The 115,343-nt window shown below is 48.0% G+C and carries 94 protein-coding genes, 11 tRNA genes, 3 rRNA genes and 1 pseudogene (2 of these 109 cut by a window edge); 50 read left to right on the top strand and 59 right to left on the bottom strand.

The features are described 5' to 3' along the window. The 3 genes from gnd to K0H60_RS08705 all read right to left on the bottom strand — a co-directional run. Positions 1–1,461, bottom strand: partial view of an NADP-dependent phosphogluconate dehydrogenase gene (gnd, locus tag K0H60_RS08715; RefSeq protein ID WP_220057880.1) — the 5' portion only. It extends 66 nt beyond the left edge of the window; 1,461 of the gene's 1,527 nt are visible here — the first part of the coding sequence; its start codon is at positions 1,459–1,461; its stop codon lies off the left edge, out of view. A 227-nt stretch (positions 1,462–1,688) separates the two neighbouring features. Next, entirely contained in the window at positions 1,689–2,003 is a 315-nt protein-coding gene (sugE, locus tag K0H60_RS08710; protein ID WP_011716705.1) for a quaternary ammonium compound efflux SMR transporter SugE, read from the bottom strand. Between the two features lie 326 nt (positions 2,004–2,329). Beyond that, positions 2,330–4,237, bottom strand: a complete 1,908-nt coding sequence (locus tag K0H60_RS08705) for a propionyl-CoA synthetase (protein WP_220057879.1) — start codon at positions 4,235–4,237, stop codon at positions 2,330–2,332. 226 nt (positions 4,238–4,463) lie between these two features. Between K0H60_RS08705 and K0H60_RS08700 the strand changes: the two genes are divergently transcribed. The 16 genes and pseudogenes from K0H60_RS08700 to K0H60_RS08625 form a co-directional block, all read left to right on the top strand. Continuing rightward, positions 4,464–6,146: a L,D-transpeptidase family protein gene (locus K0H60_RS08700; RefSeq protein ID WP_220057878.1), complete on the top strand. Its 1,683-nt coding sequence runs from the start codon at positions 4,464–4,466 to the stop codon at positions 6,144–6,146. 273 nt (positions 6,147–6,419) lie between these two features. Then, on the top strand, positions 6,420–6,824 hold the full coding sequence (locus K0H60_RS08695) for a MerR family transcriptional regulator (RefSeq protein WP_011623082.1): 405 nt from the start codon (positions 6,420–6,422) through the stop codon (positions 6,822–6,824). Between the two features lie 153 nt (positions 6,825–6,977). Next, positions 6,978–8,147 carry an isovaleryl-CoA dehydrogenase gene (locus K0H60_RS08690; protein WP_220057877.1) on the top strand — a complete coding sequence of 390 codons (1,170 nt, stop codon included), beginning with the start codon at positions 6,978–6,980 and terminating at the stop codon, positions 8,145–8,147. A gap of 101 nt (positions 8,148–8,248) precedes the next feature. Next, the gene (locus K0H60_RS08685) at positions 8,249–9,856 is read left to right on the top strand and encodes a carboxyl transferase domain-containing protein (RefSeq protein WP_088211392.1); all 1,608 of its coding nucleotides are present in this window, start codon (positions 8,249–8,251) and stop codon (positions 9,854–9,856) included. A gap of 59 nt (positions 9,857–9,915) precedes the next feature. Continuing rightward, a complete protein-coding gene (locus K0H60_RS08680; protein ID WP_220057876.1) occupies positions 9,916–10,761 on the top strand; it encodes an enoyl-CoA hydratase-related protein in 846 nt (281 codons plus the stop codon). Beyond that, entirely contained in the window at positions 10,761–12,800 is a 2,040-nt protein-coding gene (locus K0H60_RS08675) for an acetyl/propionyl/methylcrotonyl-CoA carboxylase subunit alpha (protein ID WP_220057875.1), read from the top strand. The genes K0H60_RS08680 and K0H60_RS08675 overlap by 1 nt, the downstream gene beginning before the upstream one ends. Beyond that, positions 12,801–13,733 carry a hydroxymethylglutaryl-CoA lyase gene (locus K0H60_RS08670; RefSeq protein ID WP_220057874.1) on the top strand — a complete coding sequence of 311 codons (933 nt, stop codon included), beginning with the start codon at positions 12,801–12,803 and terminating at the stop codon, positions 13,731–13,733. An 81-nt stretch (positions 13,734–13,814) separates the two neighbouring features. Then, the gene (locus K0H60_RS08665; RefSeq protein ID WP_133180461.1) at positions 13,815–14,519 is read left to right on the top strand and encodes a CoA transferase subunit A; all 705 of its coding nucleotides are present in this window, start codon (positions 13,815–13,817) and stop codon (positions 14,517–14,519) included. Positions 14,520–14,629: 110 nt separating this feature from the next. Then, positions 14,630–15,286 carry a 3-oxoacid CoA-transferase subunit B gene (locus K0H60_RS08660; protein ID WP_011623089.1) on the top strand — a complete coding sequence of 219 codons (657 nt, stop codon included), beginning with the start codon at positions 14,630–14,632 and terminating at the stop codon, positions 15,284–15,286. A 407-nt stretch (positions 15,287–15,693) separates the two neighbouring features. Beyond that, the gene (locus tag K0H60_RS08655; protein ID WP_258405803.1) at positions 15,694–16,737 is read left to right on the top strand and encodes a hypothetical protein; all 1,044 of its coding nucleotides are present in this window, start codon (positions 15,694–15,696) and stop codon (positions 16,735–16,737) included. A 95-nt stretch (positions 16,738–16,832) separates the two neighbouring features. Beyond that, entirely contained in the window at positions 16,833–17,435 is a 603-nt protein-coding gene (locus tag K0H60_RS08650; protein ID WP_220057872.1) for a DJ-1/PfpI family protein, read from the top strand. A gap of 31 nt (positions 17,436–17,466) precedes the next feature. Next, entirely contained in the window at positions 17,467–17,778 is a 312-nt protein-coding gene (locus K0H60_RS08645) for a cytoplasmic protein (protein ID WP_220057871.1), read from the top strand. Positions 17,779–18,001: 223 nt separating this feature from the next. Continuing rightward, positions 18,002–18,757, top strand: a complete 756-nt coding sequence (locus K0H60_RS08640) for a sulfite exporter TauE/SafE family protein (RefSeq protein ID WP_220057870.1) — start codon at positions 18,002–18,004, stop codon at positions 18,755–18,757. 219 nt (positions 18,758–18,976) lie between these two features. Then, positions 18,977–19,333, top strand: a complete 357-nt coding sequence (locus K0H60_RS08635; RefSeq protein WP_220057869.1) for a hypothetical protein — start codon at positions 18,977–18,979, stop codon at positions 19,331–19,333. 34 nt (positions 19,334–19,367) lie between these two features. Further along, positions 19,368–19,586: a hypothetical protein gene (locus tag K0H60_RS08630; RefSeq protein ID WP_258405802.1), complete on the top strand. Its 219-nt coding sequence runs from the start codon at positions 19,368–19,370 to the stop codon at positions 19,584–19,586. Between the two features lie 226 nt (positions 19,587–19,812). Then, positions 19,813–20,064: pseudogene (locus K0H60_RS08625) on the top strand (GNAT family N-acetyltransferase); the annotation flags it as partial. Positions 20,065–20,147: 83 nt separating this feature from the next. Here K0H60_RS08625 and K0H60_RS08620 read toward each other — a convergent pair. The 4 genes from K0H60_RS08620 to dapA all read right to left on the bottom strand — a co-directional run bounded on the left by K0H60_RS08620 (position 20,148) and on the right by dapA (position 26,678). Further along, positions 20,148–23,243 carry an efflux RND transporter permease subunit gene (locus tag K0H60_RS08620; protein WP_220057868.1) on the bottom strand — a complete coding sequence of 1,032 codons (3,096 nt, stop codon included), beginning with the start codon at positions 23,241–23,243 and terminating at the stop codon, positions 20,148–20,150. After that, positions 23,240–24,322, bottom strand: coding sequence for an efflux RND transporter periplasmic adaptor subunit (locus K0H60_RS08615; RefSeq protein ID WP_220057867.1), 1,083 nt, complete (start codon positions 24,320–24,322; stop codon positions 23,240–23,242). The genes K0H60_RS08620 and K0H60_RS08615 overlap by 4 nt, the downstream gene beginning before the upstream one ends. A gap of 370 nt (positions 24,323–24,692) precedes the next feature. Then, on the bottom strand, positions 24,693–25,790 hold the full coding sequence (bamC, locus tag K0H60_RS08610; RefSeq protein ID WP_220055255.1) for an NlpB/DapX family lipoprotein: 1,098 nt from the start codon (positions 25,788–25,790) through the stop codon (positions 24,693–24,695). Positions 25,791–25,793: 3 nt separating this feature from the next. Then, positions 25,794–26,678 (bottom strand): 4-hydroxy-tetrahydrodipicolinate synthase, encoded by an 885-nt coding sequence (gene dapA, locus K0H60_RS08605; protein WP_011716687.1) that lies wholly within the window; start codon positions 26,676–26,678, stop codon positions 25,794–25,796. Positions 26,679–26,850: 172 nt separating this feature from the next. Here dapA and K0H60_RS08600 point away from each other — a divergent pair, with 172 nt between their 5' ends. Next, on the top strand, positions 26,851–27,402 hold the full coding sequence (locus tag K0H60_RS08600) for a glycine cleavage system transcriptional repressor (protein ID WP_011716686.1): 552 nt from the start codon (positions 26,851–26,853) through the stop codon (positions 27,400–27,402). Positions 27,403–27,405: 3 nt separating this feature from the next. Continuing rightward, on the top strand, positions 27,406–27,873 hold the full coding sequence (bcp, locus tag K0H60_RS08595; protein WP_220057866.1) for a thioredoxin-dependent thiol peroxidase: 468 nt from the start codon (positions 27,406–27,408) through the stop codon (positions 27,871–27,873). A gap of 180 nt (positions 27,874–28,053) precedes the next feature. Here the strand turns inward: bcp and K0H60_RS08590 are convergent, their stop codons facing one another. Further along, positions 28,054–28,668, bottom strand: coding sequence for a LysE/ArgO family amino acid transporter (locus tag K0H60_RS08590; protein ID WP_088211405.1), 615 nt, complete (start codon positions 28,666–28,668; stop codon positions 28,054–28,056). Positions 28,669–28,780: 112 nt separating this feature from the next. Between K0H60_RS08590 and K0H60_RS08585 the strand changes: the two genes are divergently transcribed. Beyond that, on the top strand, positions 28,781–29,698 hold the full coding sequence (locus K0H60_RS08585) for a LysR family transcriptional regulator ArgP (protein ID WP_220057865.1): 918 nt from the start codon (positions 28,781–28,783) through the stop codon (positions 29,696–29,698). Positions 29,699–29,811: 113 nt separating this feature from the next. Here K0H60_RS08585 and K0H60_RS08580 read toward each other — a convergent pair whose 3' ends face one another. Both K0H60_RS08580 and K0H60_RS08575 read right to left on the bottom strand, forming a co-directional pair. Next, positions 29,812–30,912, bottom strand: a complete 1,101-nt coding sequence (locus K0H60_RS08580) for an AI-2E family transporter (RefSeq protein ID WP_220057864.1) — start codon at positions 30,910–30,912, stop codon at positions 29,812–29,814. Positions 30,913–31,120: 208 nt separating this feature from the next. Further along, on the bottom strand, positions 31,121–31,354 hold the full coding sequence (locus K0H60_RS08575) for a sulfurtransferase TusA family protein (RefSeq protein ID WP_220057863.1): 234 nt from the start codon (positions 31,352–31,354) through the stop codon (positions 31,121–31,123). A 111-nt stretch (positions 31,355–31,465) separates the two neighbouring features. Here K0H60_RS08575 and bepA point away from each other — a divergent pair, with 111 nt between their 5' ends. The 4 genes from bepA (at position 31,466) to K0H60_RS08555 (ending at position 36,230) form a co-directional block, all read left to right on the top strand. Beyond that, positions 31,466–32,935 (top strand): beta-barrel assembly-enhancing protease, encoded by a 1,470-nt coding sequence (bepA, locus tag K0H60_RS08570; RefSeq protein WP_011716680.1) that lies wholly within the window; start codon positions 31,466–31,468, stop codon positions 32,933–32,935. Positions 32,936–33,046: 111 nt separating this feature from the next. After that, a complete protein-coding gene (gene arsC / locus K0H60_RS08565; protein ID WP_088211409.1) occupies positions 33,047–33,397 on the top strand; it encodes an arsenate reductase (glutaredoxin) in 351 nt (116 codons plus the stop codon). Positions 33,398–33,444: 47 nt separating this feature from the next. Next, positions 33,445–33,825, top strand: coding sequence for a DUF2069 domain-containing protein (locus tag K0H60_RS08560; protein WP_011716678.1), 381 nt, complete (start codon positions 33,445–33,447; stop codon positions 33,823–33,825). A gap of 455 nt (positions 33,826–34,280) precedes the next feature. Next, the gene (locus K0H60_RS08555) at positions 34,281–36,230 is read left to right on the top strand and encodes a hypothetical protein (protein ID WP_434086668.1); all 1,950 of its coding nucleotides are present in this window, start codon (positions 34,281–34,283) and stop codon (positions 36,228–36,230) included. A 183-nt stretch (positions 36,231–36,413) separates the two neighbouring features. On the opposite strand, the gene hda is transcribed toward K0H60_RS08555, so the two are convergent. Continuing rightward, the gene (hda, locus tag K0H60_RS08550; RefSeq protein ID WP_011622356.1) at positions 36,414–37,124 is read right to left on the bottom strand and encodes a DnaA inactivator Hda; all 711 of its coding nucleotides are present in this window, start codon (positions 37,122–37,124) and stop codon (positions 36,414–36,416) included. Between the two features lie 79 nt (positions 37,125–37,203). Further along, on the bottom strand, positions 37,204–38,286 hold the full coding sequence (locus K0H60_RS08545) for a DUF2066 domain-containing protein (protein WP_220057862.1): 1,083 nt from the start codon (positions 38,284–38,286) through the stop codon (positions 37,204–37,206). Between the two features lie 215 nt (positions 38,287–38,501). Here K0H60_RS08545 and K0H60_RS08540 point away from each other — a divergent pair, with 215 nt between their 5' ends. Further along, positions 38,502–39,740 (top strand): uracil-xanthine permease family protein, encoded by a 1,239-nt coding sequence (locus tag K0H60_RS08540; RefSeq protein WP_011716675.1) that lies wholly within the window; start codon positions 38,502–38,504, stop codon positions 39,738–39,740. Positions 39,741–39,876: 136 nt separating this feature from the next. On the opposite strand, the gene K0H60_RS08535 is transcribed toward K0H60_RS08540, so the two are convergent. Beyond that, positions 39,877–40,209 (bottom strand): Grx4 family monothiol glutaredoxin, encoded by a 333-nt coding sequence (locus K0H60_RS08535; protein ID WP_011622353.1) that lies wholly within the window; start codon positions 40,207–40,209, stop codon positions 39,877–39,879. Positions 40,210–40,435: 226 nt separating this feature from the next. Between K0H60_RS08535 and sodB the strand changes: the two genes are divergently transcribed. The 4 genes from sodB to K0H60_RS08515 all read left to right on the top strand — a co-directional run bounded on the left by sodB (position 40,436) and on the right by K0H60_RS08515 (position 46,076). After that, positions 40,436–41,020 carry a superoxide dismutase [Fe] gene (gene sodB / locus K0H60_RS08530; RefSeq protein WP_011622352.1) on the top strand — a complete coding sequence of 195 codons (585 nt, stop codon included), beginning with the start codon at positions 40,436–40,438 and terminating at the stop codon, positions 41,018–41,020. A gap of 251 nt (positions 41,021–41,271) precedes the next feature. Then, positions 41,272–43,206 (top strand): PrkA family serine protein kinase, encoded by a 1,935-nt coding sequence (locus tag K0H60_RS08525; RefSeq protein WP_011716674.1) that lies wholly within the window; start codon positions 41,272–41,274, stop codon positions 43,204–43,206. 65 nt (positions 43,207–43,271) lie between these two features. After that, entirely contained in the window at positions 43,272–44,540 is a 1,269-nt protein-coding gene (locus tag K0H60_RS08520) for a YeaH/YhbH family protein (protein ID WP_041408751.1), read from the top strand. A 9-nt stretch (positions 44,541–44,549) separates the two neighbouring features. Next, positions 44,550–46,076: a SpoVR family protein gene (locus K0H60_RS08515; protein WP_220057861.1), complete on the top strand. Its 1,527-nt coding sequence runs from the start codon at positions 44,550–44,552 to the stop codon at positions 46,074–46,076. Positions 46,077–46,183: 107 nt separating this feature from the next. Here the strand turns inward: K0H60_RS08515 and fadR are convergent, their stop codons facing one another. Then, on the bottom strand, positions 46,184–46,909 hold the full coding sequence (gene fadR, locus K0H60_RS08510; protein WP_086904692.1) for a fatty acid metabolism transcriptional regulator FadR: 726 nt from the start codon (positions 46,907–46,909) through the stop codon (positions 46,184–46,186). Between the two features lie 303 nt (positions 46,910–47,212). On the opposite strand from fadR, the gene nhaB reads away from it, so the two are divergent. The 3 genes from nhaB (at position 47,213) to K0H60_RS08495 (ending at position 52,227) form a co-directional block, all read left to right on the top strand. After that, positions 47,213–48,814 (top strand): sodium/proton antiporter NhaB, encoded by a 1,602-nt coding sequence (gene nhaB / locus K0H60_RS08505; protein WP_011716670.1) that lies wholly within the window; start codon positions 47,213–47,215, stop codon positions 48,812–48,814. A gap of 95 nt (positions 48,815–48,909) precedes the next feature. Beyond that, the gene (gene dsbB / locus K0H60_RS08500) at positions 48,910–49,437 is read left to right on the top strand and encodes a disulfide bond formation protein DsbB (protein ID WP_011716669.1); all 528 of its coding nucleotides are present in this window, start codon (positions 48,910–48,912) and stop codon (positions 49,435–49,437) included. Positions 49,438–49,608: 171 nt separating this feature from the next. Next, a complete protein-coding gene (locus tag K0H60_RS08495; RefSeq protein ID WP_220057860.1) occupies positions 49,609–52,227 on the top strand; it encodes a PAS domain-containing protein in 2,619 nt (872 codons plus the stop codon). 31 nt (positions 52,228–52,258) lie between these two features. Here K0H60_RS08495 and K0H60_RS08490 read toward each other — a convergent pair whose 3' ends face one another. From K0H60_RS08490 to K0H60_RS08450, 9 genes are all read right to left on the bottom strand, one after another. Continuing rightward, on the bottom strand, positions 52,259–53,224 hold the full coding sequence (locus K0H60_RS08490; protein WP_220057859.1) for a putative ATP-dependent zinc protease: 966 nt from the start codon (positions 53,222–53,224) through the stop codon (positions 52,259–52,261). A gap of 190 nt (positions 53,225–53,414) precedes the next feature. Further along, complete coding sequence (locus K0H60_RS08485) at positions 53,415–53,795, bottom strand: SpoIIAA family protein (protein ID WP_220057858.1); 381 nt, start codon at positions 53,793–53,795, stop codon at positions 53,415–53,417. 369 nt (positions 53,796–54,164) lie between these two features. Further along, a complete protein-coding gene (locus K0H60_RS08480) occupies positions 54,165–54,521 on the bottom strand; it encodes a DUF3802 family protein (RefSeq protein ID WP_220057857.1) in 357 nt (118 codons plus the stop codon). Positions 54,522–54,681: 160 nt separating this feature from the next. Then, complete coding sequence (locus K0H60_RS08475; protein ID WP_220057856.1) at positions 54,682–55,257, bottom strand: YceI family protein; 576 nt, start codon at positions 55,255–55,257, stop codon at positions 54,682–54,684. A 151-nt stretch (positions 55,258–55,408) separates the two neighbouring features. Next, positions 55,409–55,861: a YaiI/YqxD family protein gene (locus K0H60_RS08470; protein ID WP_220057855.1), complete on the bottom strand. Its 453-nt coding sequence runs from the start codon at positions 55,859–55,861 to the stop codon at positions 55,409–55,411. A gap of 20 nt (positions 55,862–55,881) precedes the next feature. Further along, positions 55,882–56,520 carry a pyridoxamine 5'-phosphate oxidase gene (gene pdxH / locus K0H60_RS08465; protein WP_220057854.1) on the bottom strand — a complete coding sequence of 213 codons (639 nt, stop codon included), beginning with the start codon at positions 56,518–56,520 and terminating at the stop codon, positions 55,882–55,884. Between the two features lie 227 nt (positions 56,521–56,747). Further along, a complete protein-coding gene (locus K0H60_RS08460; RefSeq protein ID WP_220058135.1) occupies positions 56,748–57,719 on the bottom strand; it encodes an adenosylmethionine decarboxylase in 972 nt (323 codons plus the stop codon). A gap of 298 nt (positions 57,720–58,017) precedes the next feature. Next, positions 58,018–59,931, bottom strand: a complete 1,914-nt coding sequence (gene speA / locus K0H60_RS08455) for a biosynthetic arginine decarboxylase (protein WP_011716660.1) — start codon at positions 59,929–59,931, stop codon at positions 58,018–58,020. A 464-nt stretch (positions 59,932–60,395) separates the two neighbouring features. Beyond that, positions 60,396–60,548 (bottom strand): hypothetical protein, encoded by a 153-nt coding sequence (locus K0H60_RS08450; RefSeq protein ID WP_011071981.1) that lies wholly within the window; start codon positions 60,546–60,548, stop codon positions 60,396–60,398. Between the two features lie 474 nt (positions 60,549–61,022). On the opposite strand from K0H60_RS08450, the gene K0H60_RS08445 reads away from it, so the two are divergent. The 5 genes from K0H60_RS08445 to K0H60_RS08425 all read left to right on the top strand — a co-directional run bounded on the left by K0H60_RS08445 (position 61,023) and on the right by K0H60_RS08425 (position 65,173). Beyond that, on the top strand, positions 61,023–61,862 hold the full coding sequence (locus tag K0H60_RS08445) for a CvfB family protein (RefSeq protein ID WP_023265812.1): 840 nt from the start codon (positions 61,023–61,025) through the stop codon (positions 61,860–61,862). 166 nt (positions 61,863–62,028) lie between these two features. Next, entirely contained in the window at positions 62,029–62,694 is a 666-nt protein-coding gene (locus K0H60_RS08440) for a YceH family protein (protein ID WP_220057853.1), read from the top strand. Positions 62,695–62,781: 87 nt separating this feature from the next. Next, positions 62,782–63,612: an ABC transporter permease subunit gene (locus K0H60_RS08435; RefSeq protein ID WP_220057852.1), complete on the top strand. Its 831-nt coding sequence runs from the start codon at positions 62,782–62,784 to the stop codon at positions 63,610–63,612. Next, entirely contained in the window at positions 63,609–64,517 is a 909-nt protein-coding gene (locus tag K0H60_RS08430; RefSeq protein ID WP_220057851.1) for an ABC transporter ATP-binding protein, read from the top strand. The genes K0H60_RS08435 and K0H60_RS08430 overlap by 4 nt, the downstream gene beginning before the upstream one ends. Positions 64,518–64,897: 380 nt before the next feature. Beyond that, positions 64,898–65,173, top strand: coding sequence for an HU family DNA-binding protein (locus K0H60_RS08425; RefSeq protein ID WP_220057850.1), 276 nt, complete (start codon positions 64,898–64,900; stop codon positions 65,171–65,173). Between the two features lie 318 nt (positions 65,174–65,491). Here the strand turns inward: K0H60_RS08425 and K0H60_RS08420 are convergent. The 9 genes from K0H60_RS08420 to K0H60_RS08380 form a co-directional block, all read right to left on the bottom strand. After that, positions 65,492–65,578: transfer RNA gene (locus K0H60_RS08420), tRNA-Leu, on the bottom strand. Positions 65,579–65,709: 131 nt separating this feature from the next. Next, positions 65,710–65,796: transfer RNA gene (locus tag K0H60_RS08415), tRNA-Leu, on the bottom strand. Positions 65,797–65,843: 47 nt separating this feature from the next. Then, a tRNA-Cys gene (locus tag K0H60_RS08410) sits at positions 65,844–65,917 on the bottom strand. A gap of 20 nt (positions 65,918–65,937) precedes the next feature. Next, a tRNA-Gly gene (locus K0H60_RS08405) sits at positions 65,938–66,013 on the bottom strand. 211 nt (positions 66,014–66,224) lie between these two features. Continuing rightward, positions 66,225–66,773: a CDP-diacylglycerol--glycerol-3-phosphate 3-phosphatidyltransferase gene (gene pgsA / locus K0H60_RS08400; protein WP_088211423.1), complete on the bottom strand. Its 549-nt coding sequence runs from the start codon at positions 66,771–66,773 to the stop codon at positions 66,225–66,227. A gap of 47 nt (positions 66,774–66,820) precedes the next feature. Then, positions 66,821–68,650 (bottom strand): excinuclease ABC subunit UvrC, encoded by a 1,830-nt coding sequence (gene uvrC / locus K0H60_RS08395; RefSeq protein WP_088211424.1) that lies wholly within the window; start codon positions 68,648–68,650, stop codon positions 66,821–66,823. A 109-nt stretch (positions 68,651–68,759) separates the two neighbouring features. Further along, entirely contained in the window at positions 68,760–69,404 is a 645-nt protein-coding gene (gene uvrY, locus K0H60_RS08390) for a UvrY/SirA/GacA family response regulator transcription factor (protein ID WP_011622328.1), read from the bottom strand. Between the two features lie 502 nt (positions 69,405–69,906). Further along, a tRNA-Ser gene (locus K0H60_RS08385) sits at positions 69,907–69,997 on the bottom strand. A gap of 866 nt (positions 69,998–70,863) precedes the next feature. Further along, a tRNA-Ser gene (locus K0H60_RS08380) sits at positions 70,864–70,954 on the bottom strand. Between the two features lie 221 nt (positions 70,955–71,175). Between K0H60_RS08380 and K0H60_RS08375 the strand changes: the two genes are divergently transcribed. Beyond that, positions 71,176–72,909, top strand: a complete 1,734-nt coding sequence (locus K0H60_RS08375) for an AAA family ATPase (RefSeq protein ID WP_220057849.1) — start codon at positions 71,176–71,178, stop codon at positions 72,907–72,909. 74 nt (positions 72,910–72,983) lie between these two features. Continuing rightward, positions 72,984–73,499, top strand: a complete 516-nt coding sequence (fabA, locus tag K0H60_RS08370) for a bifunctional 3-hydroxydecanoyl-ACP dehydratase/trans-2-decenoyl-ACP isomerase (RefSeq protein ID WP_011625892.1) — start codon at positions 72,984–72,986, stop codon at positions 73,497–73,499. A gap of 107 nt (positions 73,500–73,606) precedes the next feature. Here fabA and rmf read toward each other — a convergent pair whose 3' ends face one another. The 5 genes from rmf to rlmKL all read right to left on the bottom strand — a co-directional run bounded on the left by rmf (position 73,607) and on the right by rlmKL (position 80,123). Beyond that, entirely contained in the window at positions 73,607–73,783 is a 177-nt protein-coding gene (gene rmf, locus K0H60_RS08365; RefSeq protein ID WP_011071969.1) for a ribosome modulation factor, read from the bottom strand. 187 nt (positions 73,784–73,970) lie between these two features. After that, positions 73,971–75,797 carry a DUF3466 family protein gene (locus K0H60_RS08360; protein ID WP_220057848.1) on the bottom strand — a complete coding sequence of 609 codons (1,827 nt, stop codon included), beginning with the start codon at positions 75,795–75,797 and terminating at the stop codon, positions 73,971–73,973. Positions 75,798–75,825: 28 nt separating this feature from the next. Beyond that, on the bottom strand, positions 75,826–77,748 hold the full coding sequence (locus tag K0H60_RS08355; RefSeq protein WP_220057847.1) for an ABC transporter ATP-binding protein: 1,923 nt from the start codon (positions 77,746–77,748) through the stop codon (positions 75,826–75,828). 1 nt (position 77,749) lies between these two features. After that, on the bottom strand, positions 77,750–77,989 hold the full coding sequence (locus K0H60_RS08350) for a glutaredoxin family protein (RefSeq protein ID WP_011716643.1): 240 nt from the start codon (positions 77,987–77,989) through the stop codon (positions 77,750–77,752). Then, complete coding sequence (gene rlmKL / locus K0H60_RS08345) at positions 77,982–80,123, bottom strand: bifunctional 23S rRNA (guanine(2069)-N(7))-methyltransferase RlmK/23S rRNA (guanine(2445)-N(2))-methyltransferase RlmL (RefSeq protein ID WP_011716642.1); 2,142 nt, start codon at positions 80,121–80,123, stop codon at positions 77,982–77,984. Before rlmKL ends, K0H60_RS08350 begins: the two co-directional genes overlap by 8 nt. Positions 80,124–80,380: 257 nt before the next feature. On the opposite strand from rlmKL, the gene K0H60_RS08340 reads away from it, so the two are divergent. The 7 genes from K0H60_RS08340 (at position 80,381) to atcC (ending at position 83,759) form a co-directional block, all read left to right on the top strand. Continuing rightward, positions 80,381–80,457: transfer RNA gene (locus K0H60_RS08340), tRNA-Met, on the top strand. A gap of 62 nt (positions 80,458–80,519) precedes the next feature. Then, a tRNA-Met gene (locus tag K0H60_RS08335) sits at positions 80,520–80,596 on the top strand. A 33-nt stretch (positions 80,597–80,629) separates the two neighbouring features. Then, a tRNA-Met gene (locus K0H60_RS08330) sits at positions 80,630–80,706 on the top strand. A gap of 429 nt (positions 80,707–81,135) precedes the next feature. After that, on the top strand, positions 81,136–81,420 hold the full coding sequence (gene atcJ / locus K0H60_RS08325; RefSeq protein ID WP_011622321.1) for a cold adaptation protein ActJcold adaptation protein ActJ: 285 nt from the start codon (positions 81,136–81,138) through the stop codon (positions 81,418–81,420). Between the two features lie 140 nt (positions 81,421–81,560). Continuing rightward, the gene (gene atcA / locus K0H60_RS08320; RefSeq protein WP_041412985.1) at positions 81,561–82,094 is read left to right on the top strand and encodes a cold adaptation protein AtcA; all 534 of its coding nucleotides are present in this window, start codon (positions 81,561–81,563) and stop codon (positions 82,092–82,094) included. Further along, a complete protein-coding gene (gene atcB, locus K0H60_RS08315; protein WP_086904444.1) occupies positions 82,094–82,852 on the top strand; it encodes a cold adaptation protein AtcB in 759 nt (252 codons plus the stop codon). Before atcA ends, atcB begins: the two co-directional genes overlap by 1 nt. A 10-nt stretch (positions 82,853–82,862) precedes the next feature. Next, positions 82,863–83,759, top strand: coding sequence for a cold adaptation protein AtcC (gene atcC, locus K0H60_RS08310; protein WP_011716640.1), 897 nt, complete (start codon positions 82,863–82,865; stop codon positions 83,757–83,759). A gap of 57 nt (positions 83,760–83,816) precedes the next feature. Here atcC and K0H60_RS08305 read toward each other — a convergent pair whose 3' ends face one another. The 11 genes from K0H60_RS08305 to K0H60_RS08255 form a co-directional block, all read right to left on the bottom strand. Next, positions 83,817–84,245, bottom strand: coding sequence for a DUF6678 family protein (locus tag K0H60_RS08305; RefSeq protein WP_220057846.1), 429 nt, complete (start codon positions 84,243–84,245; stop codon positions 83,817–83,819). 181 nt (positions 84,246–84,426) lie between these two features. Continuing rightward, the gene (locus K0H60_RS08300; RefSeq protein WP_220057845.1) at positions 84,427–87,273 is read right to left on the bottom strand and encodes an ExeM/NucH family extracellular endonuclease; all 2,847 of its coding nucleotides are present in this window, start codon (positions 87,271–87,273) and stop codon (positions 84,427–84,429) included. A gap of 239 nt (positions 87,274–87,512) precedes the next feature. Beyond that, entirely contained in the window at positions 87,513–88,028 is a 516-nt protein-coding gene (locus tag K0H60_RS08295) for a GDYXXLXY domain-containing protein (RefSeq protein WP_220058134.1), read from the bottom strand. Continuing rightward, entirely contained in the window at positions 88,028–89,164 is a 1,137-nt protein-coding gene (locus tag K0H60_RS08290) for a DUF4401 domain-containing protein (protein WP_220057844.1), read from the bottom strand. Before K0H60_RS08290 ends, K0H60_RS08295 begins: the two co-directional genes overlap by 1 nt. Beyond that, a complete protein-coding gene (locus K0H60_RS08285; protein ID WP_220057843.1) occupies positions 89,157–90,221 on the bottom strand; it encodes a DUF2157 domain-containing protein in 1,065 nt (354 codons plus the stop codon). The genes K0H60_RS08290 and K0H60_RS08285 overlap by 8 nt, the downstream gene beginning before the upstream one ends. Positions 90,222–90,460: 239 nt before the next feature. Then, positions 90,461–90,856 carry a hypothetical protein gene (locus K0H60_RS08280; protein ID WP_220057842.1) on the bottom strand — a complete coding sequence of 132 codons (396 nt, stop codon included), beginning with the start codon at positions 90,854–90,856 and terminating at the stop codon, positions 90,461–90,463. A 167-nt stretch (positions 90,857–91,023) separates the two neighbouring features. Further along, positions 91,024–91,419, bottom strand: coding sequence for a hypothetical protein (locus K0H60_RS08275; RefSeq protein WP_011625878.1), 396 nt, complete (start codon positions 91,417–91,419; stop codon positions 91,024–91,026). Positions 91,420–91,452: 33 nt separating this feature from the next. Beyond that, positions 91,453–91,917 carry a GNAT family N-acetyltransferase gene (locus K0H60_RS08270; RefSeq protein WP_220057841.1) on the bottom strand — a complete coding sequence of 155 codons (465 nt, stop codon included), beginning with the start codon at positions 91,915–91,917 and terminating at the stop codon, positions 91,453–91,455. Positions 91,918–91,999: 82 nt separating this feature from the next. Continuing rightward, positions 92,000–92,602, bottom strand: a complete 603-nt coding sequence (locus tag K0H60_RS08265) for a GNAT family N-acetyltransferase (RefSeq protein ID WP_220057840.1) — start codon at positions 92,600–92,602, stop codon at positions 92,000–92,002. A 424-nt stretch (positions 92,603–93,026) separates the two neighbouring features. Further along, entirely contained in the window at positions 93,027–93,650 is a 624-nt protein-coding gene (locus K0H60_RS08260; protein ID WP_220055226.1) for a 2OG-Fe(II) oxygenase, read from the bottom strand. A 224-nt stretch (positions 93,651–93,874) separates the two neighbouring features. Further along, the gene (locus K0H60_RS08255; RefSeq protein ID WP_220057839.1) at positions 93,875–96,022 is read right to left on the bottom strand and encodes a M3 family metallopeptidase; all 2,148 of its coding nucleotides are present in this window, start codon (positions 96,020–96,022) and stop codon (positions 93,875–93,877) included. A 691-nt stretch (positions 96,023–96,713) separates the two neighbouring features. Between K0H60_RS08255 and K0H60_RS08250 the strand changes: the two genes are divergently transcribed. Together K0H60_RS08250 and K0H60_RS08245 are read left to right on the top strand one after the other, a co-directional pair. Beyond that, positions 96,714–98,771 (top strand): bifunctional 2',3'-cyclic-nucleotide 2'-phosphodiesterase/3'-nucleotidase, encoded by a 2,058-nt coding sequence (locus K0H60_RS08250; RefSeq protein ID WP_220057838.1) that lies wholly within the window; start codon positions 96,714–96,716, stop codon positions 98,769–98,771. A 237-nt stretch (positions 98,772–99,008) separates the two neighbouring features. Next, complete coding sequence (locus K0H60_RS08245; protein ID WP_220057837.1) at positions 99,009–99,725, top strand: DUF2057 domain-containing protein; 717 nt, start codon at positions 99,009–99,011, stop codon at positions 99,723–99,725. 247 nt (positions 99,726–99,972) lie between these two features. On the opposite strand, the gene rrf is transcribed toward K0H60_RS08245, so the two are convergent. The 6 genes from rrf to gmhB form a co-directional block, all read right to left on the bottom strand. Continuing rightward, positions 99,973–100,088: ribosomal RNA gene (gene rrf / locus K0H60_RS08240) — 5S ribosomal RNA — on the bottom strand. A 130-nt stretch (positions 100,089–100,218) separates the two neighbouring features. Beyond that, positions 100,219–103,107, bottom strand: a 23S ribosomal RNA gene (locus K0H60_RS08235). A gap of 274 nt (positions 103,108–103,381) precedes the next feature. Next, positions 103,382–103,457, bottom strand: a tRNA-Ala gene (locus K0H60_RS08230). A 45-nt stretch (positions 103,458–103,502) separates the two neighbouring features. Further along, positions 103,503–103,579, bottom strand: a tRNA-Ile gene (locus K0H60_RS08225). Positions 103,580–103,649: 70 nt separating this feature from the next. Beyond that, positions 103,650–105,191 (bottom strand): 16S ribosomal RNA (locus K0H60_RS08220). The 16S, 23S and 5S rRNA genes sit together here with 2 tRNA genes alongside, the layout of an rRNA operon. A gap of 539 nt (positions 105,192–105,730) precedes the next feature. Beyond that, positions 105,731–106,282 (bottom strand): D-glycero-beta-D-manno-heptose 1,7-bisphosphate 7-phosphatase, encoded by a 552-nt coding sequence (gene gmhB / locus K0H60_RS08215; protein WP_220057836.1) that lies wholly within the window; start codon positions 106,280–106,282, stop codon positions 105,731–105,733. Positions 106,283–106,598: 316 nt separating this feature from the next. On the opposite strand from gmhB, the gene K0H60_RS08210 reads away from it, so the two are divergent. Together K0H60_RS08210 and K0H60_RS08205 are read left to right on the top strand one after the other, a co-directional pair. Beyond that, positions 106,599–107,270, top strand: a complete 672-nt coding sequence (locus tag K0H60_RS08210; protein WP_086904656.1) for a GntR family transcriptional regulator — start codon at positions 106,599–106,601, stop codon at positions 107,268–107,270. A gap of 92 nt (positions 107,271–107,362) precedes the next feature. Further along, on the top strand, positions 107,363–108,427 hold the full coding sequence (locus K0H60_RS08205) for a ketoacyl-ACP synthase III (RefSeq protein WP_220057835.1): 1,065 nt from the start codon (positions 107,363–107,365) through the stop codon (positions 108,425–108,427). A gap of 42 nt (positions 108,428–108,469) precedes the next feature. On the opposite strand, the gene K0H60_RS08200 is transcribed toward K0H60_RS08205, so the two are convergent. Both K0H60_RS08200 and K0H60_RS08195 read right to left on the bottom strand, forming a co-directional pair. Further along, complete coding sequence (locus K0H60_RS08200) at positions 108,470–109,069, bottom strand: lecithin retinol acyltransferase family protein (protein ID WP_220057834.1); 600 nt, start codon at positions 109,067–109,069, stop codon at positions 108,470–108,472. 615 nt (positions 109,070–109,684) lie between these two features. Next, on the bottom strand, positions 109,685–110,680 hold the full coding sequence (locus K0H60_RS08195; protein WP_220057833.1) for an NADP-dependent oxidoreductase: 996 nt from the start codon (positions 110,678–110,680) through the stop codon (positions 109,685–109,687). Between the two features lie 236 nt (positions 110,681–110,916). Here K0H60_RS08195 and K0H60_RS08190 point away from each other — a divergent pair, with 236 nt between their 5' ends. Further along, positions 110,917–111,342, top strand: coding sequence for a MarR family winged helix-turn-helix transcriptional regulator (locus K0H60_RS08190; RefSeq protein WP_220057832.1), 426 nt, complete (start codon positions 110,917–110,919; stop codon positions 111,340–111,342). A gap of 164 nt (positions 111,343–111,506) precedes the next feature. Here the strand turns inward: K0H60_RS08190 and K0H60_RS08185 are convergent, their stop codons facing one another. The 3 genes from K0H60_RS08185 to K0H60_RS08175 form a co-directional block, all read right to left on the bottom strand. Then, positions 111,507–112,193, bottom strand: a complete 687-nt coding sequence (locus K0H60_RS08185) for an exonuclease domain-containing protein (protein WP_220057831.1) — start codon at positions 112,191–112,193, stop codon at positions 111,507–111,509. Then, positions 112,193–114,055, bottom strand: a complete 1,863-nt coding sequence (locus K0H60_RS08180; protein WP_220057830.1) for a DUF294 nucleotidyltransferase-like domain-containing protein — start codon at positions 114,053–114,055, stop codon at positions 112,193–112,195. The genes K0H60_RS08185 and K0H60_RS08180 overlap by 1 nt, the downstream gene beginning before the upstream one ends. A gap of 162 nt (positions 114,056–114,217) precedes the next feature. Next, positions 114,218–115,343, bottom strand: the 3' portion of a protein-coding gene (locus K0H60_RS08175; protein ID WP_220057829.1) for a sodium:solute symporter family protein. 611 nt of this gene lie beyond the right edge of the window; only the last 1,126 of its 1,737 coding nucleotides appear in the window; its start codon lies beyond the right edge, outside the window; it ends in the stop codon at positions 114,218–114,220.

The raw sequence follows: 115,343 nt of genomic DNA, 5'->3' as shown, positions 1-115,343 counted from the left end.
ATCTAAGCGCTCAAAGGTATGGGCACCGAAAAAGTCCCTTTGTCCTTGAAGCAAGTTTGCTGGCAGTGTCTCGCTGCGGTAACTGTCGTAATAGGCCAGTGCCGAACTAATACAAGGCACGGGGATCCCTTGCATCACAGCCGCCGCCACAGCACTGCGCCACTCGGTTTGTTTTTCCGACAAGGTAGTTGCAAAAGTGTCTGCCATCAATAAACAGCTTAAGTCCGCATCCGCTTGATAAGCTTGAGTAATAGATTGCAAGAAGGTGGCACGAATAATACAACCCGCACGCCAAATCTTCGCGATTTCGGCAAAATCGAGCTGCCATTTTTGCTCCTGCGCCGTCATCGCCATCAGTTGGAAACCCTGGGCGTAGCAACACACTTTCGCGCAATAGAGCGCACTCTCTAAGGCATCGATTAAACTGGCTTTTTGAGCATCATCCATCGCCACTGAGGCAGGACCTGCGAGCTTTTTACTGAGCTCAACACGGAGGGATTTTTGGGTGCTTACCGCGCGCGCATAAACCGCTTCGGCAATAGTGGGCGCCGGGCAACCAATTTGCAAACTGCTGACAGCAGTCCAAAGCCCGGTGCCCTTTTGCCCTGCTTTATCGAGGATCATCTCAACTAACGGCTGACCGGTTAGCGGATCCGCCTGTTTGAGCACCTCGGCGCTGATCCCCATCAGATAGCTGTTTAAACTGCCCTTATTCCAGCGTTCAAACACCTCACCCACCTGTGCCGCACTCATGCCTAAGCCATCGTGCATTAACTGATAGGCTTCGCAAATCAGTTGCATATCGGCGTATTCAATCCCGTTATGCACCATTTTCACATAATGCCCAGCGCCAGCTGGACCAATATAGGTCGTGCAAGGCTCACCTTCGGTCACGGGATTGCCCGGCTCAAAACGTTCAATCGGCAACCCTGTTTGAGGATCAACCTTAGCAGCAATGGCCTTCCAAATCGGCGCCACATGCTGCCAAGCCCCAAGATCGCCACTTGGCATTAATGAAGGGCCAAAACGGGCACCGACTTCCCCCCCCGAAACCGCCGAGCTGAAGAAGATAAATTTCCCTTGGTAACGCTTTTCACGCTCAACGGTGTCCGTCCAAAGACTGTTGCCCGTATCGATAACAATATCGTCCGCTTCGATACCAGCAGAAATCAGGGCATGACATACCCCATCCACAGGCGCACCCGCAGGGACAGACAGCACGAGAATACGGGGGTGAGCGAGGCTTGCTAACATTTCTGAAAGATTAGCACAGCCTGTTATACGCAGATCCTGTCCTACACGTTCTTGTTTTTCTTGTTGTAAAACACCGTTGACTTTAACAGGATCGAGGTCGAAGGCACTGACGCGATATTGATTGTCGGCAATGTTTAGCGCGAGGTTTTTGCCCATCACGCCAAGGCCAATCACGCCAATGTCATTAAGATTGCTGTGGTTTTGCATTATATAATTCCCACGGGTCACAGAGGTTAGAAATAACCAATTTGGAGGTGTAATTATATCGGGCTTTGTAACTTAATTACCAGAGACAATAGACGATGCATACGATTGGCAATCCCGATTACAGCCTAAGATGTGCTGTTTTTTCAGGAGAATATTCCTAGATCTCATTAAACATCTTTACCAATCGTATACATCTGGGCGAACTCTTCCCTAGGGAAGTAAATGGATTAATGAGCGAGTTTTAAGCCGAGCACGCCAAGCAAAATGAGGATTAAGCTGGCGATTTTCAGCAGGCTCACGCCCTCACCTAACAGAATAATACCCGCAATTGCCGTGCCCATGGCACCTATGCCGACCCAAACGCCATACGCCGTGCCTATCGGTAGCTGTTTAACCGCCAGCCCCAACAGCAGCACACTCACTGTCATGGAGAATACAGTAAACACACTCGGCCAGAGGCGGCTAAATCCGTCGGTGTACTTAAGCCCGATCGCCCAACCAATTTCAAATAGTCCAGCAAGAATTAATAGAAACCAGCTCATAGAGAACTCCCATACGGGGTCGTCCCCAAATTGATATCGGCGTATTTAGGGTCGTCCCTAAGCCGTTGTGAAATGTGTAATGTCGCTAACAATTTGAATCTAGATATAAAGCTTAAGATCCAATTCCTTAATAGTGCTCCGTAAAGACTTAACTATTAAGTATGCGGGCTAGACTAGCAAATAGTGATATATAAGAGCAAGCCTTGGGCTCCAGCGATTTCTCCCAAAATAAAAGCGATAGCCTGATGGGACTGCTCTCATCAGGCTATCGCTTTATCTTGGCTGTACGGCCCTTATTTTTGACCGCTCACTACTGCCTTGTCAGATTACCCCACAAGAGCATCGGCATAGCCCATGCGGGTTAAGGTCGTGCGGACTAAATCGAGGGTTTGTGGATCTTCAATCGTCGCTGGCGCCGTATATTGCTGATTATCTGCAATTTTACGCATAGTACCGCGCAGGATTTTACCCGAGCGGGTTTTCGGCAGCTTTTGAATAGCGCTCACCAACCTAAAGGACGCGACGGGACCAATTTCTTGGCGAACGAGGGCAATTAACTGCTTATGCAGTTCCTCGTCCGTAATGGTCACACCCTTTTTCAGCACCACTAAGCCCAAGGGCACTTGGCCTTTGAGTTTATCATCGACACCAATCACGGCCGCTTCGGCTACATCGGGATGCTGACACAGGACCTCTTCAAATCGCCCGGTGGAGAGTCGATGGCCGGCTACGTTAATAATGTCATCGATACGGCTCATGATATATAAATAGCCATCTTCATCCATGTAACCCGCATCCCCCGTAAGGTAATAGCCTGGGTACATAGATAAGTAACTGTCTTGATAGCGTTTGTTATTTTGCCAGAGCGTAGTGAGCGTACCCGGTGGCAGCGGCAATTTGATAACCACATTGCCTGAGACATTCGCCGCCACTTTGGCGCCCATCTCATCGACTACATCGACCTCATATCCTGGGACGGGTCGGCCAGGCGATCCCGCTTTAACGGCAATCGGTGCCACGCCCATCAGGTTTGCCGCCACTGGCCAGCCCGTTTCAGTTTGCCACCAATGGTCAATAACCGGTTTTTTCAGTTTGGCTTCGGCCCAATGCAAGGTATCGGGATCGCAACGCTCCCCTGCCAAAAAGACATTCTTCAAGCAGCTTAAATCGACACCTTGGATAAATTCGCCGTCGGGATCTTCGCGCTTAATGGCACGGATCGCCGTGGGCGCGGTGAAAAAGCTTTTGACTCGATACTTAGCAATCGTGCGCCAAAAGGCGCCGGGATCCGGCGTACCTACGGGTTTTCCTTCGTATAACAAGGTCGTCGCCCCGACAAGCAGCGGACCATAGACAATATAGGAGTGCCCTACAACCCAGCCCACATCCGATGCAGCCCAAAACACATCCCCTTGGGCAATATCATAAATATTGGCCATGGACCAAGCCAATGCCACCGCATGGCCGCCATTGTCCCGCACCACGCCCTTGGGTTGACCCGTGGTCCCCGAGGTATAAAGCACATACAGGGGATCGGTGGCTTTCACCGTCACACAATCGGCACTGTCGCTAGTACATAAGGCGGTTTGCCAATCTTTATCGCGCCCCGCTTGCATCTGCGCCTCATATTGGGGGCGATTTAAAATCAAGCAGTGCTCAACTTTGTGCACCGCTTCATTTAATGCTTTGTCCAGTAAGGGTTTATAGGGCACCACGCCCGAAGGCTCAATCCCGCAGGAGGCGGACATTACCAACTTTGGCTTAGCATCATTGATCCGGGTCGCCAGCTCATTGGCCGCAAAGCCGCCGAAGACCACCGAATGGATGGCACCAATGCGCGCGCAGGCAAGCATGGCATAGGCGGTCTCGGGCACCATGGGCATGTAGATGACCACACGGTCTCCCTTAGTCACACCCACACTTTGTAAATAACCCGCAAGCCTCGCCACTTGGGCCTGCAACTCACGGTAAGTAATGCTGTATTCGGTTTCCGTCACAGGGCTCACGTAATGGATGGCAATTTGCTCACCACGCCCCGCCAACACGTGTCTATCGACCGCGTTGTAGCAAGTGTTTAACTCGCCATCGCTAAACCAGTGATAAAACGGTGCCTCGCTTTCATCTAATATTTGTTTGCTCGGCGTAACCCAGTCTAAGGCCTTGGCGGCTTGTTGCCAAAATGCCTGTTTAGTCGCAATAGATGTCTGATGTAATTGTTGTCCAACATCTGTCATAAGGCCTCCCATCATGACACTCACCCGTGTCACCACAGATGAAACTCTCCCCTTCCTTCCCAAATTGATTATGACCTGCCCAGCGCTATTCCCCCATTAGACTAAGGGATATAACCACTAAAACTGTTAAACATGTTGGATAATTGTACAGCACACTTGCTGTACGAAATGATTCAACATAGTCTTATGTCTTTAATGGATTTTTTCATGGAAAGAAATACTCATTATGATGCGCTTCAAACAACTCAAACCTGCCTTACTCCTGATCCTCAGTCTCGTTAGCGCGAGCGGCGTTGCGTCAACCCAGCAGCTAGAAACCTTACTCGAACCCTTATCTATTGGTGAACGAGCCAAGGTCGACAATACTCAGGTCATTAGTGCCAAGTTGCTGTCGCGGGTTTACCAAGTGCGTCAATATCAGCCGCTCTGGCAAGACAGAGAATACGCGGGCACTATGCTCGATGTGATTAAAAGTGCCGATGATGAAGGGTTGTCGAAGGAAGATTATCACTACTCCAAGCTAGTCGAACTTTACCAACAGCTCAGTGCCTCGAATTGGCAGGATGAATACCGCAGCAGTGTATTTGAAGTGCTTCTAAGCGATGGGATCATCACCTACGCCATTCACTTGCTAAACGGCAAAGTGAACCCCAGTATGCTCGGCAAAACCTGGAATTATGATGAAACCCATCTGGATTTCGATACCACGTTAAAGCAGCTCGAAGAACACATTAAAGCACACACTGTGGCTGATGCTATTGCAGGCTTAGCACCTAAGATTGCGCCCTATCACCAGCTAAAACAGTATCTTGCCCAGTACAAAGACTTAGCGGCACGCTATCCCTTTAGTCCCATTCCCTATACGGAAGTCATCAAGCCCGGCAGCACTTCCCCTTCGGTACAAGGTATAGTCACACGGCTAACAGAGTTAGGTTACTTAGCTGCAAGCGCGCCAGCGGACAATAGCGCCGCCGTAAACCAGCCCTTAACGTACGACAGCACGCTTGAAGCCGCGGTGCGTCAATTCCAAACCGACCATAGTCTCAAAGCCGATGGCGTGATTGGTGTGGGCACTATGGCGGCGCTGAATGTGCCCTACTCGCAACGGGTCGATCAGATCCGTATCAACCTTGAGCGAGCGCGCTGGTTATCGGCAAACTTGCCTGCCAATTATCTTATCGTCAACTTGGCAGGTTACGAGCTGTTACTCTTTAAAGACAACAGCTTAAGCTGGCGAACCGACATTATCATCGGCAAAATTAACGCTAAAACACCGCTGTTTAAATCCAAGTTAAAATACGTAGTTGTCAATCCCACTTGGACAGTGCCCCGCAGCATCTCGACTGAAATCATCAATCACTTGCGTAAAGATCCCGATTATTTACAGAAGAAACACTTTAAAGTGGTCGAAGGCTCGGGCACGCCCGTGGATGCAAGCGGCATCGATTGGCATAGCATGACGCGCAAAAACTTCCCCTACTGGTTTGTGCAAGACCCGGGTGAAGATAACTCACTGGGGTTAGTTAAGTTTATCTTCCCTAACCAATACTCGATTTATCTACATGATACGCCAGCAAAAAGTCTGTTTGAACAAACGGATAGAGCCTTCAGTCATGGCTGTATTCGAGTCAAAGATCCGCTCGTGCTGGCGGATAAATTGCTGAGTGCCAATGCCAATTGGTCAAGTAACACGCTCAGTAGCAAATTAAGTGAGGGAAAAACGGAAAACCTGTTCTTAGATGAACCCTTAGACATTTTGATCATGTATTGGACCGTCACTTTAAAGGACGGGAAAATCAAGTTTTACAATGACGTATATAAACGCGATCCGGTCCTTATCGAGGCGTTAAACCGCCCAACCTATGAGGGTGTGTTAGCCGATGATGGCTTGCTCAACACCATGGAGTAAGCGCCGATAATCGCGGCTTTTGATACAAGTTGCTTGCTCAATCCACTGCGCTGCGTTGCCCAATTGTAAGACGAGGGCAATGCGGCACTTCCCCGCATCAACAGTGCCTTTCCTACTCAGTGTTTAGCTCATTAATATCAATAGGTTGATTTGAGGTCATTCGAGCGAGTGGCAACAAGAATTGACAAAAAATTCAGACTAACCACACCGCAATCTTTACCTTTACGTAAACTTCATATATCTTGCTAAAAAATGATTAACTAAGGTGCCTGAATGAGCGCAACTAACACGCCACAAACGACTTATTCGATCAGTGATCTCTCCAAAGAGTTTGATATCACAACCCGAAGCATTCGTTTTTACGAAGACCAAGGCTTACTTAAGCCAAAACGTCGCGGTCAAACCCGTATTTACAGTCTCAAAGACAGGGTTCGACTCAAACTAATTCTGCGCGGCAAGCGCCTTGGGTTCTCTCTCGCAGAAACCCGTCGCCTGTTCGAACTTTACGATGCCGACAAGAGCAGCACCACCCAGCTCAATACCATGCTTGCCCTAGTGGAAGAGAAAAAATCCGCACTGCAGCAGCAAATGGACGACATTAAAGTGGTACTGATGGAGCTGAACTCGGCCGAGCAACAATGCCGCCTCGCCCTAGAAGAAAGCAAGGCCAAGGCCTAATTCCTTCGAGGCTTGCGAGCATAGCATTAATCAACACCTCAGTTGGTACGACCGCGTGACAGGGATATATCACGCACTGTAAGACGGTTTTAAAGACTCAAGCACCTAATAATCATAAAAATATAAATTAGAACCTAAGATAGGACACAAGCAATGAACTCACTCTACACCAGTCTCAATTTTGGCCTAGGCGAAGAAGTCGATATGCTGCGCGATGCGGTGCAAGATTTCGCTAAACACGAAATCGCCCCCATTGCCGCTAAAGTCGACCACGACAACGCCTTCCCTAACGAAATTTGGCCCGTGCTCGGTGGAATGGGACTCTTAGGTGTCACTGTGCCTGAGGAATACGGCGGAGCAAACATGGGCTATCTTGCCCACGTGGTCGCCATGGAAGAGATTTCCCGCGCATCTGCTTCTATCGGGTTAAGCTACGGCGCCCACTCTAACCTGTGCGTCAATCAAATTAACCGTAACGGTAATGCAGAGCAAAAGGCCAAGTATTTACCAAAGCTGGTCAGCGGTGAACATATCGGCGCGCTGGCGATGAGTGAGCCCAATGCAGGCTCAGATGTGGTTTCAATGAAGCTGCACGCCCGTAAAGAAGGCGACCGTTATATCCTCAATGGCAACAAAATGTGGATCACCAACGGTCCCGATGCCAATACCTATGTGATTTATGCCAAAACCGACTTAACCAAGGGCGCACACGGCATCACGGCCTTTATCGTTGAGCGTGGTTTTAAAGGTTTCAGCCAAGCACAAAAACTCGACAAACTGGGGATGCGCGGTTCAAACACCTGCGAACTGGTGTTTGAAGATGTCGAAGTGCCAGAGGAAAACATTCTCGGTGGCCTCAACAATGGCGTCAAAGTGCTGATGAGTGGCTTAGATTACGAACGCGTCGTGCTCTCAGGCGGCCCACTGGGGATCATGAGCGCCTGTATGGACATCGTCGTGCCTTATATCCACGAGCGTGAGCAATTTGGCAAATCCATCGGTGAATTCCAATTAGTCCAAGGCAAATTAGCCGATATGTACACTGGTATGAACGCCGCTAAAGCCTATGTTTATAGCGTGGCGAAATCCTGCGGTCGTGGTGAAACCACCCGTAAAGACGCCGCGGGCGCCATTCTTTACAGCGCGGAGCTGGCAACCAAAATGGCACTGGATGCCATTCAATTGCTCGGCGGTAACGGTTACGTCAACGAGTATGCGACTGGCCGCTTGCTGCGCGATGCCAAACTCTATGAGATTGGTGCTGGCACCTCAGAAATTCGCCGTATGCTGATTGGCCGCGAGCTCTTTAACGAATCGAAATAAGCAGCCTAGGGCGAACGGCGCATGATGAGCTTTTGCCTTTCATGCCCCTTCGCCCACCGAGCCAACTGATACTGAGTTACCGCTTTATAAGGACAATCAAAGTGACGCAATTAAGCAGTCGTATCAACGCCCGTAGCGATGAATTTAAAGCCAAATCCGACGATATGGCCGCCCTAGTGGCCGATCTTAAAACCAAACTCGCCAAAATTGAACTTGGCGGCGGCCCCGTTGCCCTAGAGCGCCATTTGGCCCGCGGCAAACTCCTTCCCCGTCAACGGGTTGAGAAACTCCTCGACGCTGGTTCGCCCTTTTTAGAACTGTCCCAGTTCGCCGCCTTCGACGTTTACGATGAAGAAGTACCCGCCGCAGGAATTATCGCCGGTATCGGCCGAGTGAGCGGCGTAGAGTGCATGATTATCGCCAACGATGCCACGGTCAAAGGCGGCACTTACTACCCTATCACGGTCAAAAAACACTTAAGGGCACAAGAGATTGCCAGCCGCTGTCATCTGCCCTGTATCTATTTAGTCGACTCTGGCGGCGCTAACTTGCCCCGTCAGGATGAAGTCTTTCCAGATCGCGACCATTTCGGCCGAATTTTCTACAACCAAGCACAAATGTCCGCCAAGGGCATTCCGCAAATTGCGGTGGTGATGGGTCTGTGTACCGCGGGCGGCGCCTATGTGCCTGCCATGGCCGATGAATCTATTATCGTTAAAGAACAAGGCACTATCTTCTTAGCTGGGCCGCCGTTAGTTAAAGCCGCCACCGGTGAAGAAGTCAGCGCCGAAGAACTCGGCGGCGCTGACGTACACACTAAAATTTCAGGTGTAGCGGATCACTTAGCCCAAAACGATGAGCATGCCTTAGAGCTTGCACGCCGCGCTGTGCTGCGTCTGAATCATCAAAAACAAATCAATAGTCTGCTGAGCCCAGTTAAGCCACCTAAGTTTGATATCAGCGAACTCTACGGCATCGTCGGTACCGACTTGAAAAAGCCCTTCGATGTGAAAGAAGTGATTGCTCGCATCGTCGACGACTCCGATTTCGATGAGTTTAAGGCCAACTATGGCGCTACTTTAGTCTGTGGTTTTGCCCGTATTCACGGTTATCCCGTAGGAATTGTGGCCAACAACGGCATTTTATTCTCCGAATCAGCGCAAAAAGGCGCGCACTTTATCGAACTGTGCTGCCAGCGCAAGATACCGCTGCTGTTCCTGCAAAACATCACCGGCTTTATGGTGGGTAAAAAGTACGAACACGAAGGTATCGCTAAGCATGGCGCCAAGATGGTGACCGCAGTGTCCTGCGCCAATGTGCCAAAATTTACCGTGATTATCGGTGGCAGCTACGGCGCGGGTAACTACGGTATGTGTGGCCGCGCCTTCGAACCAACCATGATGTGGATGTGGCCCAATGCGCGCATCTCTGTGATGGGTGGCGAGCAAGCCGCTGGCGTATTAGCCACAGTGCGCCGCGACGGTTTAGCCCGTAAGGGCGAAGAATGGTCTGCTGAGGCTGAAAAGGCCTTCAAGGCGCCGATTATTGCCCAGTACGATAAAGAGGGTCATCCCTACCACGCCAGCGCACGCCTGTGGGATGACGGTATTATCGACCCGGCGCAAACCCGTGATGTGGTGGGCCTTGCCCTGTCAGCCGCATTAAATGCCCCTATCGAAGACACCCGCTTCGGCGTCTTCCGTATGTAACGCATCTTGCGATGCCTTACGTATCACTCATAGAGGGAATCACTATGACGGGAATAATAATGACTGACACACAACACCAGAACACTAGCACTCAATCCTTAGCTAATTTGCAGCACGTCAGCTATGCGCTGAATAACGGCGTGGGCGAGTTAATCCTTAACCGCGCAGAAGTGCACAACGCCTTCGATGAGGTGATGATCAGCGAAATGATCGCCGTCCTCGGTTATTTTGCCGAGCACAAAGATTGCAAACTGCTGATATTAAAAGCCAATGGCAAAAACTTCAGCGCTGGCGCCGACTTAAACTGGATGCGCAAACAAGCCAAGATGGATTTTGAGCAAAATCTGAATGACGCCAAGGCGCTGGCTAAGCTGATGCAGGATTTAGATACCTTTCCAAAACCCACTATCGCCTTAGTCCAAGGTGCAGCCTTTGGCGGCGCGCTTGGGTTAATCTGCGCCAGTGATATTGCCATCGCCACCGAGCGCGCCAGCTTCTGCTTAAGCGAAGTCAAACTAGGGCTGATCCCCGCAGTGATTAGCCCCTACGTTGCCCGCGCCATGGGCAATCGTGCCTCACGCCGCTATATGCTGACCGCGGAGCGTTTTGATGCGCAAACGGCGCTCAAACTCAATGTTATCCATGAGATCAACGACGATTTAGCGGCCGCAGCCCAACCCATTATCACCGCGCTGCAGGCCAACAGTCCGCAGGGAATGGCATGGGTAAAGACCTTACTTGCCCGCCTCGAAGATGGCGTGATAGACCAAGATACGATTGATTACACCAGCGAGCGCATCGCCCGCATTCGGGTATCTGATGAAGGCCAAGAAGGCTTAAACGCCTTTTTTGAGAAACGTCAGCCGAACTGGCACACGCCAACAGATACTCAAGGAGTTCTTTGATGTTGACTAACAGCATGTTCACTAAGCTTTTAATTGCTAACCGTGGTGAAATTGCCTGCCGGATTATCAAAACCGCGCAGGCCATGGGCGTTCGCACCGTAGCCTTATATTCCGATGCCGATAAAAACGCCCGCCATGTTGCCATGGCCGACGAATCGTTTTACTTAGGTGGCAGCGCCCCGGCGGATTCTTACCTCAAGGGCGACTTGATTATTGAAATCGCCAAAAAAGCTCAGGCGCAAGCCATTCACCCAGGCTATGGCTTCTTATCGGAAAACGCTGACTTTGCCCGCAAGTGTGAGGCGGCCGGAATCGTATTTGTTGGCCCAGGCAGTGATGCCATCGATGCCATGGGCAGCAAGAGCGCGGCCAAAGCCATTATGACGGCGGCCCAAGTGCCTTTAGTGCCAGGTTACCATGGCGACGATCAAACCGACGCTACACTCAAGGCCGAAGCCTTAAAAATCGGCTTCCCCATGCTGATTAAAGCCGCCTACGGTGGCGGTGGCAAAGGCATGCGTATCGTTGAGCATGAAGGCGAAATCATGGACGCCATCAACTCGGCGCGCCGTGAAGCGGCCTCCTCCTTCGGTAATGATAAATTATTGATGGAGCGTTATTTACGCCAGCCTCGCCATGTCGAAGTGCAAGTGTTTGCCGATACCTTTGGCAATGCAATTTACCTATCGGATCGCGACTGCTCGATTCAGCGCCGCCACCAAAAAGTGGTCGAAGAAGCGCCTGCGCCCGGTTTAAGTGATGAGCTGCGCGCCCAAATGGGTGAAGCCGCCGTAGCTGCCGCTAAGGCCATCGATTATGTCGGCGCGGGAACCGTTGAATTCCTGTTAGATACCGACAATAGCTTCTACTTTATGGAGATGAATACTCGTCTGCAGGTAGAGCATCCTGTGACCGAAATGGTGACGGGCCAAGACTTAGTCAAATGGCAGTTAATGGTCGCCAGTGGCCAGCCGTTACCGCTCAAACAGGACGAAGTGCGTATCCATGGACACGCCTTTGAGGTGCGTATTTACGCCGAAGATCCGCAAAATGAGTTCTTACCCGCCAGCGGTAAGCTCAATTTCCTGCGCGAACCCGAGCAAAGCAAATACGTGCGTATCGATTCCGGCATCCGTGAAAACGATGTGATCAGTAACTTCTACGATCCTATGATAGCCAAGCTCATCGTGTGGGATGAGTCGCGTCCACGTGCGCTGCAACGCCTAGTGCATGCCCTCGAGTCCTATCAAATCAGCGGGCTTAAGCACAATATTGAATTTCTGGCGAATATTGCTGAGCATCCCGCCTTCGCCAAGGCGGATTTTAGCACCGACTTTATTAACCGTTACGGCGATGCGCTGATTGGCAGTGCTTCGAGCGAGACCGATACGGCAATCGCCTTTGCCGCACTGTATCAAGTACTTGCCCGTAAAGAAGCCGCCAAGGCACAGGCAATTAATAGCGCCGATCCTTACTCGCCTTGGGGCCAAGTCAGTGGCTTTAGACTCAACAGCGTTAGCCAGCATACTATTGCCCTGCTCGACGATGCCCACGAGTTACAACAATTGGTGCTATTAGACTTTGGCGATCACTATCAGCTATCTCTGCCAACGGAAGAAGGTCATGTCAGCAAGTCCCTTAGTGGTGAGCTTAAGCAGGACCTACTATTAGCCGAAATCAACGGCCATAAGAGTAAAGTGCCTGTCAGCGCTCAGGGCGATGATTTTACGCTGTTTTTACCCTCGGGCAGTTATCACTTCAGGGCGGTAAAAACCCAAGTGGTTGAGGCAGAATCGAGCAATGAAGATAAACTCAAGGCCCCGATGAACGGCACAGTTGTAACCCACTTAGTGGAAGTCGGTGCTGAGGTTAAGGCGGGACAAGGGCTACTGGTGATGGAAGCGATGAAGATGGAATACACCATCGAAGCGCCCTTCGTCGGTATTGTTACCGAGTTCTACTTCAAGGCGGGCGAGTTAGTGAGCGATGGCGCAGTGCTGCTCCATGTAGAGCCCAAAGCCCAGAGCGAGGAAGCCTAAATGTCTGCGCTGGATCTTTCGAACTTAAGCGCCAGCTCGGATAGGGTTAGCCTATTCGAGATGGGGCCCCGTGATGGCTTGCAGAATGAAGCCGCCGTCCCAACACAGGCCAAAGTCGCTTTGATTGAATCCCTCGCCGATGCAGGTGTGAAGCGAATTGAAGCAGGCAGTTTTGTGTCCCCCAAATGGGTGCCACAAATGGCCGATAGCGGCGACGTATTGCGCCAAATTCGCCGTCAAGCGGGCGTGGTTTACAGCGCCCTCACCCCTAATGTCAAAGGCTTAGAGCTGGCGCTGGATGCAAAAGCTTCCGAAGTCGCTATCTTTGGTGCAGCGTCACAAAGCTTTAGCCAACGCAATATCAACTGTTCGATTGAAGAGTCGATTGAACGCTTTATCCCGTTGATGGACATGGCAAAAGCCGCCAATATCCCAGTACGTGGCTATGTGTCCTGCGTTTTAGGTTGCCCCTATGAAGGGAAAATCGTAGCGAGCGAAGTGGCAAGAGTGTCTGAAATCCTTTACAAAATGGGCTGTTACGAAATTTCGCTCGGCGACACTATCGGTGTAGGCACGCCGTTAAAAGCCCGTAAAATGCTGCAGGCCGTGATGGAGCGAGTGCCGGTCGAAAAACTTGCCCTGCACTTTCACGACACCTATGGCCAAGCATTAGCCAATATTACCGCCTGCCTCGACTTAGGTGTGCGCAGCTTTGACGCCTCAGTGGCGGGCCTAGGTGGTTGCCCCTATGCAAAAGGCGCGTCGGGCAATCTGGCGAGTGAAGACTTGGTCTATATGCTCCATGGACTCGGTTTGAAGACGGGTATCGATTTAGAAAAACTGGCATTAGCGGGTTTTGGGATCAGCAAACAATTAAATCGTCTTAATGGCTCTAAAGTCGCCAATGCAATCTTGCAGGGCGCCAAAGCCTAGGTGCTAGGTGCTAGGTGCTAGGTGCTAGGTGCTAGGTGCTAGAAATGATTGGACACGAATAACAATTTAAAGGACATCAAAATGGCAGGACTCAATAAAGTCGTCAGCAGCTATGAAGAAGCGTTAACAGGTTTATCCGATGATATGACCATTATGGTTGGCGGTTTTGGCCTGTGTGGTATTCCTGAAGGCTTAATAAATCAAATGGTTAAGATGGGCGTTAAGGGCTTAACCGCCATTTCGAATAATGCCGGTGTGGATGATTTCGGTCTGGGCTTATTGTTAAAACATCGCCAGATTTCGACCATGATCGCCTCCTACGTCGGTGAGAACGCCACCTTCGAACAGCAAATGCTCTCGGGCGAACTGAATGTGATTTTAACGCCGCAGGGCACGCTGGCGGAAAAAATCCGCGCCGGCGGCGCAGGCATTCCGGCATTTTTCACCGCCACTGGCTTCGGCACCCCCGTGGCGGAAGGTAAAGAAACCCGTGAAATCAAAGGCCGTCACTATGTGTTAGAAGAATCTCTGACCGCCGATTTTGCCCTCGTTCGCGCCTGGAAGGCCGATACTATGGGTAACTTAGTGTTCCGCAAAACCGCCGCTAACTTTAACCCTATGATGGCGACTGCGGGCAAAATCACGGTAGTGGAAGCCGAGTTTATTGTAGAGCCGGGCGAGCTCGATCCTGATCATATCCATACTCCCGGCATTTATGTTGATCGCGTCATCCAAGGCAAGTTCGAGAAACGTATCGAGCAGCGCACGGTAAAAGCGGCGAAATAAGAAGCGCGAACGATTAACAACGCAAGCTAAAGCGACAGAGTCTTGACTCAAAGTAAAAGCACAAAAAATTGAGGCTAATAGCGACTCTAGGTAAAGGAAGGATAAAGATCATGGCATTATCAAGAGAACAACTGGCACAGCGCGTTGCCAAAGAATTACAAGACGGCTACTACGTCAACCTCGGTATTGGCATTCCCACGCTCGTGGCCAATTACATTCCCGCTGGCATGGAAGTGATGCTGCAATCGGAAAACGGCCTGCTCGGCATGGGGGAATTTCCGACGGAAGAAACCATAGATCCGGATTTAATTAATGCCGGCAAACAAACCGTTACCGCAGTAAAAGGTGCCTCGTTTTTCTCCTCAGCCGAAAGCTTTGCCATGATCCGTGGCGGCCATGTGGACTTAACCGTACTCGGCGCCTTTGAGGTCGATGTCAATGGTTCTATCGCCTCATGGATGATCCCAGGCAAGCTTATCAAGGGCATGGGCGGTGCAATGGATTTAGTGGCGGGCGCGGAAAATATTATCGTGACTATGATGCACGCCGATAAGTACGGTAACTCTAAGCTGTTACCCGTATGCGAATTGCCCCTCACAGGTTACGGATGTATCAAACGTGTTGTTACCGATTTAGCCTTTATCGAGATTAAAGATGGCGCCTTTCATCTGTTAGAACGCGCACCGGGTGTCAGCGTTGAAGAAATTGTTAGCAAAACCGCTGGCAAATTAATTGTGCCAGACCATGTACCAGAGATGGTGTTTTAAGCGTTCTTTAAAATGCGCAAATAACCCATAGCAATAAGGCTTTAAACTTACGTTAAATTGAAGCTTTAGCCTAAAAAGTGTTGAGCGTTAACCGATTTTTTTAGTTTTAAAAAGCCCAGAAGAGGATTCTGGGCTTTTTATTACTTTGCTTAACCCATTGAACCTAACGAGTGCAACAGCACTTATGCTCTTGCGACACGCCGTAAACCCATCCTTGGGGGCTCAACGAAAAAGTCCCTTTTTTCGATGGTCGCCAACGCATCAGCGCTGTTTGCTACAATGTTCTGCGTATTCAACCCTGCTTTACACATCGTGTGCATTGGTGACTTGCACAGCCTCCGTTTTACTTCACGGTTAGCCACTTTGTATGCAGTTACGGTAAACTCGCCGCAGCCTAAATACTAAGGATGCTCAAGTTGTTAGCTAAATTTCTCAATAAGCGCAGTCGCAGTCGTAAACATATGCGCGATTATGCCAAAAACGTCTTTGAATATGACCAGTATTTACTGACCGATTATATCGACAGTGGGATGTCAGATGGTTTCGAGAGAGTGAAACAATATCGTGAGTTTGATGAGGATTTTCGGCAATGGCAATTGTTTGGAGCTGAGTTTGGTGTACCCGAGTGTCATTGGGGCTATGTAGCCCAGCTTACCTATATTGAATCGGGCTTGCTTGAGCCTAAGCCGCTTATGTGCTCGCTTGCTTACGGCTATTTTAATACCGCGATCGACTACTATCGATACTACACAGCGGTTGAGAAAACAGGTGAGATAGCCAATGCTGGATGGATGACAACCAGTGTTTTTCGGCTTGTACTTATGCTGTTTTCTGAGCTGAAGACTGAGAATGACGAACTGTATCAAGCCTTGGCGACCGCCTGGCGCGCTGGCTGGATAATTCGTTCCCACGGGTTTATCGGTGATTTTTTGGTGTTGTTATATGGGCGATATTTGGGTGTTATTGAGCCGCCTTTTGCTACTGAAGTACAAGTGACACTTCGTAAAACAGCCTCCTTTCCCTATGCTGAATTTCTAGATAACTGGGATACTCAAGATAAAGTGTTTGTTCGCACTATGTTGCAAACCCTGTGTGACTATCAGGTAGAGCAAGCAGTTATCGGCGATAAAAAGTGCTTTTTTGAGTTCAACGGAGGACCACATACATATTTACCGCTAACAGCGTTAATGCTGCTGAAACTGCGATCTCTTAGAGGCTTGCCTAATCCGCAGTTCAGTCATCCCGCATTTGGCGATATAACAGCTTTGTTTGAGCAAGTCTCCACAGCCTTTAGCGACTATGTCGCAGCAGAGAGGATCCTGCGGATTGAAGATGCGGCCGATGACGTGTTAACCCAGACATTAGCCAGAATGCAAAGCCAAGATTTTGATGCCCATGCTATTTTTGCCAAGCGGCTCCCATCGTTGAGTGCTGGTAAAAATGTTGATTAACCATGCATTCCAATAACCCCATTTTGATAACCCCAGACTTATGGTTGAGCCTATTCAAGCCTTAAGTCATCCCAATGCAAACGAGAGGACAAAGGATGTACCAGATTGCGATTGTGATATTTGATGAATTTACCGATATCGATTTCTTTTTAATGCGCGATATTCTTGGCCGCACAACAACCGATTGGACAGTCAAAGTGCTCGGTACCAAACCTAGCCACAGGTCAAGTTTGGGAATGACGGTAGAAACCGATGGTCATGTCTCCGAAATCGCCGATGCTGACGTGGTATTATTCAGCAGTGGCTACAAAGGCGTACCTGCCGCACTTGCGGATCCTGAGTTTATGTCGGCCCTTAAATTAGATCCCACACGGCAATTGCTTGGCAGTATTTGTGCAGGCTCATTCTTCTTTGCCAAGTTAGGCTTACTCGACAATATTTCGGCAACAACGCACCCCGATGCCAAACCCGCATTGGTAGCTATGGGCGTGGAGGTGGAAGACTCTGCTCTGGTGGTCAATGGCAATATTGCCACTGCGGGAGGTTGTCTGTCCTCACTCTATTTAACGGGTTGGGTTGCGGAGCGTTTATTTGACAGTGCAAAGCGCCGCGAAATTCATCGGCAACTGCTCCCCGCAGGCCAAGCCGATGTGTTTAACGCTTTAATCGAGTCGTCTATTGCCTCAGCCATTCGCTAACATAGTGCCTCAGGATAAAAGGACTTCAATAATGACACTCAAAGCACTCCTTAATCAGTTAAAAACCGAACACAAGATTACCAGCGCAGCCGAACTTGCAGCGCTATTGGCGCAAGATAAGGCGCTGATGCAGCAGATTAAACAGGCGGATGCGCAGTATTGGGTCAACTTTAGCAAGCAGACATTTGATGGTTGGTACTGCGTCGCTACGCCATCGAATGCCAGTTACCATGTGTACTATCAAGAGCGTGGGCAACATTGCTGGGGAGAAGAGGTATTTAGCGATCAATACTTGGCCATAGCCACTGTGATATTTGCTTCAGGACTTTTCCATGCTGAATAAAGGCATCAGTGCAAAGTGTTAATCACTTTTGATGAGTTAGGCATAGCACTTGATGCCAAGGCTTTCTAGTTAAACCCGATTCAGACCCCATCACAAAGCCATCAATCTGCTGCCACTTAGCAATATTGATGGCTTTTCATCTAACTGACTTACTGTTAAGGTGATGTTTTTATAAGCAATTGACGTTCGATTTCAACACGTCAATGCCAGCGGAGCATTCACTATGGATTGGTTACTGATCGCCCTCGCAGGCTTACTCGGCGGCATGCTAAATGCGGTGGCGGGCGGCGGCAGCTTTATCACCTTATTTGCCCTTGTATTTGTCGGCGTGCCGCCACTGATGGCTAACGCTACGGGCACCGCGGCACTGCTCCCTGGCTACCTTGCCAGTGCCTGGCGTTTTCGAAAAGAGATTGAATATCCAGCAAATCTTAACCTAAAAACCCTGTGTTTGATTGCGATAGCTGGCGGATGCCTCGGCGCGGCGATACTGCTAAGCACCAGCGAGCAAGTATTTGCTTATCTTGTCCCTTGGTTGATTTTGCTGGCCACACTCGCCTTTATCGCCGGACCTTGGTTACTCAAAAAACGCTTAGCGAATGCCAGCAACCCCCGTGTGAATACCGTCAAGCCACTGACGGCAATGATTATTCTCAGTCTCGTCTGTATTTACGGCGGTTATTTTAATGGGGGGTTAGGGATTATTTTACTCGCCACCTTTGGGCTACTCGGGCAAAGCCAGTTACATGGGATGAACGGGCTTAAAAATTTACTCTCCGCCCTACTCACCACTATTGCCGTGGTGATTTACGCCCTAGGTAATCTGATTGACGGGCAATATCTGTTACTGCTTGCCATTATGGCGATTATTGGCGGCTATCTTGGCGCCGCGCTGGCTTATCGCATTCCCCAATCCCTGTTGCGGGGTTTTATTGTGCTTGTCGGTTTCGCCATGAGTGTTGGATTTTTTATGCGTTAATGCTTCTGAGTCAGAATGTTCCCTGTAGTAATAGCGGCATATCTCAGGTGATCACAATTAGCGAGCGTCGATTTAAAGCTTCTCATAATAAATCAATTTAACGCTATGAATTAGTTACGCCTTCTGACTTTTCATTTAGCCGTAATTTGGTTGAAAATTAGTGCTTTAGGCGGACAGTTTAAATAACAGATACAACAACACTATTAGTGATTTAAAAGTATGAAAACACGATTACCGATGATTATCATAGCTCTCGCTCTCCAGACGGCATATTCAGCCGAGCCGGTAAAAATGTATCTTTCAGAGGATGAACTTCCAACAACATGCATACTGCTCGCACCTGTAAAAGCTTCTGAAAGCTATAAAAAAATACGCCGGAATTCAACTTGTCTGGCACTGAACTCATATCAAGAGTTTTTATGCAATGCCAATCTAAAGCCCATGAACTTGGAGGTAATAGCCTACTTAAAACAGGGCATTCATCTTTTCATGGTGCTGATTTTTTCGGTTACACCTGCAACGGCATCGCCTATAAATGCTGAGGTTTATATGACACAACAAATGGTCATGAACTGATAAGCGTTTTTAACATTGGAGTATGTTGAGAGAAATGCTAATAAAAAAAGCACAAATAACCGACCTTAACGCCATGGCTAACTTACTGTTGCAGCTGGGTTATAGTGCTACCGAGGCGCAGTTACATCAGTATCTCGATGATCCCAAAAGATCGGATGAAATCTATCTCGCCGAGTCAGAGGGAGCCGTGGTTGGGTTGATAAGTATAGGGCGTGTTGGCGTTTCAGGGTTATTTTTGCAGCTATTTGGCTGACGTTTATGCAAGGCAAAGTCCGTGCTATGTAGTTATTCTACATAAACGGACGATAACGCAGCAGAAACGTCTGCCAAACGCTGCCCGTAGGGTTCGTCTGGCAAGCCCTTGCTCTTTGTCACTCGTCATTTGAGTAGAATAACTACACTTCATTCCTCATTTCGCGAGCACGAGCTTGCCAGAACGAACAAAATTTAATCTCGAAACGTCAACACGCCCTAATATTTTTGATTATTTTCCCTCGCAGCAGCACATCTGCCGCATTACCGCCTTAGTGGTGGCTGAAGCGAGTCGAGGTTTAGGCGTAGGGACGCAACTGATTGACTTTGCCAAATGCAGAGCAAGTGAGCGGGGTTGTCGCCAGCTTAAGGTCACTACGTCTATGCGCCGCGAGCAGACCCAAGCCTACTACGAATCTATTGGCTTTGAGAAAACCTCCTTTCGCTATATTCAAGCTGTTGACGTTAACCCAAAGTGATTTCGCCAAAAGTGATTTCGCCCAAATAAAATAGGCGCTTAAGTCCACTTAAGCGCCTATTTTGGCTAAGCGTTCGCGTGGGATTAATCCTGCGCCAACTCCTTATCTAATTGCTGGGCAATGGCTTCTGGCGAGCCGCTGTTACGGGCAAAGAGACCGTAGGCGGTTGGGATCACAAAGATAGTGAACAAGGTCGCCAGCATAATGCCCGAAAGCACCACCACACCAATCACGAAACGGGTTTCCGCCCCAGCACCAGCGGCCAATACCAGAGGTACGGCGCCCGCGGCAGTGGTAATCCCCGTCATTAGGATGGGGCGTAAACGCTGGCAAGAGGCTTGAATAATGGCGCGGTCAAAATCGACACCCTTATCCCGCAACTGGTTGGCAAATTCGACGATCAGAATACCGTTTTTCGCCGCCAAACCCACCAGCATAATAATCCCAATTTGGCTGTAGATATTCAGACTCTGGCCCGTAAACCACAGTCCAATCAAGGCGCCAACCGTGGCAAGCGGTACCGTCAGCATGATCACCATAGGGTGAATATAGCTTTCGAACTGCGCCGCTAATACTAGGAACACAATCCCCAGCGCCAGCAGGAACACAAAGTACATTGAACTGCCAGATTCTTGATAATCAAGGGATTGTCCCTTGTAGCTGATCACCGCTTCCGCAGGCAGAGAAGCACGCGCCACTTGATTGAGGTAATCCAGTGCTTCACCTAGGCTATAACCATCCGCCAAGCTGGCTTCGATAGTGATCGCCCGCATACGGTTATAACGGTTAAGGGAACTGGCATCGGCAAACTCTTCTACCGTGACTAAGTTCGACAGTGGGATCAGCTCCTTCGTCCGTTCGGAGCGAACATAGATATTTTGCAGATCGGCCGCAGTATTTTGGTTACTGCGCTCCCCTTCCACAATCACATCATATTCTTCGCCATCACGCATAAAGGTAGTGACTAAACGCGAACCCAACATAGACTCCAAGGTGCGACCGATATTGGAAATCGATACCCCAAGGCTGGCTGCCCTGTCCCTGTCGATGACCACTCTAAGCTGCGGTTTGGTCTCTTTATAATCGTGGTCAAGGCCAAGCAGTTTAGGATTTTCTGCCGCCTTTTCCATCATAATGTCGCGCCAGCGGGCCAATTCTTCGTAGCTTGGGCCACCAATCACAAACTGCACCGGTTTACCCACACCACGGCCAAAGGCTTGGCGCATCACAGGGAAAGCTTGCACACCGGCTAAGTCTGCGAGGCGCTTGTTAATATCGCCTATCACTTCTTTCATCGGACGACGCTGCCCCCAATCTTCGAGCACGATAATCGCCATACCGTTCGAGAAGTCTGCGGCGCGGCCAAAGCCTCGGGGAGCACGTATCAGCAAGCGCTTAATATCGCCCGAGTCGACCAACGGCATTAAACGGTTTTCCACTTCGTTCATGTAGGATTCGATATATTCGTAACTCGCGCCCTGAGGACCGTTCACCATCAAAAATAACGAACCCCGGTCCTCCTGCGGCGCAAATTCCTGCGGCACTTTTTGGGCGAGCAGCACACTGCTCCCGAGCGCAATCAAGACCAATACCGACATCAGTACAGGTCTTGCCATCGCCTTCTCAAGCGAGCTCTGATAGCCGCGGGAAATCCCCGTCATAATGCTATCGACCTTACGCACTAACCACGAATCCTGCGATGCGGGTTTAAGCAGCTTAGAACACATCATCGGGCTTAAGGTTAAGGCCACGATACTGGAGAAGATCACCGCCGCGCTCATGGCTACCGCAAACTCCTTAAAGAGTTTACCTAAGTCCCCTTCGAGGAAAGTGATCGGCATAAATACCGCCACTAGCACTAAGGTGGTGGCGATAACCGCAAAGGCCACTTCACGGGCGCCCAAGAATGCCGCCTTTAAGGGTGAATCCCCTTCTTCGATACGGCGGTGAATGTTTTCCAGCATCACAATCGCATCGTCTACCACCATACCGATGGCGAGGATCATCGCCAGCAGCGTCAACAGGTTAATGGTATAACCCAAGGCATAGAGCACGATAAACGTCCCGAGCAAAGACACGGGCACGGTAATCGCGGGGATTAACATGGCGCGCACGCTGCCAAGGAACAGATAAATCACGATAATCACCAGCACCATGGCGGTGAACAGGGTTTGGTACACCTCTTTAATCGAGGCTTCGATAAACACTGAGCTGTCGTAGCTGCGTTTAATCGACATGCCAGCGGGTAAGGTTGGATTGATTTTATCGACTAAGGCGTTAACGGCGCGGGCCACTTCTAAGGTGTTGGCGGTCGACTGTTTCGACACCCCAAGACCAATCATGGCCTCCTTGTTGCCGCGGAACATAATACGCTCTTCTTCTGAGCCAATTTCCACCTTAGCCACATCGCCAAGTTTGACTAAGTAACCGTCTTCTCCTTGGGAAATCACCAAATTGGCAAAATCCTCGGCGGTGCGATAACTACGCTCTAACCGCACGGTAAAGTGGCGTTCTTTAGACTCGAGCGAACCTGCGGGCAACTCAACGTTTTCAGCCCTTAGCGCGGCTTCAACATCGGCCACAGTAAGGCTTCGGGATGCGAGTGCTTGTCTGTCGAGCCAGACGCGCATGGCGTAGACCTTGCCACCACCGATACGGATCATCGACACCCCGTCCACCACGGAAAGACGGTCGGATAAATAGCGACGGGTGTAATCGGTCAGCTCTAATGTGGTCATTTGATCCGACACTAAGTTGAGCCACATGATCACTTCATCGCCACCGTTGGCCTTTTGCACCTCTGGGGGATCGGCTTCTTCGGGTAAGTTATCTAACAGGCCTGAAATTCTATCGCGCACATCGTTGGCCGCATCTTCAATGTTACGGCTGATATCGAACTCTAAGGTCACCTGCGAGCGACCATCGCTGCTCGATGAACTCACATGGCGAATACCTTCGACGCCGCTGATCCTATCTTCAATCAGCTGGGTAATGCGGCTCTCGACCACAGCGGCACTGGCGCCGCGATAGTTGGTTTCAATTGAGACAATCGGCGGGTCGATGTTAGGGTATTCCCGCAGCGGTAACTTATCGAATGCCACTAAACCAAAGGCCACCAACAATAGGCTAATAACCGAGGCAAATACCGGTCGTTTAACGGAAAGATCTGTCAGGATCATACACTTGGCTCCGCATTGGCATCGGAAAGATAGCTAAACTTCTCAGCCAATTCGGTTTTAACCACATCGCCTGGGTGCACTTTAAGTAGCCCGCGGATCACCACGTTTTCACCAATCTCTAAACCACCGAGGATTTCAACCCAACCACGGGTACGAATACCAATGGTGACTTGCTTACGCTCAATCACATTGTCTTTATTGACGCTGTAAACAAAGTGCTCTTTTTGGATCGGGATAATCGCCGACTCAGGCAGCATCAAGGCTTCGCGGCTGCGCTTGATGAGTTTCACCTTCATCAGCATGCCAGGCAGTAAACGTAAATCAGGATTTGGGATTTCTGCGCGTACAATCACAGCGCGAGTGGTTGGGTTTACACGGCTATCGATAGAAATCACTTTGCCTTTAAAGATTTCATCGGGGAACGCCACGGCTTTGGCTTCAACTTGCTTGCCGGGCTGCAGGTCTTGAATAAAGCGCTCAGGCACAGAAAAGTCTAATTTAATCTTAGAAATATCATCGAGTGTGGTGATCTCAGTACCCGGAGTCACTAGGCTACCCACACTCACTTGGCGCAGGCCTAAACGGCCATTAAAGGGCGCCACTATGCTGCGATCATTGAGGGACGATTGTGCCTGCTCTAACTCGGCGCGGGTGGTATCGATTAAGGTTTGCAGGCGGTCACGTTCTAACTCTGCCACAGTGCGGCTGGTCACCAGAGAGCTGATCCGCGCTAATTCGCGCTGGTTGTCGCTCACCTTCACCTGCGCCACTTTCACTTTGGCTATCTGCTCAGCATTTTGCAGTTGCACCAATAAGTCGCCCTTTTTGACGATATCACCATCACCAAATTTGAGCGAAGTAACTACATCGGTGACTTTCGGCGTGATAGTGACAGACTCAAAGGCCTTGTTGGTGCCTATGGCTTCGACTTCGTCACGCACTGGGGCCATGGCGGCCGTCGCGATGACCACATTAGGGGTGAGCTTAATTTTAGCTTGCTGCGTCTCTTGGGGTTGCATACTTTGGTATCCAAACCAGCCCGCAGCCAAAATGGCGATGATAATTATGATTTTTTTCATCTGGCTTCCAAATGATGATGACTCGCATTAGTGACGGCTAGTTTACCCACTCGCATCATTGCATCAATACGTTTTACTTTTTCTTACAAATTACGCCAACTGCATAAAATATGTAATAAACGGCGATTCGAGTCAGAAAGGGGAAGATGGATTAAGAATACAGTAGGATAATTGGCATTTTCAGCGAATTGCTTCAACAAATATCAAAATTACAACCAGTTTATCTAAAACCATGCTTTAAATATTGATATACGCCAGAAATATTCTGAAACATCATTCTGTATAGTTAACGCGCAGGGCGAGCACAGCGGTGCTCAAATGGCAGGTACAAAAAAGGGCGATAAATCGCCCTTTTTTGACTGAGATAGAATTAACGCAGTTTGCGCTCTTCTTTCATCAGGCTAGACAATGACTGGTACACATTGGTCACGACGTCATTTGACAGTGGTTGGTCTTCACCGTCGCGCAGCAGGATTTTAGTTTCCTCTGGGCTATCACCGTCTTCCAGCAGTATGCGGTAACTGCCTTCCTTCAGGGCCAATTGCTTGTCGTTCCACAACGAACTCCAGAAACCAGAGTTGTCGGTAAACTTAATGAAGTATAAGCCCTTGGCGCTATCCATATCGGCAATTTCAAAGCCCATTTCTGGCAGCACGATACGCAGACGTTCCCACACTTGCTTGTATGGCGCTTTCGCGGACCAGTAAGCGGCACCTTCTTCAGGTGTCACTAGATCCACATTGATCCCTAAGGTCTGCTTCAGACGGTTCGCTTGAATCGCTTGCTCGCGCTTCACACTCATATAAGCGATAGAGCTGTTCAGCATGTCGATGGTGTAACGCTGTTTATCTTCGCTGCTTAACAGGACATCTTGCTCTTTACCGTCGTAAAACTCTTGGTGTTCAACCAAGTGAATAACGATATTGGCGGTACGGCCGTGTGGACGGGTTTCGACATCGAAGCGATAACGTTGACGCAGCAGATACTCTTTATCCGAACCCCAGAGGCTCGATTCAAGCACTTCCGTGTTTTCAATCCAATCGGTTTCGATAGTACCTTTATCGAAATCACGGTTGCGGATGCTAATGCCTTGCTTAGCAAAGAAACCATCTAAGTTAGTAAAGATCTCTTGCTTAAGATCGACGCTGTTATCAATAGATTCAACCACGATCTTGATGTTATCGCTGCCCTCTTCCACGTGCGTACCTTCTGCCATTGGCAGTACTTGCAGTGGAGGACGGATATCGAGGTTTTTACCAACCAGCGCGGAATTCGCCTTCGGCCCTAAGTTAGGCACTTCAAATTCTTTATTGTATGGCGGTGCTTTTAATCCCTCGGGGATCTTCAGCATTGGCGCTTGCTCGGCCTGCACATAGTCTTCACCGCCGTTTGCTTGGCGACGCTCTAATGGCGAGCTACAAGCTGCAACGGCAGCAACTAGGAACAGTGGGGTGACTTTCTTTAACATTAATTATTTAACCTCTATCTGGGCGCGAGTCATTGCATCTAACAACAGACCATGACATTGCTCAGAAAGTTCAGTCAAAGGTAAACGAATATGGCCACACTCAATCAGTCCCATACGGTGAGCAGCCCACTTCACAGGAATTGGGTTCGCTTCACAGAACAGTGTGCTATACAGACCACGCAGCGGCTCATCGATGCTCGCCGCTAATTCGGCATTGCCCGCCAGTGCTGCATCACACATGGCTTTAAATGCTTTTGGCACTATGTTGTTAGCAACTGAGATTACGCCATTACCGCCAAGGAGTAAAAACTCCCTCGCCGTTGCGTCATCGCCGCTGTACAACATAAAGTCATTACCGCAAAGCTCACGTAAACGCTGTACGCGTGATACATCGCCCGTGGCTTCTTTAACGCCAATAATATTGCTCACAGCGACCAATTCGGCCACGGTTTCGGGCTTCATGTCGACGGCGGTGCGTCCTGGTACGTTATAGAGAATTTGCGGAATATCCGTGCTCGCCGCCACAGCTTTATAGTGCGCGACTAAGCCCTTTGGCGTGGGTTTATTGTAGTAAGGTGTCACGCCTAACATGGCGGCAACCCCTACTTTAGATAAAGACTTGGTGAGTTCGATAGCTTCAGATGTCGCATTCGCGCCATTGCCACCAATCACAGGAATACGGCCTGCAGCAAACTTAACCGTTTGCGCGACCACAGTAACGTGCTCATTCATTGGCAGAGTCGCTGACTCGCCGGTAGTGCCCACGGCGACGATGGCGTCTGTGCCTTGGTCAATATGGAATTCGACTAACCTTTCAAGACTTGCAAAATCTACTGAGCCATCACTGTTCATTGGCGTGATTAAGGCTACGATGCTTCCGTTTATCATCTGACTTCCCCAAAATTTCAGGATTCGCTATGGTACTGATGCCAACCATTAATGACAAGCACTAACGGGGCTCTCAAATTGAATTAGTTATGGTAGCATTACATCCCGCACAAAAACTCGGCACTCAGTCTCGAGTTTTCGCTCTATGATATCGAAAAAGTGAGGACAATTCATGACCAATTTCCTGGTCGTAACCGCAATGGGCGTAGACCGTCCTGGACTCGTAAGTAAACTAGCTCGGCTTGCCAGCGACTGTGACTGCGATATCGTCGACAGCCGTATGGCATTATTTGGTAACGAATTTACCTTAATCATGATGTTGTCAGGTTCGTGGGCATCCATAACGAAAATTGAAAGCCTGCTCCCGAGTCTCAGTGTTGAATTAGAACTGATGACAGTGATGAAGCGCACCTCTAAACATACGCCGCAAAACTACCTTTCACGCCTCGAAGTGCGCTTTACCGGTAAGGATCAGCGCGGCACCATGAAGCTTATCACCCAGTTCCTCGCCGACCGTTCCTTAGACTTAGCCGCAGTACGCTCTTTCTCTGAAGAACTCGACAACGGTGAGCAAACCCAGACGATTTCGTTAACCATCAATATTCCTGAAAAAGTTGAACTAGAAAAGCTCGAAAAGAGTATCTATCAACTCTCTGAAGAAATGGCACTGGATTGCACCATTAGACGCATGGAAGGCACCACCTCAAGAAGCGATAGAGGATAATTGATGAACACATTAACCGCTGGCGCGAAAGCGCCGCTATTTACCCTTCAAGATCAACAAGGTAATGCTGTTTCCCTACAAGAATGCTTAACGCGCGGCCCGGTTTTAGTCTACTTTTACCCTAAGGCTTCAACCCCTGGTTGCACAGTGCAAGCCTGTGGTTTACGTGACAGCAAAGCTGAACTGGACAGCCACAAAGTGACCGTACTTGGCATTAGTCCTGATCCCGTGGCCAAATTAGCTAAGTTTGCAGAAAAACAGTCACTTAACTTTACCCTGCTCAGCGATGAAGACCACAGCGTGGCCGATGCCTTTGGCGTGTGGGGCGAGAAGAAGTTTATGGGCAAAATCTACGACGGTATCCATAGATTGAGCTTCCTCATCAATACCGACGGCACCATTGCCCACGTGTTCGATAAGTTTAAAACCAACGATCATCACCAAGTCGTGCTGGCGCAAATTGCTGGTTAATTGCGCATTTTAGTGCCGTATTAATGCCTCTCGGCTCAACACGGCGTACAAAAAATTAGCAGTTGAACGCAAAAAGGCCCTTTATCAGGGCCTTTTTTCATGAAAAATTTTCAGCTTGCGTCTAAAAATCAACCTGCTTTGTGGAATAAATTCAAGCGGATGCCGCTTAATCACCCAAGATTATGCCAGATAAGGCCACATAATTGCCGCGGCGATGCTCCACATGGTCAACCAAATAAAGCGATCTAAGTATCGCCACGCCGCTGGGCGGCTAAATATCGGCGCCAATAAACGCGCACCAAAACTTAAGCTGAAGAACCAGATAAACGAAGCCAGTACCGCGCCCGCACCAAACCAAGGACGATGGGCATCTTCGAACTGAGTACTAATGCTCCCCAGTAGCACGACGGTGTCCAAATAGAGGTGTGGATTGAGCAGGCTGATCCCAAGCGTGGTCAGCATGGCCTTACGCAAAGTGTCGGCATTTTGCGCATTGCCCATCTCCATCCCTTTAGCGACAAACGAGGCCTTAAGCGCATTGGCACCGTACCAAATCAAAAAGGCGGCCCCCCCAAAACTGGCCACATGTTTGATAGTCGGGAAAGCTTCGATAATGTGCCCAAGCCCCGCCACACCCGCAGTGATCATTAAGGCATCGATGATTGAACAAAGCAGCGCAATCGGCAAAGGATAAGCTCGCTTAATCCCCTGCTTTAGCACAAAGGCATTTTGCGCCCCTACGGCAATAATCAAACTACCACCTATGCCCATACCTTGTATAAACGCCGTTTGCATAACTACCTCTCATGTCTGAAGAAGGCGCTAGCATAGACAAAACAACAAAATTAATATAACTAATGTTTTTTATGTATCATAAGTAAAATTAATAATTTTAAGGACGGCAATCATGTTGGAATACGCCAATCTTAAAGCGCTTGCGGTCGTCGTCTCCGAAGGCGGCTTCGAGCGCGCCGCCAAAGTGTTGCATATCACTCAATCGGCGGTGTCACAGCGCGTTAGACAATTAGAAGAACGAGTCGGCCAATCCTTACTTATCCGCTCAACGCCCGTGGTGGCAACCCCCACGGGTAAACGTTTATTGCGCCACTATTCTCAGGTGCAATTACTCGAGAGTGAATTGAGAGCCGAGTTAGATGCCGATGACCCAAACCATCCCACGACGGTGCGAATTGCCGTCAATGCCGACAGTTTAGCGACATGGTTTTTGCCCGCCTTGGCCGATATGTTTAGCCGACATGCTTGGCTACTGGAATTGATTGTCGATGATGAGTCCTACACCCATCACCTATTGAAAAACGGTGATGCCGTCGGTTGCGTGACCACAACGACCAACCCTATGGCCGGTTGTAGCAGCGAGTTTTTAGGAACCATGGAATATATGTGCGTCGCGACCCCAGCATTTGCGGCGCGTTATTTCGAATGGGCAAAAAATAACGATGATGTCGGCGCTCAAATTACCCAAGCACAGCTCGCGAAAGCCCCGGCTGTGGTGTTTTCAACCAAAGATAAAATGCATGAAAAGTACCTCGCCCAGTATTTTCAAATGTTGCCAGGCCAATGGTGGCAACACAGCATTCCCTCATCGGAGAGTTTTTTAGAGGCGATTAACTTAAGTCTGGGTTATGGTTTAGTGGGACACTTACAGGCAAAACCTTTGATAGACAAAGGCATATTAATTGAGCTCACCCCAGAAAAACGCATTCGGGTCCCCCTCTATTGGCAACATTGGAATATAAAGGCCAAGCAAACGACCTTGGTCTATCGCGCCCTCGCCGCCACCGCGCAGCATCTATTACAGCAATGATGAGTTCAGCAAGAGTGAGTAAAACAATTGTTAGTACAAATAGTTAGCGAATAAAAAAACTGAGCACTCAGGCTCAGTTTGTTTTCTATGAGTTTTTACCTACTGCCAGCGGCTTAGGCTTCTGCCGAATCCGCCTTCACCTGCGTTATCGCCACGGGTTCAATCTCGGTTTTAGGCCAGGCATTGATCACCGCTTTCACCAAGGAGGCCAATGGAATGGCAAAGAACACGCCCCAAACGCCCCATAAACCACCAAACACCAACACGGCGGCGATAATGATGACAGGGTGTAAATCCACTGCATCGGAAAACAGGATAGGCACCAGCACGTTGCCATCTAACGCCTGAATAATGCCGTAACCTAACATCAAATAGCCAAACTCGGAGCTAAAGCCCCACTGGAAGAAGGCCACCAACATGATGGGCAAGGTCACTAAAGTTGCGCCCACATAGGGAATGAGCACCGACAAACCAGTCAACACCCCGAGTAAAGCCGAGTATCTCAGCCCCATAAAGGCAAAGAAGATGTAGCTCGCTACTCCGACAATCACAATCTCAATCACTTTGCCGCGGATATAGTTGAAGATCTGCTGGTGCATTTCAAACCATACCTTGCGGGCAAGCTGTCGATTAGTGGGGAAAAAACGTTTGCTACCACTGATCAGCAGGTCCTTATCCTTCAAAAAGAAGAACACTAATAAGGGCACTAAAATGGCGTACACCATCAGCACCAATAACGAGGCCGAATAACCAATCAACTGCTTGGCAATATCGAGCAGATGCTGGGTATCGAGCAGTTTTTTAAGCTCGGCGACCATTAAATTGAGCTGCTCTGAGCTGACAAACTGCGGATACTGGGTCGCCAATCCCTGCAAGGTTTGTAAGCCTTTGTCGATCATACTCGGCAAATCTGTCATCAGACTCACGCCTTGGCGCCACACGCTCGGGATAAGGCCAAAGGTCAACAGCACCACAATCCCTAAAAACAGCACTAGCACTAAAGAAGCGCCAGTCGTGCGATTAATCCCCAATTTCAGCATTTGCGCCACGGGCCATTCGAGCAAAAAGGCCAGCACTAACGCCACCAGTAACGGCGCTAATAAGCCACCCGCAAAATACAACACTAGGGCAAGGCCGACGAGAATGGCGAGCAACGTCACCGCCTGAGGATCGCTAAAGCGCTCTTGATACCAACGAGAGAAAAAACTAAACATGAATTCGTTCCAATGAGGTGATTGGCTTTCCGAAAACGCAGGAAAGATGCTTATGCTTTGGTGGTTAACCTTATCGCATCCGTTTTACTGTGTATATGCTTGAAAATCAGTTAACTGCTACCTATGACCGACACACAAAGGCGAAGTTGCAACCCGCGATGCTAACTGGCCATTTTTACTGCGGCATTGAATCATGCTTTGTGCAGACTTATCCCTGCGATAAATCAACTTTTGTGATTAATAACCCTAACTGACTGGCGTCATCTTGCAATATCACGATGGTATGCCCCTGTTTTTTAAAAAACGCGGGAACATCTCGGCGGGAACCTGGGTCTGAGAGTAGGATATGTAAGCTGTCGCCAGCAGACACGGACTTCAACGCAAGTTTGACCTTAACCAAGGGAACGGGGCAGCGAAATGATGTTAAATCAATAAAAATCATAATGAACTTGCTATGAATGAACTTGGGCTATTATCCTAAGTTGCAACTCAAACTACAAGCTAAGGGCTCCCTCGCCTTAGTTGAGACAATTAAAAGAGATAAAGGATCCACTTGCGTAATTTGACGTTTTTGACCCGATGTAAACCCCTTGCGGCGAGTGTGCTTTCATTAATGTTACTCGGTGGAGCCGCAAAGAGTTTTGCCAACAACGACTTGCCCGACTTGGGCACCGCCGCCGTCAATACCTTCAGCCTAGAAAAAGAAATGGTCTATGGCGATGCCTATATGCGCGTTATTCGCTCATCGGCGCCGATGCTGAACGATCCGGTATTGAGCCAATATTTGACTGAACTGGGCAATAAATTGGTCGCCCACGCCACGGGAGTCAAAACGCCCTTTTATTTCTTCTTACTGCAAAACGATGAGATCAACGCCTTCGCCTTCTTCGGCGGCCACGTTGCAGTACACACAGGGCTATTCCTTAACGCCGATAATGAAAGTGAGCTGGCCTCAGTGCTCGGCCACGAAATTACCCACGTGACCCAACGTCATTTGGCGCGCTCCCTCGAAGCGCAGCAAAAAAGTGGTCCTGCGACCGTTGCAGGCCTACTGGGGGCGATTTTATTAACCATCGCCGTACCTCAGGCGGGGATGGCCGCGCTGGCAACCACTCAAGCCATGGCGACCCAATCAAAAATCAACTATACCCGTCTGCATGAAAAAGAAGCCGATCGGATTGGCATGCAGATTCTGGTCGATGCGGGCTTTGACCCCAATGCGGCCGCCGATTTCTTCGGTAAGCTTGCCAGTCGCTACCGTTTTACTACCACGCCACCACAAATGTTGCTGACTCACCCATTACCCGAGTCACGCATCTCCGAGGCGCGGGATCGCGCCCACCAGTACCCACACCGTTATGTGCCGGATAATTTGAACTTCCAGCTCGCCAAAGCCCGTATTCAGGTGCGTTTTTCCAGTTACAGCGACGATGCGGTATTGAGCATGTTTGAAAAACAGCTTAATAAGCAAACCTACGGCTTTAAAGAGGCCGCCCTCTACGGCAAAGCCTTAGCGCTGTTTAGATTGAAGAAATTTGATGAGTCCGAAAAGATTATCGATGAGCTATTAAAAATCGATGATAACAACTTGTTTTATATCGATACCAAGACGGATTTACTCAATGAGCGTAAGGATTTTGCTCAGGCGACTAAGTTACTCGAAGCCCAGCGTAAGATGAAACCCACATCGCAGGTGATTAATGCGAACTTAGCCAATATCTATATTGAGGCCGGTGAGCCAGCGAAAGCCATCCCACTACTGGAAGACATGATTTTCCTCGATAAGCAAAATCAACTGCCCTATCAACTGCTTAATCTTGCCTATAAAAAATTGGGCAATCAGGGCATGGAGTATTTTTCCAATGCTGAGTTAATGGCGCTAGGCGCTAACTATAAGGGGGCAATTGATCAGCTCAACTTTGCCTACCGCGCCTCGGAAGGTAATCCCTTACAGCTGGCACGAATCGAAGCACGTATCCGCCAATTTAAACAAGCGGATAAAGAGATGGATGCCCTGAAGTAAAATAGCCACTTTATCTCTATCCCTTATAATCGCGCCCCGAACACCCTGACGGGGCGCTGTTTTTTCTGCTATCATCCGCGCCATTGTTTTAGCCGATTGAGCATAAGTACTATGACCCAAGCAACGATTTACCATAACCCACGTTGTTCAAAGAGCCGCGAAACCTTAGCCCTACTCGAGCAGCAAGGCTGTGATATCACAGTAGTGGAATACCTCAAGAATCCTCCAAGCGCCGCTGATATCCGTGGGATTTTAGCCACTCTCAAACTCAGCGCCCGTGAGTTAATGCGCACTAAGGAAGACGAGTATCAAGCACTGGGACTCGCTAATCCGGCATTAACCGAAGAGCAACTTATTGATGCCATGGTCAAGACGCCAAAATTGATTGAACGCCCAATCGTACTGGCCAATCAACAGGCTGCCATTGGTCGTCCACCGGAAAATGTACTGAACATTCTCTAATCTTCGGCCATTTCACCATCATTCGATGCGATTAAAATAGGAACATCATGACCTCAAGCACTCTGCTGACACTGAGCCGTTTAGGCTACCTTGCCCTCGTTCTCCTGCTGGGCGGTTGGTTTATTGGTCAGGGCATCAATGGGGAATACACCTTATTATTCAGCCTGCTTTGGCTAGTGCCTTTATTGTTACCTGTAAGAGGCATTTTAAAGGGCAACCCGTACACCTACGCTTGGGCCAGCTTTATTTTATGCTTATATATGCTGCACGCCCTCACCTTGTTGTATGTCACGACCGATGCATTGGCCTTTGCTATTATTGAAGTCCTGCTGATTGGCGCGCTGTTAGTCGCGTTCCCGTTTTATGCTCGTATCCGTGGACGTGAGCTCGGTCTGGGCCTTAAGAAAAAGTCCGACAAGCAAGACTGATTGTGAGATCCAATCAATCTCATCGCTGGCGGCGAACAGCAAGTCACGATTAGCCAGTGCCGATGAGCAAGTTCCGATCAATAAGTTCCGATGAGTAAGCGCGGTTCGGTTTTAATACCGCTCCGCGCTCTTGGATTCGAGAAGTTGATTCGAGAAGTCGTTATTCAAGATGCTGTTATTCAAGAGCTTGTGAATCAAGAGATTGTGACTCAAAACATCATGGCTCTATAAATTCTAACCCCGCTTTATAATCTTCACTCACAGTAAAATACGCTGCTGTATTAATCCCTTTTCGATACGACTCCAACTCCGCAAATTGACAACATTTAACTTACCTTTCATCACTTTTTGTAACCAAAAGAGCATGCTATAGTCGATTGATATGCCAAGGAATGACGGCCAATCAAGCCAGTCATACTACAAAAACAATAACATAGCGTTAATTGGAGTGAGTCATGATGGAAATATGGGTTCCAATGCGTCGATTAAGTATTATCGCGGCAACCGTTGCACTCAGCGCCTGTGGTGGCGGTGGTGGAGATAATAATGATGGTGGTACAGTCACCCCACCAACCACTAACGTGCCACGCTGCGCCACAGTGACTCCACTGGTGGCCACAGACTCAGGCGCCATCCGCTTTAAAACTGAGCCCCAATATGTGGCGGGACAACCCAGCGCCATTATCGCCAGCCTAGGGAATCGCGATTCACAGGATCTTACTTTCCGCTGGCAACAGTTAGAAGGACCCAGCATTGAACTCGTGAGTCAAAATAGTCCAGTATTAGCCTTCGATATTCCCACTGCAGGTAGCTACCGTTTTAGCCTACATATCAGCGGCAGTAATATCGATGAGACTGGCGAAATAGCTATCAATGCCGACAGCAGCGCGGGGACAATGCTGAACATTCGTCAAGATCATCAAGCCGTTGAGGGTAACGATGTCAGCCTACGCATCGCTCAACAAGCGGGCCTTAGTGCATCTAGCATCAATTGGTGTATCGCCGAGGGCCCCAGTGTCAGTCTCGATATCAGCGATCCCTTTAGACCCCTGTTTATCGCGCCCACTGTAGGTCAAGATACCTTAACCCGCCTTAGGGCATCGGCCACGATTAACGGTAATACCGTGACAGATGAAGCCTATGTGCTCACCACGGCGGCGCCCACGATAAGCTCTACCTACTTCGATACACCCGTGGCGCGCACCCACGCTTATAACACTACCTCTCCCTATGCCAGTGCCTTAACGAGCTGTGTGTACTCGAATCAGTTAAAAGAGGCTTGTACTATCAACCAATTGCCGCTTATCGGCCAAGTTTCAAATACGCTCGATGTCGACACTATTCTCGATCGCGTATTAGTGTCCCACGATTGGATGGGGGACAATTTCGCCGCATTTTTACGTCAAATGGACCCGAGCAGCGATTTTGCACGCCTACTACAATCGGTCACCGCCGTGGTGATAAGCTATGATGTGCGCCCCTCGTTTTATTGGGTAGTCACGGGGGCGATTTATCTCGACCCTAATGATTTGTGGCTCACGCCAACCCAGCGTGACAGCATTAACGAGGCGCCAGATTATCGCAGCGACTTTGGCAGCGAGCTCAATTTCCTCATGCCGTGGCGTTACGTTAAAAATAACCAATATGCTTCACAGGGATTCCCAATCACGACGCGCGCCACCCGCACGCTCAGCCAGATTAATCCCGATCTCGCTTCACTCTTATACCATGAGCTCGCCCACGCCAATGACTTCTTCCCAAGAAGCATTCACGCCACGCTAACAGGCCCTAGATTGTTGGACGACTATAGCCGCCGAAATGCCAATAAGAGTTTGATATCCGATCAAGTGAGTCGCAGCTATCCCCTCACCAGTACCGAAATGACAGGCCTTGCGGCGGTGAGCTTCTTGGGCGCCAAAGCCACTGCAACCCAAAAAGCCTATCAACCTTCGGATGTGAGTACGTTTTTCTCCGGTGATATCGCCAATGACTTTTATAACTATTCCAGTACCCGTGAAGACACGGCGATGCTGTTCGAAGAAGCCATGATGAGCTATCGCTATCAAATCCAGCGCGATGTGGCCGTCACTAACCTACCCGCAGTTCTTACAGCAGATACAGTGATTGTTGACTGGGGACAAAGGGGACGAATTGGTGATGATAGTCTGGCGAACCGCGCAGCCTTGGTGATCGATGGCATGTTGCCAGAGCTTGACGGCATCAGCCTGCTCACGAGCCTGCCCGAGCCCATTGCTATGACTCAAGGCCAAAGCTGGCGCCAAACCCTGGGGATTTCACCCAATACCACAGTGAGAGGACTACAAGGAGTTGCGACAAGTAGCGAAACGCTTACCGAGCCAGAGCTCCGTTTCAGTGGCGATCGTCACCGTCATCCACAACAGTGATCTAGATTGCTAAATCGGCAGATACACTAGACTCAAGCCTGCTAGCAGACCTAATGTTAGCGATAGATGTGAGATAAGTAGAGATAAAAAAGCCCGTCGTGATACGACGGGCTTTTTGTTAACGCTGAATGCTTATTAACACAGGCTTTTCGATTAACAGTAACTAACTGTAAGTCAATGCGATTACAGGTGGAGCATTTCTTTAGCAAAAGGAATCGTGAGCTTGCGCTGATGTACGAGGGATGCCTTATCCAGTTTATCTAACACATCAAACAAGGTACGTAGATCCCTTGCCATGCGGTTCAGCAAGAAACGGCCCACGTCTTCGGGCAACTGTAATCCGCGCATCGCTGCACGGCGTTGCAATGCAGCTAACTTTTCATCATCGGCCATAGGTTGCAGCTGATAATTGAGTCCCCACTGCATTCTAGAGACTAAATCAGGCAACAAGAAGCCTGCATCCGCGGGCGCCGAGCGGCCGCTGACTACCAGCGCACAACGCTTGTTCTCCGCGACACGATTGTATAAATCGAATATAGCTTCTTCCCAAATCGGGTGACCCGCAATGTCATCCACATCATCGATGCAGATCAAATCGAGCTGTTCTAAACCTTCCAACAGCGCAGTCGAGATACTCGCATGAATGCCAAGGGGAAGGTAAAAACTGCGGCGGTCGAGTTCATTGGCATGGGCACAGGCGGCGTGCATTAAGTGAGTCCGACCCGATTTCACAGGTCCCCACACATAGATAGCGGCTTCACCTTGGCCTTCGGCATTGGCGCGCAACTTTTGGATAAGTTCGTCATTACCCGCTGCCGGATAATAACTGTTAAAGGTTTCATCATCCGGTAAGTAAACCGGTAACGACAGTTGTAGCGGTGAGTTTAATGGCACTCGTACGTCTCAATATCAATAAATTATCGACTCCCCCACATAACTGAGCACAGGTATGCCCAGTCACGACGAGGGAAGTTTAAGGTAACCGCCATTGGTAGACAGTTTTACCCGCAGGGCTGGCACCGGCAGAAAACTCCCCTGGCGCCACCACCGAAATTCGTGGCTCTAGACTCAGTAAACGCTCAAAGTCGGTCTGAGAACCAAACAAATCCAAGGAAAACGTCGCGGTATTACCTTGGATGCGCGACAGCGTCGCATTCTTCACGGCGCTGAGTTGTTTTAAGTATTTTTCGACTTCAACCAGCTGCGCCATTTTATCAATGTTCACAAAGGTCACACTGGCGCCGACCTGCTCGCCTGAATCGGCGATGGCGTACTTAGTAAAATAGTAATCGCCTAGCGCCGCCATCATAGCAGTGATCGCCTGCGCGCTATTTTCTGCTGTGCCATTAAAGCTAAACAGTGGCGGCGTTAATGAGTCGATCGTGGCCTTGGTATACAAGTTTAAGCGATAACGCACTTGGTTTCCCGCAGGGTCAATCGCGACGAGGGCTAAGAAGTCGGCTTGATAACGTCCCGAGACACTTGCCACGATATCGGCAAACATGCCTTTGACATCATTGGGATTGATGCCCATCAACTCATCGAGATCGAGGATCGGAAGCATGACAGGAATACCGCGTTCATCGGAAAAAGTCGTAAATGCCTGACGCTCGGCTAAGGTCGATGAGTCACTCAGTAAAATCGTGTCACCTTCACTTGGCATGGCAACCCAAAAGAGTGTCAGTGGACGTTGAATGCCCCACACAGGTAATTGGGCCTGACGTAACAGGGTAATAATGCGGCGATGCTCAAAGTTGGCTTTTAACAACAGTTGGCCATTTTGCTCCACATAACCATATTGGCTGAGCAGTGCATCGGGATTGGCCAGTTGCGATTGGATAACGCCGTTATCCAAAGAGCGCGCAGTCCCGGTATTCTTAATGATCACTTTTTCCAGCGCGGCTTTAAGGGCTTTATTCCGTTCAGGCACGGCGCGGGAAGCCACGGGCACATCGGCTTCATCTAATTTACTCACTTCAACAGCTTGCAGGCTATTAACGGTAAACAGGCAGTATAAAAACGCGAGTAAGCTTGGCTTTAATAGGAATTTCAGCATCTTTGAGTAGTTGAAGTAACGTCAGATAGTGCAAATTGTACCATAGTTAGCGCCTTTAGCGAGTCTTGGGGAGATTTCCAGCACGGATTAAGTGCTGCCACTCGCTTTGGCAATAAAACAGTGATCCTTACCCGCAAACGAGCCATTTTATAAGGAACATATAGCAACAAACTGTTATCATCTCGCGGTTTACCCTAAATTTACGAGAATAATAAATGAAACGACTCGCTATTCCACTTCAGGGCGCACAAATGCTGTTTGTTGCATTTGGCGCCCTAGTGCTAATGCCGCTACTCACGGGGCTTGATACCAGTGTCGCCCTGTTTACCGCGGGTATTGGTACGCTATTGTTTCAGTTGATCACGAAACGCCAAGTCCCTATCTTCCTCGCCTCCTCCTTCGCTTTTATTGCTCCAATTCTGTATGGAGTACAAACCTGGGGGATCCCATCAACCATGGGCGGCATCATTGCCGCGGGTCTAGTCTATGTGCTCCTTGGGGCACTCGTTAAAGTGCGCGGCACCGACTTTATCCATAAGCTGCTACCGCCTGTGGTGGTTGGCCCAGTGATTATTATCATTGGTCTAGGTTTAGCACCAGTGGCGGTGAATATGGCACTGGGTAAAAGTGGAGATGGCAGTTTAACGCTCGTCCCCACCAATACGGCTTTGATTATTTCCCTCGCCTCACTCTGTACCACTATAGCTGTGGCTATTTTTGCCAAGGGCTTACTTAAAGTCATGCCGATTCTGGCGGGGATTGTGGTGGGTTATGGCCTAAGTCTTGCCTTTGGTATCGTGGATTTTGCAGTGGTTACCGCGGCAAGCTGGATTGCTATTCCGAAATTTGTCGCGCCCGAATTTAACTGGCATGCCATCGCCTTTATGATCCCAGTTGCGATTGCGCCTGCGGTTGAACATATTGGTGATATCCTGGCGATTTCTAATGTCACAGGTAAAGACTTTATGAAAAAACCCGGCCTGCATCGCACCTTAACCGGTGACGGCGTCGCGACAATTGCCGCAGCGGCCTTCGGCGGTCCACCAAACACGACTTATTCTGAAGTGACAGGCGCTGTGACTTTAACCCGTAACTTCGACCCCAAAATCATGACGTGGACGGCGATTACCGCTATTACCTTGGCCTTCGTGGGTAAGTTAGGCGCTCTGATGCAAACGATTCCCGTCCCAGTGATGGGCGGCATTATGTGTTTGCTCTTTGGTTCTATAGCCGCAGTGGGCTTAAATACCCTAATCCGTAATCACGTGGATTTATCCGAGCCACGTAACTTAAGCATTGTCGGCGTGACACTGGTATTTGGTATCGGTGGTATGGCCTTTGGCATCGGCTCCTTCAGCCTCACAGGCATCAGCCTCTGTGGTATTGTGGCCATCACCATGAATCTGCTATTACCCGCGAGCAAACACCACGAGCGTGACGCTGCATCACACTAAACAGTGTGAGTTAGCACAGTAGTTCATCACTCATCGCCTAATCCTTATGCCTTATGTTAGGAGCAGGCAACAAAAAAGCCGCTAAGTTATTCACTTAACGGCTTTTTTATTATTCTTTCATCACTTTTGCGCGTGATTACTCTGCGGTTTTGTATTTATCAGCAGTCGCTTTGATTAACGGCTGTAATTCGCCTTTTTGGTACATATCAACCACGATATCACAACCACCAATCAGCTCGCCTTCAATCCACAATTGTGGGAAAGTTGGCCAGTTTGCATACTTAGGTAATTCAGCACGGATATCTGGGTGCTGGAGAATATCCACAAATGCAAACTGCTCGCCGCAGTTGATCATGATTTGTGCTACCTGAGATGAAAAACCACAGCTTGGTAATTTAGGAGAACCCTTCATGTATACGATGATTGGGTTTTCAGCGATCTGCTGTTTAATTTTCTCTACTGTTTCCATTTTAATTCCTAAGTACGATGACATTGACTCAATGCTGCTATTGTACGACAGCTAGGCACAGAACAAAATCCCACAGTTTGTAAGGTTATGCCCTACAATTAGTTTTTCGATGACGCCTATCTAATCAATTAGCCAAACAATGATTCACATCACAAATATTATCGGTACAATAGAGCGCAGTGAGCACGTTTAAAAAACGATAACCTAAGACCATGGAGAGATACTAATGGCTTTCGAATTACCCGCATTACCATATGCAAAGAACGCACTAGAACCACACATTTCTCAAGAAACCATTGAATACCACTACGGCAAGCATCACAACACCTACGTTGTTAAGCTAAACGGTTTAATCGAAGGAACCGATTTCGCAGGTAAATCTTTAGAAGAGATCATCAAGACTTCTACTGGTGGCGTATTTAACAACGCAGCTCAAGTTTGGAACCACACTTTCTACTGGAACTGCTTAGCGCCTAACGCTGGCGGTGAGCCAACAGGTCCTGTGGCTGATGCGATCAATGCTGCATTCGGTTCATTCGACGCATTCAAAGCACAATTTACCGATTCTGCGGTAAACAACTTTGGTAGCGCTTGGACTTGGTTAGTGAAAAAAGCCGATGGCACTGTAGCTATCGTTAACACTAGCAATGCTGCAACGCCTCTGACTGACAGCACTGTGACACCAATCCTGACTGTTGACGTGTGGGAACACGCTTACTACATCGATTACCGCAACGTACGTCCTGACTACTTAGCCCACTTCTGGCAATTAGTTAACTGGGACTTCGTGAACCAAAATTTCGCTGGCTAATCGCTGCTAAGTCATTCCTAAAAAGAGCCCAAGTGGCTCTTTTTTTATGGCCTCACAAATCATCCATCTTTCCCTTTTCGTCTAACCCCGCCCAATCGCTACAAGTGCAACAATTGCAATTGCAATCATTTGTTATTGTTTTTATTTGATATTTTTTTGACACAGCTGGCAAGTTTGTGTCTAAGATTAGTGTAGGAAGCTGAAAAATCAGTTATCCATCCATGACATCACTGGCGTTTCAGGGGGTTTATATGGGCATTTTCGAGCATTACCAAAAGCGCTACGAACAAAAACTCGATGAAGAATACACTTTGCAAGAATACCTCGATATCTGCAAAGAAGATCGCAGTGCTTATATGTCAGCGTCCGAGCGATTACTGCTTGCCATCGGCGAAGCCGAAATTATTGATACCGCGAAAAATCCAACCCTAAGCCGTATCTTTTCGAATCGACTTATCTCACGCTATCCCGCCTTTAAAGACTTTTACGGTATGGAAGATGCGATTGAACAAATCGTCGCCTACCTAAAACACTCGGCACAAGGCTTAGAGGAATCGAAGCAAATTTTGTACTTACTCGGCCCTGTGGGTGGCGGTAAGTCATCATTGGCGGAAAAACTCAAAGCCCTGATGCAAAAAGTGCCCATTTATATTCTCAGTGCTAATGGCGTGAGAAGCCCGGTGAATGACCACCCCTTCTGTCTCTTCGACGTCGAAGAAGACGGCCAGCTGCTGCGGGATGAGTTTAATATTCCCACCCGTTATCTAAAAACCATTATGTCGCCTTGGGCGGTGAAACGTCTGCATGAGTTTGGCGGCGATATTTCAAAATTCCGCGTGGTCAAGGTCTACCCCTCTATCCTCGACCAATTGGCGATTGCCAAAACCGAGCCTGGGGATGAAAACAACCAAGATATTTCCTCCCTGGTCGGTAAGGTTGATATTCGTCAGCTAGAACATTTCTCGCAGGACGATGCCGATGCTTACGCTTACTCGGGCGCACTCTGCCGTGCAAACCAAGGGATGATGGAGTTCGTGGAAATGTTCAAGGCGCCGATTAAGGTGCTACACCCACTGCTCACTGCCACCCAAGAAGGTAACTATAACGGCACCGAAGGCTTATCCGCCCTGCCCTATAGCGGTATCATTTTGGCGCACTCTAACGAGTCAGAATGGTCAACCTTCAAAAACAATAAGAACAATGAAGCGTTTCTCGACAGGGTTTATATTGTCAAAGTGCCCTATTGCCTGCGGGTATCGGAAGAATTGCAGATTTACAAAAAATTACTGCAAAACTCCGAGTTGTCCCAAGCCCCTTGTGCACCTGGTACCTTAGAAACCTTGGCGCAATTTAGTGTGCTCTCGAGGATAAAAACACCTGAAAACTCCTCCATCTACTCTAAGATGCGGGTCTATGATGGTGAAAGCCTTAAAGATACCGATCCTAAGGCCAAATCCTACCAAGAGTACCGCGACTACGCCGGTGTTGATGAAGGTATGAACGGTCTTTCTACCCGTTTCGCCTTCAAAATCCTGTCGCGGGTATTTAACTTTGACCACTCAGAGATTGCCGCTAACCCTGTCCATTTGTTCTATGTACTCGAGCGCCAAATCGAGCAGGAACAATTCCCCGGCGATACCGCCGAACGTTATCTGGAGTTCTTAAAAGGCTATTTGATCCCTAAATATGTCGAATTTATCGGTAAGGAAATCCAAACCGCGTACTTAGAGTCCTACTCTGAATACGGCCAAAATATCTTCGACCGTTATGTCACCTACGCCGATTTCTGGATCCAAGATCAGGAATACCGTGACCCCGAAACCGGCCAATTGTTTGACCGCTCCGCACTGAATGCCGAACTGGAGAAAATCGAAAAACCCGCGGGGATCAGCAACCCTAAAGATTTCCGTAATGAGATCGTTAACTTTGTCCTGCGCGCCCGCGCAAGCCATGAGGGCAACAACCCACTCTGGACCAGCTACGAAAAACTACGCACGGTAATTGAGAAAAAAATGTTCTCAAATACAGAGGACTTATTGCCTGTAATTTCCTTTAACGCCAAAACCTCGACTGACGATCAACGTAAACACGATGATTTTGTTAATCGAATGATGGAGAAAGGCTATACCAAAAAACAAGTCAGACTGCTGTCTGAGTGGTATTTACGGGTTCGTAAATCCTCTTAACTTGCGCTCACTAAAAACGAGGCTTTGGTGTTGCCAAAGCCTTCGCTGGGGTTTGGGAGGTGCGTATGGCGAACTTTATCGATAGACGGTTGAATGCGAAAGGAAAAAGCACAGTCAACCGCCAACGCTTTATCAACCGATATAAGCAACAAATCAAAAAAGCCGTCAGCGATGCCGTCACGCGTCGCAGTGTAACGGATGTAGATAAAGGCGAAAAAATCAGTATTCCCACACGGGATATCAGTGAACCTATGTTCCATCAAGGCAAAGGAGGCGTAAGAGACAGAGTCCACCCAGGTAATGATCAATTCACCCGCGGCGATAAAATCGATAGACCCCAAGGCGGCGCTGGCGGCGGAGCGGGTAAAGGCGATGCCTCGGATTCGGGCGAAGGAAATGACGACTTTGTGTTTGAAATCTCAAAGGATGAATACCTAGAGCTGCTCTTTGAGGATTTAGAACTACCGAATCTGCAGAAGAATCGCTTAAACAAGCTCGTCGAGTATCAAATCTACCGTGCGGGTTTCACCAATGATGGTGTACCAGCCAATATCAATATTGTGCGCTCACTGCGTTCCTCCTTGGCGCGCCGCATTGCCATGTCGGCAAGTAAAAAGAAATTGCTCAAAGAGTTAGAGCAAGAGCTGGCGGAGCTTGAAAATATTCCGGGTACTAAAGCCGAACTGATTTTGGATTTAAAAGCCCAGATTGAGGCGCTTAAGCAGAAGATTGCTAAAGTCCCCTTTATCGATACCTTTGACTTACGTTTCAATAACTTTGCAAGGCGTGAAGTGCCCTCAAGCCAAGCGGTCATGTTCTGCTTAATGGACGTGTCAGGCTCGATGGACCAAGCGACAAAGGATATGGCGAAACGTTTCTATATCTTGCTGTACTTGTTTCTCACCCGAACCTACAAAAACCTCGAGGTGGTCTATATCCGCCACCATACCCAAGCGAAGGAAGTGGACGAGCATGAGTTCTTCTATTCTCAGGAAACTGGCGGCACGATTGTCTCAAGCGCATTGAAATTAATGCACGAAATTCAGCAGGCTCGCTACCCTGCCGATGAGTGGAATATCTATGCCGCACAAGCCTCTGACGGTGATAACTGGGCCGATGACTCTCCCACCTGTCGACAATTATTGGAGCAAAAAATCCTGCCGCTAGTGCGCTATTTTAGCTATATCGAAATCACTAATCGTGCGCACCAAACCCTGTGGCGCGAATACGAATCCCTACAACAACACTACGACAACATAGCGGTGCAACATATTCGTCAAGCCGAAGATATCTACCCTGTATTTAGAGAATTATTTAAAAAACAGGCAGTTTAAGGGGGCTCTATGGGGAGAAAAGAATCAAAAACGCGTACAGCCTTGAGTGACGGTCCCGACTGGAGCTTTGAGCTGTTACAAAGTTATCTAAAAGAGATTGAGCGTGTGGCGGCCATTTATAAGCTAAGCGCCTATCCCAATCAAATCGAAATCATCACCGCCGAGCAGATGATGGATGCCTATGCCGGCATTGGCATGCCCATTGGCTATACCCATTGGTCCTTCGGCAAACGTTTTATCGAAACCGAACAAGGCTACAAACGTGGGCAAATGGGGCTCGCCTACGAAATCGTGATTAACTCCAACCCTTGTATCGCGTATTTAATGGAAGAAAACACCATCACCATGCAGGCATTAGTGATGGCGCATGCCTGTTTTGGCCATAATAGTTTCTTTAAAAATAACTACTTATTTAAGACCTGGACGGATGCAAGCTCGATTATCGACTACTTGGTGTTTGCCAAAAACTACATCAGTGATTGCGAGCAAAAATACGGTGTCGAGCAGGTTGAAAGCATCATCGACTCTTGCCACGCTCTAATGAATTACGGTGTCGACCGCTATAAACGCCCATCGGAAATCTCCTTTAGGGAAGAACAGGCAAGGCAAAAAGACCGTGAGGCTTACCTGCAAAGCCAAGTGAACGATTTGTGGCGCACCATTCCCACCCATCAACAGCAGCAACCTTCTACCACTAAGCGCCGTTTTCCCGCCGAGCCGCAGGAAAATATTCTGTATTTTATTGAAAAAAATGCACCGCTGTTGGAGTCATGGCAACGGGAGATTATCCGTATCGTGCGTAAGATGGCGCAATATTTTTATCCGCAAAAACAAACACAAGTGATGAATGAAGGCTGGGCAACCTTCTGGCATTACACCATTTTGAATCATCTATACGATGATGGCGTGGTCACCGACCGCTTTATGATGGAGTTTTTGCAGAGCCACACTGGCGTTGTCGCCCAGCCCGAATATAACAGCCGTTACTACAGTGGTATTAATCCCTATGCCCTTGGGTTTGCGATGTTTACCGATATTCGGCGTATGTGTGAGTCTCCCACAGAGGAAGACAAAGCCTGGTTTCCGGACATTGCGGGCAGTAATTGGCTCGATACCTTACATTTTGCGATGCAAAACTTTAAGGATGAGAGTTTTATCAGCCAGTACCTGTCGCCGAGAGTGATCCGTCAGTTCAAACTGTTTGGCATCCACGATGATGAGAAGCGTAATTATCTGTCCGTGTCGGCCATTCACGATGAGCAGGGTTATCAAGACATTCGCAATTTACTCTCGCAGCAGTACAATTTGTCGAATATTGAGCCTAATATTCAAGTACATAACGTTGAGATAAACGGCGACCGCTCCTTAACTTTAAGGTATGTCCCCAGTAATGACATTCCGCTCGCCAGCACCTATAAGGAAGTGTTAAAACATCTGCATCGCCTCTGGGGCTTTACCGTCAGCTTGGAGCAGTTAAATGCCGATACCAGCGTGACCTTGTTAGCCTCCTGTCCAGAGCAACCTAAGGCCGACTAAATATCGCTTGAATTAAAAAGCAAAAAGCCGTTTCTCAATGAAACGGCTTTTTATTTAACCCGTCTTAAAACAGGCCACTTACCAAATTTAAGCTTTGGAATCGAAACTTAAGCGTTACCGTCCTGCTGGGCAATCGAAGTTGGCATATCGTCACGCAATTGCAACCACATTTTGCCGCTGTTGATACCGTAGGTACGCATTAATGCGGGCACATCGATATAGTTTTTAGCTTTGGCTAATATTTCGAGTTCTTTATAGAAGTTCAGCGCTAACTGACGCGCCTCAGGACTACTGAAATAGTAACGACCCACCCGGCTATACAAACCTTTAAAGCCGTTTAAAATCAACACGTACAGTGGATTACCAGAAGAGAAGGCCAAGGTGTGGTGCAACAGGTAATCATACTCGGCGAAGGATTCGGCCGTATCTTCTAATTGGTGGATTTGCCCTAGGACTTCCACCGCGGTATCTGGGCTGTTGCGCAGTGCGCCACGGAAGTAAATCGCACTGACATTGGTGCGAGCCGACAGCAATTGGTCCACCAGCACAGGGAAGCCTTCAGGATTGAGATCCGCTATGGTCTCAAGAATGTTAAGGCCCGAGGTTTCCCAAAAATTGTTCACCCGTGTTGGTTTACCATGTTGAATTTTCAACCAACCATCACGGGCTAAGCGTTGCAGCACTTCACGCAAGGTGGTGCGTGTTACGCCAATTAATTCAGAAAGCTCACGTTCAGCCGGTAAAATGGACCCTGGGGGAAACTTATTTTCCCAAATCGATCTTACAATATACTTCTCTGCAAAACTTGCAGGTCCTTTGGCATTGATAATCATCAGCCCACTTTTCCAGTTGTTGTGCTTTATAATGGTCACTGATCATACCAGAGCGGTAAAAAATGGAAACCATTGACTGAGGCTCACCTTAAAATCACCGTACAATTGTCACAGAAATGTTCAAAAAAACGACATGAATCAACAGCAATTGTGCCAATTTTGCCGATTAGCTCCGCTTTTTGAAATCTGGGTTTCAGTATATCGTTACATTAGCATTCTCTTTAGGCTAGACTGATTTTCTAAAACAAATGCCAGAAACAATAATCTGTGCAATTTTAAAAGATAATTAGAAGAGAGGATGCCATGCCGATGACAATGAGTCAGGCGTTTATTGGGAACTTCTTAGGGAATTCTCCTAAGTGGTACAAGATCGCAATACTGTCGTTTTTAATAATCAATCCAATACTCTTTTTCTATGTCAGCCCCTTTGTGGCTGGTTGGGTATTAGTGCTTGAATTTATTTTTACCTTGGCAATGGCGCTAAAATGCTACCCATTACAACCCGGTGGTTTATTAGCGATTGAAGCTGTCGCCATCGGTATGACCTCTGCCAGCCAAGTATTACACGAAATTGAAGCAAACCTTGAAGTACTATTACTGCTGGTGTTTATGGTAGCCGGCATTTACTTCATGAAGCAGCTGCTGCTGTTCGTGTTCACTAAGATGATCACTAAAGTACGTTCGAAAATCTTAGTGTCTTTGCTGTTCTGTTTGGCTTCCGCCTTCTTATCCGCCTTCTTAGATGCGTTAACCGTTATCGCAGTGATTATCACCGTGGCGGTTGGTTTTTACTCTATCTATCACAAAGTCGCCTCAGGTAAAGACTTCTCGGCAGATCATGACCATACCTCCGAAGGCAAAAATGACGATGGTGAAAACCAGCTCAATGAAGACGAGTTGGAATCTTTCCGTGGTTTCCTACGTAACCTGTTAATGCACGCCGGTGTCGGTACTGCATTGGGTGGCGTCTGTACTATGGTGGGTGAACCGCAAAACTTAATTATTGCGGCTCAAGCAAACTGGCAATTTGGCGAATTTGCGATCCGTATGTCACCTGTGACCGTACCTGTATTGTTCGCAGGTATCCTCACCTGCTTTATCGTCGAGAAATTCCGTTGGTTTGGTTATGGTGCCCAGCTGCCGGATGCAGTGCATAAAATCCTGTGTGATTACGCCGCCTATGAAGACGCGCGTCGTACCAATAAAGACAAGATGAAGCTGGTTATCCAAGCCTTTGTCGGTGTGTGGTTAATTGCGGGTCTCGCGCTGCACTTAGCGTCTGTGGGCTTGATTGGTCTGTCTGTGATCATCTTAACCACGGCCTTTAACGGTATTACCGATGAGCATGCGCTAGGTAAAGCCTTCGAAGAAGCCCTGCCCTTTACGGCCTTGTTAGCGGTGTTCTTTGCGGTTGTTGCCGTAATCATCGACCAACAACTGTTTGGCCCTGTCATCCAATGGGCACTAAACCATGAAGGTAATACCCAATTAGTGATCTTCTATATCGCTAACGGTTTACTCTCTATGGTCAGTGATAACGTGTTTGTGGGCACGGTTTACATTAACGAGGTCAAAGCCGCCCTGATTAACGGTCAAATTACCCGCGATCAATTCGACCTGTTAGCGGTTGCCATTAACACTGGTACTAACTTGCCTTCGGTGGCAACACCAAACGGTCAAGCCGCATTCCTGTTCTTATTGACTTCAGCCCTTGCACCGCTGATCCGTTTATCCTACGGCAGAATGGTGTGGATGGCATTACCCTACACTATCGTGCTATCGATTGTGGGAGTGATGGCAATCCAATCGGGCTTCTTAGAGCAGATGACCCAGTACTTCTATGACTCCCATGCAATATTGCACCACAGTGTTAAAGAAGCGTTAGCACCTGCTGCAGCTCACTAACATAAATATCGGAGTTGACTGAACTTTATGAGTTCAGTAAAGTCAAAAAAACGCCCTACCTTCGAGGGCGTTTTTTGTTGATACGGAGTTCACTTTTGACAGCATTCACTCGCTTTGCCCATTCCCGCGCATCTTGGTTCATTCTCACAGGCTCTGCGATTGCCCTCGAAGCGGCCGCCTTGTATTTCCAATATGTGATGAAGTTAGACCCCTGCGTGATGTGTATCTACCAGCGGCTCGCCGTATTCGGCATTTTGGCATCAGGACTGATTGGTATGACGGCGCCCAAGTTCCTTATCGTTCGCATTCTAGGCGCCATTGGTTGGGCCGTCAGTGCAACCTGGGGACTAAAACTAGCATTAGCCTTAGTCGATATGCAGAATAACCCTTCGCCCTTCTCGACTTGCTCATTTTTACCCGAATTTCCAGCTTGGATGCCGCTCCACGAATGGTTCCCATCCGTGATGTTACCAACGGGCATGTGTACCGATGTGCCATGGCAGTTTATGGGCGTCACCATGGCCGAATGGATGGTGGTAGCCTTTAGTGGTTATCTGGTCGCACTGTTACTGTTTATTGTGCCCATCCTGAGCGGTTCGAATAAACCTTCACTCTACAAATAATCTTCATCAATAATCTTCCTAAGGCAGACAATAAGGTCTGCCTTATTTTTAACTGTCTCTGTCAATATTTATCACCGAAAGCACTGTTCGAACTTTGATTTAAGCCAATGGCAAATAGGCCAAAAAACGCTAAACTGGCTCCATGATAACGGCATTTGGAATGCGTAGAACATGGATAAACGGCCTCTCATTGAGCCTCAAGCACCGTTAACCCACTGGCAAAAAAGTCTGCCGTTTAAACTCAGTCTGATCCAACTGCTGATCGCCAGCATACTGATCTTCAGCACGGCGTGGGTCATTCTCAACATTCAGACCCAACAGATCAGTGAGCAACAAACTCTGCTCAATCAAAACCATGGCCAAATCATCATTGCCAAATTGCAGGAAATGACCTCCCAAGTGGAGAATCAGGTCAATGCCATCAGTCAAATCGCCATGCTATACCGTTATGAGCCCGAGCAGCTCAGTAAGAGCATTCCGGTATTACTCTCGATTGAAAATCAAAAGGCGATTATTTCAGGTGGCGGGATTTGGCCCGAACCAGGGGCATTTGACCGGCAAAAGTTTCGCGATAGCTTATTCTGGTCACACAATATTCACGGCGAATTAGTCGCCATCAACAGCTATAACGATGACAGTTTTCCAAGCTACCACACCGAAGAATGGTATCGGCCAACCCGCTATTTTCCCGTGGGAAAAATATTTTGGTCTAAATCCTATGTCGACCCGACTACCCATGAGCCTATGGTGACCGCATCGGGCGCAATGTGGATGGATCATCAGTTTATTGGGGCGGCCACCACGGATATCAGCCTTGAAAAACTTAGTCAGCTCCTACGCAATACCATGCTCGATGTGAGCGGCTATGTGATAGCCCTCGACCATCAAAACCAAATCTTGGCCTCGCCGAATAGCGATATTTTACCGCAATCTTCGCAAAATCCACCCCATACGTTACAAACCTTCGACGAGTTAGCAAAAACAGAGGCGGCCTTTAGCCCAATCGCCTCGGCACTGCACTTCGCCGACCGCAGTTTTATCGAACAAGCCGTGGCTGAGCGCGTATTTACCCAAGAGCAAATGGATAACCTCACCCGCCTAAGCGGGGACAGTGAGCGGGAGATGCTCTCCGCCATCGTCAATGACAATGCTAAGAGCCAGTTCTCGAGCCCAAGGCGGATAGCCTCGGTTTCATTGACTATGGATCCCATCCTCAAGGGGCCTTCGCTAGTGTCGGTGTTTTTAATGCCCCACACCTACTGGAAAATTCTCGTCGTCACCCCCATCGCCCCCTTACAGGACACGGCCAAAAAACTTATCGAAAAAGTCGGGCTTTCCCTAGTGTTAATTCAGATGCTCGGCCTTATCCTACTGTTTTTACTGCAACATCGACTGATTATCGCCCCCATTATGGAGATGGTGCAGGCACTCAAAAGCAACGATTCGGCCTCTATCGAATTAAAAGCCAAGGAGCGGCATGATGAAGTCGGCCTGCTCGCAAAAAGCTTTTTATCCCGCACCCAACAGCTTGAAGTCGCCATGGCCAGTTTAGACGCCAGTAATCTCGCGCTCGAGCAGCAATTGCTAACCCAACAACATTTTCAGCAGGAGTTGAGTCAGCGCAAGGAGCAATTAAGATCCTTGCTCGACTTTTCCTCCACCATCATTTATATCAAAGACTTAAATGGTAGATACACCTTAGTGAACAACAAATACTGCGAAGTATTAGGGATTGAGCGGCGCAAGATCATCGGGGCTACGGACTTTGATCTGTTCCCAAACTCACTCGCACAGCAGTATCAACAGAACGACCAAAGGGTCACCCATAGCCACGAGGCCCTGCATTTTGAAGAAGTCATTCCCTCTCTTCGAGGCGAACTTATCTATCAAATGAGTAAATTCGACATTCGCGACGATGAGGATAATTCCTTGGGTGTCGGCGCGATTGGTTTTAATGTGGACTTGAGAAAACGCCAAGAAAAAGAACAAGAAAAGCTGCTGCAATCGCAATTAAGTCTGCTTAAAGAGCAGCAGCACAAGACCCAACTCTCGCAGCAAGAAAACAGCCAGCTCAGGGAACAACTCGTCGCGATTCAAAATGAGATCAATCAGCAAATCCAACTCAACTTGAGCAAACAGCAAAGTCAGAAACTGATGCAGAACTTCCTAGCCGACGTTATGAGCCAAATGATGCTCGAGCAGGACAAACTCCTCGCTCAGATCTGCCAAGTGCGCAGTAAAGAGGATGACAGCCATCAACCCCAAGTGGTGCAACTGATGAGCCAGCAGGCGGCGAGACTCAGGCACATATCGCAGCTGTTTACCGATCAGCATAGTGAGATACGCCCGCTGCATTTAGCCCAGTTTATCAATCAATTACTGAGCTTATTGCAGCCACAACTGTTGAAAACTCAGGTTAAGGTCAAGCTAGAGTGCGACGAGCAATTGGTGGTCGATGGCAATGCTTGGCAATATTTGCAGTTTTTCTATCGACTAATCAACAACACCTTGCACCATGCCTTTAAAGAGCATAATCAAGACAGAACCTTAGTGTTAACACTCGAGAAAAAAGACGGTGAGTTGTACATGCAGCTTAAGGACAATGGTGTTGGGATACCAATCGCACATCTTGAACAACTGAGACTGGAAATGCAACAAAACCAATGTATTGGCACACTGACTTGCATTAATCTTTGGATAAAAGAAGAATTACATGGCGAGCTGAAGGTAGAGAGTGAGCTCAATCGTGGCACTCTGATTGAGTGCCACTGGCCATTATCTGCGATATAGCCACGGCTATAGACAAACCGATTGAGGTAAACTACTCGCTCGATTTATCGAGGGTCACATCCACCAGATAATGGCCCTGTAGCCAGTTACGGCCAATCAAGAGTTTATTGGACATCTGACTGCGGTCCTTAAGATTCACTTTGACGGGATACTCCAATCCCGGCTCACCTAAGGTCAATTCGACCATATAACGTACTTCACTCCCCTGCGCGTTACGGATAAGCGAGGTATCGACAATCCGTGCCCTTAACCGCTTTTCCTCACCACGCTCATTTTCGGTGGTGAAATTAAGCCACTTACCAATGTTGTTATCCATATTGGTAGGATCTTCATCGTCAATCTTGATATCGACCGCATGCAGGGAATTTTCAACCGCGCCGGTATCGATGCGTGTTTTAAAGGTCAATTCCGCCTCTTTCACATTGATAAAAGCCGTCGGGCCAATCAGACGTTTCTCGGCCACATCGACAACATAATGGCCCGCTAACCAATTACGGCCGATAAGTAACTTGTAATCCATATGGCTTCGGTCACGTAGGTTAACGGCAACCAGACGATGCTGGCCCTCAAAACCAATATCTAACTCCACCAAATAGCGTACTTCACTGCCTTGAGCGTTATTAACTGTGGTGGTCTTTAGGATTTTCGCCGCTAAGCGCCGCTGCTCCCCCGCCTCATTTTCGGTGGTAAAGTGTAGTGTTTTACCTATGTTGTCCTGCATCTTGTCGGACGCACCGCCTTCAACTTGCAGATCGATGGCATGCAAGGAGGTGTTCGCCGCGCCCGTATCAATTCTTGCCTGAAAATCCAGTTGTGCGGCGATGAGGCGTATCTTCTCCGATTGACCAATTATCGCCTTAGTGTCAGAAGATACCGCGCTCTTAGCTGTCGTTTGCGCCTCTTCACTGACTTTGCCGCAGCCAGCAAGACTCAAACTTACGATAATGGCGCCTAGCAATAATGTGGTGCTGCGACCGACACTTTGATGTTTTAACATCCTCACTCCTTATCTGAACGATGACGGGTCAGCCACATTGAGCCCCATCACCTTGGTAGATGTAGGGGCTAGTGATAGCACAAAAGCACAGGAAAAGAGCCGAAAAACACTAAGCCGGGGGCAAATACAGCATTTAAGCCAATGAATAAATAAGGAATAGTCACAAGTTAACACACTATGGTTACAGCCGTTACACCTCTGCCACTTTCGCTTCGTCTAACCAAGCCTTCGCCAGAGCACGCTCATTTTCGCTAAAAACCTTCACCGGACAGGGCAACATAAAAGTCAATGTATTGACCATAGCACCAAGGCTTTGCATATCCGCAATCATCACCACTCGCGAGAAATCACTAAAATGAAACACACTGAGTAAAGCATCATCCCAGAGTGCACCTACGGTAATACCAATAAAGTCTGGGCTGAACTCGTACCATAAGCGAAGGCTTGCATGATCCTGCAACTTGGCCTCAATCGCGGGAAGCAGTAAGGCTTCGATATCTTCATGGGTGACTTGACCAGACACCATTATGGTCAGCATATCTTCGGCATAGCTTGGACGTATGGTGAGCATTATGCATCTCCCTTTACAGCGCACTAGAAAATACGGCTATAGAGTAAAGATATACCCTGTAAATGAAGATGCTTGAAAAGTGGGAATTATTTTACTCAAACTGAGGTAAAACGGATGTGATAGCGGCTGTGATACGAGGTGAGATGGTATGCAAAGGTTGCGCGCGAGCATAGCACTATGCTCGGTAGGTGAAGTTCCATGAACTTCGCGCCTTTAAGACCTGAGCGAAAGCATCGACTGACGCCCCCCAATAACCCACTAAGCCTATGTAATGAGCTCGATATCAAGTAATGAGGGAAATAATTAACCAATGAATAGGACTAAACCAAGTAACGAGGTTAATCCTAAGATTAAGCTTGAGCGAAGGTATTACACATGGACTTGAATTTTCGCAATTTCTTGATCGAATAAATTCTTGATAAGGCCTGAAAACTCAGTGATAAACAGCGTCTGCTCTGGCGTGGCTCTATGATTTGCCACTGAGGCTAAGATTTCCTCAAGATCGTAAACAATCGCATCGACCTCACGGATAATGGTGTTGCGTTCGGCAAAAGAGAGGGAAGGATTTTGGCCGCAAACCACAATAATCTGTGCGGATAATTGCTCTTCGAACAACTCCATCACAGTATCATCGGACACATTTTGGGTATCAGGCGTTTCGAACAAGCCGAGATGCTCAGTCAAATACTGGATCAAATGCATGTAACCGTCTTTATCTGTGACCATTTTTTACCCTTCACACACCAAAATCTATCGCCAAAAGCGACACTGAAAAAACCAAACCCACCTATAAAGTGGTCGATATAAAGATTTGCACGTCAGCCACTCACTAACCATATCTCGAACTGGAGAGCTGACGTATTGATCTAAGCCAATCTTATCGCTGTTACTTTGTTAAGGTTAGTACAAACGACACAGGAACGGCTTGGCTAATACTAGATAAACCCGCGATATCACGCAATTTATCCACACCCGAGACCAAATCGAATTCGTTAGCATTGACTATTATCGGCTGAAAACTGCTAACCATCAGTTTATTATCAGATACTTTGGTTAAAATTACCGAAAAAGTTTTCGTTTGTTGTTTGCCATGGAGGGAAATTTTCCCATCGATGTCAGCAACCTTGGACTCACCCACGGCAAGATCTTTGAGCATCTTAGTATCCACCTGCGAGCTTAATTTCAACTCGGGATACAAGGACACTTCAAACAACAGGTTTTGCATACGCTCATCGCGCACTTCGATACCTGTCGCCACGCTCATCAGTGGAATGGTTAATTCAAATTGACCATTATCTTTAAGTACACCATTGAGTTGCTTAAAGTGGTGAACTTCAGCGATATCACCCTTTTTTACTGATACAAAACTGACCCGAGAATCCTGCTCCATCACTTGCCACTGGGCCGCACAACTAAAACTAACCAGCGTCGATAATGCCGCGATTCCTATCCATTTTTTCATTGTATCTATCCTCAATCAGTGAGTTTAAAGGCAAGACAGTTACCCGATAACACGCGAGTAACCGCCAAATCACTCAGACAATCTGTGACAAAGATCACCTAAGTCTCGCTAAAGATACTCTTTTTCTTAATTAGCGACCAGTTAACTATCGTTAAACTCGCACCAACCACTTATCTAAACTATTGGCAAAAGCCTGCTTATCCGCCGCCGATAACGCATCTGGGCCACCCGTGTGTACGCCCGATGAACGTAAATCTTCCATAAAATCGCGCATCGTCAGTTTTTGGCGAATATTGTCAGTGGTGTAGAGTTCGCCGCGAGGATTGAGCGCCAGCGCCCCCTTTTCAATCACTTGCGCCGCTAACGGGATATCGGCGGTGATCACTAAATGCGTGGGCTCAACATGGTCGACAATGTATTGGTCTGCCACATCAAAGCCTGAGCCGACACGCACTTGACTGATATAGGGCGATGGCGGCACCCGCAACATTTGGTTCGCCACCAACACTAATGGCAGTGATTTACGCTCAGCCGCGCGAAATAAAATCTCTTTAATCGGGTTTGGGCAGGCATCGGCATCGACCCAAATCTTATACTGTCCCACGCTTACGCTCCTAAAGACCATTAAGGTGCTAAACGTTCAATGACCCATTCATTCGCTTGGCGAGTGTAGAGGAAACGATCGTGCAGTCTGTGCTCCCCGCCCTGCCAAAACTCGATACTCGAGGGTTTAACCAAGTAGCCGCCCCAAAAACTTGGTAATGGTACATCGCCCTTGGCAAATTTGGCTTTCATCTCAAAGAACTTACCTTCGAGTACTTGTCGCGCGCTCAGTTTACTCGACTGCTGTGACACCCAAGCGGCAATCTGGCTATCCTTGGGACGGGTCATAAAGTATTTCAGCACCTCGGCGGTAGAGAGTGGCTGCGCCTCGCCGAGAATCGATACTTGGCGTTCAATCGGATGCCAAGGGAAATGCAGACTTACTTTATTATTGGTTGCTATCTGCTGCGCCTTACGACTGCCTAGGTTAGTGAAAAACACAAATCCCGAGTCATCGAAGCGCTTTAACAGTACAATCCGCTGGTAGGGCTGACCATGCTCATCCACTGTGGCGACACACATCGCCGTGGGATCGCTCAGCTGCGCATCGCGAGCTTGCGTCATCCATAACTCGAATAGCTGCATGGGATTTTGAGGTAAATCTGCGCGTCTTAAGCCGCCTTTGGTGTATTCGCGGCGAATATCACTGAGATCTGTCATAGGGTTTCCTTTTACAAGCGCACAATGATTGCCATCGGTGCAATCCGCTGATAAGACAAGTTTACCATGCCTTACTCGCTATTCGCTGCTCTGTTATTAAGCCATCAATAAAAAAGCCAAGGCAGTTAACCTTAGCTTTTTATAGATAATCCAGCGCTTAAGCAAGGTACTGAGATAGTACTCAGATGGACTAAAGCGGCGCAGGCGAAACCCACTAAGGTTTGCCACTACATAAACTCGGGCTCTAACACTTGGGTTTCAAGCTGTTGGTAATGACTAAAGGTGATCTCCCCTCCAGATGCTGTGGTGACCACGGCTTGGCCAAGACACAGATGCTCTGGGAATCCTTCGGTTAGGATAGGCTGATTAAAACTAATCAAATCCCAACTGATTGGAGAGAATAAATCCACTAGCCGCGCCACGACGGGCAGGGGATAAGTCGCTAAATCGAGATTAGTCTCGAAGCTCACATAGGAATGCTCACCTTGCCCCAGAGATGGGGTGATATGCAAGGTAACATAGTCTGTCCCACGTATCGCATTCAACGAAAACCCAGCAGGCTGAAAACAATGCATATCGAACTGAAAATCGCCGAAAAGTTGCTGAAATCCAAGCCGCTGATAAATCCCCAGTTCAGTTTGTGTCGGTTGCTTGAGATAATCGGCAAGCTCGCCACGGATGTGGTACATCATCAATTCAAGACAAGTCTCGGTTGAGGATACAGTTTGCTTGTCAGTGCTAAACAGACCATCAGAGCAAAACTGATTGTCAGTACAAAACAGATAGTGATGATGTGAGTCTAAATGGCCCACTCGAAAGGCTTTGCCAGGGATTAAGGTCCGTAATTTCGCGATATCGTCCACAAAGCTCGTGCTTTGTCGCAGGGCTTGGTATTCATTCTTGCGCTGATAACAGAGTGCGGCAATGTGCTCCACACCTAAGGCGTTGATAAAATGGCAGGCGGCATCTACTAGAGTGCTATTACCGCAGGTGACTAGCAGAATTTTATCATCCCAGACGAACAGACTGGATTCACTCAGCAGATAGGCATCGCAGGTAGGATTACTGATTGTGGACAGGATTTCCGCATTGGCGCAGGCCACTAAGGTTGACCAAAAGCCGTACTCTCGTTGCCGTAGTGACGCCATCTTGGGAGTGAGTCTGATCTCAAGCTTTTTTTCCGCGCCTTCAAAAAACATCAAGCCGTACGCCTCATCTTATCCCTGTGTTTGGGCATCTATTGGTATTGCAATCCTTCATGCTTCACTGGCAACGCTGACTTAAGTGAACGCACTCATTTTAAGACTGGTACCCCATCAATTTTGTGCGGCTATTTTTACACGACTCACGCCGCAATAAAACCACCGAGCTTGCTTTTACAAGGTGACAGCCTTGCAACGCACTCACCTTTACAACTCGCTAGCCAAAAACAACGGGCCATAAAAACAAAAAGTCAGCCTAAGTGTCCCTAGGCTGACTTTTTTAACACACTCAATATTAAGAAAAATCTTCTAAATAAGTGTAACCTTTTAGGCCCACTTGCAGTTCTTCTAAAATCTGGGCGCGTTCTTCTTCGGCAATGTGCTGATTCACTAACTCTTCGTAAGTACGCATAAAGTCAACGGCATCTAAGTTAACATAACGCAGTACGTCAGCAACCGTATCACCGGCAAGAACCGACTCAATGTTGGTCATACCGTTTTCTTCGATGCTCACCACCGCAGAGTTGGTATCACCAAACAGGTTGTGCATATCACCTAAGATCTCTTGATAGGCGCCAACCATAAAGAAGCCCATCAGATAAGGACTTTCAGCGCTCCAAGCTGGCACTGGCAGCGTGGTTTCAATCCCTTGACCGTCTACGTATTGGTCAACAATACCGTCAGAGTCACAGGTGATGTCCAGCATCACGGCGCGGCGCTCTGGCGCCTTGTCTAAACCTGACAGTGGCAGCACAGGGAACACCTGATCGATACCCCAAGCATCCGGTAACGATTGGAATAATGAGAAGTTAACGAAGAACTTATCGGCTAACTTTTCGTTTAACTCATCGATAATCGGTCTGTGGTAACGGTTTTTGGTGCTTAACAAACCTTGCACTTCGTGACATACACGCAGGTTAGCCTGCTCAGCCCACGCACGTTCTGCCAAACTTAATTGACCTAAAGCAAACAGCGATTGCGCTTCTTGCAGGTCACTTTGGCTATCGTGGTAAATCTCAATCAAAGCACGTTGATCGGCGCGGCCGCTGATCTCGGTCCAAGATTGCCACATGTTATGCAGCAGCTGTGGCGACTCTTCCGCAGGCGGCTGAATTTCTTCGACTTGATAAGCTTCAGTACCAATCACATCGGTGATCAACACAGCATGGTGCGCCGTTAAGTGACGGCCAGATTCTGAAATAATACGTGGCATAGGTTGCTCGTATTCATTACAGATATCGGTAAGCACGTTGACGATGTTGTTCGCGTATTCGCTTAAGCCATAGTTCATTGAGTTGTTACTTTGGCTACGGGTGCCGTCGTAATCCACCGCTAAACCACCGCCGACGTCGAAGCAGTTAATGCTGGCGCCTAACTCACGTAATTCACAGTAGAAACGCGCCGCTTCGCTCACACCTTGACGAATATCGCGGATGTTGGCGATTTGCGAACCTAAGTGGAAATGCAGTAACTGCAGAGAATCTAACATATCCTCTTGTTTTAACTGATCAACCACGGTAAGAATTTGCGCTGCTGATAAACCGAATTTCGATTTTTCACCGCCGCTGGCTTGCCACTTGCCTTTACCTTGGAATGCAAGGCGAGCACGTAGACCTAAGCGAGGTTTCACCCCTAAACGCTTAGACTCGGCCAACACCATCTTCAGCTCAGACAGTTTTTCTAAAACGATGTAGACCTTATGGCCTAACTTTTCACCAATTAAGGCTAAACGAATGTATTCGTTATCTTTGTAACCGTTACAAACGATCACTGAACTGGCTTTTTGCGCCATGGCCAACACGGCCATTAATTCTGGCTTACTGCCGGCTTCTAGGCCTAATTGTGGAACTTCTTTTGATGCTTGGCTCGCAAGGATCTCTTCTACAACAGTTTTTTGTTGGTTTACTTTAATGGGGTAAACCAGCAAATAATCCGCCTGATACTCATATTTTTGTATCGCTTGGTCGAATGCTTGGCACAAACTGTTCACTCTGTGGTGCAGAATTTGCGGGAAACGAACTAATACAGGTAAAGCGACCCCTGCTTTAACCATGTCTTTTGCTAGCTCATTTAAGCCAATCTTGTGATCAGGATTCTTAGGATCCGGCGACACTGTCACCTCACCTTGGTCGCTGATCCCATAAAACCCTTGGCTCCAGTGGGTAACGTTGTACCCAGCACGAGCAGCATCAATAGACCAATCATTCATTTTTATTTAGCCCGTCTATAAAAAAATGGGTTAAACGGCCACTGCATTCTTGCACGACCGCCCGTTCGACAAACCCAGGTAAAACATATATTTACCTGACATACAATTAGGATGAACTCACCCTATTTAATGCAGCAAAATCAACCCAGCTTAGGTGACATTGATGCGTTTTTCCTTAACGCAGCCGGGGTAGACCCCAGATTCTTATTACTTTGGCGATGGTAGGAGATTGCGTTCATATCACCCTTTATCGCCAAGGTTTCTCACCAATGGCATTAACCTTAGCGCGCTTTGAGGTTAAAAAACACCCAAAACCCTAACGTTAGGCGTCGCATCACAGCTCAAGACCCAAAATTCACTAACAAGGGGTTTTAAGCATGTCTACAACAACAGGTAACACTAAAGGAACAACATTACATATTAAGCGGCTAGGCAAGACCGAGCGCACCTAATAACAGGCAAGATTATTGTAACAGGGGACTGTTGGCTTCTTCGCGGCCAGAATTGATACGGATTAACGTGAGATGTTTAAGGCTGGTATCGTCATAGGGCACAACGATTGAGCGCTGACATTGTGATGCTTTTAGGCAAAGAGCAAAAAATGGATGCTTGTGCATTAGCTAAACAATTCCTCTTAACCCCATGTAACCATTATAAATTGTACGTTACACGGTTAATGACCTGTGAACCATAAAACCATTACAACTCACGTAATATTTGTCATGTCTGTAACGAGCGAAGTCGTTAAACGGCGCAATTAAACCGCGCAATGTCACAGAATGCAAGCAAGAATCTCATTTAATATTTTTCATTAAAATATAACAAACACCCCATTAACAGGGATGACTGCCTAATGCATGATTAATTCTTATAAATTAATAGCTTGGATAATAATCTTACTTTTAATACGTTCAATATTTTTTAATAGGCTTGCAGAATAAATGGCTAACAATCTCAGCGTCGGCATGATTTTTAACGGCTATTAAGCCATTAATCCTAAAGTGCAAACCTAAAAGCCGAACTGGAAGCTGCCGTTTACGGATAAAGCGGTTATAATCACCGCCGAATGACATCTATAGATAGAGAGCTACATGGTACAGATAGGAAAAACCTGCAAACTTGAGGTGGTAAAACAAGTAAGCTTCGGTGTGTATTTAAATGCCCACGAATTTGGCCAAGTGTTACTGCCCAACAAAGCCACCCCAAAAGATTGCCAAGTCGGTGACTGGCTAGAGGTATTTTTATATCTGGACTCTGAAGATATTGTCATTGCCACAACGCGCAAACCGCTTGCGCAAGTCGGTGAGTTTGCCTATCTAAAAGCCGTGGCAACGGGTCCCTACGGGGCATTTTTAGACTGGGGATTAGATAAAGATCTACTGCTGCCCTTTGGCGAGCAGCATAAACCCATCGAAGAAGGCCGCTCTTACCTCGTCTACGTGCATGTTAACCGTGCGGATGAACGTATTGTCGCCTCATCAAAAATCGATAAGTTCCTCGATAAAACCCCGGCGCAGTACGAAGTGGGTCAACAGGTCGACTTATATATCGGTGGCACCACAGATTTAGGCTACAAAGCCATTATTAACCATGCCCATTGGGGCGTGATTTACCAAAATGAAGTGTTCCAAAAGCTGCGTTTTGGTCAAAGAGTGAAAGGTTTTATCAAACAAGTGCGCCGCGATGGCAAAATCGATCTGGTCTTGCAGCAAGGTAGTAAGCAAGAGCTCGATAAGCACGCGCACATTATCTTAGTAAAACTCAAGCAAGCGGGTGGCTTCTTACCGCTGACCGATAAAACCGATGCCGAAGTGATTTACGAGCAACTCGGCATGAGTAAAAAAGCCTTCAAGAAGAGCATCGGCGGCCTGTTTAAAGCGGGCAAATTAAGTATCGACGATGATGGCTTACGCCTGACTGAAGCAGACTGATCAGGCAGAATAGTCAACCGAATACGGGACTTAGCACTCTCTTGCCCCCATGTTCGTGCTTTATTTGTACAAATAGTTTGCCTTAAACCTCAGTTTACCGACAAGCGCTAGGATATTAAGCATGGCTCTGTTATAACAAAGCCATGCTTTTTTCTTTGGAGCTTATATGGAACTCACGTTACACGAAGCCAGAGTTATCGGTTGCCTACTTGAAAAAGAAGTCACCACCCCAGAGCAATACCCGCTTTCACTCAATGCCCTAACCCTCGCCTGTAATCAAAAAACCAGCCGCGATCCCGTATTGGACTTAAGTGAGGCGCAGGTTCAAGATGCCCTCGATTCGTTGAATAAAAAGCGCTTAATCAGCGAGCAATCCGGCTTTGGTAGCCGAGTCGTCAAATATAAGCACAGATTCTGCAACACCGAATTTAGCGAGTTACAACTTTCCAGCGCGGCGGTAGCCATTGTCTGTTTGCTGCTACTTCGCGGCCCACAAACGCCAGGCGAATTGCGTACCCGCAGCAACAGGCTGCATGACTTTAAAGATGTGCTCGAAGTGGAAGCCTGCATTAAGCAATTGATGGAGCGAGATAAACCCGTGCTAGCCCAACTGCCACGGGAGCCGGGTAAGCGTGAATGCCGTTACACTGAGCTGTTCTCCCAAGGTGCTGAGCAAATTAGCGCCGCGTCATTCACCAGTGCCACCAATGCAGATGCACACCCGTTAAACGAGCAGGATAGACAACAACTGGAAGCAAGAGTCACGCAGCTTGAAGAGCAAGTGGCTGAACTTAAAGATAAGTTAGACTCGCTTATCGCTTCTTTATCCTAACCGCGCTGCGGACGACTTTCGCGAATGGTCGCTCTTAATGATGACTAACGTGAATGTTTGTCCGCTCACTCACTGACGAGACAGCGAATGACACCGAACGCTCCCAGTACATTCAACAACATGCTTTTGATCGCTGGCTTTGAATGTCGAAAATTTCTATTTAACCTTCGCGGGATTATCGCCCTGATCGCCTTTGCATTAGTGTGGGGCATACTATTGCTCTACCCCATCCAAGGCGCTTCGACCCTATTGATGCAGCCCAATATCAAAGATTTGATCGACGGTCTCTTAGGCAACCAAGCACTCAATGTACTGTTTGACTGGCCCGTGGCAGAAATGGCCATCTTCTGGTGTTTTGCGCTGTATCTGTTTCCCATGTTCAGTATTTTGATTGCCGCCGATCAGTTCTCCTCAGACAAATCCCGCGGCACATTGCGCTTCTATACCCTAAGAACCAGCAAAGACAGCCTGCTCTTCGGCCGCTTTTTGGGGCAAATCTTGATCCAAGGTCTACTGATCTTATTGACCATACTCGCCACCATAGCACTGGCACTTACTCGCGATATAGGCTTGTTATTACCCGCATTAACGTCTGGTGCCTTGGTCGGCGTCAACTTGGTTATCGTGATTTTACCCTTTACCGCGGTGATGACCCTATTGTCCCTCTATGCCAACACGGCAAGACAGGCTATGGTGCTCGCCACCATCTTGTGGACCGTCGTCTCAATTGCACTATTGATTTTGGGTAATCAATCCAGCTTATTTGAAGGTTTACAATGGATATTACCGGGCGCTCAACTGTCGAACATGGTCAACACCAATGGACTCAATAGCTTTGCCTACGCACCAATCCCGCTATTACAAACCGCATTCGCCTTATTCCTTGGCCGCGTTTATATCCAAAGGAGTCAACTATGATCCTCATTCAATGCCAAGGACTGTCCAAACACTATGGCAGTAAAAAAGCGCTCAATAACGTTAACTTAACCCTCGAAGCGGGAGCGCCGATCGCCTTGGTAGGCCCTAACGGTGCAGGTAAAACCACACTGTTTAGCCTGTTCTGTGGTTATCTCACCCCAAGCGCGGGCACAGTGCGCATTCTGGGAGAAGCGCCCAATAGTCCAGCATTATTAGGGCAAATTGCTGCCCTGCCACAGGATGCAACGCTCGATCCCAATTTAACCATTATCAGCCAGTTAAGCTTCTTTGCGCGTCTACAAGGGATGGATAGCATGCAGGCAAATCAAGAAGCCCTGCGAGTACTGAATTTAGTGGACTTAGCCGAGGTGGCGCAGCAAAAACCACCGAGCCTAAGCCATGGGATGAGTAAACGTGTGGCGATTGCCCAAGCATTAATCGGCTCACCTAAGCTGGTATTACTCGACGAGCCTACCGCAGGACTCGATCCCGCCAATGCCAAGAAAATCCGTGAACTCGTCAGAACGCTCTCGCCCACAACCACCTTTGTGATCAGCTCGCATAACTTGGACGAGCTTGAAAAGCTCTGTGACCAAGTGCTGTATCTAGATAAAGGTGAACTGGGCCAATCGATTTCGATGCGCTCATCCAACAGCGGTAGTGATTATCTCACCCTCACCATGGAACACTGCGACAGTGAAATGCTTATCCAAGCCGTAGGTCAAATACCCGGAGTAGTGAATATCACCTCAAAACAAGCCCATGTATTTGTTATCCAATTGAATGACACGGCAAATCGCCATTATGAATTTGAAACCGCCCTGCTCGCCTTATTTAAGCTGCAGCATTGGCAATACAAGATGCTGCTGAAAGGACGCACATTGGAAGAGACGTTATTTTCTTAAGTTCGCGATAAGTCCCTTATTACTCCTACGTTTAACCCTAACTCTTACAGCGCCCGCAAGGGCGCTCAGCAGACACAGTGTTGTTTATGCACAGCGAAAGCAATGCCATTTATTACACCCTGTAAAGGTAGAACAGTCGTAACTATCAGTGTTAAAACGCTTTATCGTTTCACGTCCACCTTAACGCTAAACACTACAGGCCAACTTAGCCCCTAACGCTGCTTATATGAGGAGTATTTCCGTTTCAAAGAAAAGGTGAGTTACCACCACTAACCAATAAAGCAGCAGTTAAGCAGCTTTGGTAAAGCTAGGCTTTCAATCTGATCCCGAGCTTGTTATAACTCCCCTTTCCTGCTCTTTCGCTGAATTCAGAGGTTTCAATGAACAAAGCACAACTTATCCAACGTATCGCCACGTCGCTTGAACAGTCCCAGACCAGTACTAAACCTGTTGTCGAACAAATCCTGCAACAGATCCATATCGCCTTAAGCGAAGGTGAGAAAGTCTTCCTGCCGCAATTCGGCACCTTTGAATTACGTTATCATTTACCTAAATCGGGTCGGAACCCACAAACCGGCGAGACGATGGAGATCGCAGGCTTTAACCAGCCAAGCTTTAAGGCGGCGACAGCGCTAAAACAAGCGATAAATGAGTAATATTGTGGATGTGTAAAGAGCCTCGTGAAAACCACGGGGCTTTTTTATGGGACAAGGTTAACAATATTACTTTGGCAATGAGCTTTGGAGATAAAACACAGTCAGCCCCTGCAAAATGTGACGCTATCAAGCTTAGAGTACAGAAATAAGAAGATCACAAGGTCAGACTAGAGCCTGTTCGACAAGTGACAGACAGTGCACAAGAGGCTCTGATGAGAAGATAAAAAGTCGTTGTAAAACAAAACGAAGAAATCAGTGCTGTAAATGCAAAAAAGCCCCGACGAATGTCGAGGCTTATTTACTATTCACTAAGAATAATGGTACCCGAGGCCAGACTTGAACTGGCACGCTGTTACCAGCGAGGGATTTTAAATCCCTTGTGTCTACCGATTCCACCACTCGGGCAAACTCTGAATATCGCAAGCACAGCTATTGATATTGTTAACTCTTTGCTTCGTTATTTTACTTATATTTCAAAAATATAAGTAACGAAGTTTAACGCTTCAGCTCGCTTTGAGCTGTCACCATTATAATAATGGTACCCGAGGCCAGACTTGAACTGGCACGCTGTTACCAGCGAGGGATTTTAAATCCCTTGTGTCTACCGATTCCACCACTCGGGCAAACTCTTTATATTAACGACGGGAATCGTGTCATTAATATCTTAATATGGAGGCGCGACCCGGAGTCGAACCGAGATCGACGGATTTGCAATCCGCAGCATAGCCATTCTGCCATCGCGCCATCTTTCCAATCATTTAGATTGGAGCGACATATCGGGTTCGAACCGATGACCTATACCTTGGCAAGGTATCGCTCTACCAACTGAGCTAATGTCGCATATCGATTTCACACTTACTCAAAAAAACAAGGCATCGTATCCACCTTACCAACTGAGCTTATGTTGCATCTCGTAGAGTTAAGATTTTGTTTTCACTTCGTCTCTCGTCTACGGGGAGGCATTCTACCTATTTACGATGCAGTGTCAACCGCTGTTTTATCGATAACTTACTGCTTGCGCACTAAATAATCTCTTTGATCTTTTATTGTGCTATTCAGCCGTTAAATCTTTCCAAGCGGCTAAAATGTAGCTCATCATTGACCAGAAGGTTAACACGGCAGCGATATATAACAGCACAAATGCCGCAGTGATCATGAGTGGGTTGTATTGCCAGATCAGGCCAATAATCGCCACCATCTGCGCCGCCGTTTTATATTTGCCGATCCAAGAAACCGCAACCGTCCCGCGCTTACCTAATTCGGCCATCCATTCACGCAGGGCTGAAATCACAATTTCGCGACCAATCATAAACAGTGCCGGCAAGGTTAACCAAATATCGGCATATTGATCCACCAGCAACACCAGCGCGGTGATCACCATTAGTTTATCGGCAACGGGATCGAGAAAAGCCCCAAAACGCGTGAGTTGCTTGAGTTTACGGGCGGCATAGCCATCCAAGGCATCGGTAATGGCGGCAAGCCAAAACACAAATGCAGCAACGAAGGGAGTCCAACTGTACGGCAGATAAAAGAGCACCACGAAGATGGGCAGTAAAAAAAGCCTAAAAAGGGTTAATGCTATAGGTAAGTTAAACGGCATGATCAAACCAGTTAGTCAAAAGCAGCGCCAATCTTGCCTTAAATTTATCACCCTCGCAATGCATCATGAATGGTTTGTGCCATTTCTATGCTAATACCGGGTACTTTCGCTAACTCGGCCACACTCGCGCCCTTCACTTCCTGCAAACCACCAAGATGTTGCAATAACGCCTTGCGCCGTTTAGGACCAATCCCAGGAATCGACTCGAGCGTCGAAGTGTTACGGGTTTTCTGGCGACGATTGCGATGGCCAGTAATCGCAAAGCGGTGAGACTCATCGCGAATATGTTGAATAAGGTGCAGCGCTGGCGAGTCGTCCTCGAGGGAAAAGCTCGTTTCAGTGTCGCCAAAGATTAAGGTTTCAAGCCCGGGTTTACGGCTCTCCCCCTTTGCCACCCCAATAAGTTGCGGCGCTTTATCTAAATTGACGAATTTCTCATCCACTATTTGCTGGGCGATACGCAGCTGACCCAAGCCACCGTCGATAAATAAGATGTCAGGAATTTTGCCGCTGGCATCGATTTTATCAAATCGGCGACTAATGGCTTGTTTCATCGCGGCATAATCATCGCCGGGCGTAATGCCTTCGATATTGTAACGGCGGTATTCGGCTTTGTGTGGCCCCTCGCGGTTAAACACCACGCAGGAGGCTACCGTGCTCTCCCCCATGGTATGGCTGATATCGAAACACTCCATCCGCTGTATTGGAGCATTAAGCTCGAGGATTTCCTCCAGCAAGACAAAACGCTGTTCAACGGTGTTTTTATGGGACAAACGCGTCATCACCGCATTGGTGGCATTGGTCAGCGCAAGGCGCAAAAAGCTTGCCCTGTCGGCGCGCACATTGGTTTTGATGCTGAACTTTTTATTTAGCGCCTCAGAGACGGCCGCTTCTAACTCATGCAATTCTTCAAAATGATGGCTTATCACCACTTCCTTAGGAATTGTGCGTTGAATATCGGCATTTAAATAAAACTGTAATAGGAAGGAACGTAAGACTTCTTCGATATCCGTTTGCGCAGGCACAGTTGGATAGTAGCTGCGGCTACCAAAAATCTTACCTTCGCGGATAAATAGCAAGTGAAAACAGGCAATACCCGAAGCGTAATGCACACCGATCACATCCATATCCCCGGTATTGCCCGAGACTTCTTGCTGCTCGGCTACGCGGCGTAGCGCCATAATTTGATCGCGAAAGCGCGCGGCTTGCTCATAGGCTTGCTGCTCGGCGGCCTCTTCCATCCTAGCCACGAGCTCACTGATAACTTGCTTGTCTTTTCCCTTTAAGAACAGACTGGCGAGTTTAACCTGCTCGTCATACTCCGCATTACTGACCTTACCGACGCAAGGCGCGCTGCAACGGGATAACTGGTACTGCAGGCAGGGCCGAGTGCGGGATTTATAATAGAGATCATCACACTGGCGGATAGGAAACAGCTTTTGCATCAAGTGCAAACTTTCACGCACCGCGCCGCCATTAGGATAAGGCCCAAAGTAATAGCCCTTCTCCCGCTGCGGCCCGCGATGATATGCGAGGCGTGGATGCTCGTGTTGGCTCAAGAAAATATAAGGGTATGACTTATCGTCCCGCAGTAACACATTGTATTTGGGCATGTACTGCTTGATATAGTCATTCTCAAGCAGCAGCGCATCGGTCTCGCTGTGGGTCAGCGTCACATCGATATGATGGATATGGGACACCAGCGCTTGGGTTTTCACATTCCCAAGGTTTTTACGGAAATAGGAAGATAAGCGCTTCTTAAGATCTTTGGCTTTACCCACATAGATGACGTCACCTTTGACGTCATACATGCGATAAACCCCTGCAGAGGATGAGACTGTACGTAAAAAACTCTGGGCGTTAAAACCTGTCGACATCGTTATACACCCACTCTTTGACTCACGGTCTTCAACACAACTTGATATATCGTCTTCACACTCACTGCTAACACTTAATTAATGCTAGAACCATTGACACAAGCGGCCATTAGAAATGGCCAGCATCCAGCATTTTATAACGGATCGCTAAACGAGTCAGCTCCACATCACCACTGATCCCAAGCTTCGCAAACAAGCGATAACGGTAGCTGTTAACGGTTTTGGGGCTTAAGTTGAGCTGCTCAGAAATATCATTGACCTTTTCACCATTGGTGATCATCAACATTATTTGCAGCTCACGCTCGGACAAGGCTTTAAACGGATTCTCATCGGCAGGGTTGAATTGGCTCAATGCCATTTGCTGGGCAATTTCTGGGGATAAATAACGTTGTCCACGGGAAACCTGACGTATCGCTTGCAGTACTTCGGGAGGTGTCGCCCCTTTGGTTAAATAACCGGACGCGCCCGCCTGCATCACTTTGCTGGGGAAAGGATCTTCAGTATGCACAGTTAACACAATAATCTTGGCATGGGGCTGATAACGTAAAATCTTACGCGTTGCTTCAAGCCCGCCCATCCCAGGCATATTCATGTCCATTAAGATGACATCGGCTTCATTTTGTCTCGCCCACTGTACCGCGGTTTCGCCATCTGGCGCTTCTCCCACGACTTTGATCCCACGTTCATCTTCTAAGATGCGGCGGATCCCAGTTCTTACAAGCTCATGGTCGTCAACTAAATATATCGATATCAACTTTTATCCACCTTTAACCAATGTCGACTAACACTGTGTAGTCAAATCAGAATACCGCAACCGGAATATAGGTTATCAGGGTAATTTAGCCCAACAATGGCATTTCGCAAAGCATAAAATGAATATTGTTAACTAGATGATATTTAAAGGAACAACGGACTCATTAACCCAGTTTAAATTCTGCACTTAACGCACTGCTGGTTTCGGTATTCACGGCAAATAACCAAGTGTGTGCTCAACGCCGCAAGTTTTAAACACCATAGAATGGAAGGCTAAAATACAAAGGACCGCGAATTGTTTAGCGGTCTTTGGATTGCATTTGACGGAGAAGCAGCACTTAGCATGAGAACCTCTGGGATTCAAATGATATTAACTAACAGCCATTATTGCTGATGGTTTATCTGTGGAATATTGCGGAGGCGCGGCGCTGAGAATAAGGAACCTAAGGTTCAAATAGCAAAAACAAAAAAGCCATCATTGCTGATGGCTTTTCCGTAGAATATGGCGGAGGAGCAGGGATTTGAACCCTGGGTGGGCTATAAACCCACGCCGGTTTTCAAGACCGGTGCATTAAACCACTCTGCCACCCCTCCGAACGAGCGAGATAATAGCTATCTCCCCTCTGGTTGTAAACCTAAATTTATTATTAATTGAATTGATTGGCGATTTGACACTCAGCCGTCGATAAAATCATCGAATGACGCCTAATTTTCAATCAAAAGCCGTGTTATCCCTAAATTAAGGTGGCGCTTATGGTCACTCAAGCCAAACACGCTGCGCTCAATACACTCGCCCCCCATTAACTTCTTTAACTCGACAGCACCTTAAAGTAGCCACTTTATATAGTCGAAATAAAGACTCGATAAAAAGTCACTCAAATCAAAGCGCGCTAAAGGCATGTGAAGATAAATTTGCAATGCAGGTACCTGCACTCATAAATGGCTTAGAAGTTAGATATAAACCCTCAAGGCAAATATAAGTTCACTTAAGACAATGCTGAGTACTTAAGCGTATGCTCCCCCATATGAACCAAGGAAGTACGATTGCACCTATGCGAATTTTTTCAGCCAAGCATAACTGAGCGTGTAGAGCTGGCTCTGCTCAGATGCAATATTAAATACAGAACAGGAAGCTTGTGTGGACTTGAATGTAAAAAGGCCGCTAATGACTTAGCGGCCTTTCTAATAAATATGGCGGAAACCCTGCGCTTAGGACAAAGAACCCTAGGACCAAATTTGATAAACAAAATAGCCATTACCACTGATGGATTTTCGTGGAATATAACGTAGGAGCAGCGCTTAGCATGAAGAGCCCCGGTTCAAATTGCATAAACAAAAAACCATCATTGTCGATTGCTTTCCATGAAATATGGCGTAGGAGCTGTACTTAGAATGAGGAACCCGGATTCAAATTGCACAAACAAAAAAACCATCATCGCTGATGGCTTTTCCGTAAAAAATGGCGGAGGAGCAGGGATTTGAACCCTGGGTGGGCTATAAACCCACGCCGGTTTTCAAGACCGGTGCATTAAACCACTCTGCCACCCCTCCGAATGGCGCAAATAATATAAGCATCATCGGTGCTTGTAAACAGCAATTTTTCAATATTGTGTCAAATGCTCATCTTATGCTCACCAAGATGTTTTTTCAGGCAAATTGCCAACAAATTTTCAGCAATATCTGAGTAAACCAACGCAAAAACACCTATACAGTAAGAGACTTGCCGTCTTGGTATGGTAAAATCGCGGTAACTTTTCATGGTAAATGCTTATATGAATTCACTCTTGATACCATCATCCTCACTCGCGCCTGAATTTAACCTTCCTACCCTGCCGCAATCGGCCACAGGGTTAAAAGCCCTGCTTTTAGGGCAAGAACGTGTATTGGATGCCTTTAAGTTACATAACGCCATTGCCGATCAACAGCTCTACCTCGCAGATTTTCCGGGCATCGACCGACAACTCATCATGCAAGCCCTAATGGAAACCGTCGAGCCCTTATCCAGTGCTTATTTAGTGGCGGCTCGGCCTGTAGAAAAAGCCATTCAATTCCAATGGCAATATGAAGCGCCACTCGATAATCAAGGCGCCATTGCCGAGAAAAATATCAGTTACCGTTACCTGAGCGGCAATATCCGCCGTGCCGATCTTCTCGGTCGCATGGTGCAATCGGCAAATGGCAGTAAATACCAACCAGGTGCACTCGCCCAGTGCCACTATGTGTTTATCTGCGCCGAATCACTGTGGAAACGCGAAGGCCTATGGGATCTGGTCATGCAAATTCTGACGCAAAAATCCTATCAGATAAGCAGTCACCTCAGCCCTATTCCGCTAAATTGTAAAATCATTCTTATTGGTGCGGGCTTAATTTACAGCCAAGTCCGCTCAGAAGACTGGCAATTTCAGCGCCACTTTAGTTTGCTGGCAGAGCTGGCGAGTGAACTCGATCTGACGCGCTTTAAAGAAGTGCAATATGCCAGTTGGTTACAAGCCGTGGCTCAGAGCGTTGAAGTTGGTTTAGAGCAATCAAGCCTTGCGCCGCTGTTTAGGCACAGCGCTAGGTTGACCGAACATCAACGCCGTTTAAGCTTATCTATGCTCGATTTTGCCCAATTAATGGCTCAGGCTAAGGTTTATCGCGGCAAAGCCACTATCAATGCCGCAAGTGTTGAACACGCACTCGAGCAAGCCAACTACCGTCATAACAGCTCTGAAGAATTTTCGGGGCAAAGTTTTGATGACAATTTCATAAATCTGCCAACTGAAGGCGCTATGGTAGGACAGATTAATGGCTTGACGGTTATCGATGCGATTGACCATAGCTATGGCGAACCCGCGCGGATCACCGCAACCGTGCACTATGGTGATGGCGAAGTGGCGGACATTGAAAGAAAGTCCGAGCTGGGTGGCAATATCCACGCCAAAGGCATGATGATCTTATCCGCCTGTTTGTATCGTATCTTTGGTCGCGATGCACCGTTGCACCTTAATGCCAACATTGTGTTCGAGCAGTCCTACCAAGAGATCGATGGTGATAGTGCTTCGCTCGCCGAGTATTGCTGTTTGATGTCGGCCATTGCCGAGCAACCGATTATCCAGTCACTCGCGATCACCGGCGCCTTAGATCAATTCGGCAATGTGCAAGCCATTGGCGGCATTAATGAGAAAATTGAAGGCTTCTTTAATCTGTGTGAGCGTCGCGGCTTAACTGGCGAACAGGGCGTGATTATGCCGAAGTCGAACGTTCTACAACTTAACCTTGCCCCAAAAGTGATAACAGCTGTAGGCAAAGGACAATTCCATATCTATGCGATTGAGCATATGGACGAAGCGGTGGAGCTGCTGATGCAGATGCCCGCGGGGGTTGCCAATGAAGATAATGACTTCCCAGAAGACTCCTTATACGGCCTAGTGCAAGAACGGCTCGATAAGTTGGCAGGAAATGGCGAAGAGGAGATTAGCTTAATGACGAGGTTACTCGCAAAACTGGGATTATTTCGCCATTAATTAGCTGATCGGAGTTGTTTAGCTTACACGTGTTCGCTAATCTTGGCGGCTCTTATTGCTGGAGTAGTAAAACAATGAATAAAGCAAACAGTTTCAATAAAGAAGAACTCATCGCCTGTGGCCATGGGAATTTATTTGGTCCAAACTCGCCTCGTTTACCCGTCGATAATATGTTGATGATCGACCGGATCATTACCATTAACGATAACGGCGGTGAATTTGGCAAAGGTGAAATTGTAGCTGAACTCGATATTAATCCAGACCTATGGTTCTTTGGCTGCCACTTTATCAGCGATCCAGTGATGCCAGGTTGTTTAGGCTTAGACGCCATGTGGCAGTTAGTGGGTTTTTACCTCGGCTGGGAAGGCGCAGAGGGTAAAGGCCGCGCGCTGGGCGTAGGTGAAGTGAAATTTACCGGGCAAGTGTTACCTGGCGCGAAAAAAGTGACCTACAAGCTAAATATCAAACGTACTATTCATCGCAAGTTAGTAATGGGTATTGCCGATGCCATCCTTGAAGTGGATGGTCGTCAAATCTATAGCGCGACCGATTTAAAAGTTGGCGTATTTAGCGACACTTCGACCTTCTAATCGCAGCTGTCCCCTACACGACTCGATACAAAAATGCCCTCATCTGAGGGCAATTATGCTGCATTACTCTGTCTGTTCTGGGCTATTTAATCCACGAGAAGCACTCGTTATTTATTAAATAGCCCATTAACTCGGCCATCCACACCTTCACGCCAGCCACCTAACCACTGTGACCGCGAATCAAGATTTGCATAAGGACAAAGCTCTTTAGAGCGGCCCCCAATACCAGCCTGGAATCCTTTGGAAAAAGCTCTGTCTAAACGATCTCGTTTTTGTCTTTTCATGCAAGCGTCCTCTGTTCTACGTGAAATAGAAGCAACAGCTTCATCCATAGAGATAGTGCTTTTCAGCCTCGAGATCAATCAAAAAATCGTCCATTTTATCGACTATTTATTAAACTATTGAGATCATGATTAAAAAAAATCGAGGCATTTTGCCTCGATTTTTTGAGTCTGAATTAAAGCTGAAAAATTAGCGAGTGCGGCGACGTAACCAGACTAAAGGTAACGCTAATAACCAAGCAAGAGAAGCGGCGCCTTTACGTTCATAATTGCCTGTGTCAGTGCTTTCATCTACTGTACAAGCTTCACCATTAGTCGCAGGTTTTAACACCACCATACGCGGAATATAAGCTGTGACTGGATCACCATTACCACTGAGTTCAAACAGGGGAAGACCATTCTCACCTACGATAATATTGCCATCTGAGTCAAACTGGTAGGAAGGTTTACGAATAAAGGCAGTACCTACGATAGTGCCATCTTCATTAATACTCGCGGCTTCAACAACCAGAATGTCACTGTTATAGCTTAACACCTTACCAGTACCATCCTGCACTTCGACCTGATGGCGAGTCCAATTACCATCAGAGCCCTTTTCAAAACCCTTAGACTCACAGGTCAGCAAGTTATTGAGGTTACTGAACTCCCCAGTAGATTTCTCATACAGGAAGCCCGCCTTAGGACGTGGTTTTTCCTTATCATAGGTGGTTTCAATATAACCAACAACTTGACCTTTATTATTGATATCTTTGGGTTTGCTAGATAGATCCGTAGTTGTCGATGCAAAATCATTTGGCGTAACATAAGCCACATCAGGCGTATTGGTATCAAAGTAGAAGAACTTATCACGTAAATATCCTTGGATATAACTGCGATAGCTACCAACAAGAATACCGCTGTCATTCACATCGTAGGCGATAGAGCTTGAAATAGAATCCCCCATCGGGATCCAATGGTATTGATAGTTGCCCTCAGCATCTTTGCTCCAATAAGCCGCATCTTGGCGTAATCTATCGGTATTGCCGTTACGGTACACGTGCGAGCGTCCTGCGACCACACCTTCATTGTTAACACCCAAAGCTTGGGCGGTAAAGGTCAGCGTATTGTCACTGGCAGGGGTTAACCCTAAAGGTAAAGCGGTACCCGTTGCAATGCCATTGTCCAGTTGCCATACATAAGCACGAGTTTGGTACTGAATATTGCGCGTACCTTGAGTATTAGGGTATTGCTCGCGTTGAATACACACATCTAACGGTAACGTATTATCTGTGCCTAAACAGTAGGCTACGCGATCGCCACCATACTTACTGATATCGGTACTGGCATAACCAACAACCAAATTATTGTTGTTAACCGCCGTCGCCGCCGACCAGCCGCCTAACTCAACCGTTTTATCATCCTTCACGTACTGAGTGTAAGGTGGCAGTAACGGGATTTCACTATCGCCTACTTTGGCTACACCGCGATACTCATAATCTCGGTAATACCAGTAATCGGTCGTATCCTCTGTAGTTGCGGTGTTTTCCGTCTTCTTTTCAGGTGCGGTCATGCTGCCCACTTTCACGCCGGAATCATTGATGCCGTAATAAAAGGTATCGACAGAGTTCACCACAGAGGTATCGCTGGGTGGTGTAGTGCCATTGATACTATCGAAGGTCGGTAACCATGCACCAGCGGCAGCATTTTGCGCGGCAACAAAAGCAAAGTTATTGGCAACAATAGCTTCTGTAATGGAGTAAGTAATGGTTTCTTCAGGGGCAATACCATCTTCAACGTCGATAACCCCACCTTCCACATCAGAAGTACTGAGTTTTTTCTTACCTTTAGCGATACCGACTAACTCATCGTTGGCATTCACGCCCAAGGCATAACCGTTTCGTGTGCCTTCAAGCGTACCTTGCAGATCATAATTATCAAGATTAACAATTTCATATACGGGTGCGGCATGGGCACTGTGTAATACGCCAAGGACACCTAAGGCAACCAAGGAGAGGGCTTTATCCAACTTTGACTTCATTAATTCTATTCCCATTTTTATTATTGGTTTACTTCAGTGACTCAAGCTCTTCCCATCGCTCGAAGCAAACTTCCAATTGCTTTTCTTTATCCGCCAACAGGTTCAATACCGAATTGATTTTATCCTGTGTTTGATTATAAAAATCTGGGCTTGCCACTGTGGTTTGCAATTCGAGGATTTCTGCCTCTAATGTTTCCATCAACTCAGGCATGGCCTCTAATTCACGCTGTAACTTATAGGACAGTTTTTTCGCGGCTTTGGCGGGCTCGGCCACTTTCACCTCAGCGGTTTTTACTGTCGCAGGAGCTTCGACCGTGTTTGGCTGACTAGGTTCCTCAGAATAAAACTTTGCCCCTTGGTCAATCGCGTCTTGATAACCACCGACATACTCGCTCCAATGGCCACTACCCGCATACCACCAGCTGCTGGTGACAGTGTTATCGATAAAGGCCCTATCATGGCTCACAAGCAACAGTGTGCCTTGATACTCAGTCAGCAGCGACTCTAGCAATTCTAGGGTCTCAATATCAAGATCGTTTGTCGGTTCGTCGAGGATAATCAGGTTAGCCGGACGAATAAGTAACTTAGCCAGCAATAATCGGTTTTTCTCACCGCCCGATAATGCCTTTACAGGCGTACGGGCGCGCATCGGCGAAAATAGGAAATCCTGCAGATAACTTAAGATATGACGGTCTTGACCATTAATCGTGATGGTCTTTTTCCCCTCACCCACGTTGTCTTCAACGGTTTGCTCAGGATCCAACGCCTCACGGTATTGGTCAAAATAGGCAATCTCTAACTTAGTGCCGACTTTCACCTCACCCGATTGAGGTTGTAACTTCTCAATCAACAGCTTGATAAGGGTCGATTTACCACAACCGTTCGGGCCGATAAGCGCAATACGATCGCCTCGAAGTACCGTGGTATTAAAGTTTTTAACCAGATTTTTATCGGGCAGATTGTAGTTTAAGTCCTTTACATCAAAGACTAACTTACCCGAACGCTCGGTATCGGCCACCGCCATCTTGGCATTGCCCTGACGGTTCAAGCGCTCACTGCGTTCTTGACGCAGCGCCTTGAGTGCACGCACGCGGCCTTCGTTACGGGTACGACGGGCCTTAACCCCTTGGCGGATCCAGACTTCTTCTTCGGCTAATCGCTTATCGAATAAGGCGTTTTTCTCGGCTTCAACCCTTAACCATTCCTGCTTACCATCAAGGTAAGCTTGATAATTGCCAGGCCATGAGGTCACCACGCCACGGTCTAAATCGACGATACGGGTGGCCATGCGGGCAATAAAGCCCCTGTCGTGGCTGATAAACACGATAGCGCCTTGGAAATCCAGCAGGAATTTTTCCAGCCATTCGATGGTATCGATATCTAAATGGTTCGTCGGTTCATCGAGCAGCAATAAATCCGGCTCACTGACGAGGGCGCGAGCAAGCGCCACTTTACGCTGCCAACCACCGGATAATTCACTTAAGGATTTATCGGGGTCGAGGCCTAATAACTCACAATTTTGTTTGATGCGCGAGTCAAGCTGCCAACCGTTGTGATGATCCAACGTTTCCTGCAGCTTTTGCATCTGATTAAGCATGCGCTCCATCAGCTCAGGTTCGGCATAAGCCACATCATGGGACAGTTGATGATATTGCTCTAACGCTTCACCGACTTCTTTTAAGCCCGCAGCAATATAAGAGTAAACCGAGCCTTGCTCCGCCTTCGGTGGATCTTGTTGCAAACGGCTGACTGTGACGCTGCCATCGATGTTGAACTCACCTTCATCGAGCAGCACATCGCCGGATAAAATCTTCAATAGACTCGACTTGCCCGCACCGTTGCGGCCAACAATACACACTCGCTCGCCGCGCTCGATAGTAAAATCGGCATTTTGCAGCAGCGGAGTATAACCATAGGCTAACGAGCCATTATTGATACGAACCAGACTCAAACTAAGCTCCTAAAAATTCTTGTAATTGGGTAGCGTCAAAGGGCCAAAACAGGCAACGCTCATCCTCGGCCTTCACCACGGGAATACACACGCCATAACGTTCAGCTAAGGCTTCATCATCGCAAATATCGATGGCCGTAAAAGGCACCTCGGCGGCATTAAGCAATGCCGCAGCCTGTTCACATAAGTGACAGCCTTCGGTGTGGTATAGTATGTAACCCGCTTGCGGTACATTATGCATGAGTGATTAACCAAGTATTATGGATATGGGGATTGCGCTTGTAATCCATAGGCAAGGTCAGATCATCGATGTTTTCCACCTTGATTTTCATCTTGACCAAGGTGTCGGTGTCCATCTTAAACTTGCGTTTGTTGTTGGAGAACACTATCTCCCCATTTGGACTTAACAGCTTGATAAGCATGCCTAGTAAATTCACATGGTCACGCTGTACATCGAAGGAATCTTCCATCCGCTTAGAGTTAGAGAAGGTCGGCGGATCGATAAAAATCAAATCGTATTGCGCGGATTTATCGTGCGCACTATCGCGGATCCATTGCAAACAATCGGCCTGCACAAACTCATACTGCTTGCCACTGAGATCGTTTAACGCAAAGTTTTCCTTTGCCCACGCAAGATAAGTGTTGGACATATCGACCGTCGTGACCGACTTAGCACCGCCTAATGCGGCATGCACAGAGGCAGAACCTGTGTAGGAGAACAGGTTCAATACCCGGCGACCTTTCGATTTTTGTCCCACTAAACGGCGGGTTAATCTGTGATCGAGGAACAAGCCAGTATCCAAATAGCCTGTCAGGTTCAGCTTAAACTTAGCGCCATATTCGGTGGTGATAAGCTCAAGCTTACGCTCATCGAGCTTTTGATATTGATTGGTGCCCTTTTGACGCTCACGGGTCTTCATAGTGATCTTGTGCGGGTCGACACCAATCGCAGCAGGCAGCGCCAAGAGCACATCGCTTAAACGACGTTTTGTCACGGCCTCTGGAATGCTGGCTGGCGCCATATATTCCTGCACCACGATATGATCTAAGTAGCGGTCGACCGCCACGTTATATTCGGGAATGTCGGCATCATATAAACGGTAGCTGTCAATACCTTCTTTTTTCGCCCACTTTTCTAATTGCTTGGCGTTTTTCTTAATACGGTTCGCAAATGCTGGCGCGATATCGGCAATGTCCACCCCTTCCGGCAATACTGGCGTATCACGACGAGTGCTTTGCGCGTGCAAGGTATACAGGTTAAAGGCACACTCAAGCGCACCGTTAAACATCTTCATCTGTTTATCGGCTTTGAGTTTCAGTGCCGAAATCAGCTCGATATCGCTACAGAGCATAGCCACTTTCCAGCCGCCAAACTCCTTTTTAAACTTGTCGCCTAATTGGTAATACAGCTGCAATAGCTCAGAAACACTGCCTAAACGCTCACCGTAGGGAGGGTTAGTAATCAGGTAACCTTCGGCGGCGGGCGGCTCGACATTGAGCGCATTAGCGACTTTAAAGTCAATCAGTTCAAATACACCGGCGTTTTGCGCATTGCGTTTTGCTAGGGCCACTAAGCGCGAATCGATATCCGAGCCGTAGAACTTCACGTCACAACGCTTTACACCTAAGGATGCGCGCGCCTTGGCCTCTTCTAAAATCTCATGCCATGTCGCTTTATCATGGCGGCGCCAATGCTCAAAACCAAAACGGCTGCGCTGCAACCCTGGAGCAATATCGGCAGCCATTAATGCGGCCTCAATCAGTACAGTACCACTGCCGCAGAAAGGATCGAGTAAGGTCGTTGGCGCGGCTTTCCAGCCACTGCGCACTAGCATGTTGGCGGCGAGGTTTTCTTTTAACGGTGCTTCACCGGTCGTAGAGCGATAACCGCGTTGATGCAAAGAAGGTCCCGAGAAGTTCATCGCAATGGTAATCACCCCATTACGGAAATGGGCGTCGATTTTAATGTCGGCATCGATACGGGCGACGTTTGGACGGGCATCACCGTCATCACGGAAACGGTCAACAATCGCATCTTTAATCTTTAACGCACCAAACTGGGTGTTGTTGATAAAGCCGCCAGTGCCGTGAAAATCGATACTAAAGGTGTTGCGATTGGAGAAATGAGCTGACCAATCAATACAATAAGCTGCGTTATATAATTGCTCCGCCGACTCACAGGGGCCCTTATAGATCACCAGCACGATACGGCTGGCCAAACGCGTCCACAGGGTAATACGGTAGGCTAAGGCAAGCGGCGCGGTAAAATAGACACCGGCAACACTCTCTTTAATCTCAGTCGCACCAAATTCTGTCAGTTCTTGGGCTAAGCTATATTCAAAGCCCTTAGGGGCGGCAGCAAAAAAATTAAGCATGGGATAATCAATACGCAGTCAAAATCAAAGCGACATTATACCTGTGAAGCGACATAAAAGATAAACAGTTATTAGCCGAAACTCGATTTAGTCAGGCAGTTACCACTCTCTTTACGACAGATAAGCGGGCCACATTGCCCAGATTGTCCGAAATTCCCCCATTACGATTCATAATTAAGCACTCGTTCATTTTTTTGAAATTCCTCCTTGCAATGCCACAGCACTGCCGTTATAGTTCGCCCCGCTTTAGAGACGGACGCGGGATGGAGCAGCTTGGTAGCTCGTCGGGCTCATAACCCGAAGGTCGTTGGTTCAAATCCAGCTCCCGCAACCAATTTAAAGCCAAGGTGATGATATTCAAAAGGATATCCAATCTTGTAAATCCTCAATATCGGACGCGGGATGGAGCAGCTTGGTAGCTCGTCGGGCTCATAACCCGAAGGTCGTTGGTTCAAATCCAGCTCCCGCAACCAATTGATGGATAACAAATAGAAGTAATAATCGGACGCGGGATGGAGCAGCTTGGTAGCTCGTCGGGCTCATAACCCGAAGGTCGTTGGTTCAAATCCAGCTCCCGCAACCAATTATCGACTTACAATCACTAGGCCAGCATTAAGCTGGTTTTTTTATGCCTAAAATTCACTTCTTGTGTATCTGATTCGTTTCAGCCAATGGTAACGACTCGCTCGTCGGGCTCTACTATCTATAAGCAACAGACGAAGTGGCTGGTTTAAATCCAGCACAAGTTGCTAGCCATCAACTCACTCAGTTTACTTATCTTTTCCCCCGCCCCTGTTTGGCTTTATATACCTTATCTCCAAAAGCGCCGGCGATTTTTATCAAGCCTAATAAATGCCACGATTTCAGTCATAAATGCCAACAGAGTCGTTTGCCGCCTAATGCGCATTTCTGCTATGATCCATCGCTGACTAATCATAATTCCACAAATTGACAGATAATCAGCACTTAGCTTTTATCTTGCGATACCAACCCATCGCCTGCAGGTACAAATATGATTAACCACTTTAGTGTGCTCGGTATCAAACCTAGCGCCAAAGAAGACGACATTAAAAAAGCCTATCGCCGGCTCTCAAACAAATACCATCCCGATAAGTTGTTAGGTGCCTCTGATGAAGAAAAAGAGCAAGCATCACAACAACTTGAGCGCGTTAAAAAAGCTTATGAAGTGCTCTCAGATCCCAAGCTTAGAAATGCGTTTATCCGAGACTTCAACAATGTGATCGTGACCGATCCCAATGGCGCGATGCGCGAATTGTGGGATCAATTTTACCCTTAAGCGGGTTATTTCCAGTGCAACACTGGGAGTGCCAAATTAATGAGCTTAGTTTGCCAAGCCCCTTAATTTGGACCTTTTATTGCAACACGGTTTATTTTGAGAAGCTGTTTGTTTGATAGCTTTTATTTCGAGACATGCCCATGGCCAAAAAACTGAATATCTCACGCATTAATGAGCTTAAGACCAATGCCTACGACAATATCGAGTCCTATGATGACCCGGATACGCCTAAGGCACTGGAACAATTTACCAGTCAAATCAAAAAAGTATTACAGGCCGATCCTAAAATGCTCGAATCGGTGCCCGAGTATCTGCCTGTGGCACTCTATGGCCGAGTAAAATTTCCAAGTGATGCCAAGCTCAAGTGGGCTCACTGGATTAATACCGCAACGCAACCCGAGTGGGATGAGTTCAAGGTCACTATCGGCTTTAACAATGCCGATGTCCCATTAGTGCAGGCGGTGCGCGCCTATTCAGAAGATTTATTGATTGAAAGCTGCGCCGTACTCTATTTACTGGAAAACCAAGGCAAAAGTGCACCTGCGCCTAAACGCAGCGCTGACGATGATTTTGAAGACGAAGACAGTGATTACGCCGACTATTCCGATGACGACGATGATGACGGCGAAGAGGAAGATGGCTACTACGATCACTACGATGATGAGGACCGCTAATGAACACTAGTCTCATTGAAATAACCGTTGCCGAGATTAAAGAGCTCGCCGATGTCGAGCCAAAACAGGCCAGTAAACGTTTCGAACTCATCGCCACCACAATGAACGATGAGCAATTAGTCGAAGTCATTGAAAAAATGGACATTGTGACCCTGACGCAAATCAACAGTCACCACGATATCTCCTGCCCGTCAATTATGTCGGAGCTGATGACCCCTGAACAAATTCGCGACATCGTCTGTCAGCAACCATTGTATTGGGAAGAAAAAATCAAGAACAATGCCGAAGAACTTATTCAGCATACCTTTGATTTTTTGACCTATTTAATTCGCATCCAAGATAGCGAAGAAAAACAAACCGCTATTTTAGAGTGCATTGCCGAAGATCCCGCTGGCCTCTTCTATCTGTCTATCCCCTTTATCGAGATGATGCTGGGCGAACGCCACGACGATGAAGACCACTTCAACGATTATTACGACGATGAAGAAGATACCGACACCGTCGGCTATGACAGCCGTGTCGACAGTGAAGAAGCCCATAGCTTAAGCCTAGATGACCCACGTAGTCTGATGGCGTTAATCCATGAGCTGGCACCCGATGTAGAAAAAGCCATTAAAAACCTGCTGCGTAACGAAAGCTCTGGCTGGGAAATGATCATTAACAAGTTCGTCAATGAACTGGTTATCCAAGCGAAAGAGAAAAACCAAGTCACGGACGAATACGCAGAAGTGGATGATATGTTTAGCTTTTTAGATTAAGGATCCCTAGATGCAACTGGTACTGCGTGATTTAGACCAAGGCCCATACCTGAGTAAGGTGTTGGCTAAAGGCCAAGCAGACGACACCCTTAGCGGTGAGCAGCTCGCACAAATCAAATCTAAAGCCATTTTGATGAGCCTCAAATTGGCGGATAAGTTCTACAACAAGTACAAGATGCACTTACTGGAACAGGCGGCGCACGATGTGATTGGCGTCGTCAGTCTCGGATTAATGGAACTGTCTGATCAGGACCAACAGCAAGCGGTGCGTTTATTGCTCACCGCCGATGGCGTGGTCAAATGCTTCCAAAAGGGTTGGAGCATGCTCAGCGTTGTCAGCAAACATAAGCTGGTGAATGGTAAGTCGCTCTATGGTGACGTGGATAAATTCCTGCTGGAACAAGTCTCTACACCGCCAGATGCCGAAGAGTGGCTGGGCTATGAGGCCTACCAAGATGCATTGGCCGAGCACCAACGTCAGCAATCGATTGCAGCGCTAATGGCGCAGTTTTATGCCCAAACTAGCTATGATCCCTTGGATTTCTTAAATCTGGAGAGCGTATTGGCCGAAGCCGTGCTGTATCGGATGTTGTTTGATAATGCCAAAGTCAGACAAGATCTGAAAAAGCGCATTGCCAAAATCAGCTTGCAGGACGAATGGTTTAGCCTCGAGTATATCGAGCAGCAAACCCAAAAAGCCCTGGCGGAACTCCCCGCGGAGCTGGCCGAGACTATCGGTAAAGATTTAGGTAAAAACTTTGCGCCAGCATTGCTGCGTACATTGAATTTTGCGAAAAGCTACCGCGAACTGCTGCTTAGCGACGCCTCCCCTGAGCGTTTAGAAAGATTCGAGCATAAAGAAGGACTCGTCGGTCTACTCGGCTGGCCGCTTTATATCGTGCTTTAATCCTTAGCGGGGCGCTAATCAATTAGGCCCCGCTTTTTATCTACCATCTGAAGTTGCTTACGCTTCCTTTATCGTCTCGCCACCAGCTGCAATACAAAATACCGGCATAGCCGCATCGGGGCGAAGATAGCCCCAAATCCTAATCCCTTGAGCTTCTTTGCTGTAGGGGAGCCGATACTTGTGCAGTTGCGCCTCGATATAATCAGTGAAATCCGTGGTTTTTTCCGGCAGTAATCTGCCGCGGTGTTCTCTTTTGAGCAGATCAATCTCAAGCCATTCAATCCTCTCGCAAATTGCGAGTAACTCGTCCCACCATACTGGCGTGAAACCAGGGTTTGGTCCTTCATCTTCCAGCAGCTTATAACGCACATGGGGCACAAAGTCCGGCTTTTCATGGAGCGCCTGCTCAAGCTGACGCCATTTAGTGAGGTTCATCACCGAGGTTAATTGATGCTGATTGAGGTACACCAAGGTGTCTGCATTCATTGTGATGCGCCTGCTCCCTGTGAGTAAAAATCCATAAGTAGCGTCATCTTAGCTTAAGCGAGGATGTACTTACAGCGACTTAGCTTGAATTTCAAGCACGCGATTGTGAATTAAAGTAAGCGAATAAACGTAAAAAAGCCTGCAATGCAGGCTTTTGATATTTAAAGAAAGAGGCTAAGGCTTAACGGAAGGTCAGTGACGTGGTATCCGTTAATTTATCATTGTCTTTCACGGTTAACTCGACCGTATGCAGCCCGCGGCGTGCTTGGCGAAACACAACAGGACCACTTGCACGGCTACCGTTATCAAACTTCCATTTATGCTGTTTGATCACACCGTCAGTGTCATAGCTGGTCGAAATAAACATATCGACTAACCATAAATTGATGTGCTGAATTTGCGCCACGGGTGGCTTTTTCACGTTCTCAACCACCACAGACACCATTTGTGAGCTGCTATGGCTTAAACCGTCATCATCGGTCACAGTTAACGTCACTAGATAATCACCAGTTTGCGCATAGGTGTGGGATACCGACTCGCCCATGGCTTGGCTATTATCGCCAAAGTCCCACTCAGTAGAGACAATTTGGCCGTCGCTATCAATGGAGGTTGAAGTCAATTGCACACTCGCACCATTCACAAGCTGAGTAAAGCTGGCTTCAGGAGCCACGTTTTCCGCTTCGAGCAGGAGTGAAATCACCACAGGATCATGATCCGATGAGCGATAAGCATCACTGGCATAAAGGTCTTGCACCTGCGCAGCCGTCTTAAACTCTTCGTTGTAATCTAACACCCGTGGCTCGTCGGTATTGATATGCCACTCGGTCACATCCACGACTTTATCCACTAACGCGGTATTGGCCAGCGCATGGTCTAACTGCCCAGATTCACCCGAGAATACATAGGAATAAGGATTGGCTTTTTCAAGTTTTGCAAACAACTCGCTAAAGCCAGCGTTAGCCAATGCGCTTAGCGGATCTTCCTTGGCATAGGAGTTTAAGTCGCCGATCAGCAGTACGCCTTGCTCTGGATACTGCTCTGCAATCCACTGCCCCGCCGCCGTTGCTGCGCGGGTACGGGTAATATTGCAGTTACCTTGACCATCGTTCATATCTGGATCGCCAGCACACTCACTGCCCTTAGATTTCAAGTGATTAACCGCAACGACTACACTCTCCTCACTGCCGTTTAGCACGAAGGCTTGAGTCAACATAGGGCGGTTTTTGCTGTCGTCGAATAGTGGCTGCGCGGCGTCATCTAAGGGTGAATTAGCGCTGGATAGAATACGCGCATCACCCTGAGGGCTCACTTTGTCACTGCGATAAATTAAACCAACGGTAATCGCATCCGTACCGATCGCGCTTAAGTTACTGCCATTGACCTTTGGAATAACATAGACATAGCGATTTTCTCCCACGGCGGCATTGAGGCCCGCCACGAGATCGGCAATCGCCGAGTTAGCGCCAAAGCCATCGTTCTCGATTTCCATCAGACCAAACACATCGGCACTGATCCCCACCATAGCGCTGACAATCTTCGCTTTTTGACGCTCAAACTCACTCTGGGTATTGGCACCGCGCGCAGTAGGGAAACCGCCGCCCTGTCCATCGCCATTAAAGTAGTTCAGTACGTTAAAGCTAGCGACTTTCAGATTGCCGCCTTCGGCAAGCACTGGCGATTGTGGACGAGGATTTTCTGCCACAAAATTAACTGGCTCAGTCGGCATAATGCGATAAAGATTAAAGCCATAGTGCATGACGCCCGTCAGGCTCGTGGCTTTGTCACCCACACGCACAGTGTTCGATGCGCTTAAACCTGGCGCCGGGAAAATCACAGGATCAGGGTTCTGCGCCGTTAAGCCATCGTCGAGTAAAATACTGTCTTTGAGATTAGCAGCAGTGACGGCTAAGGCATCATCACCTGGCGCGGCCACTTGCGTCCCAATAAAGTGACGGCTGCTACCGAGTGAAATTTCACCATAGCGGCCCAAGTTGTAGACTTCGTTCACCACCAGATCTTGGCTAAAGCGTACGCGCATGCCTTCAAATGGCTCAAAGTCATCGCTCGAATTTACAGGTAATGTCACCACGGCCGCAGTTGGTAGGGTTTGTCCTGCGGCACACAGTTTATGATCGGCAACGGTAGTCAGTTCCGTTAAGCCTTGATATTCAGTGACTTTAGCCTTTAAGCGTACACGATCGCCCGCCACATAACCCGTTGGCGCATTACCGGTATAAACAAACACCCCTTCCGAGGTTTGTGGATCGTTATCGGCTTCGTTGTCGGCCATTTGCACGAAGATGCCCTTTAGGCCAGCTTCTTGGTTACTCACCACAATGGCTTCTACCACTAAGGTTTGTCCGTTTAACGGACTGACATTGGTCGAACCTTGCAGGGCATGGATAGGCGTTGAGGCTTCACCACAGGCTAATGAACTCGGTGGCGGCTCAACAGGATCGGTTGGAGTGCCCGCGCTGAACTTACCCAGATCCGAGATATCGTCTTTGGCAAAACCTAACCATGTATTAAAGGTGACTGCATCATCAATAATGGGATCGGCGATTAGCTGTTCGGGATTGCGGCGCAGGGTATTGTCCTGCGTCGATAAATCACCACTGCCCCACTCACTGCCGGGATCGACACCCACTTGACCTAAGCTATCAATCACTTGATCTTGATAGGTCAGCACAATGGCATCGTCACCATTGAAAAAACTCGCGCTGCTTTGTTGATTTGTCACCGCCAGAATATCGGCCGATGCATCATTATCAGCAACCACATGAGTCGCCCCTGCGGCTAAGGTGCCGGTCAGGGCGATAGTCATGCCCACCGTTGTGCTGCCATTAAAATAGAAGCGTAATTGATACTGGCTTAAATCGATGCTGCTGGCGGTTGGGTTGTACAACTCAATGGCTTTGTTGTTGCTGCTGCCTTCAACATATTCAGTAATAATCAGATTATCGGCAGCATGGGCAAACCCACACACGCCACTGATGGCTAACGCCAACAGCGTTTTGTTATTAAACATAATGACCCCTAATAAGTATATTTTTTATATTGGTATTGAAGTTAAAGACTTACGATTTCACGAAGCGCTTAGCCTCGAAAACTGACGATACTATAGGGAATCAAGGTTACAAATTAGTTGCACGCAAGTTGCAACTTAAGATGGATATTTGGGCGGCGATTTAGCGGATTGGACTAGGAAAAATAGCGAAGATGGCGAGCCTGGCTCACCATCTTGTTAAAGATCATCAGAGTAGCCCGTTATAGTGGCTGCAACTGCTCATCGAGTAGGCTGACTAACAACAATTCTCCCCGAGCGTTCACTCTAAACTCACCATACTTTGCTTGGCTGAAGTGATCGGCTTGGCCCTCTTCGAAGAAAAAACTATTTGAGGCGAGCTTTACTCTATGATTGCGCAGGCGAAAATCTACCGTGAGTTGCTCGGCAGCTTTGGGCTGGTCACGATAAATACCCACAAAGTGCGCCACCTTTTGCGAGTCGAGCGTCAACAGCAGTTGTCCCTGCGTCATCCCCTCGGGCAACGCGGCGCGCACCTCCTGCGCAATAGCATACTCCAAGGCCATATAATCCCCCTGCATAATCGAGCGAGGATCCACTGGCGCTAAGGCAAAACGTACCACTTGGCCATCCTGTAATAACTGCTCAAACTGAGCGATTCGCCAGTTGATGCTTATCAGCAGTGCCGCAGTGGTAAACACCACTAAGACTATGGCGCGCTTATGAAAACGGCTTAATGCTAAGGTCGCTTGATTCATCATGCTTGCTCCTTTGCTGCGACCAGCACTTGTTTGATGGGAAAATAGCGCCACATCAGCAATCTCGCGATAATAAGCACTCCGCCTAATCCCATCAAATACAGAGATTTAAGCATCAAGGTCGTCTCTAGGGAATAATAATAGCCCGCCGCAAACACCAGCCCAGAGGCAATCCCCATCCCCTTAAGCCACGCCTCGTGCCCGTAGTGCCCTAACAATATCAGTAGCACAGCCGTTGATAAGCCCTGCATTGGTAAAGACAGTGCACTAATAAGCACTAACCCTAAAAGCGCGAACAATATGGCAGGATGGGTGAATGGGATCTGCCATTGCTTACACAGACTCAGGAGCAAAAAGCTGCAGATGGCAAACACGACCAGTAAATGAATCGCGGTTATCCCCGACTGCCACCCCACGGCATACAACTGCGAAAACTCCCTATCCAGACTAAACACATGCATAAGTTGAATGGTGAGCAGATTTGCACTCGTGGCAAAAATCCACATTCTCGCCCTTTGATAGTGGTGCCCAGTGCGGTGAAGATTGAGTAGCACAATACTCGATAGCAATAGCCACAGCGTCGGCGTTAACGATAAGAGATGCCACTCGGCCAACAGGCCGGTGACACAGACACTACAGCCAAATGCAAATACCCACTGGGCCACAGTGTGCTTGATAATCCCCCAAAGCAGTAAAAACAATGCAGCCATGCTCAGATACCAAGCCAGATTGAAGGCTCCGCCGAGTAAATCAAACAGCCCCCAAGCCAAGGCAAGCGTGCCGCTTAAGCAGGAGGCAAAGGCAAACTGCAGCAAAAAGTGCTGTTGGCGCCCGCCCCAATATAAAGCAAGCCCTAAGCCTAGATAGCTGCCACCGATAAAGAGTGCCGCGCCCCCTTCGAATCGTCCCCACAAACTATCGAAAAGTGACACCATAAAACCTAATAAGAACCAAGCGGCTATCCAGGCTGCACCGGCTTGCATCAGAGCGATATACCAGGGCATGTCTTGGGATTCAGGCAACTCAGGGGTATTCACGGCGCCCTTGGTATACAAACTCTCCCACAGAGATTGCGCCGCAGATATCTCGCTTGTTTGCATCGACTCATTCTGGAACTCATTCTGGTGCTTATTCATGGCTTAGCTCCTCATTCTCGCTGGGTGTCTGCGTAGGCGAGATGCCCGCTTTAGCTTGCCGATGCAATCGCCTTAACACCGCACTTAAGCCAGTGCTCGCTAAAATGATGTAAAGCCCAATCAACAAAAAGCCGCCAATGGGATCGCTATCGCGAAACAACAGTTCGGTGAATAGCGCCGCGCCAACGGTAATCAAGCTAAAGCCACCCAACGCCAAGGGATAAACCTGCAATCGTTTGTGCCTGAACCACCAGAATCCAAACAATAGATGGCCAACGTAGCCAACCCACACACTGACAAGCAGCGGCTTAGTGTCGCTCGGCTCAAAAATCATCCAACACACCAGTAAGGTAAAGCACCCCATGGCCATCAGTGAACTCGCATACTCGACAAATGGCGCATGCCAACGTCTGCTGCTACTGCCGAGAAACACAAAACCATAGTAGATAGTCAGATTAAGGACCACGAAGAGACATAACCACAACTGTTCATCTAGCCAGAGCGAAGTCGTATCGGCATACAGCCCAAGGCTTAAATTGGCTAGCCCCACCAGCAATAACCATAGGCCATCAAAGCCTGCCACCCACGCGAAGGGCAGAATCGCAAGCGCCCAAATGGCGAATAACTGCCAAGGGTCTGCGCCGGTTTGATAGGTTTGCCCGACCAGGGCTAACAGCCCTCCCACCAACAGGCTCACCACCAGCAGCGCAGCATTGGCAAGAGTTGCTCCAAATAAAGAATGAGAAGGGTCAACGAGCCGCTTAGCCGCACTGCGATAATACAGCCAGACAAAGCTGACAAGACTCATCAATAGCGCAGCTTCAATCAGCGCAAACTTGCTCATTCGCTCGAGGGACTGCCAGTTATAGGCAAAAAAGAAAATCACTCCGCAGGCAAAGCTTAACGCCCCCGACCATTGTAAAAGCTGCGCTAATAAGCTGCGCCAACGGGCGGCGTTGGGTGGCACGGATAACTGTCGATACAGTTCATTTGCCACAGTTGGCGTGATATGTCCCTGTTCCAGCCATTCATAGACGTGCGAGGTAAGATGGCGCAATCTGAAATCTCCCTATTATTTGCTGACGTTGGCAGCGCAACTTCACCAGATGCTATCACTAAGAGCTACAACTAGGTGCTATCACTAGGCGCACTACAAACCTGCCAAGTAAATTGCCAAAGATAGTCCCTATTGTATTGCTCAATAGAGCAAATAGATAAGTGAATCTTCAGCCTTATTCATAAATCAACCAAAGGGATAAAAGCACTGTCTTTTGAAGGGTAAAATGGTTAATCGAACTAAAGTGCTTGTAACTGCAGTGGACTCAGCACCGCAAGCAAGGCTATCAATAAAAAGACTAAGGATTGCAAACGTAGGCGCAGGCTAGCTTGGGGTGGGGATAATAAGGCCACGTAAAAAAGCCAAATCGCATACATACCGTAATTCAGTCCCAAAAACAGCAATAAGCTGTAGCCATACATTTCAGGAAGGAGTTTGAGGGCACACACCAAAAACACGGCGGTAGTGGATAAATAGAATACCGATTGGCAATAGAATAGCGCGCTAAACCACTGTTTATCTGGTTCAGACAAAGGCGCATTCATCAGCTTCGGCAGCCGCTTTTGTTTCCCCTCCACTAAGTGATAAACGCACACGCCAGCGCTCAGGATTGTTGCTATTACCAGACTGATCATTGCTTATCTCTCGCCCTTATTCGCGGCCATCAGGCCCTTGCTTATCTAGGGAGTAAGACCCGCCAAAGCTCAACTCTATTGCAGGTGCTTAACGCTAATTCAAAAAATCATTCTTCAGATAATAAAACAAAGGAGCCTCAGGCTCCTTTGTTTATCACAGGCAAGGCTTACATGGTGGCCATGGTCCAGTAATCGAGGCGCTTTTGCGGATCGGCTAACAGGTTTTTACATTCTTCTTTGTATTTGCCCATCAGCGCACCTAAGTTACTTGAGCCGCCTAAGCTCTGGATCTGGCGCGCCTTAGCGTCGGCAACCGCTTGGGTGACTTCGGCCTCTGACTGATACTTTTTCGCCAGATTTTCAGCCTCGACCTTAGAGGTTTTTAAACGCTCGCCCACAGCCTGCATTTGCGGAGCATTCATGGCGCCAATGGCCTCTGAACTGATTTGATAATAAGCAGCGCATTCAATGGCTTCTTTACTAAAGGCCTTTTCTGCCTCATCGGCAACTACGCTATGGCTCACAGTTAACATTAAGCCGGCAACGGCAAACGCTTTAAACATCTTGTTGTCCTTTTATTCGCAATTAAGCATAAACTACTTAAGCAATGAGTGGATCTCAAGCTCGTAAGTTAAAAATTTCTGATCCCGCACAAAGCCTAAAGCCTCATACAATCCCTGCGCGCGGACATTCTCCTTTTGGGTCTCGAGCACTAAGGCGCGAGCGCCCTGAGCTTTGGCATACTCAGTCGCCTGTTGCACCAAGGCCCGACCAATGCCGACACAACGCGCATGCTGGGTGACAAACACATCGTTTAGGATAAAAATCGGCGCCAAGCGCAGCGACGAATAACAGGGATACAACTGCACAAAACCCAACCCCATCCCCTCGGGAGAGCGCGCGATAAACACCACGGACGAGGCATCCTGCAAACGCGCACGAATAAACTGCTCCGCCGCCGGGACATCATCCTTACAGCCGTAAAACTGCCGATACTCATTAAATAACAGGGCAACCTCATGACAATGGGATACGTCAGCGCGAGAAATAATGTTTGCCATCGGCCTTTCCTACCTCAAATCTACGTGCGTGTTGCGACTCCAAATAGCGAATGAATGCCGTCATTTGAAGCCTCAATTCGCCTTACTCTACCGGTCGTTGCTGTAAGCGAAATGCTAAGTTGTGTTTCACTGTGGCCCATTCAGAATCGATAATCGAGTACACCACGGTATCGCGGATCGTGCCATCCTTGAGGATCTTATTGTTGCGCAGCACGCCATCTTGCTTGGCGCCGAGGCGGGCAATGGCTTGGCGAGATGCTTGATTGTGCCAATGGGTGCGAAACTCGACGGCAATGGCATCGAGGGTGTCGAAGGCAAAGGTCAGCAGTAATAACTTGGATTCGGTATTAATCCCCGTGCGCTGAGCGCGCTTGGCGTACCAAGTGTAACCAATCTCCAAATGGCGATGCTCGCTCTCCCAGTGGCAGATACGGGTGCAGCCGACAATCTCACCGGAGAGACGGTCGCGCACCGCAAACGGGAAACTCTCGCCGCGCGCTTTCTCATCCAAGGCTTTAGTCACATAGGCTTTCATCTCGCTTGGCTCTGGCACGCTGGTAAACCATAAACGCCACAACTCGCCATCCGCCACCGCTAAACTCAAGGCGGCAACATGGGATAAAGAGAGGGGTTCCAACACGACATGTTCGCCCGTTAAACAACCTAAAAGATCGCGTTCGCCCACAGTATCGCCTCCATTAGCTGACTAAAAAGTGTGTCCTTGCGCACATTTTTTACTAGCCTAACATTAATCTAAAATAAAAAAACCTCTATTTTCAATGTGATTTGATAATTTCATTCTAGGTGCAGGCGCTAAGATTTTCTTAAGCTTCGCCGTCGAAAATGACATGTTGATGAATTGGATTAGGCAGATGTTGTAGTCGTTCTGATGCAGCCAAATAACGCAGGGATCTAAAGAGTTCGGATAGTGATGCCCCTTTTGGCCTAGCGTCAGCGCAAACGAGCAAAAGTGAACGACTTAGACATCGATTTGGCGGATGTCGATAACGCTGCACCATTAAGATCAAAAAAGCGCAGTGTTTACTTAGAAACACTGCGCTTTTACGTCGCAATTAGCCTTTGGCAACTCAAGTCAAAACTGCCTGAGATTAAAACCCGTGCACGCTATTACTCACCCTAAACCAGCCAGCAATACTGTTGCGCTGGGCTAGTGTTTTACTGACCTCATGGGGGAAGCGCTCGCTTAAGAAAATCACAAAGTGGCCCATTTTAGGCGCGATGCGTTCAATCTCATTATCGGCTTCATCATAAATAATCAGCTCGCCGCAATCTGCTGGCGTCCAATCGGGATTTAAGAAAAATACTGTGGTTAAGATACGGTTTTGACTGCCTTTTAGCGCATCCACATGCTTCTTATAAAAGGCGCCGGGCTGATACACAGCATAATGGCTTTCGTAGTCGAATAATCCCATAAATAATCGACGATTTAGGCCATCCTTTAACTGCGTCATCAAGTCTAAATAGAGGCTATCTGGCTCGCTCTGCTCCTCCAGCCACTGGATCCTATCACGGCGGATATCGGGGTTGAGTTGCTGCTCTGCACCACGTCCAATCGAAGCCGCTTTGAGCTCATGTATTTCTGTTGCTTGGATTTTTTCCAATAATACTTGGCTAATTGGGTGAGGAATTAACTCGGGTAAAAAGATATAGCCTTTGTCTACCAAGGCGTCAGCGATCACATCCAGCACTGCTTCACTTAATTGCGAAACCATTAATGCTACATCCAATAATAAGAGGCTACGCTTTAGCTGTACTCAAGGGCTCAAAGGAGGGGAACTGAGCCTGATTTTCGAGGGGCGTCGATACGGGATAAAGAAGCTATCCCACAGTCAAATTTGGCGGGATTTTAGAGTAAAGATTATCGAAAAACAATAGCGTAAAAAAAGGCTTGATAGGTTGCCCTACCAAGCCTTTGGCCCTTTTTACAATGAATCGTTTAATCGACTAAACCACGGCGCTTTAATAAGGCATCTGTCGTGGGTTTTTGCCCGGTAAAGTGGATGTAATCCTGCATCAGATCTTCGCTGTTGCCTTTAGACAATACAGCATCACGGAACTTATCGCCGTTTTCGGCTTTCAAGCCACCATGTTCGCCCATATAGGCAAAGGCATCGGCGGCAAACACTTCCGTCCACAGGTAGGCGTAATAACCGGCAGAATAGCCACCCGAGAAAGCATGGCTAAAATAGCTCGACTTATAACGCGGTGGAATTGGCGCGAAATCGAGGCCGTGTTTGGCTAACACTTGATGCTCAAACTGTTCCACATCCTTGATTTGGGTGTCAGCACCAATCGAGTGCCATTCCATATCCAGTAATGCCGCCGCTAAATACTCAACAGTATCAAAACCTTGACCAAATTTATTCGAGGCTAAGATTTTATCGAGTAGGGCTTTAGGAATCGGCTCACCAGTTTGATAATGCTTGGCATAATTGGCAATGACTGCTGGGTCAATGTTCCAATCTTCGTTAACTTGAGACGGAAACTCCACAAAGTCACGCGCCGTAGAGGTACCCGCCACACTTGGGTATTTCACCTTAGAGAATAAACCATGCACCGCATGACCAAATTCATGGAACATAGTGGTCACTTCATCGAAGGTCATCAAGGTTGGACCGTCAGCAGGTTTCGGGATATTCAGTGCGTTATACACCACAGGCTTAGTGCCTAGTTGGCCGCTTTGAGTGACAAACTCATCCATCCATGCGCCGCCGCCCTTTCCTTCACGGGCATAAGGGTCAAGATAGAACAGCCCAATAGAGCTGTTATCTTTATCGAAAACCTCAAAGGCGAGGACATCGCTATTCCATACCGGTAAATCGGTGCGCGGTTTAACGCTGATGCCGTAGAGTTTGTGCATCGCGAAGAACAAGCCATCCTTCAGCACAGAGTTAAATTCAAAGTAGGGTTTGATGCTGCTTTCATCTAGGGCGTACTTTTGTTGACGTACTTTCTCGGCGTAATAAGCCCAATCCCAAGGTTGTAATTCAAAATTACCGCCGGCTTTTTTGATTTCAGCTTGGATATCCGCCGCATCGGCCTTAGCGTGAGCCAACGCCTTAGGCGCCAAGTCATCTAAAATTTCATACACGGCAGTTGGCGTTTTAGCCATTTGGTCGGCCACGGCATAAGCTGCCCAAGTATCAAAGCCGAGTAGATTGGCTTTCTTGGCGCGCAGCTGCGCCATCTTCACGATTAAAGGGCCATTGCTGGCAACGGCGCGGTGAGCCGAGGTTTCCCAGACTTTTTGGCGCAGTTCGCGGTTATTTAAACTGGCTAAAATAGGCTGACGCGTCGTATTCACTAAGGTGATCAGGTAACCCGTTTTACCCGCCGCCTGTGCTGCGGCCGCTAAGGTGGCGATTTCGCTGTCAGATAAACCGTCCAGTTGTGCTTTATCGGTCACAACAATCACATCGTCTTTAAATGACTTTAAGCTGTTTTGGGAAAACTCAGTCGCAAGGGTCGCTAACTCAGCGTTAAAGTCGCGCATTTTCGCTTTATCGGCATCGGATAATTTAGCCCCAGCACGTACAAACTGCTCGTAATAAAACTCGACTAGGCGCTTATCTTCGGCATTTAACCCAGCACGTTGTTGATACACGGTTTCGACACGGGCAAATAAACTTGGATCTAAGTAAATATTATCGCGGTGAGCCGACAACTTAGGCGCTAAATCCGCCTCGGTTTTTTGAAAATCATCGTCGGAGATTAACCCCGCCAGATTGAAGAAGGTGCGTGACACTCGAGTTAACAACTCACCCGAGGTTTCCATGGCTAAAATCGTATTCTCGAAGGTTGGCGCCTGTTTATTGGCAATAATGGCGGCAATTTCAGCCTCATGTTCCTTTATGCCCTGCGCAAATGCGGGGGCATAATCCGAACTCTTGATCAGATTAAACTGCGGAGCTTGATCCTGCAGTGGACTCTTGCTCAGTAACACATTGGTCGCATCAGCTTGAGTCGATGCGGCAGCTTGTGTCGCAACCGCATTGGCGGCCTCAGTATTTGCTGCCGGTTTTTCTGAGCAAGCGCCCAATAACAATGCCGCGGCCACGGCAGTAGTAATAACAGACTTACGCATAGGAACTCCCTAGAGTGTTACTGCCCTGTCTTTATATTTTTTAAGTGAAAGGTGCGAGTAACGGATTTTGGCTTCTCTTCCAACTGACGCATAGTTTGGGCGTCCGTTTTCGACGCACAACCTTAGCAAGTTAAGCGAGCTTCGGCCAAGTTTTCAAAGCCTAGGAACGAGGGGAATTTGTATCTCTTTATGTGTGACGGCCGTCAAACTACGGCATCAAGGGGATTTTGTCTGCGATTTAACGACGAGCGCCCCTAGCCAAAGCGTACAAACAATCAAGGTTTTAACCGATAGAATTTATTTTATAAATAAAAGCTTATGTGAAAACACTTCATAAAAATCGGCAACATTATCTCAAAGACTCATCGAATATAAGCGCAGGCGAAATTCAATCAGCTAACAAATATTAATTATTCTTAATAAATAGCTGGCAACATCGAATTAACCAGCCGATGAATAAAAATACCGCACCCATGGTGCACAAATTAATCAATCAAGCGCCTAGTCACAATTTGAAACAGCTTTTATCCAATTAATGTCACATTCAGATCATCAAATCTCTTTATAATCCCCGTCCGTTAACTCAATGACGCGATTACCTAACGGTTCTTTCGTTATGAATTAACAGGATGATGGGCATGTTCTCAAAAGAACATGTATTAGGGTCAAATAAATATAAATAGAGAAAACGATGTTAAATAAAAAACTACTCGCAGTGATGATCACTGCCGCCCTAGGCGTAAGCGCCTGTGGCTCGGATGATGAGCAAATCGTTCAAGCGGATTTACGTGTATTAGAAACCACGGATCTGCACACAAATATCATGGATTTCAACTACTACAGCGGTAAAGAAGACCCAACAATCGGTCTAGCTCGTACCGCTAGCCTTATCCATGCCGCCCGTAAAGAGGCCAAAAACAGTGTACTCGTAGATAACGGCGATCTGCTTCAAGGTAGTCCTATGGGTGACTATATGGCTAAAGTCGGCCTACAAATGGGCGATGTTCACCCCGCCTATAAAGCAATGAACCTATTAGATTACGAAGTGGGGAATATCGGTAACCACGAATTTAACTATGGTTTAGATTTTTTAAATAAATCACTTCATGGTGCAGAATTCCCTTATATTAACGCCAACGTCTATTGTGCCGACGATAATGGTTGCTGGAATGATGTGAAAAAAGGTGAGCATTTATTCACCCCTTATATCATTAAAGAAAAACAAATCGTCGATAGCGAAGGAAATAACCAAACCATTAAGATTGGTTATATTGGTTTTGTGCCACCACAAATCTTATTGTGGGATAAACAAAATCTTACTGGCAAAGTAACGGTTGAAGATATTGTTGCGACCGCCAAGAAATATGTGCCTGAAATGAAAGCAAAAGGCGCGGATTTGATTATCGCAATCCCCCACTCTGGTATTGGTTCGACCGAAAATCCTGGCGATCCTATGGCAGAAAACGCAACCTATGCCTTGACCTATGTTGACGGTATTAATGCCATCCTCTTTGGTCACAGCCACTCTATTTTCCCCGATGCCAAATATGCCGACTTACCTAATACAGACGTGACTAAGGGTCTGTTAAATGGTGTGCCAGCCGTCATGCCTGGACGCTGGGGTGACAACTTAGGTGTGGTCGACTTTAAACTCGAGCGTAAAGACGGTAAGTGGTCAGTTCTCAGTGCCACCACTAAGGCACGTCCTATCTATGATGGTGCCACCAAAACACCATTAGTCGAAGCCGACGCCGCCATCCATGATGCCGTTGCCGCCGAGCACCAAGGTACACTCGCCTTCGTGGACGAGCCGATTGGGGTTGCTGCCGCGGATATGTATAGCTTCTTGACCTTAGTGCAGGACGATCCAACCGTACAAATCGTTTCTGACGCGCAAATTGCTAACGTCAAAGCCAAACTCCCCGAGGCATTAAAAGATCTGCCCGTCTTATCGGCCTCTGCGCCATTCAAAGCCGGTGGTCGCCACGGTACAACCAGCGATGCAGACCAATATGTACAAGTAGATAAAGGCGCATTGACCTTTAAAAACGCCGCCGATCTTTACCTCTACCCCAACACTATGGTGGCGGTCAAAGCGACGGGTGCTGAACTGAAAGATTGGCTGGAGTGTTCAGCTAACCAATTCAATCAAATCGATCCAACCAAGACCACGCCACAGGAGTTAATCAACTGGGATGGTCACCCAACCTATAACTTCGACGTGCTCGATGGCTTGACATACAAGATTGATGTGACTCAACCAAGTAAGTTCGACCGCGACTGCGCCGTTGTCAATGCCAATGCTAACCGTATCGTCGATTTAAGCTACACAGATGCCAGCGGTAAAGTCTTCACTGGCGAAGAGTTTGCGGCCAAAGAATTTATCGTAGCCTCAAATAACTACCGCGCCTTTGGTGGCAAGTTTGCCGGTACCGGCAGTGATCATGTGGTACTCGAACTGCCAGATACTAACCGTGAAGCCTTAGCGGCCTATATCACGGCGCAATCTCAGTTCAACGAAACCACAGGCAAGTATGATGGCATGGTCAACCCAAGTGCTGACTACAACTGGGATTTCAAAACCATCAGCACCAATGTTGCGTTAGATATTCGCTTCCAGACCCAAGATAGCGATAAAGCAGCTACCTTTATCGAAGCAAATAAACAACGCGAAATGACCAAGATTAGTAAAGATGAACTCGGTTTTGCCGTGTACCGCATCAACCTAAGCCAAGATAAAGCGAAGTAATTTGCCTTATTGCGCTTAGGTTAAGCCAAGATCAGGCATAACGTTGTCTCGTACTTAGGCAAGAAAAGGCTCCCTGTGAGCCTTTTCTTTATTCTACATCGCAGCCAAATATCGATGAATGTATCGCGCTTTATGCATCCTTTGTGTGTTCTTTGTGACCATCAGCTTAGCTCTCCACTTTGTGTTAATGGTTATCTCACTTATCATTAGTGCGTGATATCAACCAAGAGAAAGCCTATGAAATCCCCCTCTATCCTGTGCGCATCCGCCATACTGCTTGCCAGCCTGCAACCCGTTTGTGCCGAAGTACTCCTGCAGCTGCCAAGTGATGTCGAGCTGTTAACCGTGAATGGACAAAAGCCATTAAGCACCTCGCCAGTCACGCTGAGTGATGGATTGAACCAAATCGCGTTTCGCTACAATGCCCAGTATCGCAAACAGGCTAATTCGGTGCGCTATCAATCGGACGTACTGATTGTCCGCTTTAATGAAACTGACCAAGCATTACAACTCAAACTGCCTAATATCGACTCGGCAAAAGCTGCAAAGCAGTTCGATGAGTCACCGTCAATCACGCTTTTAGATAAGCACAATCAAGCGATTAGCTTTGACCAAGACAGATTAGTGAAAAACGGGCTTCAGATAGGCCGAAACTTCGAGCAGGAAATCTTTCAATACAATCAAGGCCAACATCCCGCATCGATAACGCTTGCCGCAGTGCAAAGCCAGCCTCAAGTATCAACAGCAACGAGAGCACCAACTCTGCCAGCCGCCACTGAAGCGCCATCAACAGCCATAACCGCCAGTGCAGCCACATCAACAGCTGCAGTAACACAAGACGCAGCGCCAGACTCGCCGACTCAAGCCGAAATCAGTCATATGCTGGATTATTGGTATCATCTCGCCGATGACGCCACCAAAGCAAAATTCAAGGCAAAAATTAACGGGCAATAAGTGTATTCGTTAGGTTTTGGCAGTAACAAGCGAGCAAGACACCTATCCAATACAAAATAGAGCAGCCTAGGCTGCTCTTTTTATTGGCCTAATGTTATTTGCCTAAATTGCTGGGGGTAAACCAAGCTGAATGGTGAGTGAAGTGGGAATATATAAAGGGAGTAAAGAGGTAAAAATTGCAAACGCCGAATACAAAAAAGCCAGCTTATTCAGCTGGCTTTCTGCTCTCTTCACGAGAATGTTAGGCGCTTGGCGATGACCTACTCTCACATGGGGAGACCCCACACTACCATCGGCGCGATTGCGTTTCACTTCTGAGTTCGGGATGGGATCAGGTGGGACCACAATGCTATTGTCACCAAGCAAATTTGTTATTCACTACCCGTCTTATCTCACGCAGGCAGTAAATTAAATTCGGAAAGCTGGTTTGAGTTACACTTCTTAAGTGTTTGTATTCAAGCTAAGTACTCTTAGCAAAACCCATCTGGGTTGTATGGTTAAGCCTCTCGAGTCATTAGTATCAGTTAGCTCAACGCCTCACAACGCTTACACACCTGACCTATCAACGTCCTAGTCTCGAACGGCTCTTTAGTGGACTTAAAGTCCAAGGGATGACTCATCTTGGGGCTCGCTTCCCGCTTAGATGCTTTCAGCGGTTATCGATTCCGAACATAGCTACCGGGCAATGCCATTGGCATGACAACCCGAACACCAGCGGTTCGTTCACTCCGGTCCTCTCGTACTAGGAGCAACTCCCTCAATCATCCAACGCCCACGGCAGATAGGGACCGAACTGTCTCACGACGTTCTGAACCCAGCTCGCGTACCACTTTAAATGGCGAACAGCCATACCCTTGGGACCGACTTCAGCCCCAGGATGTGATGAGCCGACATCGAGGTGCCAAACACCGCCGTCGATATGAACTCTTGGGCGGTATCAGCCTGTTATCCCCGGAGTACCTTTTATCCGTTGAGCGATGGCCCTTCCATTCAGAACCACCGGATCACTATGACCTACTTTCGTACCTGCTCGACGTGTCTGTCTCGCAGTTAAGCTGGCTTATGCCATTGCACTAACCGTACGATGTCCGACCGTACTTAGCCAACCTTCGTGCTCCTCCGTTACTCTTTGGGAGGAGACCGCCCCAGTCAAACTACCCACCAGGCACTGTCCTTAACCCCGATTAGGGGCCCAAGTTAGAACATCAACACTACAAGGGTGGTATTTCAAGGACGACTCCACGAGAACTAGCGTTCCCGCTTCAAAGTCTCCCACCTATCCTACACATGTAGGGTCAATGTTCAGTGCCAAGCTATAGTAAAGGTTCACGGGGTCTTTCCGTCTAGCCGCGGGTATACGGCATCTTCACCGCAATTTCAACTTCACTGAGTCTCGGCTGGAGACAGCGTGGCCATCATTACGCCATTCGTGCAGGTCGGAACTTACCCGACAAGGAATTTCGCTACCTTAGGACCGTTATAGTTACGGCCGCCGTTTACCGGGGCTTCGATCATGAGCTTCTCTTGCGATAACCCAATCAATTAACCTTCCGGCACCGGGCAGGCGTCACACCGTATACGTCATCTTGCGATTTTGCACAGTGCTGTGTTTTTGATAAACAGTTGCAGCCACCTGGTATCTGCGACTGCCGTCAGCTTAGGGAGCAAGTCCCATCACCAACAGCAGCGTACCTTCTCCCGAAGTTACGGTACCATTTTGCCTAGTTCCTTCAGCCGAGTTCTCTCAAGCGCCTTGGTATTCTCTACCCGACCACCTGTGTCGGTTTGGGGTACGATTCCCGCTAACCTGAAGCTTAGAAGATTTTCCTGGAAGCATGGCATCAACTACTTCATCCCCTTGGGGACTCGTCATCAGCTCTCAGTGTATAGTGACCCGGATTTGCCTAAGTCACCCACCTACCACCTTAAACGCGGACTACCAACGCCGCGCTAGCCTAGCCTTCTCCGTCTCTCCATCGCAGTTAGCGGAAGTACAGAAATATTAATCTGTTTCCCATCGACTACGCCTTTCGGCCTCGCCTTAGGGGTCGACTCACCCTGCCCCGATTAACGTTGGACAGGAACCCTTGGTCTTTCGGCGAGGGGGTTTTTCACCCCTTTATCGTTACTCATGTCAGCATTCGCACTTCTGATACCTCCAGTGTGGGTTACCCCTTCACCTTCAACGGCTTACAGAACGCTCCTCTACCGCGCAACCCTAATGGATTGCACCCGTAGCTTCGGTGGTATGTTTAGCCCCGTTACATCTTCCGCGCAGGCCGACTCGACTAGTGAGCTATTACGCTTTCTTTAAATGATGGCTGCTTCTAAGCCAACATCCTAGCTGTCTAAGCCTTCCCACATCGTTTCCCACTTAACATACACTTTGGGACCTTAGCTGACGGTCTGGGTTGTTTCCCTTTTGACGACGGACGTTAGCACCCGCCGTCTGTCTCCCGGATAGCACTCTTTGGTATTCGGAGTTTGCAAAGGGTTGGTAAGTCGGGATGACCCCTAGCCTTAACAGTGCTCTACCCCCAAAGGTGTTCGTCCGAGGCGCTACCTAAATAGCTTTCGAGGAGAACCAGATATCTCCCGGTTTGATTGGCCTTTCACCCCCAGCCACAAGTCATCCGCTAATTTTTCAACATTAGTCGGTTCGGTCCTCCAGTTGATGTTACTCAACCTTCAACCTGCCCATGGCTAGATCACCGGGTTTCGGGTCTACGCCTTGCAACTAAACGCGCAGTTAACACTCGGTTTCCCTACGGCTCCGCTATTCGCTTAACCTCGCTACAAAACGTAAGTCGCTGACCCATTATACAAAAGGTACGCAGTCACGGTCTCAAGAACCGCTCCCACTGCTTGTACGTATACGGTTTCAGGTTCTATTTCACTCCCCTCACAGGGGTTCTTTTCGCCTTTCCCTCACGGTACTGGTTCACTATCGGTCAGTCAGGAGTATTTAGCCTTGGAGGATGGTCCCCCCATATTCAAACAGGATATCACGTGTCCCGCCTTACTCGTTTTCATCAAAGGTTAGTTTTCGTGTACGGGGCTATCACCCTGTGCCGCTGGACTTTCCAGACCATTCCACTAACACCCTCTGACTTAAGGGCTAATCCCCGTTCGCTCGCCGCTACTAGGGGAATCTCGGTTGATTTCTTTTCCTAAGGGTACTTAGATGTTTCAGTTCCCCTCGTTTGCCTCGCAACGCTATGTATTCACGTTACGATAACAGCTTATGCTGCTGGGTTCCCCCATTCGGACATCGTTAGCTCAAATGCTTGTTACTAGCTCGCCAACGCTTTTCGCAAGTTACTACGTCCTTCATCGCCTCTGACTGCCAAGGCATCCACCGTATACGCTTAGTCGCTTAACCATACAACCCAAATGAGTTTCACATCACTTGCGCTGTTGCGACCAGCTGGTTTTACTTGTCTCATCTTCGACCAAGAAGATGGACTCGCCTTAGACTTGAATATTCAAGACACTTAAAAAGTGTTTTAAGAACTCAATTTTTTTCGTATTAACACAACGACAGACATCATTGTATTAATTACTATCAGCTTTCCAAATTGTTAAAGAGCGGGCTTAAAAAAGCCAAAGATAATTTTTCAGTTTATCTTTGGCATCTCTAACCAGATTGCAGTAAGTGGTGGAGCTATGCGGGATCGAACCGCAGACCTCCTGCGTGCAAGGCAGGCGCTCTCCCAGCTGAGCTATAGCCCCATTTACATGCAGTGCGAGTATCAGATGTCCCAACCCTCAAAGGATTGGTGGGTCAGAGTGGACTTGAACCACCGACCTCACCCTTATCAGGGGTGCGCTCTAACCAGCTGAGCTACAGACCCATCTTTTACTCTATCTTCTATCAAGCAAATCTGTGTGAACACTCAACAAACATCGAGTTAGTCGTATAGGTAAGGAGGTGATCCAGCCCCAGGTTCCCCTAGGGCTACCTTGTTACGACTTCACCCCAGTCATGAACCACAAAGTGGTGAGCGCCCTCCCGAAGGTTAAGCTACCCACTTCTTTTGCAGCCCACTCCCATGGTGTGACGGGCGGTGTGTACAAGGCCCGGGAACGTATTCACCGTGGCATTCTGATCCACGATTACTAGCGATTCCGACTTCATGGAGTCGAGTTGCAGACTCCAATCCGGACTACGACGAGCTTTGTGAGATTAGCTCCACCTCGCGGCTTTGCAACCCTCTGTACTCGCCATTGTAGCACGTGTGTAGCCCTACTCGTAAGGGCCATGATGACTTGACGTCGTCCCCACCTTCCTCCGGTTTATCACCGGCAGTCTCCCTAGAGTTCCCACCATTACGTGCTGGCAAATAAGGATAGGGGTTGCGCTCGTTGCGGGACTTAACCCAACATTTCACAACACGAGCTGACGACAGCCATGCAGCACCTGTCTCAGAGTTCCCGAAGGCACTAAGCTATCTCTAGCGAATTCTCTGGATGTCAAGAGTAGGTAAGGTTCTTCGCGTTGCATCGAATTAAACCACATGCTCCACCGCTTGTGCGGGCCCCCGTCAATTCATTTGAGTTTTAACCTTGCGGCCGTACTCCCCAGGCGGTCTACTTAATGCGTTAGCTTGAGAGCCCAGTGTTCAAGACACCAAACTCCGAGTAGACATCGTTTACGGCGTGGACTACCAGGGTATCTAATCCTGTTTGCTCCCCACGCTTTCGTGCCTGAGCGTCAGTCTTTGTCCAGGGGGCCGCCTTCGCCACCGGTATTCCTCCAGATCTCTACGCATTTCACCGCTACACCTGGAATTCTACCCCCTCTACAAGACTCTAGTTTGCCAGTTCGAAATGCAATTCCCAGGTTGAGCCCGGGGCTTTCACATCTCGCTTAACAAACCGCCTGCGCACGCTTTACGCCCAGTAATTCCGATTAACGCTTGGACCCTCCGTATTACCGCGGCTGCTGGCACGGAGTTAGCCGGTCCTTCTTCTGTAGGTAACGTCACAGCTGCAAGGTATTAACTTACAACCTTTCCTCCCTACTGAAAGTGCTTTACAACCCGAAGGCCTTCTTCACACACGCGGCATGGCTGCATCAGGGTTTCCCCCATTGTGCAATATTCCCCACTGCTGCCTCCCGTAGGAGTCTGGGCCGTGTCTCAGTCCCAGTGTGGCTGATCATCCTCTCAGAACAGCTAGGGATCGTCGCCTTGGTGAGCCATTACCTCACCAACTAGCTAATCCCACCTAGGTTCATCCAATCGCGGAAGGCCCGAAGGTCCCCTCCTTTCCCCCGTAGGGCGTATGCGGTATTAGCAGTCGTTTCCAACTGTTATCCCCCACGACTGGGCAGATCCCTAGGCATTACTCACCCGTCCGCCGCTCGCCACCTCAGGAGTAAACTCCCTTGTGCTGCCGCTCGACTTGCATGTGTTAGGCCTGCCGCCAGCGTTCAATCTGAGCCATGATCAAACTCTTCAATTAAAAGTTTTGTGAACCCTAAGGTTCGGCTCAATGAATTCTGAATCGACTTAACTTAATAAGTCGTTGTACATATTGCTATGAACACTCATTCATTGATTTAAATTTTGATTACTCGCCAAACGGCAGAGTAATTTCGATTAACTCAACACCTGTGAGTGTCCACACAGATTTGCTTGATAAATTGTTAAAGAGCATGGTTATTTGCTTTAAGCACCTAGCGCTTTATGCTTTCACCGTTGACCCCGCTGGGTCAGTGGATGCGCATTATAGGGATGTCAGATTTTACCGCAACCCCTTTAGGCAAAATAATTAGAAAAACCGAAGTGAGTGTGCATTTTTTAAACCAAACATCGGTTTTAGCGCCTAATTCGCTGTAATTTCCATCACTTTGGCTATCTCTATCACCTAGCTAACGCCGTTAGCATCAATCACAAAGCAAAACGATAAAGCCAATACCGCACTGTTTGCAGTTAAACTCTCGCCTTAATTCCAATCTTACGATTCAAATAGATTGATACGATTTAAGTTGCAAGAATAGGTTACTTCTTTAAAAATCCTGGCACATCGGCAATGCTATCGAGCACCACAGACGCCTCGCTATCATCAGCAATGGCTTTACCTGTACGGACGAGGATACGTGTCGGCACCCCTGCCGCTTTAGCCGCAAGCATATCGTCTGCTTTATCGCCCACTATCACCGACTGCGACAAATCGATTTTCAGGAATTTTGCCGCATCGAGTAGCATGCCTGGTTTTGGCTTACGGCAATCGCAATCGACTTTATATTCACCGAGACCTTTTTCATTATGGTGTGGGCAATAGTAGATACCATCGAGGTCGACACCTTTATCGGCAAAGTTCCAATCCATCCATTCGGTGAGACTGTGGAATTGGTCTTCGGTATACATGCCACGGGCAATCCCCGACTGATTGGTGACCACCACCAATTTGTATCCCATTTGTTTTAAGGCGAGGCAGGCTTCAAACACACCTTCTATATATTCAAAGTCATCCACCTGATGCACATAACCATGATCTTTGTTGATCACACCATCACGGTCTAAAAATACGGCTCGATTGACTGTACCCACAGTACTACTCCACTCACTAAAAACGGCGCTTAATGCGTAATTTCCCTATTATTCCATCCATTGCAAGAAATTGCACCGCGAAGTTGTCAGCGACATGACGGAGTTTGAACAAGTTCCGGCTTATCTCGCCCCAAGCGGGCTTCAAACAGTATTAAATCGTACTTATCCCGACGCAATTTGCCGATAAAATCGGCCGATAATGCTTTTTTAGGCTTAAGGGATGCGGTATTCAATCGAGCTTTTCCCTTTATTTGTGCTGTTTTTAACGGTAATCTTGCACGGATAACAATAAAACACCTAAAAATAGACGGTCATAATGAGTCGAACTACGCCTATAGTCCATAAAACCCGCACCCAATTAGTTGTAGAAGTGCTCAGAGAGAAAATTCTTTCGGGTGATATAGCCGCAGGGGAACCACTCAGACAAAGCGCCTTAGCCGAAGCCTTACATGTAAGCCGCATTCCCGTGAGAGAAGCCTTACTACAATTGGAGGCGGAGGGGCTGGTGAAGTTCGAACCCCATAAAGGGGCGACCGCGACCGAATTATCCGTTGAACAAGTGACTGAGCTTTTTGAATTACGCGCCATGATCGAGACCGATCTGCTCGCCAAAGCCATACCACGACTTCAAGAAGACGATTTAATCAAAGCAGAACGCGTATTGGAGCAATTGGAATCGGCCTTTAAACATGAAGATGCCGTCGCCAGTTGGAGCGAGCTAAATACACAGTTTCATACCTGTTTATATCAAGCCGCTAATCGTCCACATACGCTAGAGGTTGTCCACGGTCTCAATACTAACTGCGATAGATATATTCGTTTGCAATTGCTGCTCGCAGGAGGCATTCCCGCAGCAGAGCACGAGCACCGCGAGCTGCTCAACTATTGCAAACAAAGAGAAACAGAGAAAGCCACGGCGTTGCTGCGACATCATATTTTGCATGCCGCAATGACAATTCGGGATCTCGTCGCCAAACAGGTGGTCTAGATCACGGACTGTCATTCGTTATACCGATAAGCTTTGTTGTCGATTTGAGGCAGCACTTCAGGTTCTGCCTTTTTTATTTGAGAGAAAACACCATGCAGTACGCCACTATCACTGGCTGGGGAAAATGTGTTCCTCCCGCCACTTTGACTAACGATGATCTTGCCACTTTTATCGAAACTTCCGATGAATGGATTAAAAGCCGTACCGGGATCAGCCAGCGTCATATCAGCCATGTGAATACCTCTGAGTTAGCATCGGTTGCCGCTAAACGCGCCCTTGCTGCCGCGGGCATTGACGGCAGCGAAATTGATATGATCATTTTAGCCAGCGCCAGCCCAGATACCTTGATCCCGAATATTGCCTCCACAGTCCAGGCGAATATTGGTGCAAGTTGCGCAGCTTTCGATATCAACGCGGCCTGCAGTGGCTTTTTGTATGGCTTAGGCTTAGCCAGCTCACAGATCAAAAGTGGCCAATGCAAAAAAGTACTAGTCGTCGGTGCCGAGCGTTTATCTTTCTACCTCGATTGGTCACGCCGTGAAACCGCAGTACTGTTTGGTGATGGCGCGGGCGCAGTTGTCGTGGAAGCGACGGATGTGCCAGGCGGTGTGTTAGGCTATGAGCTGAATAACGACCCTGACGGTCGCGATATCCTAAAAGCCGGTTTTGGTACTGCGATGGATAGATTCTCTGCTGAATCTTTAGATTTTTATATTCAATTCGATGGCCAAGAAATCTTTAAACGTGCCATCAATGGTATGAATAAGTTAAGCACTCAAGTGCTGGAAAAATGTGGCGTCGATATAGATGAAGTCGACTTAGTGATCCCACACCAAGCGAACGAGCGCATTATCGATACCCTCGTTAGCCGCATGAAGATCCCTAAAGAAAAAGCCTTCGTGAACATCGCTAACTATGGCAATACCTCTGCGGCCACTATCCCCATCGCCATCTGCGATGCTTTGGAAAAAGGTTTAATTAAGCCAAATCAAACCATTCTGTCATGTGCCTTCGGTGCGGGGTTAACTTCTGCAGCGCTGCTATTGCAATGGGGCGAGCGCGTAACGCCGGTTCAAGTGAGCGATGCTCAGCTGCCACCTTGCGAGTTGAGTGGCATTGAACTGGTTAAACGTGCTGTGGATTATTTCTGTAAGTAATAAATCCCGAACACAGATAAAAGGCCATCTTCGGATGGTCTTTTACATTTTTATCTCTTCAGGTACTCGACGCATTTCATCCCAGTAAATCCCCTGCTTAAAATAGCCTGCGAGTTTTTGATTTAATTCGTTAAAACTTTTTATGGCCACCTCTTCACCACATAAGCATGACCAAACAAATCGATGGCAGTTATTGTCGAACAAATCGTATTCGCGGTATTGATAAATGGCCCGCTCGGCGCGGCTCACCACATCACTGGCAATAAGTGGTTGATGTTGATGATTACAGGCAATATAGATTTGGCTACCAGTGCGCCCCGCTAGAAACCGTTTTACCGATACCGCCCTTATCAGCCCAGAGCCATGTAGCTCGACGAGGCAATCATCAGCCAACCAAATGCCCGTATGTTCAATGACCCCAAATACATAGCAACAGACAATGCTGCCAGGCTGCGGCGAGACTTGTTTAAAGCCCTTTTGCCACTGGCTTGGCGCTGCCACCATGGCTTGGCCGCCAGTCGTTTGCCGTGGAACCTTACCTAATAAGCGGTCTCGCTCAAGCTGCTGGCGCTTTTCACGCTCATCGGCGAGCAACAACGCGCCCATCGCCGCGCTGCCTAGCCAAAGTAACGGTAATGGCATCATCATCCCCTTATGGCATCACTTATCTGTAAAAGGCATCATTAAGAAATAGCAGGTTATGAAATAGCAGGTTAAGAAATAGCAGGTTAAGAAAGTCGGATGGAGTTTGCGCCCCCTCCTTGCGCTCACCTTTGTTTAAGGCCTAATTCTTTAAACCTACAGTTCTTTAAACCCACCTTTCTTTAAACCCACAGTACTTTAAACTCACCTTTCTTTAAACCGATAGTTCTAAAGAACCATCATTCAGTCAGTATGCCTTAGCCTTTGAATTCTCAATAATAAGAGTGAAGTACAGTTCCAGTTAATTGCCAAGTTTTCCGTAAAGCTCCCCAAGCGAGATACGGGTAACTTACCTTTTAACGGGTCATTGAGCTTCTAAGGACTGCGATGTTGCAGTGTAATGGGATAAGCGTGAATTAAAGCTGAAATCGCTAGCCAGAGCACAAACTCAGCCGGCTTGATTGTGAAAGCTGAAGCCTTTATAAAAACAGGCTTCAGCTCAAACGGTGACTTTATTCGCTTCAGCAAAGTGGCATGACTCACGCTTGGTATCAGCCACGGCATCAAGGTGCACCTGATTGCACCTTGATACTAAGCCGTAAGAGTACTGCAAGATTAGAGCTTAACCAGCATTTTGCCTTTGTTTTTACCTTCAAACAGGCCGATAAACGCCTCAGCAGCTTGCTCTAGACCTTGATAAACGGTTTCTTCCGATTTTACTTTACCCGCTTGCAGCCACTGCGCCATTTGAGCGATGAATTCTTCAAACTGATCGAAGTAGTCCATCACAATAAAGCCCTGCATGGTTAACTTTTTAGTGTTGATGGCTAACAGATTACTTGGCCCTGGGACTGGTGCCTGCGCATTGTAATCGGCAATCATCCCACATACAGGAATGCGACCATATTCGTTTAGCACATTCAACGCGGCTTCGAGATGAGCGCCGCCGACATTCTCAAAATACACATCAATGCCATTAGGCGCCGCGTCGCGCAAAGCCTGAGTTAAATCAGTGACTTTTTTATAGTTAATCACGGCATCCACGCCCAAACTTTGAACCAATTCGGCCTTCTCATCCGAGCCAACCGAAGCAATCACTTTGCAGCCATTAAGCTTAGCGATTTGACAGACAACCATACCGACAGCGCCCGATGCGGCTGAAACAAACACAGTATCCGTTGGTTTTAACTTAGCGATTTGCATCAGCCCCACCCAAGCGGTTAATCCGGGCATGCCGATAACACCTAAAAAGTATTGCTCAGGAATATTCACCGCAGGTAATAAGGTGAGATCCTGCCCATCACTGATAAAGGCGCTGCGCCAACCGCTGATATGGCTCACTTTTGAACCTACTGGGAATTGTGGATTGAGTGACTCAATCACTTCGCCTATGGCCCCGCCGTCCATAACCGCATCAATCTGGAAGGGTGGAATGTAGGAATCCCTATCCATCATACGACCACGCATATAGGGATCGACTGACATCCAGGTGTTTTTAACCAGCACTTCGCCGGCTTTTAATGCGGGCAACGTCACCTCGACCTGTTTAAAGTTTGCCAGCGTCGGCATACCAACAGGGCGTGATGCTAAATGAATTTGACTGCTTATCATGGGGTTAACCTCTATTACGTCGAACACACAGCAAACAGGGAGTGGAGTGATGTGTTGTCGACAATGAACCAATTTATTAGCTTGCAAATAGTTTGCGCACAAACTGTTTGCCAATAAACTACCCACAAGTGACGCACAAATCAACCATTACGCCTAAAAATATTTTGCACGCAAACTATTTTTACAGGGTGGAATTTGTTAACATCAGCCTTCATTGTTTATTCTGGGTACGCTTTATGGCTCAAAAATTATCAGACAACGTATGCTTTGCACTGTATTCGGCGACCAACTCATTAGTGCGAGCCTTTCGTCCCATTCTTGACGAGTATGATCTCACCTACCCCCAGTACATAGTGATGCACTCACTGTGGTACGTGAACGACGTCAGCCTCAAAGAATTGTCTAACGACACGCGTTTAGATCCCAGCACCTTAACGCCAATCGTTAAACGATTGGAATTAAAAGGATTACTCACCCGTAACTTATCCGAGTTGGATGAACGTAAAAAGGTCATTTCCCTCACCGATAAGGGCCGGCAGTTACAGGAAGAAGCGACTCAACTTACGGAGAAATTGGTGGCACGCTCCAACATGAATGCCGAGCGTATCGAGGAATTACGTCGCTTATGTCTTGAATTAGAAGCCGAGTTATCAAAAGACTAGCGAACCGAATTAGCGTTATTTAGTACGCTTTTAAAGCCGCTTTTTGTTAGCACTCGACGCTAACGACATGCATCAGATTTAGAAATTCAATCTAAGAAAACAAGCTGAAGAGATTTGGGTGCAAAGGCAATCGAACGCTAACCTTTAGTGCGCTAACACACCGCTTAGCGTGAGTAAGCCAACAATTCACCCACCTTTAATTCCTCGGCGCCGCCCATGCTTGCCACCTGCGCCAATAACAGTTCGCCGCAGGCCAGTGCGTCAGTCAGGGCGCTGTGGGCGCCATATATCGGCAATCCATATCGCTCACGGCATGCCCCAAGCCTTAAGCTGCCTTCTTTAAGCACTGAGTGTTCGCGTAGCAAACGGTGTTTTTCCAGCAGTAGGGTATCAATCGCAGGCAGTACAATCGCTTGATGATAAATCGACAAGATATCTTGCTGTAAGAAACGGCAATCGAGGGGGGAATGGTGCGCAACCAACACATGACCACGGGTTTGCGCCACAAACCATGCCATTGCTTCTTCAATGGTCACCGCCTCGGTTAAATGATTATCGAGGATCCCATGAATTGTCGCACTCTGCCCCACACTACCCTGTATTTGCACCAGTTTTTGCTGCGCGCCCATCAAGGGAATCGCCCCATTTTCAATCGGCACCAACCCAATACTTAAGATTTGGTCCTGTAAGGGGTTGAGGCCTGTCATCTCCAAATCCATCGCCATCAAGGGCGCCCGGCTAATGGGTAATTCCAACAGCGGCACTAAGGATTGGTAATAGTCCTTAAATAGCCGATGCTGACAGCGTAGCGCACGCCAGCGCAGCTTTGCGTTCACCCACCAAGGCCCCATTAAAAGCTCCGCATAAATTTCATCTTCATCCCCGATTGGGCATCATGGACCACCTTAAACGCATCCCGTAGTTGATGCCTCACCAAAGAAGATAGATGGCCGGGTAACAAATAATTGCTGATCTTCAGCCCCTGCGTATGTTGGTAGCCTTGATTCGATAAACGCATATGGGCAATGAATTCATGGGCATCGGCCAAATTAAGCGCATCCTTACGATTGAGAATATTGGCGTCCATCAGCGCCCGAATTCGTTTGGCGGTATTCACTTCCTTAATCCCCGCAGACAGCGCATACACGCGGGCGATATCGTTGATTAACGCATTTCCTTTATGTTTTAAATCAATGCCTTTTACCTCACTGCCATCGCGCTCTAACACAAATTTACGAAAAAAGCCTAAGGGCGGCGACTCGACGAGGGAATTGCCCGTCATCCCCGCAAGGAAAATATCATTGTCTTTGGTTTGTGCCAGCACTTTGTCCTGTAGGGCATCAAACAGGGATTGCGGGCCAAAGACTGAACGCATATCGAAGAAAATACTCGCATGCATCAATGCCTTAGGTTCTGGCGTGACCACCCACTTTTCAAAAACCTGCTGCCATTCGTTGAGTGACATCCGCCACTGTGGATTTTGCGCCATGATATTACCGGGACAAAAAGCATAACCACATTGATCAAGCCCAGCACAAACCGCATGGGTCAAGGCATCGAAGTAGCCTTTGGCGTAGTCGTCCATTTCTTCGGCCACCAGCAGACCGTTATCTTGATCCGAACAAGCGGCTTGGTCTTGTCGCCCCTGCGAACCAAAGGCTAACCAGCAAAACGCCATCGGCGCCTCACCGAGAATTTGCTGATTTAACACAATCAAGCGCCGTGTCAGCGCATCAGTGACCGAGGTCAGTACCCGACCAATCTCCTCTGCTCTGGCATCGGCACTGATTAAATTTTGTAATAACAAGGGGATTTGTTTACTGACGCTAATGAGGCTGGCGAGATCCCGCTGCCGCTCGATTTCACCAATAAGCAGCAGGGGCTGCGAACCTTGACCGCGCAAAATGTCGGTACTGGTCACCATGCCAATGGCTTTTACTTCCTCAGTATTTTGCTCATCGATGATCGGCAAGTGATGAATGTTATGCTCACTCATCAATAACATCGCCTCGAAAATCAACGCATTGGATGAAATCGAAATCGGCGATGTGGTCATGGCTTGATGCACGGCGATTCGACCATCGAGCCCTGCGGCGAGCACCCGATTACGCAGATCTTTATCGGTTAAAATCCCTACCAGCTTATGATTGTCCGTAACCAATAAGGACGAAACCCGCGAGTTGCGCATCAAGAGCGCGGCTTGCGTGACGCTGGCATGGGCGTCGATCATAATGGGCGAAGATGACATTAAGGTACTGATTCGACTGGTGGTTGTCAGATCTTTCGCCTTAAACCGCGCCTCGTGACGTAAGCGCTTGGCAAAGGCACGGGTAAAAAATTTATCGAAGTGTCGGCTCTCGCTTCGCAGTTGATCGAACAATGCCTGCGGTAGGTGATACACCAAACTGTCTTCGAGAATAGCGACCCGGTTAACGACTTTCTCCCCAGACAACAGCGTCGAAAAGCCAAAAAACTCCCCTTCGGCGACCCTGTCCACTAGCACTCCTTCGGGATCCCGCACCTCAAAGGCGCCGCTACGCACCAGGTACAATTTCGGCGCATCGGCATCAAATTTCACAAACCCCGAGGCTTTACTGTAGTAACCAACAGTCACCGACTTAGCGCAACGTAAGATGATCTCGTTGGGCAAAGTATCGAAGGGGGCTGTGGATGTTAAAAACTGCACAACGGGTTGTAATTCGCTGGCGTTCATAGCAACACCTTATTTTAGGTGAATTTTATCCCACTATAGCGCGCCCAATTGTTGGGCCATATACGACTAAAGTCAGCCTTAAGCTTGCGCTGACTCCATAAAAACAAAAGGACGCTAATGCGTCCTTTTATCTTAATTTAGCTAAGCAAAACCCAGCAGTGATTAATGGCTGCTCGCTTCTCCCGCCCCTTTAGGGAACCGGATAGATTCAACCATATCTTGTACATGGGCAGGTGCCGCTGCGGTCACTTTACAGACGATAGCCGCCACCGCAAAGTTCACCACCATACCGACCATACCGATACCTTCTGGTGAAATACCGAGGAACCAGTTAGCCGCTACGTTAGCCGTTGGGTCCACAAACTTGAAGTAGATGATGTAACCCGCAGTGAACAGTAGACCAATCACCATACCAGCGATTGCACCTTCTTTGTTCATCGTCTTAGAGAAGATACCCATGATGATGGCTGGGAACAGAGAGGATGCCGCCAGACCGAAGGCGAACGCCACTACCGCTGCCACGAATCCTGGTGGGTTAACCCCGAAGTAACCCGCAATCACGATGCCGATACCAGCAGCCAGTCGAGCGTACATCAGCTCTTTCTTGTCAGAGATATTTGGCATCAGGTTCTTCTTCAGTAAGTCGTGTGACACTGAAGTGGAGATAACCAATAACAGACCCGCAGAGGTAGATAACGCCGCCGCTAAACCACCCGCAGCTACCAGTGCGATAACCCAAGCTGGCAGATTCGCGATTTCTGGCGTTGCTAATACGATGATATCGTTGTCGATCTTCATTTCGTTAGGGCTAGCAGCATCTTCCATTTTGCCTTTGGCATAGTAGATTTTGCCGTCGCCGTTTTTGTCATCCCATTTGATCAGACCGGTTTTTTCCCAGTTTTTGATCCAATCTGGCGCAGTTTCATAGGCAACACCCTTTTGATCTGGACCGTTAATGGTTTCGATCATATTGACGCGAGAGAATGCCGCCAATGCAGGAACAGTGGTGTACATGATGGCAATAAATACCAGCGCCCAACCAGCTGACACACGCGCATCTTTCACTTTAGGTACAGTGAAGAAACGCACGATAACGTGGGGTAAGCCCGCTGTACCCACCATCAAAGCGCCAGTAATACAGAACACGTCGATCATGCTCTTAGAACCATCGGTGTAAGGTGCAAAGCCTAGATCCGCAGACAGATTGTTCAGTTTCTCTAACAGATAGACGCCAGAATTATTCCCCGCAGCATCAAGTAACTGAGCACCGAAACCGATTTGAGGAATG

This window comes from Shewanella mangrovisoli (assembly GCF_019457635.1).
GTDB lineage: Bacteria > Pseudomonadota > Gammaproteobacteria > Enterobacterales > Shewanellaceae > Shewanella > Shewanella mangrovisoli.
Note: the sequence above shows the minus strand (reverse complement) of the source record. Positions and strands in the feature narration are given on the sequence as shown.

What these genes read in the sequence shown, in the direction of transcription:
- K0H60_RS08585 (WP_220057865.1), top strand. Translation starts at nt 28,781, where the DNA reads ATGTTGGAATACGCCAATCTTAAAGCGCTTGCGGTCGTCGTCTCCGAA.
- K0H60_RS08600 (WP_011716686.1), top strand. Translation starts at nt 26,851, where the DNA reads ATGACCAATTTCCTGGTCGTAACCGCAATGGGCGTAGACCGTCCTGGA.
- bamC (WP_220055255.1), bottom strand. Translation starts at nt 25,790, where the DNA reads ATGTTAAAGAAAGTCACCCCACTGTTCCTAGTTGCTGCCGTTGCAGCT.
- K0H60_RS08660 (WP_011623089.1), top strand. Translation starts at nt 14,630, where the DNA reads ATGGCATTATCAAGAGAACAACTGGCACAGCGCGTTGCCAAAGAATTA.
- K0H60_RS08195 (WP_220057833.1), bottom strand. Translation starts at nt 110,680, where the DNA reads ATGATAAGCAGTCAAATTCATTTAGCATCACGCCCTGTTGGTATGCCG.
- K0H60_RS08480 (WP_220057857.1), bottom strand. Translation starts at nt 54,521, where the DNA reads ATGGTCACAGATAAAGACGGTTACATGCATTTGATCCAGTATTTGACT.
- speA (WP_011716660.1), bottom strand. Translation starts at nt 59,931, where the DNA reads ATGAATGATTGGTCTATTGATGCTGCTCGTGCTGGGTACAACGTTACC.
- K0H60_RS08300 (WP_220057845.1), bottom strand. Translation starts at nt 87,273, where the DNA reads ATGTTTAATAACAAAACGCTGTTGGCGTTAGCCATCAGTGGCGTGTGT.
- sugE (WP_011716705.1), bottom strand. Translation starts at nt 2,003, where the DNA reads ATGAGCTGGTTTCTATTAATTCTTGCTGGACTATTTGAAATTGGTTGG.
- K0H60_RS08490 (WP_220057859.1), bottom strand. Translation starts at nt 53,224, where the DNA reads ATGTTAAAACATCAAAGTGTCGGTCGCAGCACCACATTATTGCTAGGC.
- pgsA (WP_088211423.1), bottom strand. Translation starts at nt 66,773, where the DNA reads ATGCCGTTTAACTTACCTATAGCATTAACCCTTTTTAGGCTTTTTTTA.
- K0H60_RS08275 (WP_011625878.1), bottom strand. Translation starts at nt 91,419, where the DNA reads ATGTTTAAAGCGTTTGCCGTTGCCGGCTTAATGTTAACTGTGAGCCAT.
- K0H60_RS08450 (WP_011071981.1), bottom strand. Translation starts at nt 60,548, where the DNA reads ATGCACAAGCATCCATTTTTTGCTCTTTGCCTAAAAGCATCACAATGT.
- K0H60_RS08670 (WP_220057874.1), top strand. Translation starts at nt 12,801, where the DNA reads ATGTCTGCGCTGGATCTTTCGAACTTAAGCGCCAGCTCGGATAGGGTT.
- K0H60_RS08245 (WP_220057837.1), top strand. Translation starts at nt 99,009, where the DNA reads ATGAAATCCCCCTCTATCCTGTGCGCATCCGCCATACTGCTTGCCAGC.
- K0H60_RS08695 (WP_011623082.1), top strand. Translation starts at nt 6,420, where the DNA reads ATGAGCGCAACTAACACGCCACAAACGACTTATTCGATCAGTGATCTC.
- K0H60_RS08630 (WP_258405802.1), top strand. Translation starts at nt 19,368, where the DNA reads ATGCTAATAAAAAAAGCACAAATAACCGACCTTAACGCCATGGCTAAC.
- K0H60_RS08460 (WP_220058135.1), bottom strand. Translation starts at nt 57,719, where the DNA reads ATGTTTTTTGAAGGCGCGGAAAAAAAGCTTGAGATCAGACTCACTCCC.
- arsC (WP_088211409.1), top strand. Translation starts at nt 33,047, where the DNA reads ATGACCCAAGCAACGATTTACCATAACCCACGTTGTTCAAAGAGCCGC.
- bcp (WP_220057866.1), top strand. Translation starts at nt 27,406, where the DNA reads ATGAACACATTAACCGCTGGCGCGAAAGCGCCGCTATTTACCCTTCAA.
- K0H60_RS08520 (WP_041408751.1), top strand. Translation starts at nt 43,272, where the DNA reads ATGGCGAACTTTATCGATAGACGGTTGAATGCGAAAGGAAAAAGCACA.
- K0H60_RS08375 (WP_220057849.1), top strand. Translation starts at nt 71,176, where the DNA reads ATGAATTCACTCTTGATACCATCATCCTCACTCGCGCCTGAATTTAAC.
- K0H60_RS08615 (WP_220057867.1), bottom strand. Translation starts at nt 24,322, where the DNA reads ATGAAAAAAATCATAATTATCATCGCCATTTTGGCTGCGGGCTGGTTT.
- nhaB (WP_011716670.1), top strand. Translation starts at nt 47,213, where the DNA reads ATGCCGATGACAATGAGTCAGGCGTTTATTGGGAACTTCTTAGGGAAT.
- K0H60_RS08580 (WP_220057864.1), bottom strand. Translation starts at nt 30,912, where the DNA reads ATGTTTAGTTTTTTCTCTCGTTGGTATCAAGAGCGCTTTAGCGATCCT.
- K0H60_RS08655 (WP_258405803.1), top strand. Translation starts at nt 15,694, where the DNA reads ATGCTCAAGTTGTTAGCTAAATTTCTCAATAAGCGCAGTCGCAGTCGT.
- K0H60_RS08515 (WP_220057861.1), top strand. Translation starts at nt 44,550, where the DNA reads ATGGGGAGAAAAGAATCAAAAACGCGTACAGCCTTGAGTGACGGTCCC.
- rlmKL (WP_011716642.1), bottom strand. Translation starts at nt 80,123, where the DNA reads ATGCTTAATTTTTTTGCTGCCGCCCCTAAGGGCTTTGAATATAGCTTA.
- K0H60_RS08350 (WP_011716643.1), bottom strand. Translation starts at nt 77,989, where the DNA reads ATGCATAATGTACCGCAAGCGGGTTACATACTATACCACACCGAAGGC.
- K0H60_RS08445 (WP_023265812.1), top strand. Translation starts at nt 61,023, where the DNA reads ATGGTACAGATAGGAAAAACCTGCAAACTTGAGGTGGTAAAACAAGTA.
- K0H60_RS08495 (WP_220057860.1), top strand. Translation starts at nt 49,609, where the DNA reads ATGGATAAACGGCCTCTCATTGAGCCTCAAGCACCGTTAACCCACTGG.
- K0H60_RS08485 (WP_220057858.1), bottom strand. Translation starts at nt 53,795, where the DNA reads ATGCTCACCATACGTCCAAGCTATGCCGAAGATATGCTGACCATAATG.
- K0H60_RS08665 (WP_133180461.1), top strand. Translation starts at nt 13,815, where the DNA reads ATGGCAGGACTCAATAAAGTCGTCAGCAGCTATGAAGAAGCGTTAACA.
- K0H60_RS08210 (WP_086904656.1), top strand. Translation starts at nt 106,599, where the DNA reads ATGAGTCGAACTACGCCTATAGTCCATAAAACCCGCACCCAATTAGTT.
- K0H60_RS08205 (WP_220057835.1), top strand. Translation starts at nt 107,363, where the DNA reads ATGCAGTACGCCACTATCACTGGCTGGGGAAAATGTGTTCCTCCCGCC.
- K0H60_RS08290 (WP_220057844.1), bottom strand. Translation starts at nt 89,164, where the DNA reads ATGAATAAGCACCAGAATGAGTTCCAGAATGAGTCGATGCAAACAAGC.
- K0H60_RS08690 (WP_220057877.1), top strand. Translation starts at nt 6,978, where the DNA reads ATGAACTCACTCTACACCAGTCTCAATTTTGGCCTAGGCGAAGAAGTC.
- K0H60_RS08575 (WP_220057863.1), bottom strand. Translation starts at nt 31,354, where the DNA reads ATGATTTTTATTGATTTAACATCATTTCGCTGCCCCGTTCCCTTGGTT.
- K0H60_RS08430 (WP_220057851.1), top strand. Translation starts at nt 63,609, where the DNA reads ATGATCCTCATTCAATGCCAAGGACTGTCCAAACACTATGGCAGTAAA.
- atcA (WP_041412985.1), top strand. Translation starts at nt 81,561, where the DNA reads ATGGCCAAAAAACTGAATATCTCACGCATTAATGAGCTTAAGACCAAT.
- K0H60_RS08555 (WP_434086668.1), top strand. Translation starts at nt 34,281, where the DNA reads ATGATGGAAATATGGGTTCCAATGCGTCGATTAAGTATTATCGCGGCA.
- K0H60_RS08640 (WP_220057870.1), top strand. Translation starts at nt 18,002, where the DNA reads ATGGATTGGTTACTGATCGCCCTCGCAGGCTTACTCGGCGGCATGCTA.
- atcJ (WP_011622321.1), top strand. Translation starts at nt 81,136, where the DNA reads ATGATTAACCACTTTAGTGTGCTCGGTATCAAACCTAGCGCCAAAGAA.
- K0H60_RS08540 (WP_011716675.1), top strand. Translation starts at nt 38,502, where the DNA reads ATGAAACGACTCGCTATTCCACTTCAGGGCGCACAAATGCTGTTTGTT.
- K0H60_RS08435 (WP_220057852.1), top strand. Translation starts at nt 62,782, where the DNA reads ATGACACCGAACGCTCCCAGTACATTCAACAACATGCTTTTGATCGCT.
- K0H60_RS08645 (WP_220057871.1), top strand. Translation starts at nt 17,467, where the DNA reads ATGACACTCAAAGCACTCCTTAATCAGTTAAAAACCGAACACAAGATT.
- K0H60_RS08545 (WP_220057862.1), bottom strand. Translation starts at nt 38,286, where the DNA reads ATGCTGAAATTCCTATTAAAGCCAAGCTTACTCGCGTTTTTATACTGC.
- K0H60_RS08475 (WP_220057856.1), bottom strand. Translation starts at nt 55,257, where the DNA reads ATGAAAAAATGGATAGGAATCGCGGCATTATCGACGCTGGTTAGTTTT.
- K0H60_RS08675 (WP_220057875.1), top strand. Translation starts at nt 10,761, where the DNA reads ATGTTGACTAACAGCATGTTCACTAAGCTTTTAATTGCTAACCGTGGT.
- K0H60_RS08190 (WP_220057832.1), top strand. Translation starts at nt 110,917, where the DNA reads ATGGCTCAAAAATTATCAGACAACGTATGCTTTGCACTGTATTCGGCG.
- K0H60_RS08700 (WP_220057878.1), top strand. Translation starts at nt 4,464, where the DNA reads ATGATGCGCTTCAAACAACTCAAACCTGCCTTACTCCTGATCCTCAGT.
- K0H60_RS08295 (WP_220058134.1), bottom strand. Translation starts at nt 88,028, where the DNA reads ATGAATCAAGCGACCTTAGCATTAAGCCGTTTTCATAAGCGCGCCATA.
- atcC (WP_011716640.1), top strand. Translation starts at nt 82,863, where the DNA reads ATGCAACTGGTACTGCGTGATTTAGACCAAGGCCCATACCTGAGTAAG.
- K0H60_RS08250 (WP_220057838.1), top strand. Translation starts at nt 96,714, where the DNA reads ATGTTAAATAAAAAACTACTCGCAGTGATGATCACTGCCGCCCTAGGC.
- K0H60_RS08280 (WP_220057842.1), bottom strand. Translation starts at nt 90,856, where the DNA reads ATGATCAGTCTGGTAATAGCAACAATCCTGAGCGCTGGCGTGTGCGTT.
- K0H60_RS08305 (WP_220057846.1), bottom strand. Translation starts at nt 84,245, where the DNA reads ATGAATGCAGACACCTTGGTGTACCTCAATCAGCATCAATTAACCTCG.
- pdxH (WP_220057854.1), bottom strand. Translation starts at nt 56,520, where the DNA reads ATGACAGATCTCAGTGATATTCGCCGCGAATACACCAAAGGCGGCTTA.
- atcB (WP_086904444.1), top strand. Translation starts at nt 82,094, where the DNA reads ATGAACACTAGTCTCATTGAAATAACCGTTGCCGAGATTAAAGAGCTC.
- K0H60_RS08620 (WP_220057868.1), bottom strand. Translation starts at nt 23,243, where the DNA reads ATGATCCTGACAGATCTTTCCGTTAAACGACCGGTATTTGCCTCGGTT.
- K0H60_RS08535 (WP_011622353.1), bottom strand. Translation starts at nt 40,209, where the DNA reads ATGGAAACAGTAGAGAAAATTAAACAGCAGATCGCTGAAAACCCAATC.
- K0H60_RS08560 (WP_011716678.1), top strand. Translation starts at nt 33,445, where the DNA reads ATGACCTCAAGCACTCTGCTGACACTGAGCCGTTTAGGCTACCTTGCC.
- K0H60_RS08440 (WP_220057853.1), top strand. Translation starts at nt 62,029, where the DNA reads ATGGAACTCACGTTACACGAAGCCAGAGTTATCGGTTGCCTACTTGAA.
- sodB (WP_011622352.1), top strand. Translation starts at nt 40,436, where the DNA reads ATGGCTTTCGAATTACCCGCATTACCATATGCAAAGAACGCACTAGAA.
- uvrC (WP_088211424.1), bottom strand. Translation starts at nt 68,650, where the DNA reads ATGTCGACAGGTTTTAACGCCCAGAGTTTTTTACGTACAGTCTCATCC.
- K0H60_RS08200 (WP_220057834.1), bottom strand. Translation starts at nt 109,069, where the DNA reads ATGCCATTACCGTTACTTTGGCTAGGCAGCGCGGCGATGGGCGCGTTG.
- K0H60_RS08360 (WP_220057848.1), bottom strand. Translation starts at nt 75,797, where the DNA reads ATGAAGTCAAAGTTGGATAAAGCCCTCTCCTTGGTTGCCTTAGGTGTC.
- fabA (WP_011625892.1), top strand. Translation starts at nt 72,984, where the DNA reads ATGAATAAAGCAAACAGTTTCAATAAAGAAGAACTCATCGCCTGTGGC.
- K0H60_RS08650 (WP_220057872.1), top strand. Translation starts at nt 16,833, where the DNA reads ATGTACCAGATTGCGATTGTGATATTTGATGAATTTACCGATATCGAT.
- fadR (WP_086904692.1), bottom strand. Translation starts at nt 46,909, where the DNA reads ATGATTATCAATGCCAAAGGACCTGCAAGTTTTGCAGAGAAGTATATT.
- K0H60_RS08590 (WP_088211405.1), bottom strand. Translation starts at nt 28,668, where the DNA reads ATGCAAACGGCGTTTATACAAGGTATGGGCATAGGTGGTAGTTTGATT.
- K0H60_RS08270 (WP_220057841.1), bottom strand. Translation starts at nt 91,917, where the DNA reads ATGGCAAACATTATTTCTCGCGCTGACGTATCCCATTGTCATGAGGTT.
- K0H60_RS08525 (WP_011716674.1), top strand. Translation starts at nt 41,272, where the DNA reads ATGGGCATTTTCGAGCATTACCAAAAGCGCTACGAACAAAAACTCGAT.
- rmf (WP_011071969.1), bottom strand. Translation starts at nt 73,783, where the DNA reads ATGAAAAGACAAAAACGAGATCGTTTAGACAGAGCTTTTTCCAAAGGA.
- K0H60_RS08185 (WP_220057831.1), bottom strand. Translation starts at nt 112,193, where the DNA reads ATGGGGCCTTGGTGGGTGAACGCAAAGCTGCGCTGGCGTGCGCTACGC.
- K0H60_RS08260 (WP_220055226.1), bottom strand. Translation starts at nt 93,650, where the DNA reads ATGGTTTCGCAATTAAGTGAAGCAGTGCTGGATGTGATCGCTGACGCC.
- K0H60_RS08635 (WP_220057869.1), top strand. Translation starts at nt 18,977, where the DNA reads ATGAAAACACGATTACCGATGATTATCATAGCTCTCGCTCTCCAGACG.
- K0H60_RS08255 (WP_220057839.1), bottom strand. Translation starts at nt 96,022, where the DNA reads ATGCGTAAGTCTGTTATTACTACTGCCGTGGCCGCGGCATTGTTATTG.
- K0H60_RS08705 (WP_220057879.1), bottom strand. Translation starts at nt 4,237, where the DNA reads ATGACAGATGTTGGACAACAATTACATCAGACATCTATTGCGACTAAA.
- K0H60_RS08180 (WP_220057830.1), bottom strand. Translation starts at nt 114,055, where the DNA reads ATGAACGCCAGCGAATTACAACCCGTTGTGCAGTTTTTAACATCCACA.
- K0H60_RS08680 (WP_220057876.1), top strand. Translation starts at nt 9,916, where the DNA reads ATGACTGACACACAACACCAGAACACTAGCACTCAATCCTTAGCTAAT.
- dapA (WP_011716687.1), bottom strand. Translation starts at nt 26,678, where the DNA reads ATGATAAACGGAAGCATCGTAGCCTTAATCACGCCAATGAACAGTGAT.
- K0H60_RS08425 (WP_220057850.1), top strand. Translation starts at nt 64,898, where the DNA reads ATGAACAAAGCACAACTTATCCAACGTATCGCCACGTCGCTTGAACAG.